At 59.7% G+C, this 94,946-nt stretch carries 79 protein-coding genes and 4 pseudogenes; 43 read left to right on the forward strand and 40 right to left on the reverse strand.

The window, feature by feature from the left end; genetic code table 11:
- Window positions 1-13: 13 nt before the first annotated feature.
- The gene (locus tag IHE30_RS09655) at window positions 14-907 is read right to left on the reverse strand and encodes an alpha/beta hydrolase (RefSeq protein WP_337690167.1); all 894 of its coding nucleotides are present in this window, start codon (window positions 905-907) and stop codon (window positions 14-16) included.
- 150 nt (window positions 908-1,057) lie between these two features.
- On the opposite strand from IHE30_RS09655, the gene IHE30_RS09660 reads away from it, so the two are divergent.
- From IHE30_RS09660 to IHE30_RS09680, 5 genes are all read left to right on the forward strand, one after another.
- Window positions 1,058-2,080, forward strand: coding sequence for a LysR family transcriptional regulator (locus tag IHE30_RS09660; protein WP_337690169.1), 1,023 nt, complete (start codon window positions 1,058-1,060; stop codon window positions 2,078-2,080).
- Window positions 2,081-2,361: 281 nt separating this feature from the next.
- On the forward strand, window positions 2,362-2,646 hold the full coding sequence (locus IHE30_RS09665) for a DUF4148 domain-containing protein (RefSeq protein ID WP_337690171.1): 285 nt from the start codon (window positions 2,362-2,364) through the stop codon (window positions 2,644-2,646).
- 12 nt (window positions 2,647-2,658) lie between these two features.
- Entirely contained in the window at window positions 2,659-2,787 is a 129-nt protein-coding gene (locus IHE30_RS09670) for a hypothetical protein (RefSeq protein WP_337690172.1), read from the forward strand.
- Between the two features lie 249 nt (window positions 2,788-3,036).
- Window positions 3,037-5,307 carry a heavy metal translocating P-type ATPase gene (locus tag IHE30_RS09675; RefSeq protein ID WP_337690173.1) on the forward strand — a complete coding sequence of 757 codons (2,271 nt, stop codon included), beginning with the start codon at window positions 3,037-3,039 and terminating at the stop codon, window positions 5,305-5,307.
- Between the two features lie 10 nt (window positions 5,308-5,317).
- Window positions 5,318-5,815: a Fur family transcriptional regulator gene (locus tag IHE30_RS09680; protein ID WP_337690175.1), complete on the forward strand. Its 498-nt coding sequence runs from the start codon at window positions 5,318-5,320 to the stop codon at window positions 5,813-5,815.
- A gap of 439 nt (window positions 5,816-6,254) precedes the next feature.
- Here the strand turns inward: IHE30_RS09680 and IHE30_RS09685 are convergent, their stop codons facing one another.
- Window positions 6,255-7,049: a 5'-methylthioadenosine/adenosylhomocysteine nucleosidase gene (locus IHE30_RS09685; protein ID WP_337690176.1), complete on the reverse strand. Its 795-nt coding sequence runs from the start codon at window positions 7,047-7,049 to the stop codon at window positions 6,255-6,257.
- Between the two features lie 207 nt (window positions 7,050-7,256).
- Here IHE30_RS09685 and IHE30_RS09690 point away from each other — a divergent pair, with 207 nt between their 5' ends.
- Window positions 7,257-8,390: an AGE family epimerase/isomerase gene (locus IHE30_RS09690; RefSeq protein WP_337690178.1), complete on the forward strand. Its 1,134-nt coding sequence runs from the start codon at window positions 7,257-7,259 to the stop codon at window positions 8,388-8,390.
- Window positions 8,391-8,973: 583 nt separating this feature from the next.
- Here IHE30_RS09690 and arsC read toward each other — a convergent pair.
- Window positions 8,974-9,330 (reverse strand): arsenate reductase (glutaredoxin), encoded by a 357-nt coding sequence (arsC, locus tag IHE30_RS09695; protein ID WP_337690180.1) that lies wholly within the window; start codon window positions 9,328-9,330, stop codon window positions 8,974-8,976.
- A 1,087-nt stretch (window positions 9,331-10,417) separates the two neighbouring features.
- On the opposite strand from arsC, the gene parA reads away from it, so the two are divergent.
- Both parA and IHE30_RS09705 read left to right on the forward strand, forming a co-directional pair.
- Window positions 10,418-11,077 carry a ParA family partition ATPase gene (parA, locus tag IHE30_RS09700; RefSeq protein WP_337690182.1) on the forward strand — a complete coding sequence of 220 codons (660 nt, stop codon included), beginning with the start codon at window positions 10,418-10,420 and terminating at the stop codon, window positions 11,075-11,077.
- 23 nt (window positions 11,078-11,100) lie between these two features.
- A complete protein-coding gene (locus tag IHE30_RS09705; protein ID WP_337690184.1) occupies window positions 11,101-12,204 on the forward strand; it encodes a ParB/RepB/Spo0J family partition protein in 1,104 nt (367 codons plus the stop codon).
- A gap of 38 nt (window positions 12,205-12,242) precedes the next feature.
- Here the strand turns inward: IHE30_RS09705 and IHE30_RS09710 are convergent, their stop codons facing one another.
- A complete protein-coding gene (locus IHE30_RS09710; RefSeq protein ID WP_337690185.1) occupies window positions 12,243-13,589 on the reverse strand; it encodes a replication initiation protein in 1,347 nt (448 codons plus the stop codon).
- 1,887 nt (window positions 13,590-15,476) lie between these two features.
- Here IHE30_RS09710 and IHE30_RS09715 point away from each other — a divergent pair.
- The 8 genes from IHE30_RS09715 to IHE30_RS09750 all read left to right on the forward strand — a co-directional run bounded on the left by IHE30_RS09715 (window position 15,477) and on the right by IHE30_RS09750 (window position 24,828).
- Window positions 15,477-16,646: a DNA-binding protein gene (locus IHE30_RS09715; RefSeq protein WP_337690187.1), complete on the forward strand. Its 1,170-nt coding sequence runs from the start codon at window positions 15,477-15,479 to the stop codon at window positions 16,644-16,646.
- Window positions 16,647-17,830: 1,184 nt separating this feature from the next.
- Window positions 17,831-19,030 (forward strand): glycine C-acetyltransferase, encoded by a 1,200-nt coding sequence (locus IHE30_RS09720; RefSeq protein ID WP_337690189.1) that lies wholly within the window; start codon window positions 17,831-17,833, stop codon window positions 19,028-19,030.
- A 10-nt stretch (window positions 19,031-19,040) separates the two neighbouring features.
- Entirely contained in the window at window positions 19,041-20,090 is a 1,050-nt protein-coding gene (gene tdh / locus IHE30_RS09725; RefSeq protein ID WP_337690191.1) for an L-threonine 3-dehydrogenase, read from the forward strand.
- Window positions 20,091-20,129: 39 nt separating this feature from the next.
- Window positions 20,130-20,666 (forward strand): hypothetical protein, encoded by a 537-nt coding sequence (locus tag IHE30_RS09730; RefSeq protein WP_337690193.1) that lies wholly within the window; start codon window positions 20,130-20,132, stop codon window positions 20,664-20,666.
- Window positions 20,667-21,206: 540 nt separating this feature from the next.
- On the forward strand, window positions 21,207-22,697 hold the full coding sequence (locus IHE30_RS09735) for a 2-hydroxymuconic semialdehyde dehydrogenase (protein ID WP_337690194.1): 1,491 nt from the start codon (window positions 21,207-21,209) through the stop codon (window positions 22,695-22,697).
- Window positions 22,698-22,721: 24 nt separating this feature from the next.
- On the forward strand, window positions 22,722-23,153 hold the full coding sequence (locus IHE30_RS09740) for a RidA family protein (protein WP_337690196.1): 432 nt from the start codon (window positions 22,722-22,724) through the stop codon (window positions 23,151-23,153).
- A gap of 96 nt (window positions 23,154-23,249) precedes the next feature.
- Entirely contained in the window at window positions 23,250-23,774 is a 525-nt protein-coding gene (locus IHE30_RS09745) for a 3-hydroxyanthranilate 3,4-dioxygenase (RefSeq protein WP_337690198.1), read from the forward strand.
- Window positions 23,775-23,811: 37 nt separating this feature from the next.
- A complete protein-coding gene (locus IHE30_RS09750) occupies window positions 23,812-24,828 on the forward strand; it encodes an amidohydrolase family protein (RefSeq protein WP_337690200.1) in 1,017 nt (338 codons plus the stop codon).
- A 221-nt stretch (window positions 24,829-25,049) separates the two neighbouring features.
- Here the strand turns inward: IHE30_RS09750 and hfq are convergent, their stop codons facing one another.
- Window positions 25,050-25,523, reverse strand: coding sequence for an RNA chaperone Hfq (gene hfq / locus IHE30_RS09755; RefSeq protein ID WP_443193635.1), 474 nt, complete (start codon window positions 25,521-25,523; stop codon window positions 25,050-25,052).
- Between the two features lie 586 nt (window positions 25,524-26,109).
- Between hfq and IHE30_RS09760 the strand changes: the two genes are divergently transcribed.
- Entirely contained in the window at window positions 26,110-26,655 is a 546-nt protein-coding gene (locus IHE30_RS09760) for a PadR family transcriptional regulator (RefSeq protein ID WP_337690202.1), read from the forward strand.
- A 64-nt stretch (window positions 26,656-26,719) separates the two neighbouring features.
- On the opposite strand, the gene IHE30_RS09765 is transcribed toward IHE30_RS09760, so the two are convergent.
- From IHE30_RS09765 to sctU, 13 genes are all read right to left on the reverse strand, one after another.
- Window positions 26,720-29,389 carry a hypothetical protein gene (locus IHE30_RS09765; RefSeq protein ID WP_337690203.1) on the reverse strand — a complete coding sequence of 890 codons (2,670 nt, stop codon included), beginning with the start codon at window positions 29,387-29,389 and terminating at the stop codon, window positions 26,720-26,722.
- 671 nt (window positions 29,390-30,060) lie between these two features.
- Window positions 30,061-31,650, reverse strand: coding sequence for a winged helix-turn-helix domain-containing protein (locus IHE30_RS09770; protein ID WP_337690205.1), 1,590 nt, complete (start codon window positions 31,648-31,650; stop codon window positions 30,061-30,063).
- 173 nt (window positions 31,651-31,823) lie between these two features.
- Window positions 31,824-32,279, reverse strand: coding sequence for a CesT family type III secretion system chaperone (locus tag IHE30_RS09775; protein ID WP_337690206.1), 456 nt, complete (start codon window positions 32,277-32,279; stop codon window positions 31,824-31,826).
- Between the two features lie 66 nt (window positions 32,280-32,345).
- Window positions 32,346-32,567, reverse strand: coding sequence for a hypothetical protein (locus IHE30_RS09780; RefSeq protein WP_337690208.1), 222 nt, complete (start codon window positions 32,565-32,567; stop codon window positions 32,346-32,348).
- Between the two features lie 45 nt (window positions 32,568-32,612).
- On the reverse strand, window positions 32,613-32,846 hold the full coding sequence (locus IHE30_RS09785) for a type III secretion protein (protein WP_337690211.1): 234 nt from the start codon (window positions 32,844-32,846) through the stop codon (window positions 32,613-32,615).
- 14 nt (window positions 32,847-32,860) lie between these two features.
- Window positions 32,861-34,048, reverse strand: coding sequence for a type III secretion protein SctD (locus IHE30_RS09790; protein WP_337690213.1), 1,188 nt, complete (start codon window positions 34,046-34,048; stop codon window positions 32,861-32,863).
- Window positions 34,049-34,184: 136 nt separating this feature from the next.
- Entirely contained in the window at window positions 34,185-35,021 is an 837-nt protein-coding gene (locus tag IHE30_RS09795; protein WP_337690215.1) for a hypothetical protein, read from the reverse strand.
- Window positions 35,022-35,143: 122 nt separating this feature from the next.
- Window positions 35,144-35,407 carry a type III secretion system export apparatus subunit SctS gene (gene sctS / locus IHE30_RS09800; protein WP_337690216.1) on the reverse strand — a complete coding sequence of 88 codons (264 nt, stop codon included), beginning with the start codon at window positions 35,405-35,407 and terminating at the stop codon, window positions 35,144-35,146.
- 7 nt (window positions 35,408-35,414) lie between these two features.
- A complete protein-coding gene (gene sctR / locus IHE30_RS09805) occupies window positions 35,415-36,065 on the reverse strand; it encodes a type III secretion system export apparatus subunit SctR (RefSeq protein ID WP_337690218.1) in 651 nt (216 codons plus the stop codon).
- Complete coding sequence (gene sctQ / locus IHE30_RS09810; RefSeq protein ID WP_337690220.1) at window positions 36,049-36,978, reverse strand: type III secretion system cytoplasmic ring protein SctQ; 930 nt, start codon at window positions 36,976-36,978, stop codon at window positions 36,049-36,051. Before sctQ ends, sctR begins: the two co-directional genes overlap by 17 nt.
- A 313-nt stretch (window positions 36,979-37,291) precedes the next feature.
- Window positions 37,292-37,912 (reverse strand): type III secretion system protein SctP, encoded by a 621-nt coding sequence (gene sctP / locus IHE30_RS09815; RefSeq protein ID WP_337690222.1) that lies wholly within the window; start codon window positions 37,910-37,912, stop codon window positions 37,292-37,294.
- Between the two features lie 9 nt (window positions 37,913-37,921).
- Complete coding sequence (gene sctV / locus IHE30_RS09820) at window positions 37,922-40,006, reverse strand: type III secretion system export apparatus subunit SctV (protein ID WP_337690223.1); 2,085 nt, start codon at window positions 40,004-40,006, stop codon at window positions 37,922-37,924.
- A 44-nt stretch (window positions 40,007-40,050) separates the two neighbouring features.
- Entirely contained in the window at window positions 40,051-41,106 is a 1,056-nt protein-coding gene (gene sctU, locus IHE30_RS09825; RefSeq protein WP_337690224.1) for a type III secretion system export apparatus subunit SctU, read from the reverse strand.
- Between the two features lie 279 nt (window positions 41,107-41,385).
- Between sctU and IHE30_RS09830 the strand changes: the two genes are divergently transcribed.
- From IHE30_RS09830 to sctT, 8 genes are read left to right on the forward strand one after another with little or no spacing between them, the layout of a single operon-like run.
- On the forward strand, window positions 41,386-41,961 hold the full coding sequence (locus tag IHE30_RS09830; RefSeq protein WP_337690225.1) for an HrpB1 family type III secretion system apparatus protein: 576 nt from the start codon (window positions 41,386-41,388) through the stop codon (window positions 41,959-41,961).
- A gap of 25 nt (window positions 41,962-41,986) precedes the next feature.
- Complete coding sequence (locus tag IHE30_RS09835; protein WP_337690226.1) at window positions 41,987-42,373, forward strand: hypothetical protein; 387 nt, start codon at window positions 41,987-41,989, stop codon at window positions 42,371-42,373.
- Window positions 42,374-42,376: 3 nt separating this feature from the next.
- On the forward strand, window positions 42,377-43,174 hold the full coding sequence (gene sctJ / locus IHE30_RS09840) for a type III secretion system inner membrane ring lipoprotein SctJ (protein WP_443193636.1): 798 nt from the start codon (window positions 42,377-42,379) through the stop codon (window positions 43,172-43,174).
- A 15-nt stretch (window positions 43,175-43,189) separates the two neighbouring features.
- Window positions 43,190-43,885 (forward strand): type III secretion protein HrpB4, encoded by a 696-nt coding sequence (locus IHE30_RS09845; protein ID WP_337690230.1) that lies wholly within the window; start codon window positions 43,190-43,192, stop codon window positions 43,883-43,885.
- Window positions 43,870-45,102 (forward strand): type III secretion system stator protein SctL, encoded by a 1,233-nt coding sequence (gene sctL / locus IHE30_RS09850; RefSeq protein WP_337690232.1) that lies wholly within the window; start codon window positions 43,870-43,872, stop codon window positions 45,100-45,102. The genes IHE30_RS09845 and sctL overlap by 16 nt, the downstream gene beginning before the upstream one ends.
- Window positions 45,103-45,122: 20 nt before the next feature.
- Entirely contained in the window at window positions 45,123-46,478 is a 1,356-nt protein-coding gene (gene sctN / locus IHE30_RS09855) for a type III secretion system ATPase SctN (RefSeq protein WP_337690295.1), read from the forward strand.
- A gap of 10 nt (window positions 46,479-46,488) precedes the next feature.
- Window positions 46,489-46,989, forward strand: coding sequence for a type III secretion protein SctO (locus IHE30_RS09860; protein ID WP_337690234.1), 501 nt, complete (start codon window positions 46,489-46,491; stop codon window positions 46,987-46,989).
- Window positions 46,990-47,003: 14 nt separating this feature from the next.
- Window positions 47,004-47,819 (forward strand): type III secretion system export apparatus subunit SctT, encoded by an 816-nt coding sequence (sctT, locus tag IHE30_RS09865; RefSeq protein ID WP_337690236.1) that lies wholly within the window; start codon window positions 47,004-47,006, stop codon window positions 47,817-47,819.
- A 533-nt stretch (window positions 47,820-48,352) separates the two neighbouring features.
- Here sctT and IHE30_RS09870 read toward each other — a convergent pair.
- Window positions 48,353-48,958: a DUF3455 domain-containing protein gene (locus IHE30_RS09870; protein WP_337690237.1), complete on the reverse strand. Its 606-nt coding sequence runs from the start codon at window positions 48,956-48,958 to the stop codon at window positions 48,353-48,355.
- Window positions 48,959-49,409: 451 nt separating this feature from the next.
- On the opposite strand from IHE30_RS09870, the gene IHE30_RS09875 reads away from it, so the two are divergent.
- On the forward strand, window positions 49,410-50,864 hold the full coding sequence (locus IHE30_RS09875; RefSeq protein WP_337690238.1) for a helix-turn-helix transcriptional regulator: 1,455 nt from the start codon (window positions 49,410-49,412) through the stop codon (window positions 50,862-50,864).
- Between the two features lie 84 nt (window positions 50,865-50,948).
- The gene (sctC, locus tag IHE30_RS09880; RefSeq protein WP_337690297.1) at window positions 50,949-52,859 is read left to right on the forward strand and encodes a type III secretion system outer membrane ring subunit SctC; all 1,911 of its coding nucleotides are present in this window, start codon (window positions 50,949-50,951) and stop codon (window positions 52,857-52,859) included.
- Here sctC and IHE30_RS09885 read toward each other — a convergent pair.
- The 3 genes from IHE30_RS09885 to IHE30_RS09895 all read right to left on the reverse strand — a co-directional run bounded on the left by IHE30_RS09885 (window position 52,836) and on the right by IHE30_RS09895 (window position 56,107).
- Window positions 52,836-53,726, reverse strand: coding sequence for a response regulator transcription factor (locus IHE30_RS09885; protein WP_337690239.1), 891 nt, complete (start codon window positions 53,724-53,726; stop codon window positions 52,836-52,838). The genes sctC and IHE30_RS09885 overlap by 24 nt on opposite strands.
- Before the next feature lie 781 nt (window positions 53,727-54,507).
- Complete coding sequence (locus tag IHE30_RS09890) at window positions 54,508-54,792, reverse strand: winged helix-turn-helix domain-containing protein (RefSeq protein WP_337690240.1); 285 nt, start codon at window positions 54,790-54,792, stop codon at window positions 54,508-54,510.
- Window positions 54,793-55,375: 583 nt separating this feature from the next.
- Complete coding sequence (locus IHE30_RS09895) at window positions 55,376-56,107, reverse strand: HrpB1 family type III secretion system apparatus protein (RefSeq protein ID WP_337690241.1); 732 nt, start codon at window positions 56,105-56,107, stop codon at window positions 55,376-55,378.
- 1,335 nt (window positions 56,108-57,442) lie between these two features.
- Here IHE30_RS09895 and IHE30_RS09900 point away from each other — a divergent pair.
- From IHE30_RS09900 to IHE30_RS09925, 6 genes are all read left to right on the forward strand, one after another.
- Window positions 57,443-58,363 (forward strand): YadA family autotransporter adhesin, encoded by a 921-nt coding sequence (locus IHE30_RS09900; RefSeq protein ID WP_337690242.1) that lies wholly within the window; start codon window positions 57,443-57,445, stop codon window positions 58,361-58,363.
- A gap of 278 nt (window positions 58,364-58,641) precedes the next feature.
- A complete protein-coding gene (locus IHE30_RS09905; protein ID WP_337690243.1) occupies window positions 58,642-59,694 on the forward strand; it encodes a GlxA family transcriptional regulator in 1,053 nt (350 codons plus the stop codon).
- A gap of 120 nt (window positions 59,695-59,814) precedes the next feature.
- A complete protein-coding gene (locus IHE30_RS09910) occupies window positions 59,815-60,642 on the forward strand; it encodes an EAL domain-containing protein (RefSeq protein ID WP_337690245.1) in 828 nt (275 codons plus the stop codon).
- A 22-nt stretch (window positions 60,643-60,664) separates the two neighbouring features.
- The gene (locus IHE30_RS09915; RefSeq protein WP_337690300.1) at window positions 60,665-62,719 is read left to right on the forward strand and encodes an LTA synthase family protein; all 2,055 of its coding nucleotides are present in this window, start codon (window positions 60,665-60,667) and stop codon (window positions 62,717-62,719) included.
- A 120-nt stretch (window positions 62,720-62,839) separates the two neighbouring features.
- A complete protein-coding gene (locus tag IHE30_RS09920; RefSeq protein ID WP_337690247.1) occupies window positions 62,840-63,064 on the forward strand; it encodes a hypothetical protein in 225 nt (74 codons plus the stop codon).
- A gap of 273 nt (window positions 63,065-63,337) precedes the next feature.
- Window positions 63,338-64,162, forward strand: coding sequence for a helix-turn-helix domain-containing protein (locus IHE30_RS09925; RefSeq protein ID WP_337690248.1), 825 nt, complete (start codon window positions 63,338-63,340; stop codon window positions 64,160-64,162).
- Between the two features lie 38 nt (window positions 64,163-64,200).
- On the opposite strand, the gene IHE30_RS09930 is transcribed toward IHE30_RS09925, so the two are convergent.
- The 9 genes from IHE30_RS09930 to IHE30_RS09970 form a co-directional block, all read right to left on the reverse strand.
- Entirely contained in the window at window positions 64,201-64,407 is a 207-nt protein-coding gene (locus tag IHE30_RS09930; RefSeq protein WP_337690250.1) for a hypothetical protein, read from the reverse strand.
- 685 nt (window positions 64,408-65,092) lie between these two features.
- The gene (locus IHE30_RS09935; RefSeq protein ID WP_337690252.1) at window positions 65,093-66,943 is read right to left on the reverse strand and encodes an alpha/beta hydrolase family protein; all 1,851 of its coding nucleotides are present in this window, start codon (window positions 66,941-66,943) and stop codon (window positions 65,093-65,095) included.
- Window positions 66,940-69,447 (reverse strand): glycosyl hydrolase 2 galactose-binding domain-containing protein, encoded by a 2,508-nt coding sequence (locus IHE30_RS09940; RefSeq protein ID WP_337690254.1) that lies wholly within the window; start codon window positions 69,445-69,447, stop codon window positions 66,940-66,942. Before IHE30_RS09940 ends, IHE30_RS09935 begins: the two co-directional genes overlap by 4 nt.
- 71 nt (window positions 69,448-69,518) lie before the next feature.
- Entirely contained in the window at window positions 69,519-70,565 is a 1,047-nt protein-coding gene (locus tag IHE30_RS09945; protein WP_337690301.1) for a DUF1839 family protein, read from the reverse strand.
- A 59-nt stretch (window positions 70,566-70,624) separates the two neighbouring features.
- Entirely contained in the window at window positions 70,625-71,590 is a 966-nt protein-coding gene (locus IHE30_RS09950; RefSeq protein ID WP_337690256.1) for an amino acid--[acyl-carrier-protein] ligase, read from the reverse strand.
- Window positions 71,590-72,843, reverse strand: coding sequence for an acyl-CoA dehydrogenase family protein (locus tag IHE30_RS09955; protein WP_337690258.1), 1,254 nt, complete (start codon window positions 72,841-72,843; stop codon window positions 71,590-71,592). Before IHE30_RS09955 ends, IHE30_RS09950 begins: the two co-directional genes overlap by 1 nt.
- Window positions 72,840-73,091 carry an acyl carrier protein gene (locus IHE30_RS09960; RefSeq protein WP_337690260.1) on the reverse strand — a complete coding sequence of 84 codons (252 nt, stop codon included), beginning with the start codon at window positions 73,089-73,091 and terminating at the stop codon, window positions 72,840-72,842. Before IHE30_RS09960 ends, IHE30_RS09955 begins: the two co-directional genes overlap by 4 nt.
- A 290-nt stretch (window positions 73,092-73,381) precedes the next feature.
- Window positions 73,382-74,593, reverse strand: coding sequence for an acyltransferase family protein (locus tag IHE30_RS09965; protein WP_337690261.1), 1,212 nt, complete (start codon window positions 74,591-74,593; stop codon window positions 73,382-73,384).
- 569 nt (window positions 74,594-75,162) lie between these two features.
- Window positions 75,163-76,917 carry a hydrogenase maturation protein gene (locus IHE30_RS09970; protein ID WP_337690263.1) on the reverse strand — a complete coding sequence of 585 codons (1,755 nt, stop codon included), beginning with the start codon at window positions 76,915-76,917 and terminating at the stop codon, window positions 75,163-75,165.
- Window positions 76,918-77,643: 726 nt separating this feature from the next.
- Between IHE30_RS09970 and IHE30_RS09975 the strand changes: the two genes are divergently transcribed.
- Entirely contained in the window at window positions 77,644-79,383 is a 1,740-nt protein-coding gene (locus IHE30_RS09975) for an acetoin dehydrogenase E1 component beta-subunit (RefSeq protein WP_337690264.1), read from the forward strand.
- An 81-nt stretch (window positions 79,384-79,464) separates the two neighbouring features.
- Here the strand turns inward: IHE30_RS09975 and IHE30_RS09980 are convergent.
- From IHE30_RS09980 to IHE30_RS09995, 4 genes and pseudogenes are all read right to left on the reverse strand, one after another.
- Window positions 79,465-79,557: pseudogene (locus IHE30_RS09980) on the reverse strand (glutathione S-transferase N-terminal domain-containing protein); the annotation flags it as partial.
- Window positions 79,558-79,708: 151 nt separating this feature from the next.
- Entirely contained in the window at window positions 79,709-80,452 is a 744-nt protein-coding gene (locus IHE30_RS09985) for a hypothetical protein (protein ID WP_337690265.1), read from the reverse strand.
- A 113-nt stretch (window positions 80,453-80,565) separates the two neighbouring features.
- On the reverse strand, window positions 80,566-80,964 hold the full coding sequence (locus IHE30_RS09990; RefSeq protein ID WP_337690266.1) for an F-box-like domain-containing protein: 399 nt from the start codon (window positions 80,962-80,964) through the stop codon (window positions 80,566-80,568).
- A 128-nt stretch (window positions 80,965-81,092) separates the two neighbouring features.
- A complete protein-coding gene (locus IHE30_RS09995; RefSeq protein WP_337690268.1) occupies window positions 81,093-82,970 on the reverse strand; it encodes an ArnT family glycosyltransferase in 1,878 nt (625 codons plus the stop codon).
- 194 nt (window positions 82,971-83,164) lie between these two features.
- Here IHE30_RS09995 and IHE30_RS10000 point away from each other — a divergent pair, with 194 nt between their 5' ends.
- Window positions 83,165-83,515: a superinfection immunity protein gene (locus IHE30_RS10000; protein ID WP_337690269.1), complete on the forward strand. Its 351-nt coding sequence runs from the start codon at window positions 83,165-83,167 to the stop codon at window positions 83,513-83,515.
- 217 nt (window positions 83,516-83,732) lie between these two features.
- On the opposite strand, the gene IHE30_RS10005 is transcribed toward IHE30_RS10000, so the two are convergent.
- A complete protein-coding gene (locus IHE30_RS10005; RefSeq protein WP_337690270.1) occupies window positions 83,733-83,966 on the reverse strand; it encodes a hypothetical protein in 234 nt (77 codons plus the stop codon).
- A 67-nt stretch (window positions 83,967-84,033) separates the two neighbouring features.
- Here IHE30_RS10005 and IHE30_RS10010 point away from each other — a divergent pair, with 67 nt between their 5' ends.
- The 7 genes and pseudogenes from IHE30_RS10010 to IHE30_RS10035 form a co-directional block, all read left to right on the forward strand.
- Window positions 84,034-84,645, forward strand: a complete 612-nt coding sequence (locus IHE30_RS10010; protein ID WP_337690271.1) for an alpha-ketoglutarate-dependent dioxygenase AlkB family protein — start codon at window positions 84,034-84,036, stop codon at window positions 84,643-84,645.
- 4 nt (window positions 84,646-84,649) lie between these two features.
- Window positions 84,650-85,008, forward strand: a pseudogene (locus IHE30_RS10015) (porin); the annotation flags it as partial.
- Between the two features lie 14 nt (window positions 85,009-85,022).
- Window positions 85,023-85,160: a hypothetical protein gene (locus IHE30_RS15175; RefSeq protein ID WP_443193637.1), complete on the forward strand. Its 138-nt coding sequence runs from the start codon at window positions 85,023-85,025 to the stop codon at window positions 85,158-85,160.
- Window positions 85,161-85,539: 379 nt separating this feature from the next.
- Complete coding sequence (locus IHE30_RS10020; RefSeq protein WP_337690272.1) at window positions 85,540-86,031, forward strand: sugar dehydrogenase complex small subunit; 492 nt, start codon at window positions 85,540-85,542, stop codon at window positions 86,029-86,031.
- 2 nt (window positions 86,032-86,033) lie between these two features.
- Window positions 86,034-87,644, forward strand: coding sequence for a GMC family oxidoreductase (locus IHE30_RS10025; RefSeq protein ID WP_337690274.1), 1,611 nt, complete (start codon window positions 86,034-86,036; stop codon window positions 87,642-87,644).
- Between the two features lie 168 nt (window positions 87,645-87,812).
- Window positions 87,813-88,933 (forward strand): IS3 family transposase gene (locus IHE30_RS10030; protein ID WP_337688634.1). Its coding sequence is split into 2 segments (ribosomal slippage): window positions 87,813-88,071 and window positions 88,071-88,933, totalling 1,122 coding nucleotides; the frame shifts between segments, so codons are not numbered across the junction.
- A 48-nt stretch (window positions 88,934-88,981) separates the two neighbouring features.
- A pseudogene (locus IHE30_RS10035) lies at window positions 88,982-90,160 on the forward strand (c-type cytochrome); the annotation flags it as partial.
- Here IHE30_RS10035 and IHE30_RS10040 read toward each other — a convergent pair.
- Window positions 90,157-91,551 carry a GntP family permease gene (locus IHE30_RS10040; protein WP_337690276.1) on the reverse strand — a complete coding sequence of 465 codons (1,395 nt, stop codon included), beginning with the start codon at window positions 91,549-91,551 and terminating at the stop codon, window positions 90,157-90,159. The pseudogene IHE30_RS10035 and the gene IHE30_RS10040 overlap by 4 nt on opposite strands.
- 468 nt (window positions 91,552-92,019) lie before the next feature.
- Between IHE30_RS10040 and IHE30_RS10045 the strand changes: the two genes are divergently transcribed.
- On the forward strand, window positions 92,020-92,553 hold the full coding sequence (locus tag IHE30_RS10045; RefSeq protein ID WP_337690277.1) for a hypothetical protein: 534 nt from the start codon (window positions 92,020-92,022) through the stop codon (window positions 92,551-92,553).
- Between the two features lie 83 nt (window positions 92,554-92,636).
- Here the strand turns inward: IHE30_RS10045 and IHE30_RS10050 are convergent, their stop codons facing one another.
- The 3 genes and pseudogenes from IHE30_RS10050 to IHE30_RS10060 form a co-directional block, all read right to left on the reverse strand.
- Window positions 92,637-93,485: a hypothetical protein gene (locus IHE30_RS10050; protein WP_337690279.1), complete on the reverse strand. Its 849-nt coding sequence runs from the start codon at window positions 93,483-93,485 to the stop codon at window positions 92,637-92,639.
- A gap of 197 nt (window positions 93,486-93,682) precedes the next feature.
- A pseudogene (locus tag IHE30_RS10055) lies at window positions 93,683-93,977 on the reverse strand (serine O-acetyltransferase EpsC); the annotation flags it as partial.
- A gap of 131 nt (window positions 93,978-94,108) precedes the next feature.
- Complete coding sequence (locus tag IHE30_RS10060; protein WP_337690281.1) at window positions 94,109-94,873, reverse strand: TetR/AcrR family transcriptional regulator; 765 nt, start codon at window positions 94,871-94,873, stop codon at window positions 94,109-94,111.
- Between the last annotated feature and the right edge of the window lie 73 nt (window positions 94,874-94,946).

A 94,946-nucleotide genomic window follows, 5' to 3' on the forward strand; every position in this document is an offset into this window, starting at 1 on the left:
GCAATGGATCAAGTTACTTGAGGGCATCGGCCGGCGCACAGGCCAGCCGATGCCGGAAAAACGCCACGGCCTCGGCCAAAGCCGGCGGATGCGTCGCCAGCGCCGTGTGCGATACGCTTGCAAAGCGGGTGACCTGGGTCGGCACGCCGGCATTGATCAGTTCGCCGGCATATTTCTCGGCTTCCACGTGAAGCACATCATGCTCGGCGCTGGCGATGAGCGCCGGTGGCAATCGATGCAGGCGGCGCGATTCGAGCGGAGCCGCATACGGATGCAGCCGCTGCGAGGCATGCGGCAGGTAGGCGCGATAACATTGCGCGCACTCACTGACATCCACATCGGATGTCACACGCCGCGCATCGGCCACGCGCGTCAAGCTCGGGTCGAGCAGCGGCGCCAGCAGTACCTGCGCGGCAATCGATACGCCGCCGCGATCGCGGACTATCGCGCACAGGCACGTCGCGAGGTTGCCGCCCGCATCATGCCCGGCCGTGCCGATGCGGTGCCTGTCCGCACCGAATTCGTGCGCGTGCTCGGCGATCCAGCATGCGGCGTGGTACGCATCCTCCAGCGCAGCCGGGAACGGGTAGGCGGGCGCGAGTGAATAGTCGACCGACACGACTAGCGCAGGTACGCGCGCGAGCACCACGGCGGTCGCATCGGCGTCATCGAGCGATCCATGCGTGAACAGGCCACCATGGAAATACAGCACCACCGGCACCCAGCGCGGCGATTGACGCGTCGCGACCCGCGCTCGCGCCGCGCGCCGTGACGGCTCGACGCTATCGGCCCGATTGCCGGCCTCTATCGACGCCCGCGCAGGCCGGTAAATGCGCAACGCGATCTCGCGCGCATGGCCGGGAATCCTGATTTCGTAAGGGGTATCGCCCCAATCGCACTGGCGCATCCTGCGCCTCTCTGGTCAATTGCAGTGATGCGAATTCTCGAGGCGACGCCATGCCAAATAAATGCCTATAATCCGGCAACACAATTCAGCGCATCCGAACAATCGATTCGGCGTCGCGCCGACGCTGCAAAGCTAACCACGGTGAGCGAAATGGACCGCCTACAAGCCATGCAAGTGTTTACCCGGGTCGTCGAAAGCAACAGCTTTTCGCGCACCGCCGACACGCTGAACATGCCCCGCGCGTCGGTCACGACGATCATTCAGAATCTCGAAGCGTTTCTTGGCGTACGGCTGCTGCAACGTACGACGCGGCGATTGAATCTGACACCGGACGGCGCTGCGTACTATGAAAGATGCGTGCGCATCCTTGCCGATATCGCCGAGACGGAACAATCGTTCCATGAAGGAGCGCGCAATCCGCGCGGCAAGTTGCGCGTGGACATGCCGGGCTCGATCGGCAGGTTGGTGGTACTGCCACGACTATGTGAATTCCATACTCGCTACCCGGACATCGAATTGATGGTTGGACTTGGCGACAAGCCAGTGGATCTGATTCAGGAAGGCATCGACGCGGTGATCCGCGTCGGCACGCTGCAAGACTCGACGCTCGTCGCGCGCCGGGTCGGCGTGTTCCAGGGCGTGACTTGCGCCAGCCCCGAGTACTTGGAACGGCACGGCGAGCCGCGCACGCTGAAAGAGTTGGAAAACCATTACGCGGTCAACCACTTCTCGAGCCGTACCGGCCGAATCATCGACTGGGATTTCCTCGTCGATGGCAAGCCGGTGACCGTGAAGATGAAGGGCGCGGTCGCGGTCAATGATGCGGATGCCTATCTGAACTGCGGCATCGGCGGCTTCGGCATGATTCAGCCGGCCCGCTTTATGGCGCTGCCGTACCTTCAGTCAGGTCAGTTAAAGGAAGTGCTCCCGCAGTGGAAGACTCAGCCGATGCCGATCTCCGTTGTTTACCCGCACAACCGGCACTTGTCGCCGAAGGTGCGGGTGTTCGTTGATTGGATAGCCGAAATATTCGAGCGTTGCCCGCTGCTGTCCGGCCAAGAGGACGCGGAGAAGCGTTGCGCGCCAACGGTGGCCACGGTGGGCGCGCAACCGGTGCATCGAGCCGAGATCGGCGAGAGCGAGGGCGAGGGCGAGGGCGAGCTGGTACTGTAGCCTCATCCTCGCGGCAGCCCGCCGCGATGGCCATCGCCGCATGCGCGCCGCCTCACGGCGACATGCCTCACCGGTCCACGCCTCTATAAGTAGTACAAATTTTATCGCGCCGCCTTGTCTTTTTGTGGCCAACCTGCCGGCCGCCTCCCTTCTCCCGCCCAGCGCTCAGATGATTGTCTGCGCCACGCGCTGATCCATCGGACCAGCCGCGGTTGGCGCCGCTCCATCCGATTGACAGGAGCAGCAGCATAAAGCGCCACCTTATCGCCGGCCTGATCGTATTGGCCTTCACCACCGTCGTCGCCACGCCAGCGCTTGCCGAAGGCAGCATCGGCCACGCGGGCGGCTATAACGAACCCGTATCGAGCGGCTTGGTAATCAAGGCACGTCAACAGGTCGGTGACGAGATCGTCGCGGCATACAACGACGGCACGTTGCCCGCACTGAACCGGAACAGCTATCCCGACGTCGGGCTGGTCGGGCGCGCAATTGCGATGCGTTCCGCACAGTCGGATGACACGCGACTCGCGCGCGATAGCATGCCGAATACGCAACCAGCGGAGTAACGGAGCAGCACGATGTTCGATACATCATCGAACTCGCCCGATGTGTTTTCGTCGCTCGAGGATTGGGCCCTGAGCACGCCACCCTGGGTGCCGTATCGACCGACGGTGGCCCCTCCGGCCGCGTCACCGGACCCGGGATAGGCATCGCAGTGGTCGTGCTGTCACGCGTAGCAGCGGCGTGGCAGTTCGCCATGCCGTCGTGGGTTGCCATGCCGTCGTGGGCTGCCGTGCGGTCGTGAGCCTACGTGTCGTTGTGTCGCCGTGGGCCGCCGTGCGGTTGTTAGTCACCATGCCCGTCAGCCATCATCGCGTCGTAATATGTCGCCGTGGGACCTTGACCCTCCCATCATGGGAAAGCTAATACTGCATTCATCCTGTATCGTGCCCGACATGATGAAAGCCTCCCCAACCTACACGACATCGCTGAATATCGAAGGCATGACATGCGCCTCCTGCGTGACGCGTGTCGAGCGTGCACTCGGCAAAGTGCCGGGGGTGTCCCATGTGGCCATCAATTTGGCCACCGAGCGGGCATCGATCACAGCTGGGTCCGATGTGGCAGTTCCCACACTCGTCGCCGCCGTCAAGCAGGCTGGCTATGACGCGCATCCGACGCCCGAGGCGCCCGCTTCGGCGCCACACGGGAATGCAACGCAGCCGCTGGCGGCGGTGATCGTCTCCGCCTTGCTGACACTACCCTTGCTGGTGCCCATGATCGGCATGCTGGCGGGCAGTGCGCCATCGCGTCCGCCCGGCGAGCCGATCCCGGATATGCAGGCAGTAAGCGGCCACGGGGCGCCGAGCGTGCCGATTCTGCTGCAAGCCGGGCTGGCGACCGTGATCCAGTTCGTGCTCGGCGCGCGCTTCTACCTATCCGGCTATAAGGCCGTGCGAGCATTGTCCGGCAACATGGACTTGCTTGTCGCGCTGGGCACATCGGCCGCTTATGGACTGTCCGTCTACCAATGGGCGACCCACCCCCATGGTGGGGCTCCCCTCTATTTCGAGGCATCCGCCGTTGTCATCACGCTGGTGCTGTTCGGCAAGTGGCTCGAAGCCCGCGCCAAGCGACAGACCACCGCCTCGATCCGCGCGCTGAATGCGCTGCGGCCCGATACGGCTCGCGTGCGCATCGACGGCACTGAACGTGAGCTACCCCTGTCCGACGTGCGCGTCGGCATGCAAGTGATCGTGCGTCCCGGCGAGCGATTCCCGGTCGATGGCCGCATCATCGGCGGCCGCACACACGCGAATGAAGCCATGTTGAGCGGTGAGAGCCTTCCCGTGGCGAAAGACGAAGGCGACACGGTGCACGCCGGCTCGCTGAACGGCGAAGGCGCGGTCGTGCTCGAGACAATGGGGATCGGCGCGCAGACGATGCTGGCGCAGATTATCCAACTGGTGGAGACCGCGCACGCTGCCAAGGCGCCAATCCAGCGACTAGTGGATCGGGTCAGCGCCGTGTTCGTGCCGGCCATTATCGCGATTGCGCTGGTCACGCTGTGCGGCTGGTTGCTCGCCGGCGCACCGGTCCAGCATGCGATCCTGAACGCAGTCGCCGTATTGGTGATCGCCTGCCCCTGTTCACTTGGCCTTGCGACGCCCACTGCCATCCTTGCCGGCACCGGCGTCGCGGCACGACATGGCATCTTGATCAAGGACGCCGAGGCGCTGGAGCTGGCTCATCGGGTTAACGTCATCGCGCTCGACAAGACCGGCACGTTGACCGACGGCAAGCCCGTCGTCGTGGCCTTCGATGTATTAGAAGGCACAGACGAGGATGCGCTGTCGGTTGCCGCCGGTGTGCAACAGCATAGCGAGCATCCTCTGGCGCGTGCAATCGTTACCCTGGCGCAGCAGCGGCAGGTGGTGGCCGCCAAGGCGCGTGACACCCGCGCCATCGCGGGTCGCGGCATCCAGGCAGCGATCGGCGACGCGATCTTTGGCATCGGCAGCACGCGATGGCTACGCGAGCTTCGCATCGCGCCCGACGCGGCGTTGCAAACGCGTTCGGACGCGCTACAGCGGGCCGGCAACACCGTATCGTGGCTGGTGCGCGTCGCGCCTTCGCCTGCCCCGCTGGCACTGATCGCGTTTGGCGACACGGTTAGGCCATCGGCCCAAGCGGCACTCGCCCGGCTAGCCGCATCGGGCATGCGCACCCTGCTGATGACAGGCGACAACGGCGGCAGCGCAACGGCGGTCGCCTCGGCGGTTGGCATCGCCGAAGTGCACGCGGACATGTCGCCGCAGGACAAGGCCGCGATGATCGCGCAGTTGCGCAAGCAAGGCAACGTGGTGGCAATGGTCGGCGACGGTGTCAACGATGCGCCGGCACTGGCCGCCGCCGACTTGGGCATTGCGATCGGCAGCGGCACGGACGTCGCGATGCACGCCGCCGGCATCACGCTCATGCGTGACGATCCCGCACTGGTGGTCGACGCACTGGACCTGTCGCGACGCACCTATCGCAAGATCTGGCAGAATCTGTTCTGGGCTTTTGTCTACAACGTCTTCGGCGTGCCATTGGCCGCGTTCGGGTGGCTCAATCCGATGATCGCGGGCGCGGCGATGGCACTGTCCAGCGTGAGCGTGGTGGGCAACGCGTTACTGCTGCGGCGCTGGCGCGGCAACGCCGCACGGGCGCGCCAGCCCATGTAAAATCATTGGCATGCCCGACACTCCATCCCGCACTCCCTCTGCCCTCGCGGCGCAGGCCGGTCCGCCGGCGGCCGATGTCACGCAGGCGTTGCAGCTCGCGCAGGCGTACTGTCAGGAGCGCGGTGAATCGCTGACACCGCTGCGCCAGAAAGTCCTGTCGTTGCTGCTGCAATCCGGCCGCGCCACCAAGGCCTATACGCTGCTCGACGAGATGCGCAAGATTCACCCGGGCTCCGCGCCGCCGACCGTCTATCGCGCACTCGATTTTCTGCAGTCTGTGGGATTGGTGCATCGGATCGAGTCGATCAACGCGTTCGCAGTATGTCATGACCTGACGCACTGCCGGCACGGCATCCTGATTGTCTGCCAGTCCTGTGGTGCAGTCGCGGAAATCGATGCGCCGGGCGTTCATCACGCGCTGGTGGGCAAGATTGAATCCACCGGCTTTACCCTTGCCCGGGGCGAACTGGAACTTAAGGGTTGGTGCGCGGAGTGCACGGCACAGTGAGCCGCAGATAGTCTGGGTGTATGCTGGGCCCGCGTGCGTTCCACGTTGTCGGGCATCGTGCACGCGCGAAGCGTTAAATCACGCGGCTTTATCAATTCGTGTGACCACGCGATGTGTCTGTCGGGGTACCGAACAGCGAATCGCGCCATCTAACGTGATTCAGCATGACTAACGTCTCGGGCGCCATGTAATGCTCGGTGTCCAGCCCACGCCTTACAGTCACGCCGTTAGCCCCCTCGGGCTTGAGGCGTGGCCGCTCGATCATGGATTGGATCAGAAAACGGTTGAGCTAGTGATGAAATAGCGCTAAATTCGGCGAGGCAATTAGAAAAGCTGCGATGCCATCGGCCTTAGCCGTAAGATCCTATCAAGCGCACCGGGCCAGCGCCGCGCCGCCAAAGACCGCCGGCTCGCGCGGCACGGCTGCGCGTCGTTACCGCTATTGGTGCACCCGGTGCTGCGCAAGAAAACGCTGCAACACGCCGCCCGAATACGCGCTCGCTACTTCGGCAAGAAACGTCGAGAACGACACCGCGGCATGTGCATCTGCGGCATCCGAAATTGTGCGGACCACCGCGCAGCGCACGTCGTACTCGTGACAAACCTGCGCCAACGCGGCCCCTTCCATCTCGACTGCCAGCGCATCCGGCGCGGCCGCGAGCACGGCTTCGCGTGCAGCATGGTCGGCGATGAACCGGTCGCCACTGACCACGAGCCCCCGGTGCACGCGCGGCACGTCGTCGATCACACCACGGTAGCGCTGGACGAGTTCCATGGCCTGCGCGCGCACGAACGAGGCCGCGGCCACTGCGAGCGCGTCCGACAGGCTGTTGTCGGTGCCAAAGCGGGACACGCCGAGCAACGGCACTTCGAATCGCGGAAACAGCGGCGATGCGTCCAAATCATGCTGCATCAGCGCATCCGCGATGACAATATCGCCCACCCGCACCTGCCGCGCAACACCGCCCGCGACACCAGTGAAAATAATGGCGTCAACACCGAATTGGTGGATTAATGCGGTTGCGGTGGTCGCTGCGGCCACCTTGCCCATGCGCGCCAGCGTCACTACGCACGGCATGCCGCGCAGCGTGCCGTGCGCGTATTCGCGGCGACCAAGCGTCACCGTGCGCCAGTCCGGTGCAGCACGCATTTCGTCGATCAGGGAGGCGATTTCCTCCGGCAACGCAGCCATGATGCCGAGCGGACGAACGTTCGATTCTTGTATTGTATTCATAGGTCGGAAGGGACGTTGCTTACACCGGCCAATCCGGGTACGGCCGCCCGTAGGACGAGTCGGACTCCGGCGATGCCGAGCCCGCTAGCATAGCAGGCTCCCGGCCGGACGCGACAGGTGCGCGCTGCATCGCCACGCCGGCAGCGGGCAGGGCCGGCAGTTGCGGTACACTCGCATCCCAGCCGTTCCCGGAAAAAAGCTTGCTGCATGAACCAGCCAAACTACGCCAGCGCAACCATCGACGAGTTGCAGCAACACCTGGCCAGCGTGATATTGCCATTGTGGGCCAGCCGGGGCTTCAATGACGCACTAGGCCTGCCTTATGACGTGGTTGCGCCGCCGGGACAGCCTGCGTTGCCACCCACGCGCTACCGAGCAATGGCGTGTGCGCGCCAACTCTACGTGTTCAGCGCAGCCGGCTGGCACGATCACGCAGACCGCTTGTTCGAATCGCTGCGCAGCCGGTTCGTGGATGCGACACATGGCGGCTGGCACTACAGCATTGATGCACAAGGCGCACCGCAGGAGACGCAAAAAGATCTGTACACGCATGCATTCATCGTGTTCGGTTGCGCGGAATATTTCCGGCACCGGGGCAACCGAGATGCGCTGGATCTGCTCGACGCGACGCTGCATGTGATTGAGACGCGCTTCGCGACCGACGCCGGCCTGTACAACGCGGTGCTGTCCGCCGACTTCCAAACGATCGTTGACGGCCCGCGGCAGAACCCAATCATGCACTTGGCCGAAGCCTACCTGTCCGCCCGCGACGTGCAGCCCGACGCGTGGTTTTCCGATGCGCTGCAGCGTATCGCGGAACGGATGATCGCGACATTCGTACATCGCCCGACCGGCTGCATCGCGGAGCTGCCGATCGGCTGCGACGCCGTGCGCATCGAACCCGGACACCAGTTCGAATGGTTCTATCTTGCGTCGAGCGCGCCGGATGTCTTCGAACGCAGCGACCTACCCGCCTGGCTTGGCTCGGCCTATGTGTTCTCGCTCCGGCACGGCGTGTCGCCCGTCACCGGCGGAGTGTGCGCCGCATTGGACGAGCATGGCCATGTGATCGAGTCAAACGAGCGGTTGTGGGCGCAAACCGAATTCACCCGCGCACTGGCCACATCGCAAGCGCTGCCCGGCACCCGCGACGAGCAAGATGCGCACGTGCCTCTGAAGACGCAGCTCGGCCGTTTCAAGCAGCGTTTCTTGCGCGACTACGGCTGGATAGAATCGATTGCGCAGGACGGCGCCGTGGTGCGCGCGGACATGCCATCAACGACACCCTATCACATGGCGACCATGTACCACGCGGTTGCCTGCTTGCGCACGGGAGCTTGATGCCAGTCCATTCGCTATCCTTTTTAGGGGCCACAGCGATGGCATGCTTCCATGAGCACTTTTCGATCAGTCTATTACCTGGTTGAAGCGACGCCATCGTGAATATGGCGGGCGAGGCCACTGGCAAGCTTATCGACGCGCCACTCGATGATCATGCCTCGTCACCACGGCAGCCATTCGATTATTGCGTCACGAATAAGTTTTCGGCAAGCGGCTACCTGTCGTCCGTCCAGCACGTCGCGCAAGCAAATCCGGCCTTGTCTCCCCACTGCGCGAAACGAAACTCCACGTCCGCCGCAAGATCCAGACACACCGCTCGCAGTGCAATACCAGGTGCATCTCGACCGATCGCTGCCCGGCGTGGTAGCACGCCACCGACGAGGGACGCCCGAACCCACCGACAGCTTGGCGTCCGATCCAATCCTCCATCGACACCCACCGGCCAACAGACAGTACACCCACCGCCAGCCCCTACGTGTTGCGCACCCGTCTCGCTGTGCCAGTCGATAGGCGCATGGCGAGCCGCCTAGCGTCGATCAACGATCGCCCGTAGATTCAGTCGCTCGCTCAGGTCTGACGCCGCTTAATCGAACAGTGTGGCGATCTGCTCCGGTGGCCGTCCGATTACAGCCCGAGAATCGCGAACAACGATCGGGCGTTGCAACAATATCGGATGTTCGGAAACAGCCTTGAGAAGCGCGTCCTCAGTGAGCGAGGTATCGCCCAGTCCAAGTTCAGCGAAGGCCGGCTCGTTGTCCCGAATCATTTCGCGCACCGGTACACCCAACCATGCATGCAGCTGCTTCAAATCGTCGAGTGTAGGAGGAGTTTTCAAATATTCGACCGTCCGGACCTCCTCGCGTCCTGCCAACTCGTCTACCAGCAAGGCGTAGGCGGCACGTGATTTTGAACAACGGGGGTGATGGTAAATCGTAATCATAGATACCTCGGTCGCAACATGAGGAGAGGATGAAGGGCATCATTGTGCCGGGTGGCACTGTGGCGTGCAGGCACATTCGTAAAGCCCCGCGCTATTGCCAATACTTATCCGCTACGCCAGCAGTAACATACAATTTCAATAAAAAATCTAAATTGTTATGATTAAAACAAAATAAAACAATCACTGAGGTTTGTGGCATTGAACCAATCGATGACACGTAAGAGGTAGCCGGTCTGTAGTGAAGCAGTAATACTGCATTAAATTCCTTCTACATCAAATCCCTGACTAATAGCGGTAGCGATGAACTGCCAACCCTTACGGCGCTATGGAGGCATCGAACCAACGGAGGAAGCGAACCTTTATGCGCATAAAGTCCGCTCGGGATGTACTGCGGCAGCCGTCAGCCATTTCATCTGCTTTTTTGACCGGCACAGACCTTCGGCGTTGAGCGCTGGCGCACCTCCCACGCAAAGCGCCTCGCCGAAACGTTTACTTAGCGGCGCTGTACAACAACATATGTCTAAGTTCCGCCAAACATGGCTATGGATTACGCAGGCGCCACTGACCCAATCGTGACGCTGCCCTCTCCGCGGCACCTCCTGCATATTGGAAAATGTCAGAACAAGGTTCACGAGGCCTTCGTCGCGGCGAACGGAGAATCATCAAGCATCGAGTCGGGTTTCTCTTTGCCACTAGGCTGTCACCTCATATCCTCCAGGTGGCGCACCGTTCACTGTCAATGAGAAGCTGCTGATAGAAGACTAGTCGATTTGCAGACCGCGCGACTCCAGCCCGTTGGCTTTTCGTATAGTGCAACCACCAAAGGCCACGCGACACCGCTTATAAAATCTCAGAAAAGCTGTTGCCGATGCCGTTGTTACTCGCAACCTGCTGCCAGAGGCGGCTACGTCATCGTCGTGCCTGTATCGACCACGCAAACAGCACCCGCGCTCGCCCGTGTGGCTCCAAGGTCCCCTCCTAATTTATGCGCATAAAGTCTCGGCTTAACGACATCGTACGAACGAACTATGGATTTTCAATTACAATTTCCGATATACTTCTTAAAGTTTATCTAAGGGAGTAACGAGTGGCAGCCGAAATCATTGCGGTTACTCAGCAGAAGGGGGGCGTTGGCAAGAGCACGATCGCAATGCATCTTGGCGCAGCGTTTCACGAAAGAAAAAAGAAAGTCCTGGTCATCGACGCAGACGGACAAAATACGTTGGTCCACTGGTCCAGCGCCGCCAGTGACGAATCAGGCATTCCGTTCCCAATTGTGAACTTGGCGGAAGCAGGGGGCCAGATTCATAGAGAAATCAAGAAATTTGTCAGCGACTACGATCTCATCATTGTGGATTGCCCGCCGTCGATTACAGAGAAGGTCTCCGGCGTCGTACTGCTGGCGGCCAGTATTGCGGTTGTGCCAACGTCGTCGTCGCCGGCTGACTATTGGTCGAGCGTGGGTTTGGTCAAGCTGATCCAACAAGCGCAAACAATGAACGAAGACTTGAAAGCCGTCTTTCTCCTCAATAAGACCGAGGAGAAACGAATGCTGACACGCGAATTGAAGCGTGCGCTTGAGGAACTGGGCTTTCCACTTCTGAAGACTCAGATCCCGACCCGCGAGTGCTACAAGCAGGCGATGGCGTTGGGGCAGACCGTTTTACAAATGTCGGACCGTGGCGCCAAGATGGCAAGCGCCGAGATCCGAGCCTGCGCCGATGAGATCGCGGCGCTGTTGCAGTGACTTTATGCGCATAAAGGAGCCGTATGAAATCCTCTCAACTCGCCCGAGGCTTCCAGGCACGGCCGGATACGACGACCAGCGAAAAGCGAACAGCACTGGAGCGTCTCAACGCGATTGACACGTGGGTCAAACAGCCAGGTAGCCCTGATACGTCCGAACCGATCGCGATCGCTAAAAAGAACGGGGCGCCCGATCCGTCCGGGGCCGTCACCCCAAGCACTAACGAATCGGCAGCATACCGGGCGTGGCGCACTGCAAATGGATATACGCCGGGACAGGTCATTGAGATCCCGCTGAAAACCATCAAACCCAGTCCCTTCAATCCACGCCATTTCTACCTGAAGTCATCGATTGCCGAGCTTGCCGTCAATCTTGCCAAGCAAGGGCAGCTGCAAGCCATTCACGTTATTCCGGATCATCAAAACCCCGGTACCTTCTTTGTCAGCGACGGTGGCCGCCGCGTGCGGGCACTGAAAGAAGCCAACAAAGAAAATGTCAGAGCAATCGTCGTAGACTTGCCCATTGGCATCGAAAGCTATAGGCTCGGCTATGATCTGAACGTCCAGCGAGACTCGCAAACAGTCTTCGACAACGCAATCGTATGGCGGCGCTTTCTCGATGAGCAGCACTTCCAAAGTCAACGCGAACTTGCCGAACACCTCGGCATTGATGAGTCGACGGTTGCCGTCGCATTAGGCATCGCGAAACTCCCGGAAGCCGTCATGCAGGAAATGGTGGCTAGACCAGATCGGTTTGGCTCCAACATGGCGTACCAAGTTGCCCGATATCATTCCGCCAAGGGTACGGATGCCACGCTTCGATTAATCAACAAGATCGTCGCCGACGACCTCAGCACCCGGCAAGTCGCCGATATCGTCAAGGGCAGGGCAGTGTCTAGCGACGCGCCCAAGCCGCTGCGCCGGCAACGCTACGCGCAACGGCTGGAGATCAAAGTCGGTGGAGCGACGCTCGGCGACTTAAAGTCGTATGGTGACGACCGCCTCGAGTTAAAGCTGAAAGGACTGGCACGCGAAAAGCGTGACGAATTGCTGGCACAGATCGAAGCGCTATTGATGCCGAAAACCTCGGATACTGACAGCCGCAGCATCAACACCGCTGACGCGTAACACCCCGCACGCGCCATCGGCAACGTCTCGCAAGCCGATCATGCCACGGCGCGTGCGTGGTTCAACGTGAACGCGAGCAGATCACCATCCGTCGGCTCGCCCCACGTTTTCAGCGCCAACCAATCAAAAAAGGCCGTCTCGGCGATCTTCGACGCGATGCCACGCTTACGCCATTCGTCCCGCAGGTGAGCGCCCAGCCCCGGCAACGCTTCATCCTCGAATGATTCCCGCGCGAGATCCCGCCCCGCATCATCCTGCTCATCATAAAGCTCACGCGCCTGTTTACGACGATACGCAGCATATTCTGCCATTAGCCGGGCCCTTGGATCTTCCTCCCCAGCAACCTTCTTAACTTGCAGCGCAGGGACTTCCTCAACCGGCGGCGCGTAGCCCTTCTTCAGTGCATCCTTGAATAGCGCCGCAGCACTGCGCACCGCAGGCAGCGTCGTGCTACGCATCCGTTGCTCCGTCATCTGCAACGCGGCGCGAATGCGGTTCTCTTCACTGTCGGCGTACAACGTCTGCGCCTCTTTCAACGGAATTCCGAGCTTGACCATGCGATCGACCAGCGTGCTATCAAACACGTTTGGATGTTCATCGAGCGCTAGCATCGGTTGCTTACGCTCCACGACCCGAAACTGGATTTCCGATACACGCCGCCCTTCACGATGCTCGATCAATTCGACATTGATATTGGTTACCGCATTCACTTCCGCGATGGCGGGCCGCAAATAATCGCGCTTGAAATACTTGTATTCACGCTTGGCTTCATCGCCGGCCTCCGAGTCCGGTGTTCCGGACAGGATAGGACGCCACCACTGCCACGGCTCACGCATCGTAAGGTGACTTGGATTGGTCAAGTAGCGTACGCAAATCTCGTACAGCGCCAGCCCGGCACTGCTACGCAGTTGGCTTTGGAATTGCAGGCTCAAACGGGCATACTGGACCGGGTCGAGAAGCTTCTTCTTGATCTTTGGCGCGAACGAGAACTCAACCCATACGCGCCGGGTGGTTGCGTCCTCGAGAATTTCGGCGTCCGCGATCAACGTTGAAATGCCCCACTTACGCCCCGGTTTCTGGCTCGATGTCCCGGTGCTCCATTCGACCTGCACCGAGACCATTCGACGCAAATGTTCCTTGACCAGCGCCGTGTCATTAGAGTCGAACGCAGAATTCGCGACAATATCCGAAAGCAGCGCCCGATAGGTGTCACCCGACTCATCGGCCTGCTGAGCGACAGCCAACAGCACATTGAACAGCTTGCGAGTCAGCAAGGTAATCTTGCCGCTCTTGGGCTGAATCGCAATGGCTTCGACGGCCTTGCGCAACTCCGAGGAGTTCGGGCTGACGACATCGGTCTTCTTCTTTGCAACGCGGGTGGCCATGTGTCAGGTCCGGACAGTGGTTGCTTGAAGAATACCCGCTATGGTGAGAGCCGTCTACATCCATCGTCTCACCCCTGAGGGGTGAGGTGTCGCGAAAATATCCACCTCACCGCGATATGCTCCCGAAGATCCTCACCTTTAAAGATTGGACTGATACAGTGATGCCCCTTGTAGTCGGGGCTGCAGGCGTATGCATAACCGTCATCCCTCCTGCGAATCCTAAAATTGGGTCCTGAAAAGCCTCACCTTTGACCTGTCGCGAAATTCATACGCTAGCTGAAGCGGGTTGCATGTCCTTGTCCTCAAAGCAATTTTCTTACGATCGCAGATAAGCCAGGAAGGTTATTGCAGGCCTTTCCTGAAAACTCTCACCATTGAACGGCGATCGCCGCCCGGCTGACATGGGATGAGCAGAACAACACGCTCTTATTGTGTGTCAGGGGCTCCCGAAAACCCTCACCTTTGTCGAGGGGAAAGCCGCCACAGTCCTGGGTTGGCCATATAACATGCCAAAAACGCTCGTCACAGCTCTCGAAAAGGGGTACTGACCTGTTAAAACTTCGTGCAACTCTGGGACCACGCACTGTGAGTCCCGAAAACCTTCACCCTTGCACAGGGCATTGAGCAGTGTCAAATCCGGCAGCGTTGCCCCCTCCTTCTGCCCTGAGGCCCCGAAAAAGCTCACCTTCATAGCATAACGGCGATAATTCTGCTCGCAGAATCCCTTATAAATCAAACACTTTATGGAAGGCGATTGCTCACACTGCATACGAAACGGACGAATGGCATCGAATGCTCACGCCGGCTAATCCCGTAAAATCTCACCTTGTTGCCTGGCCACGCCCACCGAACGGCCTATCTAACCTGCAATCTGGCTCCCGAAAAGGCTCACCTGACGGTATCACCACGCGCAATTGAGCGAAATATTCAGGCTAAAAGTCCCCCTCAATAGCCTCCATGCCGCCCCAGAACCGAGCTATCGTGTTCGAAGGGGAGAACTACCGCCCCCGAAAAACCTCACCTTTGCAGCGCCACGATACGCAAAACACCATTCACCTTATGTCTACTCCCGTATTGGCTCACCTTAGTCAGCGCTCAGGTCCCGAAAAACCTCACCTTGCACAATAATTAAGCAACGGAAGACGGCTTCGCACGTCGAACACCACCTCCCGAAAAAGCTCACCATAATGTTTGCGAGCCCAATATCCGAGCACGTCAACACTTTGCTGGCTGGGGATCTGCGCGGGTATCCTCCTGAAACGTCTCACCTACAGCCGTCAGGACTGCACGGCCCGCCCCCGAATCCGCTCACGATGTTTCCCGTCATGCCTCACCAGACTCCCCGAACCCTATCACCGTCGTATCCCGAGAGGTCTCACCTAAATTCCCGAAAACCCTCACCTTGATGCCCGGAAAGCCATGCTGGATAAGGGTTTGAGCTGGCGTTAACGTTTTTAAAGATACTTCTAGGTGTTTTTATTAACTAACTCTAGGAACCCCGTGAGACCCTGAAAAAAACAGTCATGGACACAACGTGTGGCGATGACCGCCTGTACTGATACCACTATCGAAGTAGCAAACGCTACGCTTCTCCTCTTCAGTTGGTCGGAACTCTGCCGATGCATAACGGAATTAAAGAGCTTGGCCAACGATGTTGGTCACGCTTGTGAAACATTAAGTAAAGTCCCGCGTGATGCGCTAAATGTATGAAAAATAACGGTATTACTGACAGCGGGGATGAATGTTTCACGCCGATTCTAGGTCCACTGACCCAACATACTGTGATCTAGCCCCATGGCATGAAGGGCAATACTCAGTGAACCAATTGGTAGCGAAAACTACGTAATTTGTTATGATCGTTCCAGTTGATCATACGGGGCTGCTCTGATGAATGACGAAGACAAGCAGGCAATACGGGATGAACTGGAGAGCCTAAAAGCCCAAGGCACCCGGCGTCGCGAATTGTCACTGCACGCATGTAAACGTCTGTTTTTCGATCACGCGGTCCGTCCGACACTGGCCAACGTTCGAGATTTGACCGGTGTTGGTAGTGCCAGTGATATTCCAAAAGATATCGAGTTTTTCTGGGAGCGAGTACGCGACACGTCGAAGGTGCGGATCGACACCGGTGTATTGCCGCCAGCGCTGCACCGCACCGCTGGCGAGCTGCTTCACAGCCTTTACGATGCCGCACTTGCCACAGCACGGGACGAACTGGCGCAAGAACGGGTCGGGATGCAACAAACTATCGCCGCAGCAGAGCAAAAAGTCCGGGATGCGCAACTGTTGTATGAGCATGCCCGTGCTGAATTACAACGGCATCATGCCGCATGGACGGAGGCCGCGCTCAAAGAAGGAGAAGCGGCCGAACGGCTAGCGACCGAACGGGCCATGGCTAGGCGCGCGCACGAACAAGTCGCCGTGTTGGAAGGCCGGTTGGCGGATAGCGAAGCAGAGATTTCAACATTACGCAACAAAGTCGAGTCGCTACAGACCGAGCTAAAGGCTTGCACGGAACACTATGCGGCCGAGATCAAGGACGCTATCGCGAACGCTGAGCGCCGGGTCAAGCCGCTGCTGGTCGAACTAGACGCACTCCGTTCTGCCGCGTCTTCGTACCAAACCGGCTTGCGCGAGCAAAGTCGTAAGGAATTCGAGCACATCCAGCAACTAGCGGCAATCAAGGCGCGTGCCGACACGCTGCAAAACCAGCTAGATACAAAATCAGACGAAGTTGACCGGTTAAGTCGGCAAATAGAACAGTTTCGCGTACAAGCGGGCGTACCGTCGGCACTTGGCAAATTGGTTGCAGACTTAGCGCTGGCTGGCCGTCTCACCCATGAGGAAATTGCGTCGATTGGTACCGCTGTTGACGGTTACGTCGCGCTACCATCGACATGTGCGGTATGCGGTGATGCGGAGCTTGAACTGTATGAGCACGATGGACGTTTTGAATTGCAATGTCCAGCGTGCGAGCGCACCTCCGGCGAAGCCCCTTCTCGGCTGTCCGCCTATAACCGATTTGCCGCTGCAGTCTCACCATGGCTATCAGGCTAAACGTGGGACAAGCGGCTTACAACACTGCCAGCCTGACGGCTGGCGACACAGCTAGGCCGGAGCGATGTGCTGCCGCAAGGCGTCACAGTGCACTCAAAGGTGAGGTTTTTCGGGAGCTACCCTTCGGTGCACTGTGGGTGGCCGTGCGCGCACCTGGACAAGCTATAAAAGGACATTGCGGCGCCGGATAACGTATAAGGCAAGCTTTTGCAGAAGATAAGGTGAGCTTTTACGGGACAGCGATGGAGGAGCTTGAGCTGAAAACCACGGTGAGAATCTTCGGGGGTTAAAAGGTGAGCTTTTACAGGATCAGAGCGCGAGCCGACACGGGGGAGCTGCAGCCGACGATTCCTTGTCGTCGCGCTGTTGCCTACATAAGCAAAGGTGAAGGTTTTCGGGACCTATAGCAAAGCTCGGGCAATGCGTTTCATGTCGCGGATATCATCTTCTCTGCAGGAGTCAGCAGAACGCGAAGGGTTGGGTAAATAGCCGCTAGCCAAAACCCCTTCCGTCGACATCTCGGTGTTCACGCATCGACAACTCTTGGGGTGTTGCGTAACAACCGGTTGTTCAGTACCGGAATCTATCTGCATGACTAGAAAATGGCCTTTGCCATGCGTGGCAAAACTTGGCAAATCATGTATATGCGCACGATTTGTCCCGAGAAAAACAGCAACATGGACGTTGATAGCAGCGCAAATAGCAGAATCCCGTGCAAAAAATCGGAGAGATGCCAACCATTGCTGGCCTCAAGTTTATATCGGATAGCTAATTTTTAAGAGATAGAGAGCAGTTGGCGCGAATGTGGCTTTTACAGATAAGGTGAGGATTTACGGGAGAAGGGGAGGCTTCATCGGTGAGCTATGATCATGACTCACCGACGTGAACAGGGCCCATGTTGCCGTCCAAGTCTATCCGGCCCCAAACTCGCAGTTGCTATTTTGCGTCCGTGCCGGGCAGCGTGGGGATGTCGTGTGGGCCGACGGTCCGCGCGGGATGGTACGGCGTGCTGGCGAGCGTGGATCGGAGCTTGTCGTGGATGCCTCGGTAGAGTAAATTGTTCGCTATATCGAACACGAATTCGATATTTGAGTCAGTTGAGCAAGCCAGAATGCCTGGAGGTGAGCAGGCTATGTGCTGCGTCTTGCATCGGCATCACGCGTTACCCCACCTCAGGAGTGTTCATGAACGACGCTTATTTCGCGCACGTGCGCACTATGCTGGAGCAGATCCGCGCAGATGGATTTTATAAGTCGGAGCGCGTGATTGCCTCGCCACAATCATCGAGCATCGCGCTGGTGGACGGTGCTCAGGTGTTGAACTTCTGTGCGAACAATTATCTGGGCCTTGCCGATGACCCACGGATCGTGAAGTCGGCGAAAGACGGATTGGACCGGGATGGGTTCGGCATGGCGTCGGTACGTTTCATTTGCGGGACCCAATCGGTTCACAAACAACTCGAAGCGGCACTGGCTTCGTTCCTGCATACCGACGATGCCATTCTTTACTCCAGTTGCTTCGACGCGAACGGCGGATTGTTCGAGACGCTGTTGACGGAGGACGACGCAGTCATCAGTGACGAATTGAACCATGCGAGCATCATCGACGGCATACGGTTATGCAAGGCCAAGCGCTTTCGGTACCGGAACAACAACATTGACGACCTGCAAGCCCAGTTGCAGGCTGCCGACGCGGCCGGTGCGCGGTTCAAGCTGATTGCGACCGATGGCGTGTTCTCTATGGATGGGATCATCGCGGACTTGAAGGCGATCTGTGATATGGCGGACCGTTACGGCGCGCTGGTCATGGTCGATGACTCGCACGCTGTGGGTTTTATTGGGGAGCACGGGCGGGGCACGCCCGAGCACTGTGGCGTGCAGGACCGGGTCGATATTGTCACCGGGACGCTCGGCAAGGCGCTGGGCGGTGCATCCGGCGGATACGTCGCGGCTCGCGCGCCGATCGTCGAGTTGCTGCGACAACGCTCGCGGCCCTACTTGTTCTCCAATACGCTCGCGCCCAGCATCGCCTATGCCTCGCTCACCGTGCTGGAATTGCTGCGCAGCGACGAAGGGGCAGCATTACGCCGGCGCGTGCGCGAGAACGGCGCCCAGTTTCGCCGCGCAATGAATTCGCTGGGCTTTACGCTGATTCCGGGTGAGCACCCCATCATCCCGGTCATGCTTGGCGATGCGCAACTCGCCGGCCGGATGGCCGAGGCATTGCTGGCTCAAGGGGTATATGTCACCGGGTTTTCGTATCCGGTGGTGCCGAAAGGGCGGGCGAGGATTCGCACCCAGATGAGCGCCGCGCACACGCCGGAACAGATCGAGGCGGCCGTCGGTGCGTTCGAGCGCGTTGGCCGAGCACTGAATGTCATTTGAGGGAGCGCCCATGCGTGCGCTGGCGAAGCTGGAGGCGGGACCGGGCCTGACATTGACCAGGGTGAAAAAACCGGAGATCGGACATAACGACGTGTTGATTCGCATCGGCAAGACGGCGATCTGCGGCACCGACCTCCATATCTGGAAGTGGGACGAGTGGGCGAGCAAAACCATCCCGGTTCCGATGCATGTCGGTCATGAGTACGTCGGCGAAATCGTCGCCATCGGGCAAGAAGTGCGAGGATTCAAGGTGGGTGACCGGGTCTCCGGTGAGGGTCATATCACTTGCGGGTTCTGCCGGAACTGCCGTGCTGGTCGGCGTCACCTGTGCCGTAATACGATCGGAGTCGGCGTCAATCGCGCAGGCGCGTTTGCCGACTATTTGGCGATTCCGGCTTTTAATGCCTTCAAGATACCGGATGACATCGATGACGAGTTAGCCGCGATCTTCGATCCGTTTGGCAATGCGGTGCATACGGCGTTGACTTTCAAGCTTGTCGGTGAGGACGTGTTGATTACCGGTGCGGGGCCGATCGGCGCCATGGCCGCGGCAATCGCCCGTCATGTTGGCGCCCGCCATATCGTGATCACGGACGTCAATGAGTATCGGCTCGAGCTTGCCATGAAGATGGGCGCAAGCCGTGCTGTCAACGTGTCGCGCGAATCCTTGACGCAGGTTATGCGTGAACTTGGCATGACCGAAGGGTTCGACGTCGGACTCGAGATGTCGGGCGCGCCGAGCGCGTTCGAATCGATGCTGGAGCATATGAACCACGGTGGCAAAATTGCGCTGCTTGGTATCCCGCCGGCACGCACCGCAGTCGATTGGAACCATGTGATCTTTAAAGGACTGGAGATCAAGGGGATATACGGACGCGAAATGTTCGAGACCTGGTACAAGATGGTCGCGATGCTGCAAAGCGGGCTGGACCTGTCGCCGATCATTACGCACCGCTTCCCCGTGGAGGAATACCGCAGTGGTTTTGATGCGATGTTGTCCGGACGCAGCGGCAAGGTCATCCTGGATTGGACAGCGTCGTCGATTCTGCAGGGCGTGTGAAGTACGCATTTCTGGCTCTGGCCTGCCTTTGGAGAAAGGATGCCTATTCGAACGATGTTTCAGCATCGTGACGCGCGCAGGCGCGTCAGCTTAACGGTGTTGTGCGTAGCGATAGTCGGGTTCGGGGTGCCGCGTGCCCACGCCAGCTGGTGCGAGCATGGTGTATGGGTCGATGCAATGTTGGGCTCGTACCATATTGATCCCGATCCGTCGAAGCACTTCGAGCCATTCAATCCGGGGATCGGCGTCGAGTGTTATTTCTCGCCGCAGTGGGGGGCGACGGCAGGGTACTTTCGCAATTCGATTCGGCGTCCATCGTTCTACGGCGGCGCCATATGGGCACCGGAGTTTGTCCATTGGGGAGGGTTCCGGGTCGCCGCGATGGGCGGCATGATTTCCGGGTATCACTACGGCCGTTGGGGAATAGGACATCATCGGACCGTCGGGCCGGTTCTCGCCCCTGTGCTCATGACGAATTTCAAGCGTGTTGGCACGAATTTCATCCTGATCCCGCCGATACCGTCGGAGAAGCTGCCGTTCACCGTGGGATTTCAAGTAAAGATCCGTATCGATTGAATTTTTAATGAAATTTTTGCGTCAACTCGGTGTCGTGACGCAACACGCTTGATGCGGCGCGCGCATGAGCGTGCGAACGCAGCAACGTCTATCCCGTCTTCAATGGAGGTTGACGCAGCGCCGCCGGACTAGGGAGCGCGTAGCGGACAATCTCGTCCTTTCTCATGAACACAACGCCCGGATGGCGCCTCGCGTATTGCAGGAATGGGTCTCACGCCTGGCCGAAATTACGGTCGTTGGAACGAGGGAATGCACATCGCCACGCCGCTGCAGCACGACGCGATGAACTCAGTGGCGCTTGAGTAAGCAGGGCGGGCCTGCTGCGTCATGGTCGGAGGCAGCCGGATACTGATCATTGGACCCGTGGTGTACAGACTTTCAAACCGCGTGGAAACGTCACGGCGGTCGCGGGCCGGCTCGGCCGGCTCAGTTGCGGCACTGGTATTACCGATTCATATAGTCAATCACGAATGTTTGATTTCCGCGCACGCGGTGCCTCTCATAGACTGCTCTTAACCTTTTGAATACGCAGGAGTGGTTGTGAACATCGAATCGGACACTGCGTCGCCCCGCCCCCGGTTGCTACGGCACTACATCGATGGTGCGTTCGTGGCGGGCGATGCCACGTTCCAGGACTTGAGCCCGGTCGACGGCTCGCAGGTTGCGCTGGTCTGCGAGGCTGATGCGCAAGCCGTGGATCGCGCGGTGCGGGCGGCACGAGCGGCCCAGCTGGCCGGCTGGCGCGACACGACGCCGGCGCAGCGGGCGGACTGGCTGCACCGGATTGCCCAAGGCATTGAAGCGCGTTTTGATGCATTCGTTGCCGCGGAAGTGGCGGATACCGGCCGTCCGGTTGCCCAAGCGCGGACGCTGGACGTGGCACGGGGCATCGCCAATTTCCGCATGTTCGCCGATTTGGTGCGTACCGCAAATAGCGAGTTTTTCGAGACCCATACGGCGGACGGCGGCGAGCTGATCAATTATGTGACGCGCAAGCCGCTCGGCGTGGTGGGCATCATTTCGCCATGGAACCTGCCGCTGCTACTGCTGACGTGGAAGGTTGCGCCCGCGCTCGCGATGGGCAATTGCGTGGTGGCCAAACCGTCGGAGGAAACGCCCGGCTCGGCGACACTGTTGGCCGAGGTGATCCATGAAGTCGGCTTGCCACGCGGGGTATTCAACCTGATTCATGGTCACGGGCCCAACGCGGCGGGCGAGTTCCTGACCCGTCATCCGGACATCAGCGCGATCACGTTTACCGGCGAGTCGCGCACCGGCAGCACTATCATGAAGACGGTTGCCGATGGCGTGAAGGACATTTCGTTCGAGCTGGGCGGCAAGAACGCGGCGGTCGTATTTGCCGACGCCGATTTCGACGCCGCGGTTGACGGCGTGGCCAAATCAAGCTTCACGAACGCAGGGCAGGTTTGCTTATGCAGCGAGCGGGTGTACGTCGAGCGACCGATCTTCGAGCGCTTCGTGGCCGCGCTGAAGCAAAAGGCACAGGCGCTGTGCGTGGGCGCGCCAGAAGATCCGACCACCACGATGGGACCGTTGATTTCACAACATCATCGCGACAAGGTGCTGTCGTATTTCCGGTTGGCCGTCGAGGAAGGTGCCAACGTGGTAACCGGCGGCGATGCCCCGCATTTCGGTGATGCCCGAGATCGTGGCGCATTCGTGAACCCGACCATCTGGACGGGCCTGCCGGACACTGCGCGTTGCGTGACCGAGGAGATCTTCGGGCCGGTTTGCCATGTGGCGCCGTTCGACAGCGAGGACGAGGTAATCAGCCGCGTCAACCATAGCGCCTACGGTCTGGCGGCAAGCATCTGGACTACGCACTTGACCCGGGGCCACCGTGTTGCACGCCAAATCGAGACCGGCATTGTGTGGGTCAACGCGTGGTTCGTGCGCGACCTGCGCACACCATTTGGCGGCGCCAAGCTGTCGGGCATGGGTCGCGAAGGCGGCCGATATTCGCTCGACTTCTACTCTGAGCTGACCAATGTTTGCATGAAGATCGGATAAACGCACGAAATACGGAAAAACCTCATGACTGAATCGACTTCCCAGGGCCGCGTTGTACCAGGTAAGGCCACGCCGCGCGGCCGATTTCCGCACCTGCAGCGTGCCGGTGACTTCGTGTTCGTATCGGGCACCAGCGCTCGCCGTCCCGACAATACGATCGTCGGCGCGTCGGTCGATGCGCTCGGGACGGTGAACCTGGACATCCGGGCACAGACCCGGGCGGTGATTGAGAATATTCGCGACATCTTGCGCGCCGAGGGGGCCGACCTCTCGAATCTAGTCGACATCTCGACGTTCTTGGTCAACATGAACGACTTTGGTGGATACAACGAGGTTTATGGCGAATTTTTTGATGAAGCCGGGCCGACCCGCACGACTGTAGCCGTCCATCAGCTACCCCACCCGCACCTGCTGATCGAGATCAAGGCTGTCGCCTATGCGCCGCGCCAGCGCTGAGCGCGTAGCGCCAGGCACGGGAGGGGGAACGTTCGGCGCCTCGGCTGTGCCGGCGTGACGTGGCGGCGGTACCGTGCACCGATAGAGGAAACCAACATGCTGGGATATGGGAAGCCGTTCAACTTCCATCGCTGGATCGACGAACACATGCACTTGCTGCAGCCGCCGGTGGGCAACCAGCAAGTCTGGCAGGACAGTGACCTAATCGTGACGGTCGTGGGCGGTCCAAATCATCGTACCGATTACCACGATGATCCGCTCGAGGAGTTCTTTTACCAGTTGCGTGGCAACGCGTACCTGCACCTGTGGATCGACGGTCGCAAAGAGCGCGTGGATTTGAAAGAAGGCGACATATTCCTGTTGCCGCCGCATGTGCGGCATTCGCCGCAGCGGCCCGAGGCCGGCAGCGCGTGCCTGGTGATCGAGCGGCAGCGGCCGCCGGGACTGCTCGACGGATTTGAGTGGTACTGCGACGCGTGCCACCACCGGGTGCATCGGGTCGAGGTCCAGCTTAAGAGCATCGTGACTGACCTGCCACCGTTGTTCGACGCATTTTATGGCTCCGAGGACAAGCGGCGATGTCCGCAGTGCGGCCAATTGCATACGGGCAAAGCCGCTTAATTAACTGGACCTGACTGGATTGCCACACCAACTCGCGATGAAACTTCGAATCGATATGCATTCTCATTTCTTCCCGCGCATTAAACGGGAAGAAGCGGCACGCTTGGACGCCGCGCAGGCCCCCTGGCTGAATATCGACGCAGATGGCCAGCATGGCATGATCATGACGGGAGACCAGTCATTTCGACCGGTGTACCGTGCGCTGTGGGATCCGCGCACGCGTATCGCCGAGATGGACGAACGCGGCATCGACATCCAAATGATGTGCGCGACGCCGGTGATGTTCGGCTATCGCTACGACGCCAGGGCGGCCGACGAATGGGCGCGACGAATGAACGATCTCGCGCTGGAAATGTGCGCATATGCACCGGACAGATTGATGGCGCTGGCGCAGGTGCCGTTGCAGGACGTCGAGCTGGCGTGCCGCGAGGCGACGCGCGCGTTCCATGACGGACACCGCGGTGTGCAGATCGGCAATCACCTCGGCGCGCGCGACTTGGACGACGAGCAACTGGTTACGTTTCTCACACATTGCGCAAACGATGGGATTCCGGTGCTGGTTCATCCGTGGGACATGATGACCGATGGCCGGATGAAGAAATGGATGCTGCCGTGGCTTGTCGCCATGCCGGCGGAGACGCAGTTGAGCATGGTGTCGTTGATTCTGTCCGGTGCCTTCGAGCGTATCCCGGCCTCGTTGAAGCTTTGCTTCGCGCATGGCGGCGGCAGCTTTGCGTTCTTGCTCGGTCGCGTGCAAAACGCGTGGGAAAACCGGGATATCGTCCGTGAAAATTGCCCACACCCGCCGCTGTCATACTTGAATCGGTTTCACGTGGACAGCGCGGTCTTCGATCCACGTGCGCTGAAAATGCTGGTCGATACCATGGGAGAGGATCGGGTGCTACTCGGCTCCGATTACCCGTTCCCGCTCGGAGAGCAGTTGATCGGCGAACTGGTCGCGACGCATCCGGAACTAAGCGATGACGCGAAGCACAAGATCCTCGGTCAAAACGCGTTGCGCTTTTTTGGTTTGTCGGAGCCGGTCACCGTATAGGTGAGATTGTTCGGGATCCCGCTGAGTCATCGATCTCGGCGGGTCGCACGCGTTAGGCCGCTTAATCAGGATGATTGACTATTTGCTCGAAGCAGCGGTCGAGCCCATACTACCGGAGCCAGCCATTAGTTCGAACTCGTCGACGCGTCGCCCGGCTAGCGCCGGACGGTGGCGCGGCCGCCAGTGTGGCCAACGGGTTCTTAATAGACGCGGTGGCAGCCTTACTCGTCGGTATTGCTGTTTGGAATTGTGACGCGGCGCTTTCGGGTGACTACCACCGGCCGGGAGACGGTGTCTGCCGGCGCACCCGTGCGCGGGCGCGCCGACATGCGGGACGTTGGCCCCCCGCGGTCGGGTCCGGCGCCGCGGCCTGATGCCGCCGACCGGGCGGCACGGCTGTCGGGCGTGTCGTGCTGGACCGTCGAAATTGCTTTCTTATAGATGACCTGCATGCCGCCAGGGGTACGAAGCATCACGACGTATTGATCGAACGATTCAACATGGCCGACGATACGAATGCCGTTGACCAAATAGATCTGGATGCGCTTGCGTTCTTTGCGCGCTGAATTGAGGATGTCGTTTTGCGACCGGCCGGATTCTGACGCCATGCGTTGTGCTGAGCGTGCGTAGTGATCGATGCCGAATGCACGACCACTGGAGGTTGAGGGATACGGAGCGCGGCGAAGTGGAACCACGGTTCAAGCTCAAATGGTATCAGACTGGCGGCGTGCCGGGGCGGCATGCTTTTTATCGTGGTCCGGCGCAGCGGTTATCCGGCGCTTGCTTCGCGTCCATGGTCCGATCTGCAACAACGGGGAGCCGCTGCCCCTCGCATCGTCCAGCAAACGGCCATCGCCGAGCATCACCGTTTGTGACGTCCAGAACGACTGGCGCGAGCGTGCGCAGCGTGCCTGCGGCCAGTTCGCGCAGCGCATCGACATCGCGGACCGAAGACGGGCGCAGCGCGGTGAAATCCCCGATCGACACGGCACGCACCGGCATCGAGAAGTGTTGCGCAGGCCGAGCCAGCGCGTGGCCGCGTTGGCAACCTCCTGAAGCGTCACGCCAGGTTCGTATCAGAAGGGCGGCACCAGGATGGCGTGCCAGCCGTAACGGCGCGACGATACAGGCTGCGCATCGTCGGCGGTTGTCGTTTTGACGCGACAACCGATGCGAAGCCATGACCGGCCAAGCGAGGTGATGCATCCGAGACAGCCAACACAGCGTCAATATCATCGAATGCGGCGTCGCTAACGTTGCCAAGCGGATAAAATGCAGCTCATGTCCATCCAGCACGCTCTCCTTACGTCGCTGCTCGAAAAGCCAACCTCGGGTTACGACTTGGCGCGCCGCTTCGATCGCTCGATCGGCTATTTTTGGCACGCCACGCACCAGCAGATCTATCGCGAACTTGCCCGCATGGCGACCATCGGGTGGGTAGCGGCCGTTGATGACCTGAGCGATCCGGCAAGGCGCAAGAAATGCTATCAGGTGCTGCCCACCGGGAGGGCAGAACTCGTGCGGTGGATCCGCGAACCTTTAGACGACGGTGACCGGAACTGTCGGCAAGCATTCCTAGTCAAGCTTCGCGCGGCCGCTGTAGTCGGCCCCGACGGGCTGGGGGAGGAGCTGGCGCGACTGCTCGAGCAGTGGCAGGCCCGCCTCGACACCTATCGGAACATCGAGCAGCGGGACTTCGCCGCCCCCGTACTCTCGACGAAGCAACGCCTACAACACGCGGTGCTGCGGTACGGCATTCGGGCCGAAGAAACCTGGATCGAATGGGCGCACGATGTCGTGGCGCTGTTGCACGAACTTGGCCACTGAGCGCACCGCACGCGATGCCACGCGATCGGGCGCAAACGCGCGGCATCGGCACCGCGCTTGTCAATTAAATTTGTGAACGAGCCTCTTTGCTGCCTTTACTACGCCTTGTCCCCTTAGCGGACGCGCGCGGCTTGCCCATGAAGGCATGGTATCCCTCGCGGCGCAGCCGCTCGAACGTGATCCCGGACATCGAGACGTCGAGCAACGGCTTGATATTGACATCGGTTGCAAAGCGGTGGTGAACCACTTCTTTCTCGTCGATCTGAATCGCGCCCACGTTGGCATCCACGAGCAGCAGCGCCGTCGCCAGGCCTCTTACCCACGGGGACAGGACTGGAGCAGGCTCATGGACCTCGCTGCGTTCTTTCGTGACCAGGCAAGCCAATCTCCATGAAGCGGGATCGGCCAGGATCTGCTCGCGTTTGGCCTCGATGGCTTGCTTCATTCTATCGAGGTCCTTCGCGGACACGCGGTCTCGCAAGCCGGCCTCCCAAGGACGCAGGTAATGTTGCTCGAAGTGCGCCTGCAACAGGTTGATTTGTTCCGCAGCCGGGCCCGTCAGCACATAGCGATGGATATGGCTGTCCGTTCGCCTCGTCCCGTTGCGCAGTTCCAGCACATTTTTTACCGCGCTGGCCACCTGGTCCACCAGTGGCTCGGCAGATCGGGCACGTTTCTGTTCCAGATACGTGTCCACCGCCTTGATTCCGGCATCGTTATGGGCGCCATCATGGTCAAGTAACTGGCGTGTCGCATAGTCATATGCGGTTGCGTCCGGGAAATCGACATCCAGAAAGCAGGCGCGCGGGTCGAGTTTGCCCTGATAGGATGGCAGCGTGCGCGAAAGTGACACCTTCGCCTGATAAAGTTGCTTGCCCCATAAGCGTTTGGAGGTTGGACCGGTGCTAATACCGCTCTTTGGGTCGCTCGAAAGGGTAGCTGAAACGGAAGCGCCGACCTTGACCTCTACTTTGACCTCGATGCTGCGCTCCGCATGCCGCTTTTCGGTTGGCATGCGGCCGGAGTCGCTGCGGGACGTCGATATGTTGTTCACGTGCTTGCCAGACACCGGCACGGAAGCGCTAGCGGACGTACCGAGCGGTTTCGGAAGCCCAATGGGGAGGCCAGCGCTGACGACGAAACCCGTCGACGCGCCATGACGTTTTTCGTCCATGGCACCCTCGATCCATCCGACGGACACATCGCGCGCGCCGACCAGCGATTGCGCCAATGCGTTCCAGCATTGCTCGCTGGCGCCGCGTGATTCGGCCGTGGCGCTGGCGGGTGATAGGCTCTTCATGGTGTCGAGGATATGGCTCATTCTGGCTTCCATGGCTTTGTCGTCGTAGCCAGAGCCGTCCGCTTTTAGCTGGCGGGCCACTTGAACGAGGAGGCCGCGGGGGCGCGCGTGCTCCGAATCGAAGAATTGCACCCCGACGGTGCCACCGACAAGGCTGCCTGGTAACGATGCACCGACTAATGCACCGACGCCCGCGCCGCGGCCTGTCGCATGGGCCGTGCCGATAAAAAGCCAGGCGTGCTGCTCGGTACACCCCATTTGCACCGTGGCCTTGCGTTTGCGTGAGAGCTTGGCGCTGAGGCTTGGGACTACCACGGGCAAGGGTACCGGGATCGCCTGGGCGACCTGGCTTGCCGCGGCGGTGACTGAAGCCGATACCTGTTCGGTCGTGACGGTGAGCCTGCCTCCGTCACTGAATTTGACCACCATGCCGGGATGCAGCGACGGCACGATGCGTTTGAGTGCATCCCAGCCGCTCTCGGTTGCGCCAGCAACAGCAGTCGTGGTCGATTGAGTCGCGGCCTGCGCCGTGCGGGTCAACTCGGAATTGAAGCGAGTCGCGATCATCGGGGCTTTCATGGCTCCGCCAATCCGCTGTATTAGGTGGGAGCCGCAATGTTCGCGGTCCCTGAGCGCGACATCCGACACAAACTTGTTCAAACGGTGCGATGCCTTCGCCTTATCGGTTTTTCTGTTGGTTTTGCGCAAGTCTGGTAGCCGATTGAGAAGTGCGGCAACCTTGTCAGGCACGACTTTTCCCATGATCGAGGTTACGATCTTTCTAAAATTATTCAAACGGCCCGATGCTTTCGCCTTGTCGGTTCCTCGACCGCTTTCGTGGAAGCGCTGTTGCCAGTCGAATAATGCCTCTTTTTCGCTGGGCGTGAGTGTTTTAATGAACGACGCGAAGCGATCTTCTGGCGTGGAACCGCTCGCGCTGTGCGGATGTTCGGTTTGGTCGAAGAATTTCTTGACGATGGTGAAGACCTGGCTGGCCAGCAGCGTGGTTTTGGCGTTCTGCCCGTTCATGGCCAAGTGACCTTGCAGCCACTGCTGACGCTTGTCCATTCCCGATGGCGATGGGTCATCAAAGTCGAGCACGGCATGCACCGACGTCGCGTGACCGTCGTGCTGCTGAGCCAATCGTACGTGGTTCTCGATCCGCTCGGCCGTATTCAACAGCACATAGAGCATGTCCCGATCCACACTGCGGGATAGCGGCGCGGACTTTTCTCCGCGCAGCTTGAGCAGCGTCTCGAACCCTTCTTCCGTACGAGCGAGCACGCGAGCTGTTTCCCACGACGCGCGCCACGCTTGTCGTTGCTGATCGGGCAAAGGGGCGTCGCCCGCTGGGGTGGGCGCGTCGTGGAAAGGCCGGTCGAAGTTCAACACGCGCAGTTGCTGCAGCACCATCGCGGCCATCGTGCTGTCCATCGTGGCTATCGTGTTGTCGCGTAGGCCTGCTTCGTGCATCGCAAACAAGATCAATTGGGCGCGCGCGGCGCTCACTTCACCCGTGCCGTCATCCAAGCTTGTATGGAGTTGGTACGCCAGCTCGGCTGTCGCCAGGGTCGGGCCTGGATAATTGGCTTCGACAAGATGATTCAGCAACTGCGCGCGCGTCCAGTGGCGCGGCTCATCGACACCTAGCAAGCCTACCGTGTCGATGCTGTAGCCGGGTGTGGCGCGGTCCGCCGGCGTGACTCCGGCCGCATGGGCCGGCAGCGTGGATCTGACCGTACGGCTCGACATCGTGGAGACGAGCGACGTAGGGGGCTGCTTTCCACGAAGATGGATACCCAATTTGGATCGCAGCTCGTCCAGCGGCGCCGTGTGTCGCGACGTGGCGGCTGGCTTGCGAGCGGCGGATCCAAGCGTTTTTTTGCTATTGGATTTTGGGGCGGCGTGCTCGACTGCCGGGGACGCAGTGCACAAGACACCTCGCGAGGGCGAAACGATAACATCGGCGGGCATGATCGGCGCTGGCTGAGAATGTCAACGACCCCACTATTGCACTGCGCTGTGTCATATCGTCACGTTTAGCGCTCCGATGTGGCATCAAACGAAGCGTGCCATGAGTTTCCGGTGAGGCTTTCATCGAGGCATCAGAAAGGCGCATCGGCGTTGGCAGTGAGCCACTCATTGACTTTCAGCATGGCTTGGCCGGCCATGCCGATGTCCCGTATCAAGCGTGAGTCAATCAACCTCGACAGCGATGCATCGAGCACCGCGTCGCTTGGCACCGACGCCAACTGTGGTGCTTCTCTTAATCGATACAGCATTGCATCGCGTGTCACGGCGTGTTCGAATCTCGCCAGGCTGCGTAACATGACATGTTCCAACGGGCCCAACTGCGCCATGCATTGCCCGATAAGCGGCAGGAACGCCGCCGCGCCGGGCGCCGTCATCCTTGCGTGGCCGGTATTGATGTCGCCGGCCGCAGGACGCATCGTGTCGGCCAGCGTCGCCAGCGCTGTCTCGAGCGGCTCCCCGGCATGAATCCGCTGTGCGAGCGCAAACGCTGCCAATTCCAATGCGAGCGGCATGCCCTCGGCCAGTGCCGCGACCCGCGTCGCCATCGCGATTGCCTCCGGGCTTGCATCGGCGTACCACAACGAACCGGCAGCCGTCGGCGGGCGCCTTTGTTGCGTGGCGCCGCGCGGGCTCGTCAGGAGGTGCAAACGGGCGAACAGCAATTGAAGCGCATCGCATTGCGGGATCAACGACGACGTGCCACAAGATGGGGAAGGCGTCTGTAACGGCGATACGCGCACGACGTGCTCGGCGTGTATGCCCGGCGCATCCTTGGCCGTTGCGATCACGCACACCCCTGGTGCTTCGTCGATCAGTCTGTTGATGTACTGGGTTGTTTCGACAGGCAGCCCGTCTACGTCATGGATTAACAGCATCATGCGGCGCGGCTTAAGCCATTCGCGCAAGTATTGACCCGGTGCGTCGCCGCGGTATGCTTCGAGGTGCCACGCTTGAATACATGCTCGGGCAAACGCATCGACGTGCTGCTGTGGCGCGCAATGCACAAGGGCGACACCGTGCTGATACAACGTGCCCAGGCGGCGGACCAACTCCAACGCGACGCGTGTCTTGCCTATGCCCGCTGGGCCGGTCAGCGTGACGACGTGGGCCGTTGAAACCACTGCCAACAGTTCTGATATTTCGGCATGGCGCCCGACAAACGGTGTCGTACCGCGCGGCAGCAGCAAGGCTGCACGGGTTTGCGGCGCGCCGCTCCCCTCTTCGGAAAATGTATTGGCCTGTGCTGATTCGACGCGATGATGAGGCGGTGCCTGAGCGGTGCTTGCGCTTCCCATTGATGTGACGACGCCGTCGCCAGACGGTGCTTCGGGCGCAAGCGTCACGGGACGCTGCTCGCCGGTGAACCGGTAACCCTGGCCCCGGACTGTCGCGACCCAATGCTCATCGCCGCCAAGCGCGCGCCGTAGTGCGGCAACCTTCGACTGAATCGAGTTGACGCTGACATCCGCGTTGTGCCACACCTTCTCGCGCAACTCACCGGTGCTGACTGTGCGGCCGTTGGCCTCCAGTAGAATTCGAAGAATCGTGAGCGACCGGGAGCCGATCGCGACCGGTTTGCCGTCCACGTGCAATTGTGCCGGATCGAGGATCAGTTGGTATCGCCCGAATGCGATAGCCATCATCGCAGGTGGAGTTGACATCGATGCAGGCCTTTCCCTTTAGGAATGTCGACGCTCCACGCGACCGCAGTGAAGCGAGTATATGGACGGAAATTGGACGGCGATGGTTGCGAACTACGCGCAGGCAACAGTATGGTGTAATTGCGCGTCGTGCTGCTATATCAAAATAGAAGACATACTCCGATAGGCGCAGCTTACGCACGCAACCACGTAAAATCGCCCGCTACAATGCCTTCGAACATCTCGTCCGTCGATTCGATGATGTTACGCCGCCAGTAATGACCGTGCTCAGCGTAATGAGACAACAGGTCGGCCAGCGTCTCGCCATCCAAGTCGGGGTCCATCGGTATTCTAATTATGAGGATGATGCCGCCGGTATCGGTGTCTAGGCCCATTTGAGCCTGATCTTGCGCGTAGATCAGCAGGTTGGCTTCGAGCATCAACCGGAATACGTTGAGCGTGCGGCCTGCGGTTACGGTGCCGAAATGGAAGTTTAGGTAGATTGCGTCTAGGTCGTTGTCGAAGTATTCGAGGCGTACGTCGTAGCCCTGGACTTCTATGGTCCGCGTTTCCAGTACGTATTCCGGATCGGCAAGTCCGACGACATCGCACAGTTCGCGAATCAGTTCCCCGTACCGTTCGCCGTTCATTGACTATTAAGTTTAGTGTGCTTGCTTAATTAAGGCAGGTGCGCGTGGTGCGCACCTGTAACCATACTATCGTTGAGCTTGCACTTGCTCCTTGAGACCGGACGCGCATTTATCGATTAAGTTATTGCGCGTCAAGGTTCCCTGCAGCTCTACATTTAGTGCCGTTGCGAGATTCGACATTGCTTCGGTCTGCTTGGTCGAGTTAGTCAACGAAGAGGCAGTTTCCGCGTTATTGAATGCTTGGCCTCCATGATTAACTAAGTCCCCCGCTTTATTCATCCAGCTCATATATAACTCCTTACACGGTTAAGGGAAACGAAAAACAATGCCAAGTTACTCCGCGCATCGTTTTTCGTGCAATTGCGCGACGATCCTGCTCGCCGCGAGAAGACCGCGATACAGCTTTGTCAAGTTATCCCGGTCAACTTCAGTTTCTCCGGTCTCTTCCGCGATACGCTGCGCTGTGGCTTCCAGCGCTGAGCGAATGGTTGCGACGCGGGAGGTATCGGTGATGAATTTCGGTAGATCGTTAAAATCGGCGGCGCATGCGTCCAGTGCTTTGTACATGGAACTCTCCTGGTCTAGTGAGTAACTCCGGACGCCTCGATGCCGGACGTCTGATTAGAGGCGACAGGCGGCGTCGCAGCGGATGCTGCAATCGCATTGTCAACCGGGTTCGTAGCTTCAGGTGCTGCGCCAGCTCCGACTGAGGACGCGGCATTGATATAAATATGCTTGGTTCCATCCGGAGCTTGCGCATACTCAATCGAGTCCGAAGCGATCATCTCAGAATATTCGGTTGGCCAAGGATTTTTCTCAATAGCCTGTATATGGGTGCGCAGTACCTTGACGTTTCCGTTCAGATCCCGCTTGACTCGCTCAATTGCCGAGCGAAGCTTATCCGGGTCGGCCACGCTCGCTGTAATGTCAAATACGCCGTTACCCGCGTACGACACCTGTACACCGCTCGTTCCTAATGACTCTGCTATGTTCCGCGCATCGATTTCTGCTATGTCGTACTGGCGCAGCGTGACGCCGGGAGCAGTTCGTTGCAGCAGGTCTCGAACGGCAAGGTCGGCAGCAGCGGTCGGCACCATTCCTGTCACGCGGATGGACGCGCCGGCGACGTCCGCATGCACCTCGGTCAGCTTCTGTTCGGACAGCATCCGGTTAACATGTTGTGCGAGATCGCCGATGTCATGCCGTCTGGCGGCGCGGCTGTCCTGGATTGACGTCAATAGTACGGCAAGCGAGATCGTCATTCCAACGGCCACGCAAGCCAGGGTTATTCCCGCGATCTTGCGTTGACGGGCGCGCTTTGCTTGTCGCCGCTCTTCGTTTGGCTTGACCAAAAGAACGGCTAGAAGGTCGACGTCTGGTGGCCAGCGCGCATCGGATGGGCCGATGCAAACAACCGTATCATCAAACTGCATCGGTACGAAATCGAGAAGGAGTACTGGCTCGACTTGTTCTGTTTCTGCGGTGGCGCGGTTGCCTGAGGCAGCAGCCGCACCCTGAGGACCATTCTGCCCGGTAAAATGGCCGTCCTTTGTATGCTGCGCGCTGGTTAGCCCGACTTTAATACTGTTTGTCGCAGCGCGTGTTGCCGTTACTACATTGTCGCCGTTCACGGTGAGCGTCAGATCGGCGCCGGTCCAGTCTGAAAGCCGAATATCAGCATCATCATCCGCTGCTACTCGGTATACGCCGGGCGCCAGCCGTACTTGGGCGCCTGCGTGTACACCGGTGAGAACTCGTAACAGCTTCATGATCATCACAGTTGGTTGGCCGAGGTCTTGAGGAAACGTAACCGGTATCGACTGAAGCTTACTGTAGCGTGATCATTCAGTGCGTTATGGGGTGATGCGAACCAACCCCTTGGTGAGCGAAGATTGAAACACTCATTTAGGCATGCAGGAAATGGGCGGCGGCGATTCGAAGCTGTAAACGCCGAATTGCATCGGCGCGCTGGGGTGCGGTCACAGGACGAAACAGCTTGAGTATTAACAGAGGGACTAGAATGTTGAAGCGTTGTGCGCGATCCAGTACGCCTGGTGTGGACTGGTCCGTATCGCTGCCTTCGGCTGCACGGGCATTAGCCGTGGCATGAGTGCCAGCCGTTGCGGTATGCAACGACTGTTGTGTCCGCTGCTGGCTGTCGCGACGATGATCTGCGAGGGCAGCATCGGCCCATTGCAATAGTTCGCCAAGTTTTGCGATGGTCAACGCCGTCAGGTGACCCTGCGGCTGTAGTTGCAACCATTGAGTCAAAAGCCTGTACACGCTGGTGTCGATTTTCGTGCGGTCGTCTTGAAGCAGCCTGTCTCTGAGTTGAAGAAGCTGTTGAGCCATAACCTGCGCGGCTTCTCTGACTCGAAGCGTACCGTCTGGATCGACCAGATGCTGTATCGGGTTAGAGAGCGCTGGAGGCGCGGCGCCCTTGTTGAGTTTGCTTCGTCGGAACGTGCACGTGCCGCTCTCACGTCTGTCCCCCCTGCCTTCATGCTGCTTGCCATGCTCGCCGCCGTCTGCGGAGCCGCCAAAGGCCGAAGGCGCTTGGACTCTGGTATGCAAGTTGGCTACTGCGTCTTCCTCGTCACCATCACCATCCTCGTATGCGCCTGCGGCGTGGGCGGACTTGCGCCGAGTGAAGCGCGATCTAAAGCGCGACAATGCCAGACGGCGGGCCAGCGCATTGAACGCTTTCGCTTGCTGTGCATTCGCAGATGCGTATCCGAACACCGTTGCGCCCCGGTACAGCGACGCACTCTTTGCCGACCGGGCTGACGTGTTTTTTTGCGAGCTAGCCGTGACGGGCAGTGCACCACCCGTTTGCAACGCACCTGGGTATCGGTTTATGGTATTCAATTTGGTATCGCCATTTGGAACACTTCGTTGGCAAATCGCAGCACGGCGGCAGCTGAAAACGGCGCGAGCACTGCTATGGCGATGGTGACGGCGATCAGTTTGACACCGTGCGATAGCGCCTGGTCCTGCATCGATGTGATCGCTTGGAGAAAAGATACGGCCAAGCCGACAGCAGCAGCGATGATAACGATCGGCAAAGACACGTACATGCAAAGCAACATGCCTTGCATCGTAAAGCGTACTAGTGTGTTGATGTCCATAGTGTCGTTATCGATATGTCAGGATTAGTCCATGAATCAGGGTAGACCAGCCATCCATGACGACGAATAGCAATAGCTTGAATGGAATCGCGACATTGGTCGGCATAACTTGGTTAAGCCCCATTGCCAGGAGTACGTTGGCAATAATCAAGTCTATGACGACAAAGGTAATATAAAGTAGAAAACCGATTTTGAACGCATCGGTCAACTCGGACAAAGTGAACGCCGGTGCGAGTACGATAAAGTCGTCCTCATGCAGGCTGTCGGCCATTTCTTTGGGCCAGATGACTGCAGCGGAGCGAATGAAAAAGCGTTTTTCCCGTTCTTTCGCGTGTTGCTTTAGAAAAGCGCGAAACGGTTCTTGCACGGAGTCGAATGTTTGGACGACCCCTTGCGACAGCGTACCGGTGTTAGGTTGAGCCTCGACGCGCTTGGCTGCGGCCATTCCGATGGGGGCCATAATATAAAGCGATACAAGGATAGCGATTCCATTTAGTACCATGTTAGGCGGTACTTGCTGAGCGCCCAACGCGTTACGCAGTAAGCTCAGGACGATCACAATTTTCGTATAGGATGTGACCACGATGGCCAGCATTGGAATAATGCCGATTGCCATCACAATCAGCATTAATCCGGTAAAGTCACTCGGCTGGAACATTGCCTTGCACCATACGGAGGATTCGTACGCCGAGATGATCTCCGACGCTTACCAGTTCGGCATAGCCTATTGTCCGTCCATGGGCGACCAGCTTGACCTGGACGGACTCCACCGGATTAGTGAGCTCGAGCACGTATCCGGCGCGCAACGCATAAATTTCCGAAAGTGGCAGCGCGATAGTGTCAATTTCGAGTTGAATGGGTAATTCCAACTCGCCGACATTGATGACTTCATCGCGCGTATCGCTGGTAAGTGTCTCGTTACCGGGCGATGTATCGACATCGTCTGTCATATAGGGGTCCTGTAGGATAGTGAACTGACGCCCACTGATTTCAACCTTCGCATGAATACGGAGCAGCCCTGGCGTTCCCCATGCGGCGGTCGCATGTATCGGTGTGGCGTCTTGGGTTACTAGAGTCGACACGTCCGACCATGCGGCTCGCAGCACCACGTCCCCTGCCGCTATTCTATCGAGCGCCGAGATCGTCAACGTTCGAAAACCAACGATTAGCCTGCCTGGTAAGCGCACGTATGTGAGCCAGGGATGCTCTTGCGGCAATTGAAAAACCTGTGTTTGCGCATAGAACTGCGCAAAAAAATGTTCAGGCGGCTCTAGCAGAGGAATGTCCAGTGCGACCGTTGCTGCGTGGCGACGACTCTCGTGCGTGAACGATATATCGATTGCCGGTATGTCGTTCCGGCCCAAGTTAAAGGCTTTCCGATTGGCGATTTGTTCCAGACGACTCAGTCGCAGATCGCCGAGTCCGATTGCCGACAATACAGAAAGCACCGGCTGAATCAAGATGTTGGCTATCGCAACACGCAGTGCCTGCTCGTTGTTTATGTTCGCTTGCCCTGCCGCCGCAGCGGATTGTGATTGTACTACCGGCTTGAGCGCCGGGTAGTTAGCCAAATCAAATGTGATGCTTACGTGTCCTTTTGGGTGTGCGAGTTCAATCAGTGTGGGCTCGAGCCAGTCGCGCTGGCCGTTGTCCAGCGTGGCTTTCCAGTCTTCGACGCCAGCCAGTTGCTGTAGCGCTTGCGGTAGACGGCTATCGCAAAGCAGTCTCGCAGCCCTGGCAACCGGTGGCTCGATTGCCAGGGGGCGCCAGCGCACGTCGCTGAGAGGACCGCATGGCAGTTCGACAATCGGCAAATTCATCCTCATCCGCTATCGTGTTGAGGTTTATCGGTGCCTGTTTCCGGCCCTCGGGTGAACGGTTTCGTTACCATACCGTCAGTTTTATATCCCGCGGTGCCCCCCATGCTTGCAGCAGTGTATCCAACTCGTGCTCGAGCATTGATGCGTGGGATAAGATTAGCTCTCGCGCTTTATCGTCCGTCGTGTCGAAGCGAAGCGATAGTGTGGAATACGAAAGCGTCAGGTTAAGCGTCGTATCCGGTAGCAGGGCTGGATCCAGCGGTAAAGATGCTTCCCAGGTGCCTGTGTTGTTAATTGCGCCGTCTGTGCAAAACGCTGCAATTTCCTGAGCCAGTCGGCGAGCCATGTCGAGCATTGAACCTTGTTCGCGCAGTATTTTTTCTACGACGGGCTGAACCGCTGAACGGAGCCGCCGGCGCACTGCGCGCGAGGCCCGGTCGGCATTTTCATCGGACGGCGATTCGTCGTCACTATCTGCATCCGGATCAATCGCAAGAACGAATCCAGAGGCAATGCGATTCGGGCTATATTTGTCAACTGACGGTTTGGTGTCTGGTAGTGGCTTGGCGCGGCGCGCGAGTGACGCATAGTCAAGCCGCGGCCGGCGATTATGTATCGGGGAGCTGTCGTGCCTGTCATGATGGCGGGGAATGACCCGCACTGGACGATTGCGAATGGACGTCATGGATAAAGGTTATGCTGTTACGCGGCCCAGCGGGCGTAGTTCGACGTGCTCCCCGAGTTCCTGATAGGAGTAAACCGGGAGCCAGCTTAGTCGTCCCTCGATGATCCGACGTACATATCGACGAATATCCATTGAGGTAACAAGAGCGACACCTTCCCGTGGTTCGGTGCCGGCAAAGGATTTAACTTTTTCAACCAAGAAGTTGATCTCGTCGGGTGGAAGCGCCAGGTAGTTTCCTGTTGGCGTCTGCTTGATTGCTTGTCGAATATGCTGCTCGACAGGCAGATCGAGCAGCACGGCGTCGAGTTGACGTGCGCCGCCGGTGGCCCGATGTGCGAGAAATCGGGCCAGGTCGCCGCGTACGTATTCGGTGAGCATCAGCATGTCTTTCTCCTTCGTTCCCCAGGCAAGCAGGCTTTCGAGAATGGTGCGCATGTTGCGGATCGGCACCTGCTCTTCAAGTAACCGCCTGAGTACATCCGCGATGCGTTGCGGCGGAACGGCCTTCTGGACCTCGGTAACAAGTCCTGGATAGTCTGTGCCCTGCTGCTCAAGGATCCACTGTACTTCCTGGATACCGAGAAACAATGACGCATGACGCCGCAGTAACATGATCGTCGTGCGGGCGATGATCTCTTCCGCTTTCCAGGCGGAGGCTTTGGGCGGTAGCGCCTTTTCGTCGATCCACCACGTCGGGCCGGGTCCACCGTCCAGTCCGCCGCAGGGTTCGGCGCGTGCGCGCAGTGCGTTGGCCCCAGAATCGGGCGCATTGGCGCCAGGCGTGGACGATTCCAGTGGCAGCATCACTTTACCGGGCGGCAGTTCAAGCGTGATATAGGGCACGTCATGTATCAGTACTTCGAAGCTAGCGCTGGCGGTTGTGTCGCTGGCCCACATCGTAATGCCAGGAAACGGCAACCCGAGCTCCTCCTGCAGCGCGTGGCGTTCTTTCGCAAATGACTTGTCCAGCGCAGGCGCCGATAAACGTGGCATTAAATCAGTGGCGATCCGGACGCCGACCGGTGGTGTAAACTGGGGCGCGCGCGGGAGAATTCCACCGGCTTCGCCTTTGCCGCCCGCTCGCTGCATTGAACTGACCGCCTCGCTGCGCTGATCACCCGAAGATGGGCGCTTCTGACCCAGCCTATAGCCACAAAATGCTAGCGTGGCTGACAGCAGAAAGAACAGAGGCGCCGGGAATCCGGGAACAGCCGAAAACCCGATCAACAGCACAGCCGCGAAATACAGTGCGCGCGTGCTGGAGCTGAGCTGTCGGCCCATTTCGCTACCGAGCGATTGGGGGTTTGCATCACGTTCGTCCGCGACTCTTGTAATCATGACGCCGGCCGCGACGGAGAGGAGCAGCGAAGGAATCTGCGAAACCATTGCATCGCCGACCGACAGGATCGCAAATCGGTTGGCCGCGTCCGCTGCGCTCATTCCATGATACGCAACGCCAACCGCGATGCCTGCGATGATATTGATCCCCGTGATGATCAGCCCGGCGATTGCGTCGCCTTTGACGAACTTCATTGCGCCGTCCATCCCGCCGTGCAGCTGGCTTTCAACAGCCAGCGTCGCACGTTTGCGGCGTGCTTCGTCCGCGGTCAACAAATTGGCGCGCAAGTCGGCATCGATACTCATCTGTTTGCCAGGGAGCGCGTCCAGCGTGAATCGAGCCCCGACTTCTGCGACCCGTTCCGAGCCTTTGGCGATGACGATGAATTGAACGGTCGTGATGATAATGAAGACGACTAGTCCGACCACCAAATTGCCACCGACGACAAGCTGACCGAATGCTTCGATGATATGACCGGCATCGGCGTGCAATAAAATGGATTTTGTTGACGCGATATTGAGCGACAGGCGGTATAGCGTGGTAAAGAGAAGCAGGGACGGAAAGACAGACAACGCGACGATGTCGGGCACGTACATCGTGATCATCAGCAATGTGACACTGATTGCGATATTGCAGGCCAGCAGCACGTCAATCAAAAGTGTCGGGAGTGGCAGGATCATCAGCGAAATAATCGCAACGACCACGAGCGCAACGCCAATCTCACCGGCTGCAGGCAACTTGAGGGCTTTTGACATGATAGCTCTTTATTCGCGATTCGATACGGTCATGCGATAGTCAACTATGAGGTGCTTCTTGGCCCGAGAGAATCGACCCACCGGAGAATGGCCGCCACGGCTTCAAACAACTCCTCCGGGATGGGTTCATCGATCTCGACGCGATGTAATGTACGTGCAACTGGCGGGTTACCAATGATCGGTACGCGTGCCTGCACGGCCGCACGCCGGAGTTCGGCAGCGCTTTCGTTCTGGCCCTTTGCAATGACGAGCGGCAGCGGGTACTCGGACGGTGCGTATCGTATTGCGACTGCATAGTGTGTCGGATTGACGATCAGCGCGTTGGCGAGTCCAATACGCAGGCGAGGCGGCGCCTCTTGTGCCCACTGACGTGCGATGCGTTTGCGTTCGCCTTTGAGTTGTGGATCGCCCTCCTGCTGTTTATACTCCCGCTTGATTTCGTCCTTGCTCATTCGCATCTGCCGGATAAACAGCATATGTTGCAACCTGAAGTCGAACGCACCAATGATGGCAAAAATGAGCGCGGCGACAGCCAGCAGTTTGAGAAAGACCGACCACAGCAGCCGGCATAGCTCCGGCAAAGGTTGATACAAGGATGTGGCGATCAGCGGGATCAACCCGCGAATCGTGACCCACATCACACACATGACCAGTGTCGCTTTTAACAGCGACTTGCCAAGGTCGACCAGCGTCCGAAGCGAGAATATCCGCTTGAGTCCGCTGGCGGGACTAACAGCCATCGGATTGGGGGTGACCGGCTTCGTGCTGATTTGGAAGCCAACTTGACCGAACAACGCGGCGAACGCGGACAGTGCTGCAGCGAACACGCATGGCACGATAACGATCAACGATGCCTGGCCAAGTTTGATCAGCCATGCGATGAGCGTCTCCGGCGAACGGTCAGTCGTGACAAAGTCCAGTGTTGTATGAATCAAACTTCGGAATGCGTCGGAAAATGTGGTTGCGGCTGCAACGATCGTCGCAATGACCGCACATAGAACCACAGCGTCTGTCAAGTCAGTGCTTTTCGCTACTTGGCCGTCACGCCGGGCGTCTCGAAGCCGCTTCTCAGTGGGTTGTTCGGTTTTTTCATCGCTCATCGGCGTTCTCCGTCGATCTACGGCGGGCAGTGGCGCGAGAGCCTCTGGCGCCAGGTCACGATACCGTTCATGCGCGAATCGGTTCGCATACGCGCGAAGCGCAGGCGTCTGATCCGAACTCAGTTAAATCTTCGCGTATGTGGCGCACGCTTCGCTGCTGCGCCTTCCCGCCTTTTGGGTAACGCTATTGTTTGATAGACGAATCGGTTTGCGAATATACCGATCCGGACAAGCATGCAACGGGAGAAGTCCGTTGCGATATATCAGGAGCTTTGCGCAATGACTATCTCGTCTCAGCAATATATGAACATCGACAAGCTTGTTATTGGCGGCTTGATCGAAGTCGTATCGCTTTCCCAGCAAATCGATTTTAAGTCTGGCGCAATCGACTCCGATGATGTGGAGATGGTAATCGATGCATTACGCGTAGTGTGCCCGAAAGCACAAGAAATCGATGCGCTTGAGAGCATGCTCTGGATGTCGCGCGGTAAATGGGACGAGGCAATATTGACACTGCAGTCGCTGGTCAGCAAAAAACCGGACTTTTCTTACGCTAAAGGGCTGCTTGCGCTGGCCTTATTTTCAAAGGGGGATATGTCATGGCGCCAAGTTGCGGCTGACCTTGAAGCATCCAATCCGGCAGAAGATACAAAAAGTCTGATCCGTTCGATCGAGGCCCGTGCGGATCTACGCGACGCTATACAAACATATGAAAAAACCGGGCAATTCGTTCTTCCCGAATCATGTGCGGAACAGATGCGTGCATTTGAGCAAGCCAAGCAGGCAGGGAAGCAGACGGAGCAACCTGGTGCGAACCTCTCCTTTGCCGAACACACAAATTTCATTCGCTTATGACGCGATTGTAACCTGGAGAAGCGATATGGCACAGGTACTTAACTTAATGGTCATGCCGATGGCGCCCGCTACTGGATTGGAAGGAGGTAAGACTGCGCCGTCCGCAGAGGCGATCGGAAAATTTCAGGCGTTAATGGAACGAGCCGATATGGTAGACCCATCCAGTGGTGCAGATAATGGGCCATCGACGTTGGGTCGTATACTTGGCGCCCAGGATGTGCAAATGCAGCAGTTATTCAATGATATGAACGCGCTGCCGCAGCAGGCAATGAGCATGTCTATGCCGGAGATGACGATGGCAACGTGCCGGATCTTGTCCGAATCGACCATGGTGCATGCGAATATCTCTATGAGCCAGGCGATAACCATGGCACCAAAAAATTCAATCGATACATTACTGAAAAACCAATAAATTATGCTTGCCCAACGACGCGGTGCCGCGCATCGGGCCGGGCGGCTCGCTATGATGCTCGTCCTGTGCATCTCGCTGTGGGGATGCCAGAAGGAGCTATACAATAATCTTTCCGAGCAAGATGCCAATGAAATGATGGTTGCACTGCTCGAGCATGGCGTAGACGCGTCCAAGACCACGGCGGACAATGGCAAAACGTGGTCGCTGGATGTTGATGAAACAGAAATAGTACGCGCGATGGCGGTGCTTCGCTCCCGCGGGCTGCCTCATGCAAAATACGACGACCTTGGTAATCTGTTTAAGAAAGATGGGCTGGTTTCCACGCCGACGGAGGAACGAGTACGCTTTATATACGGGTTGTCGCAGGAGTTGTCGGATACGCTGTCCAAAATAGATGGCGTCGTCGTTGCGCGGGTGCAGATCGTATTGCCGAACAACGACCCTCTGGCGTTGCAAACAAAGCCATCGTCGGCATCCGTGTTTATCAAGTATCGACCCGATTCGGACACGGCCGCACTGGTTCCGCAAATTAAGACACTTGTCATGCACAGTGTCGAGGGCCTGACTTATGACGCGGTGAGTGTCACGGCGGTACCGGCAGATCCACTGGATTTGTCTCGCATGCAAAACAGGCAATCCTATCTACTTCCGTTGATTGCAGTGGTACTGTGTGCGATATTGTTTCCATTGGCGTGGTGGCTGGGCCGGAACGGAGCGAGAAACGGCCGAACGTTGGTCGCTCAACTGGCTAAGCGGATCGGCATTCGACCCAAGCAGAATAGTTCGGCTTCGGCATCGTAACCTACGGGAGCCGAAATGACACCATTCGAGCGTGCCGCCGCAGCGTTGCGCGCGTATGAGCGCAACGCGCGCAATACGATCGAATGGGCGGATGCAACGTGGCTTGCCGCTGCGCTCGGTACCACCACGGCAGTGGTTCAAGGCCTGCAGGTTGCGTGGCGTAACGCCCAGCGCACCCAAATGGATTTGGCCTCCTACGCGCTACTAAATATGAACAGCGTAACGGCACCGACGGTAAAATCGCTGATTGCCGGCCATGCCGCGATGTTCGATATGCTGCCTGTCGATCAGGGCCTGCGCATGCTACGGGTACGCGCGTTGTTGTTCCGTGGTGCACAGGTGCGTCGCGTCATTGACAATGCGAGTCGCAGGCGGCTTGCCGATTGGGCTGGCGTTTCGTTGGATCTCATCAGTCAGGCCGCGACTGGCGCGCCTGACATCGCCGCACTGCCAATGGCGCCCCTCATGAAGCCACTTGACGAGATCGACGCGCAGACGCTCGCGCAAGAGGGCTACTGGCTGATAGTTCGAGACGAGCGTGATGCCGCGCGTTCGATACCGTGTACGCTGTTACGCCTTGCGTTGCCGCGAGAAGTGAATCCGCCTAGGTGGCTGAACGCCAAGGTCAGCCACCTTGATAAAGACGGTACGCAAAATCTTATTAATCATATACCTGCCTGGCTGCCGGAGTGGAAATGGCTATTTGGCTGAAGTCGCCATATCAAATCCCGCATACGGACGGCGTACACGTTGGTGCGAGCCGTGACGTGATCCCGGCCGCGGAGTTTGGTGCGCTATTGACAATTGAACAGGCGTACGAGCAACTCGAAGCTGACAGGCAGGAGACGCTCGAGCGCGCACGCAACGAGTCCAACAAAATAGTCGAGGCTGCACGTCAGTCCGCACAGCAGATACTCGACGATGCGACGCGCGAATACGAGACGGCCGCGGAGCGCGGCTATCGCGATGGCGAGCAGCGCGCGCTGTCCGATTGGATGGAACGGCTGGCGGAGCTTGCCGACAGCGAACGGCGAATGCAGATACGGATGCGGGAGCGGCTTGCTCAGATCGTCACGATTGGGGTCGAGCAAATCGTGCATGTGCAGCACACCGACGCGCTCTTTGAACGTGCGCTGAATGTTGTTGACCGGATTGTCGAGGGCGCGGCATATGTCCGAATTCTCGTAAGCGAGTCCGATCATGATCAAGCATGTGTGGCTTTCGAACGTCTGGCGGCGCGGTGGCGCGAGATGGGACGTCCGTTTCCGCTGACTGTTATCGCTGATAAGAAGCTGCCTCCCGGAAGCTGTATTTGCGAATCGGATTTTGGTTCGGTCGACGCGAGTCTTGCGACTCAGCTAAGGGCGATGCGCACTGCAATCACGCGTGCACTAAAGCACTCGTTGATCGAATACGATAATCGCGAACAACTGCATGACGATGGCAGGCATGCATCCCCGTCCCACGCGGTCGATGACGAAAGCGATCCAGCAGGCGCTCCGATAAATGAACATGACATCAACGACGCTAGCGATGGCGATGGCGAGGACATGCTGGATGGCGACTTTTTGGATGACGATGAACTGGATGCGACGGCCGATGAGGAAGCGCTTGACGATATTGCATCCGATGATGAAGCGTTCGGCACGGAAGAGTTCGATCAGGGGGAGCTCGATGACAACGAGTTTAACGACGACGGATTCCTCAGTGATGACGGTGACGATGGCGTTGACGAAGAAGGCATTGACGAAGAAGACCTTGTTGATGAAGTTTCGGGCGATGAAGATTTTGGAGAGGAGCATTTTGACCTTGCGCAGCGCAATGAGGTTCAGACTGACGAAGCTTGCGAAGCGCCGCTCGATCTCTATGCTTCCGATCATGAGCAACCGCACGATTCCGGCAGCGCGAGGCGGGACTGCACTCAATGAATCGTACGGACGGGGTTGAGATGCACAGCGACGACGATTATCCCTCCGCGCTGGAGTACGATGCATTGCGCGTTACCGACGTAATCGAGCGCGCCATCCTATCTACCTCCGGTATTGCGCATCACGGCAAGGTGCTCGAGGTCATTGGCACGCTGGTCAAGGTCAGCGGGCTCGACGTTTCCCTTGGCGAGCTGTGCGAACTGAGGGCTCCGGATGGCACCGTGCTGCAGCACGCGGAGGTGATAGGATTTACGCGTGACATCGCGCTGTTGTCGCCATTCTCGCGATTAGAGAACGTGTCGAGGTCGACGCGCGTGGTTGGACTGGGCCGGCCGCTGTCGGTGCCGGTCGGAGATGTCCTGCTGGGGCGGGTGATTGATAGCCTGGGGCAGCCGATCGATGGCTTGGGCCCCATCGATACCGAGGAATTGCGACCGATTTTTGCTTCGCCTCCGGATCCAATGAGCCGGAAAATGATCGAGTATCCGTTGCCCACTGGTGTGCGCGTCGTCGATAGCATGATGACACTGGCCGAGGGGCAACGGATGGGGATTTTTGCTCCGGCGGGCGTCGGCAAAAGTACGTTACTGGGCATGTTCGCACGCGGTGCGCAATGCGATGTCACAGTGATTGCGCTAATCGGCGAGCGCGGACGTGAGGTGCGCGAGTTCATCGAGCTCATCCTTGGTGAGGAGGGAATGGCGCGATCCGTGGTAGTTTGCGCGACATCGGATCGATCGTCCATTGAAAGGGCGAAGGCTGCCTATGTCGCGACGACCATCGCTGAATATTTTCGGGATCGTGGGCAGCGCGTGCTCCTGATGATGGACTCGTTGACACGCTTTGCACGCGCGCAGCGCGAAATTGGTCTGGCGGCCGGCGAGCCGCCGGCGCGACGCGGCTTTCCTCCGTCAATTTTTGCCGAATTGCCGCGGCTTCTGGAGCGCGCCGGCATGGGAGCCACGGGCTCGATCACTGCACTGTACACCGTGCTTGCGGAAGACGAGAGCGGCAGTGACCCGATCGCCGAAGAGGTCCGGGGTATTCTGGATGGCCATATGATCCTGTCGCGCGAGATCGCGGCGAAGAACCAGTACCCGGCCATCGACGTGCTTGGCAGCTTGTCTCGCGTCATGTCACAGGTCATGCCTCGCGAGTATGTAGACGCGGCCGCCCGTGTGCGCGAATTGATGGCGAAGCACCGGGAAGTGGAGATGCTGCTGCAGATCGGCGAGTATCAGCCGGGCGGCAATCCATTAGCGGATGAGGCTATCGACAAAATTGATGCTATTCGGGCGTTCCTGAGCCAGCGTACCGACGAGCGCGCAGACCCGGACGATACCCAGGCGCGTCTGTTCGAACTGGCTCACGGCTAACGGGTGCGCGATGGCGGTATCGGATCGCAGGATCGTCGCGTTGCGCAGAGCGGTGGCGCGCCGCACGCGCATGGAAGATGAACTGCGCGCGGTGTTCTCAAAGCAGCGAACGGAGCAGGCTGACCTCCGGGAAGCGTGCGACAATAAAAAAGCTCAGATCGATCAGGAACGCGGTGTATTGAAAGCCAGCGAAGCCCGCATTACGGAGATGATGACCGGCAGTAGCTGCTTTTCCATTGTCGAGATGCAGGGCACAATGCGCTATATGGATGTGGTGATGGACCGCATTCGTGTACTTGAGAGAGAGCGTGATGCGCTCGAGCAGCAATATCGGTCAAAGACCGATGAAATATCGCGCACCGCGCAAGCGATCGCAAGAAATCGCGGGCGTATCGAGGCATGCGACAACCGTATCGGCATGCTGAAGCGCAAGCTTGACGAAGCGGAAAGCGACATTGCCGACGACGAAGCTGAAGAAGCGGCGTTGGCGCGTATCAGATCCCGCGGCTGACAGAGGCTGACCCGATGATAATTGAGCTACTCAGATCCTTCGGCGAATGGCATGAAGCGATTGGCGGGTACGTTGCGATGTTGGGATTGTGCTCGGCACGCGCCTTTATTCTGTTTCTCATGTTCCCCCCTACTGCCGATGGAGTGCTGCAGGGGATCGCCCGTAACGGCGTGGTGCTGCTGTTTAGTTCGTTCATTGCATATGGCCAGCCGGTATCGTTCTTCGAGTCCATGACGGGCGTGATGTTGGTCGAGATTTGCATCCGCGAGGCACTTATCGGACTGGTGCTCGGTTTCGCCGCGTCGACGGTGTTCTGGGTTGCGGAAAGCGCCGGTACCTACATTGACGACTTGACTGGCTATAACAACATACAGATTACCAATCCGGTCCGCTCCGAGCAAAACACGCCAACCGGCACGCTGTTGCTGCAAATTGCGACAGTGGCATTCTGGACGCTCGGTGGCATGCCTATTCTGCTGGGCGTGCTATATGATTCGTACAACTGGTGGCCGATCATTTCCCGTACTCCAGTTGTGGGAAATATTCTGGAAAGCTTTGTATTGCACCAGACTGACACGTTGATGCAAATGACGGCAAAGCTTGCTGCACCGATCATGTTCATCCTGTTGCTGGTCGATTTGGCGGTCGGCTTTGCCGCGAAATCGGCACAAAAGCTGGAGTTGACGCAGCTGAGCCAGCCGGTCAAGGGGGCACTGACAGTGCTGATCCTTGCATTGTTTGTTGGTATTTTCGTCGAGCAAGTCCGTGGGCAACTCGTGCTTTCAGGATTGGGGGACTACATGCGCGAGCTGGCGCACGGACTGCGGTGAAAAAAGAGCGGGCCATCGACAAACACACCGCTGACGCCAGTAATATCCAGGAGGAAGCGCCCCGATAACTGTGCACTGGAACGCTGCGGTACGTCAACCGTTAATGCCGTAGCCGGTTATCAATTCAGCGACCAGGCTGGCCACCGCTCTGTATGGCGGTGGATGAAGTCGGCTGAATTTGCCTGCTGGGAGGCGGACCGATTCAGCCCATCCCGAAAGGCCTGAAAGCCATATGAAGCTGAAGCTGCTGCCGAAGCTGTTGCAGCATGAACTCAGCATGCGCATCAATCACCATGCCAAACGGCATAGCATCTAACCGCGTAAGCTCTTGTCTTCTGCTCCCGTCTACGAAACGATAGCGAATAAGCCGAACAAGCTACGCAGAACCTTCTTAGCGGCAGCATCGCAAAACCCGCCGAATAAGCAATGCTATCGAAGAGTTAAGTTGCATTAATCGAACGTTGGGTTACAAGGGCGAGCCAGCCGGCAGCCTGTCATGGCCGGGACAAGAGCAAGCGGCACCCGGGAGGTGACTATTTCACCTCACACACAGGCATGTCGGGCTTGCAATTCGCCGCAGTTGCCTGCTGCGCGACATCGTTCGTGGCGCCGTCCGGCGTGACGGGCTGGCCACGCCGATAAAACAAATAGGTTGCCGAGTACGGTACATAAAGCGCCGTGCGTTCAACCGTGCAGACGGGATCGGGAGGCAACCCCCCGGACGTTTGCACGCGCTGTATCGACGTAATGTTGGTGAACCTGCCGGCTTCTCCGGGTTCGGCGGAGGAATGGACGGCGGTCAACCGTTGCCACGGCAGCGTCGATGCGCTGATTATCTCCTGCGCAAGCAACCTTGTCACGACGTAGCTGCCATCGGTTGCTATGAAATATCCGCCCGGTGATATAACTCCCGCGCTGTGGCGCGACGCATCGACCAGTGTCGCCAGCGTTCCGGTGGCATGCCAACTCAATTGATTACCGTTGCGTTGGCATACATACGTTTCATTCCCATGTACGCGGAAGACTTCCTGCAGTAACTCGACTGGCTTGGCTTGGAGCGAGGCGGGCAGCGTGCTGTTCGACGGCGGCACATCGGGCGCCGCACAAGCCGCCAGCCCTAGCGCACAAGCGCCCGACACCAGTATGGTGGCGCGTTGGCCAGGCGCAGCCGGCCGGCTCGTCAGCCGCCTGTCGTTGCCGCTTGACGGGATTCGATGTGCCCGTGCCCATTTTAGAAGACATGTAAGAGGATTCACCGTGCGGTATCCGTCAAGATCGGCTGGAAAGAACTGAAGTACAACGCTATCGGGCCGCGGCCGATGGATGCCATGCGAAATGATGAATGACCAGGCGTAGTAATGGGCTACTGTCTACAGCCCGTCGGCGACGGTTCCGCTATGCTCTGTGCCGTTGTCGCGCTCCTAATTGCGCGGAAGAATTTCAACAGTCCTCAAAATATAGCAGTTTGGTCAGATTTGTTGAAAATGTTGCAGGATGGTTCGACTAGATTCCGATATGTCAGACCCGCAAGGGCGCTTGTAATGACGTCGTGCGTCAGGCCATGAGGCGCGCGCATATTGGAGTCTCACGATGCTCATAACACCGTATTTCCCGTTGGCTGCAGCCCTGTCGTCGAAAAATGTGCCGGCCGAGTTCATGAACAAGTTGATCGAAGCGAATCTCACTGCCGCAGGTGGCCAAGCAAGCCGGTGGGGCGAGGATGAGCGCGAGGATCAACAGGTCGCCGGGCTGCTGCAACTGCACGCCGATATGCAAATGACGCTGGGTATCGATGACGAGGCAGAAACGTCGTATCGTCGCGCGCAGCGCGCGGTGCGGGAGTGTGCTCATGCAGTGCGAGCCGCTTCTTGTCGCAATGCTGGCTGGCAGGCGCTGTTCCGCTGCCGGCTGGCAACGGCGCTGTCCTGCTTTGTCCGCCTGGTCGACGACGCGGAGTTGGATCCGTTGCAGCGCCTGGAGGCTCAGTTCGGCCTGGTGTGCGCATTGCACGAGCTTGGGCAGGGCCGCTTCCTGCGCGATGCGATCAAGCAGCTGATCGAGCTGGCCGAGGAGGCCCCGCCCGAGGTGGCGGAGCGCTGGCAGGAGGTTGTGCTGACGCTGCGTCTGGATATTGCGGTGCAGCGCGAGCTGAGGCTATCGTCCCAGCTTGGTGACCACGCCTACTGGCTGTCCGGCGCTGGTGATGAACGATCGCTTGGCAGCCGTGATTCCGGTGCGCTGATCGAAGCCCTGGAGACCGATGTGCAGCGTGTCCAGATGCCGTTGCTCAAACAACGAATCATGTACTTGCGCCACTTGCGACTATTGTCGCACGGCGTGCGCGACGCAATGATGAATATCCAGCAACACTTGGACTGGGCGTCGCGTAACGGATTGTCCGAGTATGGGCGATCAACCCGAATCGAGATCGGATTGGCGGCGTTGCACGCAGGCGCGCCCCAGCTTGCCGAGTCGGTAGTGGAGTCGCTGAACCGTGTTGACTACGTCTCCAGCACCGGACGGCGGCAAATCGACTATCTCTATTGCCTTGCCAAGATCAGGCAAAGCCAGGGTAAGGTCAACGAGTCGATGCAGTACTACACGCGCTATGCGGTTGTCTCAACGCAATGCCTGCGGGACGACTCCCAGGCGCTGGTGTCGTTCTCCAGCCGTGCGACGCCCCAGACGGGCCAGCTGGACGACATCAGCGCGCGGCTGCCGGCCAAGTACCGGCGGGCGTACCGATACATGCAAGAGAACCTGACCCGGCATGACTTGTCGGTGCGCGAGATCGCCGCGGAGGTTGGCGTGACCGAGCGGGCCTTGCAAAGTGCTTTCAAAAATTTTCTCGGATTGTCTCCAACCGAATTGATTCGCCGCCAGCGCATGGAGCGCATCCGGGCGGAGCTGTTGAGCGACTCGCTGGAGAGCGAACGCAGCGTGCTGCGCATCGCGAACAAGTGGGGTGTGCAGAACCGGTCGACGCTGGTGAGCGGGTATCGGAAGGAATTTCAGGAAGCGCCGTCGGAGACGCTCGACCGGTAGACGAATACCCGTCGATCGCCGTGCGTGTCCGACCGTTGGTGAAGGATCCATGCAACCTTGGCAACGCGTAAATCGATGACAACAATGAACTGGATGCAGACAACCCGGGGTGTGGTTTCAGCAGGCGCGGGCACGATGCGCAAGAAGCTGATCTGTGCGGCATGCATTGCGTCGCTTGCTTTGGCCGCCACGCCGGCCTTCGCCGACGACATACCGATACACTGGCACAGCCGGATGGTCCATGTGTCAGTGGAAGGCAAAGATATCAAGGACGTCCTGCGAGACTTTGCGTCTAGCCAGGGTGTGCCCGCGACGATATCCGGCGATGTTCACGGCAAGGTCACAGGCCGTTTCGACATGCCGCCGCAACGATTCCTCGAGACCCTGGCGTCAACCTTCGGCTTTGTCTGGTTCTACGACGGAACAGTGTTGTCGATCAGCGACGCGAGCGGCGTGACACGGCAGGTCGTCCAGTTGCAGCACGCGAGCGTCGACGACTTGAAGGCGGCACTCGATCGACTGCGAATCACTAATCCAGCCTTTCCGTTGTCCTACGACGATACCCGCAATACGGTACTCGTCAACGGACCACCTCAGTATGTACAGCTGATCGCCGAGGTGGCGAGGCGAGTCGACGCGGCCGTGGCGCGGCAAGCCGGCTCGCAGGTACGCGTTTTTTCACTTAAGCACGCGTGGGCCGCCGACCATAATGTCGACATCGACGGACAGCGCTATGTCGTTGCCGGTGTGGCCAGTGTCTTGTCGGGGCTATACCATCCTGAGAGCAAGGCGGCGCTAGGCGGATCAGGAGACGGCTCGCAGAGTGGTTTCGCGAAGGCTTACATGCGGCGCGTCGATCCAATGGCCGACGCTGGTGGCAATCTCGGCGGTATGGCAGCCGGCGGCGGACCGAACGGGTCCACGGTGTTGATGCCGCCCTTGCCGGACAACATGCCCGCGGGTACGGTGTCGCCAGGTCTGGCCGGGCTGCTGGGCGGAATCGGCTCAGGTAATCGTACCGCGGGCGGGGGTATCGCCGGGCTGCCGGGGCAAGGCATGGGCGATTATGGTGGTGGCGCGTCACGCTACACGGCTGGTTTCTCCGGTGACCTGGGGCCGGCTGCCGATACCGCGTCGCTACCCGTTATACAGGCGGACGAACGTACCAATTCGGTGCTGATCCGCGATTTACCGGAGCGCCTAGCACAATACCAGTCGCTGATTGACGCGCTTGATGTCAAGCCACGGCTGGTGGAAATTGAGGCTCACATCATCGAAGTTGACGATGACGCGCTCAAGCAAATTGGGGTGGACTGGCGGGCACACAACAGTCATGTTGATTTGCAGACCGGCAATGGTTTGCACAGTCCCTCGTCATACGATGGCACCCTCAATCCCACATTTACGTCCAACAGCAGCGACGGCACGACCGTCATCAGTACCGCGCCGCTTGGCGCGTCCCTGACGGCTGTGCTGGGCAACGCCGGGCGTTACCTGCTGGCGCGGGTGGATGCGTTGCAAAGTGCCAATCTCGCGCGTATCGACGCCAGTCCGAAAGTCGCGACATTGAGCAACGCGGAAGCCGTCATGGATCACAAGACGCGCTTTTTCGTCCGCGTGGCCGGCTACACGTCGGCAGACCTGTACAGCGTGTCCACGGGCGTGTCATTGCGTGTTCGGCCCTTGGTCGTGGAGGAGGACGGGCGGACACGGATCAAGCTGGAAGTTCACATCGAGGACGGGCAAGTGACCAATCAATTGGTAGATCATATACCTGTTATCACGACTAGTACGATCAATACCGAAGCGTTTGTAGGGCAGAACGAAAGCTTGCTGATAGCGGGATACCGAACAGACTCCTCGTCCAACCTCGAAACAGGGATACCGCTGTTGTCTAAGATTCCGCTGATCGGCGGTTTGTTTAAATACCGTAGCGACCAGCGCAGTCATATGGAAAGGATTTTCCTGTTGTCACCGCGCATCATTGAGTTCTAGGATCGGCGCCACGGACGCCGGGCACTGCCATTCAGGCCTGGCGTCGAGCACGCATTCCACCGTCGGATTGACGTCGTCATGGCGATGTAAGACCGTTTCATTGCCGAGCGACATAGGGGCCGTGGCAAGCGGAGCCTCGAGCGGGCCGCCTATCATCGCCGACGTTGCGGTATCGGTCCCGATGGATTCAATCCGATAGCCATGTGCATACATGGTGCGCAGACGCAGGCCCTGCGTGCCATGCAGCTCCAGCTTTTTGCGCAGCTTGTAAATGTGCTGCTCCAATGTTCGGCCTACGATGTCCTCGGAACTGCTCCATACCGCACCGGCGATTTGCCGACGGCTGACATATTCCCCGTAGTGTGAAAATAGCAGCCAGGCAATCGCGAACTCTCGCGGCGTCAGCCGTACCGAGTCGCCGTTGACGCGGACAATGCACGTATTCGGATCGAGACGATAAGGGCCGCACTCGATCACGCCGGCATGGTCTGTACGACGGGTGACATTGAAGCGCCGAATCGCCAGATGCACCCGCAGCAACAATTCGCGTGGATCGACGGGTGTGAGCACAATATCATCCGCGCCGGCGTCCAGCACGTGCCCAATACTCGCCCGGTCCTCGAGCGCCCCGATGACGATCAAGGGCGCGCGACGGTCCGCATAGCAGGCCCGGCGCGCGAGAAATGGCCGCAAAGGGTGAATTCCGATGGCGGAGTCGACCAGGATGGCGTGAAATTCCTCACGATAGGCTGCACGGGCGAGCGCCACATCGTCGACGAACTGCTGGCATGGCTCGTTGTCGGCCTCGAAGCACGCTTCGATGAACTGGAATAAATCTTTATTCCCGGTAAGAATGGCAATTCCCATTTCTTCTCCAGTAAATTCTTAATTGAACCGCTTTTCGCGACTGGCGCTATGTCAGGGAGCGGGCAGGGATGCGACATCCCGACTGTACGGCAATATGAGTGCCAATTATGTAACGCGTTGTTTCAAACAAGCGAACGCACATTGCTTTATCCGCATTGTAGGGATGGGGTCATAAGCGTGCAGTCCATCAACTGTTTCACTAAGCGGAATTCGAATTTTAAGATTGGGACGAGCGGCGCGCCTGGTGGTGTATTGGGTACCGCTATGCAGCCCCCTCCAAGCTCATGCAGCTAGCAAGCCCAGCGTAGCGGTAGTGTGATGGCTGTTATAGCGGACAATACAGCGGATAATAGTTTACGGAAAGCTTGCACTAAATTGATGTGTATGGATTTTGAAAGGATATTGTGATGTTCATATCAGCGATATATTTTGACGCTTCAAACCTGCAGCCTACTGCAAGTAGGGAATCGGCATGGGTATCGCGATATTAGAGCCATGACTCTTTATTGCGACAGTTGGAAACTAGTATTGCTGATACTGAAATTCAAGCTGATTGAGCATTGGGGTCATAATGCGTGATACGGCGTCATGTTGACGTGCCTAGTCCAGTCCGGCACGGTTGCGCCGTTGAGACGCGCATTACCATGGCGGCGTACCGGCGGCGTGATCGGCCGCCATGACTGTCAAGCCATGCTGAGAAAGGATTCCTACTCGGAATTCGTCTTGACGACAGTGACGGGGATGCCGCGCAGATGAGCGGGGCTGCTTTGCCGGTTTTGGACTAACGGGAAATCGCATCTTCAAGACGGTAGCCGCAGCGATACAAGGTTCGAAGCTGCACACCATGTGCACCGTTTAGCTCCAATTTCTGCCTGAGCTTGTCAATATGTTGCCGCAGTGTGCGGGCAACCACATCTTCCGGACTGCGCCACACCGCGCCGGCCATATGCGCGCGACTGACATGATGGCCGTATATCGTCGGCGCCCGCGTCCAGTAGCTCGTTGGTATGCGCGCCGCTATCTGTTTCGTATATGATGATGATAGGCACGCGTCGCACCGACGCACAGGATCGACATCGTAAATGGTTTCAATACTTCGATGCCGAATCGCGAGTCGATGACGATGGCATTAACGAGTTTGGAGCACACCGTTTTAGCCAGTAAGGTTGCTTCGACAAATATTCGACAAACGAATTTTGCCGGCGTTACGTGTCCTATGCCAAGATCAAAAAATGTGGATCGGAGGATGGTGCTGCAAGTTTCATTGGTTTTTCTAGGTCCCCTGCATTAAACTTCCACGCAAGTATTTTAATACTGTAAACGCTGAGCTTGCATCGGAAAGGACAATGCTTCTCTGTTCCTGCCTATTCATGGACCGCTGTGATCTGGCTTCCGGGGTACCTGGGATTCCAACTGTTCGATGTCTGTGGCCTGCTCGAGGTTTTTGCCATGGCCAACGACGAACGAGCATCACGCAGGTTGGCTTGGCGCTACCGGTGCGCGCAGTTGCCGTGGCCCATGGCGCAGCGGGCGGCGCGGCCGTAGTGCGCAGCGCGGCTGCAGCCGGCACAATGCAACCGTGTTGCCTAGGCTTCTCACCGGGATCGTGACGGCGCGGCGGTGTACCGCGTCAGTACGGTAATCAGCATTCAGCGTGCACACGCCACGGCATGCTCGATCTGGACGCGTATGTGCTCGTGATCGTCGCTGTCCATCCCCGGGGTGTGGCCCCCCGGGCGCATATCGAGCTTAAGAAAAGTGGCGACTACGGACAGGGCGATCGGATTGCCGTCTTCCAACACCAGCTTGACATAGCGCCGCCAATCGGCGTCCCGCAGGTGATAAAGGCAGCACGCGATCAGCGCGGCGCAGGCCGCGCCGCCTTGATGTCGTGCCTCGATCGACTTGAGTACGCGCAGCGCGCCGATCCAGTCTGATTGCCGCACACGCAGATTCGCTTCACTGAAGTCGACTTGTGTTGATGATGGCTTGAGCACGCGCAACGCCAGCAGCAGATCGTCGAGATCTTCGGATGGTACACTGGCCATGCCCAACGCGAAGAGCCGCAGCAGCGCGCCAACTGTTTTGTCGCTGCAGTTTAAATAGGAGGCGCGGCGAACGGACGATAGCGCATTCATGGCGATGTCACAGTGTGTTATTGGACTTGACGTGTCGCCGATCACGCGCCGACGACCCTGTCGATGGTATGCCGACAGGGACAGCGCGCCGGCCATGCGCGCGAACTCGTGTATGGATATCGGAAATGGGTGCGCGCGTCGGGCCGACTTCGCATCTGGCGGCGTGCGCAACAGATTGCATGTGGTTGGGTTGACCCGATCATCGAGCGCTTCATACTGATAGGCGCGTAGTTCGATAACCACGGGCCTTCTGTTGGCTTTATACCTTCGTCGCTTGTTCTTGTGCCGCATTGAGTCCCTTAATATTTATAAGCAATACTAAAGAAATTTATTGTTAAGGATGACGATAGTTTGGGCGTAGGGTAAGGCTAGGTTATGGCGTGGCTTCATCGGCGACGCATCATCCGATGATTGCGCGAGTCACCCTATGGCGGTACCGATGTATGTCCAGTTTGTGCACCGATAGAGGCTGGTTCAATGCTATCCGTACCAGTGTTTCCGTATCAAAGCTCGCATTGATCGCATGCCATATCGATTTTGTTTGCTTCCATTGTGTGGTGGACGTCGGTAACGAGCACGGACCGTCATGTGGTTCGTTGACTGGGGCGACGGCTTCGCATAGCCGCCATGGTAGCCCACGATTGTCGAATAAGCTTCTGCTCCTCGACACTGTCATCGTGATGCGATTGCAGTCTTCGTCTGCAGCCGATTTTCAGCTGCATCGTCAGCGCGGAGCGCGAATGTACAACGCATGGTCCGGCCGCCGCGACCACGCGGCTTTTGTGTAACTGCGCCTTCCCGAGGAGGCGTGTGCTGTGCAACGAGACTCCAGATGTGCAGCCGCCGCCGTAAAACACTGGTCGGTCCGTGCCGTAACAGTCGATATCTAAGCGCATTCGCCTGGTGCAACATTGGCGATATGTTGCCGCTTGGATGCGACTTATATGGCCTTTGTAAGCGGAATAATTTAATGAGCGTGCCCAATTTATTGGCGAATTTTGAAATTGCTCAACGAGTTGCATATGGTCTAGCCGACATATCCCTTTTGCATTCCGCACGAATATTCTTGTCCGATTGCATTCGGAAGTGCGCAGACATACATTCCGCTTACATCCCGATCCGAGGTCAAGCGCCTACAAGGGGAGTCGAATGAGCGGAGTTATGAGAGGATTCGGTTATGCAAGGCCAACGTTGATGCAACAGATCGCGTTCGGGCGCCGCTCGAATTACCTCATATTTAGAGTCTCGGGTAATTTGCGCATACTTGGCATCGCTGCGGGAATAGCGCTTTCACGAGCGGTAGCGGCCGCAGATAATGTTTATGTTAATAATAATGGCATCGGCCCGTTCGACCCTGCCTTTTCAAGTGCTGCGAGGGAGGTTGCCGACTACCGCAGCGTTGCCCCGTTATCTTCAGCGGTGTCGCCGGTTCCACGGCGCTTGCAACTCAGTAGCCAGCGTAGCTTGACCAGCGCTAGCCCTCAGAGCAACAATGGAAATAGGGAGCCATTCTTTACCCCCGAGAGTCCGCAAAGTCCGCCTCACGTCAGCTCTGAACTGGATCAGGATTTCGACAGGATGGATCGTAAAATTGCGGAGCTGATTAAGGAAGGTCGGGCCCAGTGGGCAGCCATTGAAATGGCTGCCCCTGAAAGGACGGAGCCGAACTTCCCGTTGTCCTCGCATGTTCCTCCTGCGCAGCTATACGACTTGGGAGAGCGTGCATCCATGATGGCGGAGGCGGCTGGACTGGTCAAGGAGGCGTTATCGAATTGGGAAGAGGCCAGCCAACAATCGGAGGCGATCCGTCAGCAGTTCGCCGCTGAAATGCATATGAAAAACGTCTACGCGCATTTGTTCGAGAGAGCAAAGGCGCGCGCGGCCGCTGCACCGCTGGCTCCCGCTGAAGACGGCGGCGTTGTCAATACATCTTCCCACGCAGGTTTGCTCGAGGTTGGGCATTCGGACCCGGACCAGCATTCGGAGGTGGTCCGATATCCGGACTCGGACCGGCCCGCACCGAGCGAATCGACGTCCGACAGCGACCCCCCTCATTATGCCCTACGTCGCGAATTGCTGCACTCGCTGGTCACTGAACTCTCAACCACGCCGCTGAGGTTGCCACCGGGCATGAGCATCGATGACGCCCGCGTGTCCGTCGGGGCGCCAGGTAGCGAGCGCAGAATCGTCAACGTCGCGCGTGGCACCCACTCCACCGACGCAGTCAATAAGGCGCAGCTGGATGAGGCGGTTGCCCGCGTTGATGGCGATGCGTCCGCTGGCATCGCGTCGGCGATGGCCGTTGCCGGCTTGCCGCAACCCACTGCTGCTGGACGAAGCATTGCGACTGCATCTAGTGCGTCATACCGTGGTAGGGCTGGCATGGCATTTGGCGTATCGCACGTGACCTCGGATGATCGTTGGGTGATAAAGCTTGCCGCAAGTGCCAATGGACGAAGCTACTTCGGGGCGGTCGCGGCAGGCGGCTTTCAATGGTAAGGGAGCGGTCGATGGCTTGCAACACGACGTTGCGCGTGGTCCGGATCGATGAGGCTTGCCCCATCCGGCGCGTGCTTGGTGCGACGACGGAGCCGAATCGTAGCACAGGTGGCCGGGCGGGTCTGGGTCTGTGGGCATGCCGTGGCAGCCCGCTGTGGCGCCGGCCAAATGCCAAAGGTGCTGACCGGAAAAATGAAAGCAAACCAGCGGATACCCGCCATTAGTTTTCGCCCATCCGACGCGCAGTGTTCGAAAACCGGCAATGAAGCTTACGATGCATGTTGATGCATTGGCTCTTGCCAAAGATAGTTTTGACAGGCCATATGGGATACTTAAGACATACAGAGTTATTGGAGGAAGTCAGGGGCGAGGTTGGGGTAGCCAAAGCCTCAACTGACCGGGTCGTCGTGATCTTTCTCTACGAGTCATTCTCGCTGGCGGACGTCGCGGCGGTGGCGGATGTGCTTAGCGTCGCAAACCGGGTGCTAGAGCGCAGCAATGAATGGCGCAACCGTTATGTGGTTAGGCTGATGTCCACGCGTGGCGGGGTGATGGCGTCAACCTCGGGCATTCGTGTGTGGACGGACGGGCTCGACGCCCGCTATTTCGGCGCTTCCACGGATACGGTGCTCATTGCCGGCGGTCCAGGCGCCCGCGCGGCTTCCGAAGATTTCGGGCTGGTCGGCTGGTTGCGTAAAATCGGTCCATCCACACGGACTGTATGTGCGGTGGGCGAGGGCTCGATGGTGCTGGAAGCAGCCGGCGTGCCTGCTTGGCCTGAGCAGAGCCTGCGGCGCATCCGCTCCTCGCCAAAGCCGGGGCCCGCGTCCGGTTGTGTTTCCGACTGCTATCGATCTAACGATGGCTTTTTTACTGCGATGTCCCTGGTTTCGCGTGATTATAGTCAAGAGGTTGTCCGGGACGTAGCAGAGTTCCTGATGCCCCGCTGCGCGCGCCGTGTCATCGAGTGGATGGGGCATCCGACTGCGGCAGTCAGCGACACGATTCGTGCCGCGGCGCGCCGGTTACAGTCCGGATGCGAGCGCGCGTTATCGATTTCAGATGCAGCACGCGCGGCCGCCATGAGCGAGCGTAATTTCCTGCGCCGTTTCAAGCTGGAAATGGGTATTACGCCGTCGGAGTTCCTGCTCCGTTGTCGCTTGGAAAAGGCATGCGAACTGCTGGTGCGCTCAGACTTGCCGGTCGACAAAATTGCCCGCCGTACCGGCTTGGGCAGCGGGGTTCGACTGGCGACATTATTCCGTAAGCGCATGTTCACGTCGCCGACGTCTTACCGAAACGCTGCCCGGCGACGCATGGATCAACCCTGATCGTCTTGCGCGCGGCCGGCCAGACGCGCAGTGCGATGCAACCATCGGATGAGCGCGGCCGCGATGGGCGATGCCGTATCATGGCGGCGGCTTACCCGAGTAACGGGTGAACGAATGATCATGGATATGCAAAACAGCTTGCGCAGAGAGCTGGATATCTACACCCGGCGTTCCAAGGCGTTGGCTGAGGCAGCATGGATCGATGCCAGCCGAGTGATCGATCTCATTGCCCGGGATGGCTTGGATGTGCGCTACCTACCTAAGATCGCCGCGTCGGATTTGCAGTGCGTTGGATTTGAGGCCCAAGCCCGTCTCAAAGGTACAATTGGGCGTGCTGGAACGGACAGCTTCCTCGGTTGCTTGGAGCGCACCGGCATCGTTAGTTCGGTTGATGTGTGGCTCTGTGAGGAGGTTGAGCAGGCCATTGGCCGATGGGCGCAGCGCGAGATGTATCCGGCTGTCTCGATCAAGCTTCATTCAGATACGATAGCATGCGGCCCGGCATTTGACGAAGTGATCAAGGCGTTGCGCTACTTGAATGTCGAGATAGAACTCGGTGCGGGCGTGTCGCTTGCCAAGGATAGCACACTAAGCTGTGTTGAGCGCTTGCGAGACAGCGGTGCAAAAGTGATTATTGACGACTTCGGCGCCGGCTATACGAACTACCAACGACTTGCCGGCACGCATTTCGACTCGGTAAAACTGGATAAGAACCTGGTTTGCGGATCGGATTGTGCCCGAGGGCGCGTCGTTCTCGCCGGCGTATGCGACCTCTGTCGGAAACTCGGCTTGAAAGTCATCGCCGCAGGCATCGAGACGCGAGACCAGTTGGAAATCGCTAGAACGCTGAATATCGATTTTTTCCAAGGCCCATATTTTGGACTGGAGTTGTCGTGGGACGAGGCAAGCGAGTATTTTGCCATGCAGCGCATGCGTCACACGGCTTGAACGGTCAAGCTGAGCGAATATGATGCGCTCGTTGAGATTTGTCAGGTCCGCACTCCTCGTGCTGATGATGGGCAGTGTCAGTTTCGAGGCATTTCGCATTGCTTATTTGTTTTACTACGGCGGTGCTGCGCAAGTGTTCGACCACGGCGCTGAGGTGTTGCACGCGCTTTGGATAGGCTGGCGATTTGACTTGAGGGTACTCTCGATCGCGATCCTGGTGGTGCTGCTGCCAGTCTTCGTGGTGACGAAGTGGCGCCCCCTTAAGCGCGCCGCCGGGCTGCTGCAGCGCCTGTCGATCGCAGCGATACTGCTGTGCGTGAACCTCGGCTCCGCTTGCCAATTCTATTACTACGATTTCTATGGCAGCCCATTCAATCCGATGGTGTTTGGGTTGCTGGGTGCTGATCCATGGGGGATGCTGGCGGCGGTGCGAAGTCAGTATCCGGTCGTGCGATGTGCGCTACTGATGGCGGTTTTTACCGCTTTACAGATGTGGATCATCCTGCGGATTTCCGGGAGCGCGCGTGCTGAGCGAAACGAGCAGGCACAGCCTCGCGATCGCATGCGTTGCGTGCTGGACAGTACGGTGCTGATCGTGTTGCTGCTCGGCTTGGCCCGTGGTGGCCTGGGCGAGTCCGCGCTCGATTCACACGATGCGGAGATTTCCTCGCGCGGATGGGTCAATGACTCGGTGCGCAATGCAGCACAGGCGCTATACGACGCCTATGTTGACCGGCGCAGTCAAGCCAGAATCGACGAAGATCCCGCCTGCCAATTGGCGCGCTACGGGTTCCGCTCCACCGATGAACTGGCCCTTGCGGTTGGCGCCCCCTCCGGTGCACCGCCGGATCTGGAAAGTGTGGTGTTCCGCCGTACCCCGGAGAACCGATTTCTGGCTGCGCATCCACCCCATGTGGTTTTTGCGCTGATGGAGTCATGGGGTGCGCATCCGCTCGAATTTAGCACGGCCTCCACCGACCTGGCGGGCGTGATGGCAGAGCATTTGCAAAGCGATTACCTGTTCCGCAACGTTTTCCCAGCACGGCTCGGCGGCCACGCGGCGCTTGAGGCGCTATTGCTCAACTCGCCGGTTTCGCCACTGACGCAAGGCGACCAGGGATTTGTCACCTATTCAACATCGGCCGCGCTGCCATTTAAGACTAAAGGCTATCGAACCGTATTTGTTTATGGCGGCTGCGGTGCGTGGCGGTCCGTGGCGCGTACGATGCGGCGTCAAAACTTCGACGAAGTGTACGACATGACGGCCATTATCGGCAGGTATCCGGACGCAAAACGCACGATTTGGGGCGTGTACGACGAGTATCTGTTTCGATTCGCGTTCGATTTGCTGGCCACTCGCGAGGCGCTAGGCCAGAAGATCTTTCTGTTCGTCATGAGTACAACGAACCGTCCCCCTCATACCGTGCCGAGTCACTATTTACCTCCGCCGCTGGACTTGAGCGACATGCGCCGGCATTTTGCGGCCGATTTCGACAAGGGCAGCCGCATGGTGCAAAGCTATCAATATGCCACTCATCAGCTGGGCATGTTCATCAGCCGGGTCGAGGCCGCGCCATTTGGCAGCAAGACCATTATCGCGGCAACCGGTGATCACAACATGCGTGGGCTGTTTCGGTATCAGCGGCCGGAGCAGAGCCGAGAGCTGTATCGTGTACCAGGCTTCTTCCGTGTGCCGCCGCAGTATCGCCCTCATTTCGTGCCGGATCTGGAGCGCTACGCCGGACACGCAGATTTCTTTCCGACGCTGTATCATTTGGCACTGTCCGATGCGCGCTATCCGGCGTTCGGGCACAGTCTGTTTGCGCCCGCTACGCCGGCTGAGCAATTTGCCGTGATTGGCTTCAAGACGATGTTCAGCCGCGACGGCGCGATGATGCCGCTGATCGGCGAGCCAGCCGCATTCCGCTGGCAGCACCCCATGTACGCGCTCGTACCGGATGATGCACCCTCAGCGCTGCTTCGCGAGCAGGCCGCACGGGCGCGGGCGCGGATCGCGCTGGCGGACTGGTATGTGCGCTACCAGGTCATTCGTGCGCGCACGGGCGAAGGATACTGACCAACATTAACCGGTGCGCAATGCAGATCGATCGGGCGTCATCGGCTCCACCGTGGCACTGGCATGATCGCCGCATTGGGCGCATAGTCGGCCAATCCGAGACCCGATCGTGAGACCTCGATGACCGTCCGCCCTCTTGATGCCTTGCTTGATCCGGGGGGAATCGTGACGCTGCCGGTGTCGCCGCGGCTTGCGGGCGACGAAGCCGGGCCGGCGGCGCAACACCGCCATGCCGTGGCCAGCGCGCGCGATGCCGATGCCGCGACTACGACCGCGAGATGGCGCTCATTGCGTGCACGCAGTAGGACACGCGCACGGTCATTCATGGCGTGGTACGGGTGGTAGCCGATCCGGACAATGATAAGGCCGAGTTCGCGGTAGCGATCTGCTCTTCGCGGATGTTGTCGCTTGTGCGGGACTGTGGGTTTGCGCTCCACGGCAGCGATGATCCGGAAGTCGTCGAAGTCGACTGGCCCGAAGTCGACTGGCCGCTTCGGTGCGCCACCCCATTGTGGCATCGGGAGTCCCGCCGTGCCGGGCGGCGGCCATATGCGTCACGCGGTCGCATTCACCGTGCAGGACGCGATTCATGCCGCAGGCACCAGTATAATTTGCGCCATGATTCTCTCTATTGCCGAACACCCTGCCGGGCCGCATGCCGATGCCGATGCCACGTATCGCGCAAACGCGGCGAGCTGTCACAGCGTGCACCACATCGACGAGCGTGTCGCGCTTGACAGCGGCGAGTCGAAGCGGCGCGACGTGTCACGCTGCTCGAGCTGCGCGTTGCGCAACCTGTGCTTGCCGCCGGAATTGTCGAGCGACGACATCGAGCAGTTTCATCAGGTCGTCAGCACGAAGCGTCTGGTGCGCCGTGGCGACGTGCTGCACCGTTGCGATGATCCATTCCGCCATATCTTTGCCATCAAGACCGGCTCGTTCAAGACGGTTACGGTGCTGCGCGATGGTCGCGAGCAGGTTACCGGCTTTTACTTGCCGGGCGACGCGCTGGGCCTGGATGGCGTGTGTTCGGACCGCCATCGTTGGGATGCCATTGCGCTCGAAGACAGCTTAGTGTGTACGGTGTCATTTGCGCGGCTCGAGGCGTTCTGTCATCGGCAGCCGGTGATGCAGCGGCATCTGCACCGGATGCTCAGTGGAGAGATCGTGCGCGAATCCGGGCTCAGCGTATGGCTGGGCACGCTGAACGCCGCCGAACGCGTGGCGGCGTTCCTGCTCAATCTATCAAAGCGCTTCGCCGCGCGGGGTTATTCGCCGAACGAGTTTCAGTTGAGGATGACGCGGGCGGAGATGGGCAGTTATCTGGGCTTGAAGCTTGAGACCGTGAGCCGGATATTGTCCGGCTTCAGCCGGGCAGGGCTGGTCAATACGCAGGGTAGGAACATCCGGATCCTTGATGCGGCTGCGCTCGCCGCCGTCTAGGTGTGCTGGCGTCCGCCTGGACGACTTAATTGGCGGAACTACGCGGAAAATCGCACGCGCGAGCACGCATCGAGGATCGATTGGCCGACCCGGGTCAGCTGCGGCGAGTGGCCGCCGGCGGCCTGATCGTGTAATACGACAAGTTGGCGCTCGAGCAGCGTGCTAAGTTCAGCGCGACTCAGATCGATCTGGTCTGGCGAGTGCTTGATAAGCATGAGGGTCGCAAATTCGTGTGGACTCAACATTCTCGGCTCCTGATTAACAACCCCGGTTCTGTAGAAATGACTTGGGCTGGCAAAAAATCCGGTTAAATATGCCAATTCCCCCGGCGGTTAGGACAATTCGTCTTCCACCACTGGACGGCATTTTTGACTGTATCCAATGGATTAACCGCGGTGAGTAGGTATTAATTGCAGCCTGGACAGAATAATGCGCCGGCTCGAATTGCGTTGCACCACAAACTTTTTTCGAAGCCAGGAGCGCATATTAATCTGCTCCAAATCATACTGCAATAGCTGGCAAAAAATTTATATGATGAGTTAAACCGCAATGGGATGCACAGACAAGCGCAGGAACCGTTTGAATGAGGTGTATTAGTAGCGGCAAACTGCGGACTGGGCTTGTAGGCGGTCACCTCGGCATCTATCCAGTGTTGAAGCAACCGTCCTGCTGTCATTCAATTGTGACGTAAATGCGGCACGGTGGATGTCGCGGGGCAGCGGCATATTATATTTTGAAATAATTCTACGCGGATAATTAACTTGCTATTAATGAACATAGCAAATGATGCTGGGATTAACTAAACGGCAAACGTCGATTTAGGTATAAAGCAAAAGATAGGTGGCAGGTGCCGGCGCGAGGCCGACGTGGCAGTCGCAACGGGCCACGGCGTCAAGCCGCGGCATGGTGGCAATACATTCGAGAACGTAGCTATTGGACATGCATCGAGGCGGTCGCCGAACGGGGCTCGGTAGCGGGCGCAGGTCTATGCAAGCCACTCATGCTGCTAGGTTCGGCGCTCCAGCGCATCAACGTGCGTATGCATAACTCGATGATCGCATCGGCGCCTTGTGTCCCGTATACTGAGTGATCAAGGTGCGCGATGGTTTGTACGTCGATCTGTCGTTGCCTGCGAAACGCCCGATGAGCAGGCCCGAAGTGGCGCGACAGCTCGTCCAGTCCCGGGTCGAACTCGCCATAGATCAATAGTGCGTTCACCCCACGGCGCGCCAACGCGTGCATTAACCCACGCTCGGAGTGAGCCGGCGGGCGCCAACCCGCCCGTTCGAGCAGCCGCATTGCTGGCACGCGTAGCTTGGCGGCCGTCAGCCGTATGAGCGCCTTGGCAACGGGGCGCAGGTCACGCCGGCGTCGCAATAGTCTTTTCCACTTCTGCGGGTCGCGTGCTGACGCGAGGTAGCCGCGTGCCGAATTGGTCTGTTGAGTAATCGCGTCCGCGAGCGTCAAGCCAGCTGGCCAGATGAACCGGGGCAAGTTGATCACAATTATCCCGGTTACGGCCGCCGAACGCGACGCGGCCTGAAGCGACGCATACGCACCCGAGCAGATACCCAGCGCCACGACATCGCGGTAGCCTTGCTCCGCGAGCCAGTCCGCGGCCGCGACCACGTCCGTCACGGCTTGGCCGGAGTAGGGGACGACGGATTGATCGTCCAACACGCAGGCGCCACTGTCGCCGACGCCGCTCACGTCCACGCGCAACGAGGCGATGCCGTGGGCGGCGAGCTGCCGCGCGAGACGCACCGCAAGTCGTGCATCGGCACTGCGGGGATTGGCAGCGGTCGTGGCGAACAGCAATGCTGGCATGCCTGAGCCGCCCGGCGTCGGGGCAGCTGGCCGGCACAGCGTTCCGATCAGCGGCGCGGCGCCAATCTGCACGGTGCTCTCGGTGGCGTCGGGCAGCACGAGGTGCGCACCGGTCGTATGCAACGAAACGGCCGGTGCTGGCATGGGCTGTGCCACGGGGGTATCTTGCATCTGTCGCGTAGCAATCCATGCGACGCTCGCTTCGAGGCTGGCGAGTGGCAGTCGGGAGCGGATGCCTTCGACCAATGTTGTGACGGATTCGGGAAACGGCTGCAAGGTGGCCTGGACACCGCGGGCCTGCCACGCCGCTTGCAGCACCGCACTGTCGCCACGATCGGTATCGATGAGCAGCACGGAGCGGGGTAGCGAAGCCGCGCTCCCGACGGCGGCGCACAGGTCAATCGCCCGCAACGCGGCGACGAAGTCAGCAGGATAGCGATGCCCGAGCACGCTCAGGCAGGGTTCTGCGGCATGCGCTTGCTGCACCGCGGGTGGTGTCGTGTCCAGCCATTGACGCTCGACCATGGCCACTTCGCGCATATAGGTGCGCCCTCGCACGACGGGTGACAGCGCGACGAATGCATCGACCTGCACGGCCTCAGGTGTATCCATCGTGCAGGCCAATAGCGCCATGGCGGCACCGGCGCGCAGGCCGACTAGCGTGACATCGGTCAGCTGTGCATGGGCGCGCAGCGCGTGCACGGCTCGGCCAATACTGGCAATGCTTTTATCAAACCGGCCGCTGTCCAGGTCGTCGCCCGCCGAGTCGCCGCAGCAGGGATAATCGAACCGCAGCGCCCAGATGCCCTCGCGCGCCAGCCGCTCTGCCAGCGCACGCATCAGCTTATGGGTCCACAGGCCTTCGTGGCCGACGGCAGTGCACAGCACGACGCCCCGCGGCAAGCGTCCTTCGTGCAGCCATCCGACGCAATCATCGAATGTAATCGGTATCACGATGGTTTCCTCAAGCGAATGATTTTGTTGGAATTGACTGCGCGTATTTCGATTGCCCCCGGGCCGTCGTGCGTGTCCAGAGGCGGGGTTCCCGAGTGAAATGACGCAAGAGGGTGCAAGGATGTCGGTTCCGGCAGCAGCGGGACAGACACGTTCGCGCCGGGCGCCAGATGGAACCAGTCGTCCTTCGGCAGCAGGCCCGGCGCAGTGATCTGCACGTAGCGCGCGCTCGCACGCGTGCCGACGTTGACCCACCATTGGCCGTCACGCTGTTCCAGCGAGGCGCTCAGACCGATATCGCCGCGTTCGAAGATGGCCGGCGCGGTACGCTCCGGGAAATAGAACGATTGTGCGAGTAGCCGATCCTCGTGATCGTACAGCGATGCGATGACCGTGTCGTGTTCGCGCGGACCAAACCGGTACGCGTAGGTGAAGTCGAAGAAGCGCCCTAGGCACTGGGCCGCGCTGACTTGGCGTGCGCCGTGCGGTTCGATATGAAGCTCGCAACGCGCCCGTGCGACCGGCACGGTGGCGTCGCGCAATGCGACCAACTCCAGCCGTCCCTGCAACGGAGCGGCGCCGTCGTTGAACACGTGCACGTCCAGTCCATTCAGCCCTTCGTCACACAGGCACACCTGCTGCGGCTGGAGCACGTGCTTAAGCGCATACCAGGCCGACTTGGGACGCCGGAACGCGTCCACGATGCCCCATCCGGCGCCTGGCATGACGTCCTGAAATTGCCAAAGTAATGCGCCCGCGCAGCTGGACGCAGTGCGGCGCCATTCCACCAGTGTCTCGGATACGACGTCGGCGAGCACGGCTCGCGATAGTTCGAGGTAGCGTGACGGATCCTGTCCTCTGAGCCGCGCCGGGTCTTGCCCATACAGCTCGCGCAAATAATGATCGCGCACGTCGTCGAAATCCCATGGCGCGCCGGGATCGCGCGGCACGGCCATTTTCCACGCGGGTTCGTGCACCGACGGCGAGCCGATTGCGGCAAGCGTCGCATCGGCGGGAACGTGTGCAAACGCCAGGCATTCGCTAGCGAAGCGGACCGCCGCGCGCCGCGCATCCTCCAAGGGTCGCAGATAGGCGCCGACGCCATAGTAATGCGAGATGCCCGTGCGGGGATAAAACGGCAGTACCTGTCCGGACGGTGTGTCCGATACGTACGGTACGTCGCGCCGATGTGTCGCGGCAAGCTCGGCGAGCAAGCGGGCGGTCAACGGCATATCGCGTTGCTCGTCACTCAAGCCGACCATGGACGCCTGCTGCGCGATTTCGCTGCCTCCGCATAGCACGGCCAATGAAGGGTTACCTGCCGTGCGTGCGAGAAATTGGCTGGCTTCCAGCGTCACCGATGTGACGAAATCAGGAGCGGTGCACGGATAGTCGAAATTGGCGAACATGAAGTCTTGCCAGACCAGCAAGCCCAGTTCGTCGCACGACGCATAAAATGCGTCATCTTCGTAAGTCATGGTGCCACCGACGCGGATCATATTGAATCCCGCGTCCCGGGCCAGCGTCAACCATGTGTGATAGTCGTGTGCCGACACGCGCAACCCTAGCGGATCGGCGGTGCTCCAGCACGCGCCTCGCACGAAGATTGGCTTCGCGTTGACGGACAATGCGAAGCCCTGCCCGTCGTGGCCGTGCGTGACCTCGATGGTGCGAAATCCGACGTATCCCAATGCCACGGTCGCGCCGTCCAAGTGCAGCGAGACGGCGTAGCGCGCCGGTTCGCCATGCGTGTGCGGCCACCATCGCTTGGCGTTCGGCACGGTGAGCCGCCCGCGCAGCGTGAACGGGTCGTGGCGTTGTAGACGGACATGATGGCCTTCGCAGTCCAGAACCGCGTCCAGAGGGTGGCAAACCGGTGCGGCAAATGTGATGGTCGCGTCCACGATCCCATCGCAGCCTTCGATCGAGGCGTTCAGCGTGTGGTGCACGATCTGGGCGGCCGTATCGGCGTTAGCATCGATGACGGCCACGGCACCCCACGGGCCGATTGGCTCGATGCGCGGGAACCAGCCTGGCATGTGGCCGAACAGCGAGATTCGTACCGCCCGCAGCGCCGGCGCATCGACCAGGCGCGTGCGCCAGCGAGCGCGGCGAGGCGCGGGCATGGTCTCGAGGTAGCGGGTCAGTGACCGAAAGCATAGGTACAACGCGCTGTTCTCAGGCAGCGGGTCGATGTGCACTTGTTGCGAGACGAACATGTTCGTTGACTGCAGCAGCAACGTGTCGTTCAGCCAAATCTGCGCGATGCCCGCCAACCCGTCAAACCGGATCAGGCGGGCGCCGCCGCGTTGCAGCGGTAGCCGGTACCAGTGGTCGTATTCACCTAGCCGGCTCGCATTTAGCGGCGTGAGCCGGTTCGCGGCTGCGAGTGCCTGGCCGACGGTTCCAGGCACGGGTGCGTCGATCCACTCCGATGCATCTGCAGGTGGCAGATCGCGTGGCCGGGGGGCGGCGTTGGCCACAGTCGTACACAAGCGCCACATGGGCGAAGCCGCTCGCCCATGACCAGGCCCGAGACCGGCGGTGCTGCGTCCGGCTGGGGCAGGCTGCGGGTTCATTGCAGCAGTGATTGAGTGTCGGGGTGGGCCGCGTTCGAGTCGCGTTGTAGCCGTGGCGGTACGTCGTTGCCGCCCAACTGCACACCCAGTTCGTCAATCAATGACCCGTACGCGTGCTCGATGATGTCCAGCGTACTGTCGCAACGGTCCTCGTTGCGTCGCGCGCACGCCCTGGCGAGCCGGAATTCGAGCACCATCGCCTCGGAGGCGATGGTGTGGCAGGCGGCTACGCAAGCAGAAAAGGCTCCGGTGCCGTCGGTACCGTTCGCATTGGGTACGTCGAGCCATCGCAGGCAGCGGCCCAGTAGCTCGAAGTTTGCACCGAGTTGACGTAGCGTGTTGAACGAATACGCATGGAAGTACGAGATCGGGCGCGATGCGATGACTGCAGCGTTTCTGGCCAGCGCAGCCCGGAACGCGGCGATCGGGCTACTGGCGGGACGGCGCTTGAAGTGCCGCGCCAGCAGGGAGAGCACGGCTTCATGCAGCGCCGGGCCGCGCAACGGCTCAAAGCGCCGCTTCGCGCATTCGACGTAGGGCACCAGCGACGCACTGGAGCCGATGCTGAACAGCCCACGATAGTCGTCGCCTGCGGCCCGATAGTATCCGGCGTTATGGAAATAGCCGATTTCGCCGGCTTGCAAGTCAATCGCGTCGATGCCGATGGTCGTCTTCGTGTGCTCGCGTTGATAACTGAGGCCACGGGTGTCGGGCAAATGCCACGCGTCAACCTCGACCAGCATCACGTGGCCGCGCCGGACCTGCTGATCGATGTGGTACGGCAGTGGCTCGAAGATGGCGTGCTCTTGCACGACAATTCCGTATAGCCGCTCTAAGTCTTCCAACGGCACCTTGAAGAAGGTGAACTGGTCTGCCTCAAAATCCTGCGTGACGGTGAAAGGCAGCATGGCATGGGGCTCGAAGCCCCATTGCGACAACAGCTCGATCCACAGGTCAACGTAGCAATTGGTCTGCTTCCAGACCATGGTCGCGTCATGCAGCGCGTGCGGGCGATAGCTCGCCGGATCGCGCGGCAACTTCATCGGCGGCGCCAGTTGTGTGAGTGCGTCCGGCGCGGCCATTGGCGAGACGACGTCACTCATTAGCTTCCCCACAGCGCGTTGCGTACCGGTTCCGGCCAAGCCTGCACATCGAACCCGTGATGCTTGAACAGTCCGAGCGCGAGGCGTTCCATGCCGAACCCCACGCAACCAGTATGCGCGACGTCGGCATCGCTCGTCTTGATGCCCCACAGCAGGCCGAAGTGGTCCATGTGGTAGTTGAAGCTCAGGCAGGCAGTGAGCCGGGTGTCACCCTCGATCGGCACCAGCATTTCGAATTTCAAGTTCCGCTCACGCTGGCTCGACGCGGCAATGCGGCCGCCGCGGCCAAAGAAGGGATCGTTGGCCAAGTCGACTTCGTGCGGTAGCGCCAGCAGCGCCATCATCCGCTTGCCGCGCTCGATCCACTCGGTGCGAAATGCCAGGATCTGATCTGGCGTACCCAGGCGCACATATTCGCGCATGCGAAACAGTTGCATCCGGGTGGCGTCCAGCGAAGGCTCGTGGCGGAAGCAATACGAGAACAGATCTAGCGTCCTGCCCTGTGGGGGCAGCGCGCCGCGCCGCGCGATGACCGGATAGGCGGGATAGCATGCCGCCGGTGTCATGACCACGTAGGTCGGCTTTTGAAATTCGGTCCAGTCCTCGCCCCGGTCCAGGCATTGCAGCACACGTTGATGCTCGTGCTCCGAGCCGCAGAAACTATGAACCGTTCCAGCGAGTTGCGGAAATCCCTTCAGATATTCGCTGTGCTCAAAATCGGTCCGATTCATCGCGGGTGGAAAGCGCAGTACCTCGGCATGCTGATCGGCACCCAGGCGCGTGACTAATGCATCAATGGCCCCGATCACGTTCTCAAACACTTCGCTTCTGCCATACAGGCCCTGCACGCCCATCGGGATTAACAGGCCCGCGTCAACGAGTGCATCGCGTAGTGCGCTCACGTCGTGCCGGTCATCGATGTCGGCCGCGTGCGCAGGTGGGTGTTGCAACGTGATATCGCCCATTATTCTCTCTCCAGCGAAGCGGGGCGTTGCGCCAGCAACAGGCTGGCCGTATTGGCATCGATACGGTCGTTATTGATCATAAGGGGTGCAGAATACAGATCGCGAATATGCCGGCTTAGCGTGAACGGCGTGCCGTTCTTGTATGCTGCCATGCCGCAGATCATCACCGCGTGCATCACGACTTGGAGCGCGGTGGTGGATACGTAAGTCTTGAGCGTGTTGATCTGAGCCGCGTCGGCCATTGTTTCGGACCACGAGCGCGTGGCCGAGGTGCCCGCGCGTGCGTGGACGCGCAGCGCGCTGTCGATGCGTCCCTGCATGGCTTGCAGCAGACCCAGCGCTTCGGCGCTTCGGCTACCGGCGGGCGATGTGCCGGTCGGATTGTCTTGTACCTGCGTGCGGAAGTAGCGATGCGCGCGGGAAAACGCGTCGCTAGCGATGCCGGTCCACAGCGACGACCACAGGATGTGAGAGGCCGGCACCATCGTGCGCTCGGCGATCTCGCCGAATGGTACGGGGAAGACCTGTTCCCGGCGGCCGCGTGACTCGAGCACGAAGCCTTCGCTGCACGTGCCCCGCATGCCGAACGTATCCCATCCACTGCGGCGAGTCAGGGTCGTGTCGTCTTTCAGGATCGTCACGAGCACTTGCTCCACGGCCGGCGCGTCCGGCGAGCGCCGGGCGGTCGCCAGTATGGCGTCGGCATAGGCGCCGTAGGAGATCGTTGGGGTGAGCTTGTGCAATGTGAACGCACCGTCGCCATCGGGCTCGATCGCGCAGCGGCTGTTGCGCAGATTGCCGCCCATGCCATCTTCGGACGTCGCGGATGCCAGCAGCCACTCATGCTCGGCAACCTGCCGGAGAAACCCGCGATGCCACGGCGCCGACAGCGCGTGTTCCAATACACAAATCACTTCGATCTGGTGCATCGCATAGATCATCGCGGCGGACGAGCACGCGTGGCCGAGAATGCGGCATGCTGAAGCGATGGCCGCCAGCGACGCGCCCATGCCGCCCAATTCGACAGGCACCATTGCGCCGAGCAGCCTATGCTCGCGCATGGCGTCGATGGCTTCGCTCGGGAACCTGGCTTCGCGGTCCACGGCATCGGCGAAGCGCGCCGCGATCTGCGCTACCGCGGTCGCGGCTTTGTCTAACGCGTGCTCGTCGGCGTCCGACGGGCGCGCGTCAAGTTCGGGCAATGCAATGGCGTGCACCAGCTCACCACCGTTGGCGAATGGGATTGCGCTCATGCGGATTGCACGTCGCGCTGCAATTGCGAGACGGCCTCAGTCAGTGAGTCGATGCTCTGGAACAGATGGCGATTGAGCATGCGGTCGGGAATTTCGATGTTGAAGTGTTTTTCGATCGCAAGCATCAATTGAATGGTGTTCAGCGACGATAAACCTGCTTCGTAGAGGTCATCGTTGTCGGAAAGGCGCTCAACGGATAATTCCAGATGAGCGACTTCCTGGATGATCTGTCTTAATTCATTTTTCATCGGATGCTCCAGTATCAATCATTTTCCGGCTCGGGTAGCTTAAATCCCGGCGGTGGCACTCCCCGTGCGCGAAGCTAGTAGACCAGTCCGCACCCGCGAGATCTGTGCGGCACCCGACAAAACGCAGGCGCCTCCACCAGCGCGAAGAAAATTTGAAGCCAGCGCGATCAACAAGGCTGAACTTAGCAGCCGGTGCGGCTGCAATGATGGCTGTCACACAAGCGACAGGTCCGACATGAGGTAGGCTGCGATATACGCTGCGTCGGCCCAGACTAGTAGCCCGAACGCGACTACGCTGATTGTGCGCGCTTGCGCGACAGCCGGCTGCGCAACGCATTGCGCAGCGGCACGACAATCCGCTCCTGGAACACGACTGCTGCAACCACGGTGCCGACCAGGTAGGCTGGGTAAAGTGCCATCGACGGCACGACGTCGCGCGACGCGTTCACACATGTCGTGAACTGCTGCACGCATTGCAGCGGGTCCATGCCGATCGTCAGCAATTTTCCCAGCTTGGTGAAAATAAGAAACAACGGCAAATGGATGGCGAATAGCGACAGCGCTGCGTTGCCGAGCCGGGTGGCGAGCCGCGCGGCCGCTGCGGGCATTGTGACGTGAGCACACACTAGGATCAGTGCGGCCTGGGACGGCAGCAACGCGCCGTTATGGACGATGTACTGCCAGCCCAATCCACCATGCTCGAGCACCTTAACGCCGCCGATGAAGGACAGTGCGACGAAAGCGAGCGTGGCGGCGCGGCGGGCGGGTGTCGCGCAGAGCCAGTCGACACGGCGCTCGCGGTACAGGCCGTAGAGCAGGATACCGGCGGCAAACTCGGGCAGGCGCACCAGCGGATTGGTATAAAGGAAGCCGACCGAGGCCGGTGCATACCAGTGCTGCATCGCGAATACCACGGGCAGTAACAGATAGCCGAGCCACAGCATGACCCAGGCGCGTCCTGGCCGGCGCAGCGCAAGCAACCGGGGCGCAAGCCATGGAAAGCACGCGTAGAAGAACAGCAACGCGGACAGTGACCAGGACGGTGGGTTGATGGCCTCGTATAGCGGTTGCCATGCCTGGAGCATCCATACCGTCGCGACGATGATTGCCAACGTGGTCATGCCGTCCAGGTACTCAAAGCCGCCGGCTTGTCTGTCCAGTGTCATCAACGAAAAGCGGTTGAGCGGGTTGACACCTGCCACGCCAACCGCCAGGAACAGCGCCAGCGATATCCAATGGACGGGATAGAGATTGGTCAATCGGTTGACGAAGAAGCGCCTGGCGCCGCCGCGCAGCACGCCCGGCTGTTGGCCTAAGTAAACATGCGCGAGAATGAAGCCCGAGAGCAGGAAAAAACTGCTGGTGGCGAATCCGCCCAGTCCCAACCATGCGCGATAGGGCAATGCTGCGCCGTAACGGGTCACGTAGACGGTATGGTAGAGCGTCAAGTAGACGGCCAATAAGAACCGGAGCAGATCCAGTCCATCAAAGGTTTTTTTCATTCTGGTATCCCCGCGTGTCGCGGTTATTCAGTCACATTCGATATGGGCGAGCGACGACATGACGCATGGCGTGGCGGGCCGTCGTGGCCAGCATCGGACCGCCTGCGCTCCGTATGGCCGGGCGCGGGTGCCCATGATCGAGCCGCGTCGACGCAGCACAGCCGTGCGTGGGGCAGCCGCAGCGGTCGCTGTCGTGGGCTCGCTGCGGCTGGGCCGTCGCTTGCGTCGCGTATGCTGTTTCGCGCGCGGCAACGCGTGCGCCGTGGGTGCGCACCGCCGGCGTCGCGCGCATGCTGGCAGCTTACGGGCTGGGCCGACTTCGGCCTGTGCGCCAAGCCACAATGCAGCATGTTCATGCTACGACGCGCGTTGACCTGCGCTTATGGCGAAGCATTCGTGATGCTTTTCCGTTCACGACTAAGGCCGACGCGGCGTTGTACCTGACTAAGGCGAGGGGTCGCAATCGCACGGAGGCGGCCATCTGTGACGAACAGGACGCCGATAGCTGTAGCGCAGCCTGCGCGTGCGCTGGCCGCCGGCGCCGCCGTTGGGTCCGTGCCGGCTCGCTGTTACGCTTGAACGGGCGACGGCTCCCGTTGGCGCGGCGTATCGTGCGGCTGCCGCATGCTGACGTCGCCGAGCAAGTGGGGCGGCGTTGCCGCACACGAGATTTTGTGAACAAATTGGTGGCGCAGTGCGTGGTAGCTGGCACCCGGATCGTCGAATGTTGCTTTCATCCGCTGCAATTCCTCGTCCCGATAGGCCTGCAGCGGCTTGCGCCGCTCGTCCATGCGTCGCACGCGCGCCTTGATGTTCAGGTACGTCGTGAACCGTTCGTCTTGCGCGATCGTCTGGCAATGGCGCAATAGCAAAGCGTGATACTCGGTCCAATCCTCTGGCAGCACGTGGTCGACGAGGTTCATGCTCAGCGCTTCGTCCGCCACCACTGGCAAGCAGGCGTCAACCAAGGCCTTCGCTCGCGCGGCGCCGGTGCGACGCGGCAATAGGTAAGTCCAGTATTCGGAGCCGTACAAGCCCATCGTTTGGTAGTGCGGATTGAGCACGACGCCGCGGCGGGCCAGCACGAAGTCGCATGCCAGCGGCATGATGGCGCCACCGGCACCGGCGTTGTTGCGCAGTGCAGCGATCGTGATCTTGCGTTCGGTCAGCAGGATAGTGCGCACCAAGTCGTTTATCGCATTGATGTTGCGCCACGACTCGCCGGCTGGATCCGGCGAGGCCTCGATGCAATGCAAATGGATGCCGTTGCTCCAAAAATCATTGCCGCCCATCAATACAATCACGCGCACGTCGTGGCGCCGACTGAGCGCATCAAGCGCATGAGTCAGGCGCGTGCATTGGCGGGTGCTCATCGCGCCGTTGTGGAAGTCGAATTCGACGTATGCCACCCGATGTTCGACGTGGATGCGGATATCTTCGACAGCAGGCGAGTCCAGCTCGGGCAACTGCTCGAGCCAGGCTGTGTCGCTGAACGCGGCGCGCAGCGCCAGCATCGCCGGAAGCTTGATGCCGGCGCCTGGGCCGCGGCTCCCCGCCTTCATCTGCTTGATCCATACGGCACCGTCCCGCGTGGCGCGGCATACCGCGCCGTGCCGCTGACCCAGCCACGCACCCGGCGTAGCCTCATGCGCGATGCCCGTATCGGCCACCGCACCGAACAGATACACCGGCTGGCCATGGATCTCGTCACGCACGCCGGGGAAGCCGTCGGCCGCATGAATGCGGTTGACGATCGTATCGGTGTCATCTGTGCGCCAATCGATGCGGCGTGCATCCTGTCGCATCAGCACGTGGGGACGGCCCTTGACCGACGGGCGAGCGTAGTCTTGCGGACGCGGACGGAACCGCGGATCTGCGAAATCGGCCAATGCCTGTCGAATGAGCTTCACCGCGCCGGGTATGACATCACGTCGATAGATGCTGCTTTTGCTGGCCCTGCGCATCGCAAACCGGTGTGTTCCCCACACATTGCCACCGTCCATTTCGGCATTGGCTTGCAGCAGGGTAACGCCCCATTCGGATTGCTGATGGGTAATCGCCCAATCTAGCGCGGATGGCCCCCGATCGCCCTCGATTCCCGGATGGACGACCAGGCACGGCCAGGCGTGCCATACCGTGTCGGGAATGCGATGCTTCAGGAATGGACAGATGATCAAGTCAGGACCGACCTGTTCGGCGCGAGCCAGCATCGTATCCGGGTCCGGCGACAATTCGATGCAGACGCGATGCGCCAGTGCAACGAGTTCGCGATGAACACGCTGGACCATGCCGTTATAGGCTGAGGCAAACAGCAGAATATCCAAGCGCCCCCCAGATGGTGTTGCGATATCGAGCAATCAGAAAACGCGAATACAGCGTGAAGCGTAGCAATCCCACCTCGCGCGACGACGGGGATGCCGAAAAAAGCAACTGGGATGCGAAGTGATGGGCGTTGAAACGGTGCTACGTGGCGCCTAAGCAAAGAAATTTGCTTTCGGAACTATCGACCGGCAATGCCGGATGCCAGGAAAAATATGCCGGGCCGATCCCGACCGAACTGCCTAAACATGAGAGGCACGGGCTGCGGGATAGGTACACCATGCCGGCTACCGTGATGTCGCGGTAAATTAGTCAGTATTGTCCGATGAATTAGCAATCCAAAACACACTAATCCATTTTGTACTATACCAATAAAAACGGTGTGCGTGGCTTCATTGGTTCATATATTTCGCCCGAATCGTTATATAAGCAACGATTGTTTCATTATTGATCTTTACTTGGCGCTTCGCGCATGATACGTTTCGCGCCTCATACTTTCAATTGCATTACATGCAGTTTAACCAGCAAATGAGTTGACGTGCACGCCGGTGCCGAGGCAGCGCTATTGCTCCGCGTCTAAGATTTAATCGAAGACCATCGGTCTTTTTTTTAGATTATCCGATTCGTCGGAGGGCTGCTGTTATCCACTTAAAATGGTGACCATCATGAAAATGGAATTAAATAAATGTCTTAGCCGGTTGATTAAGCCAGGTCGCGTATCCTTGCGCGCAATGACGATCGCTGTTGCGCTGTCGATGAATGCGTGTGGCGGAGGGGGAGGCGAGTCCGGTGTCGGCGACGCTAGGGTGGCTGGTCAATCCGATACGCGACCCGCGACCGCTCTCCATGCTTCGGTGCTGCCCAAGGAGCCGGTTTCGGTGCCGTCCGACAAGTCGCTTTCGACGCCAGTCACGACGTATCATCAAATGCAGCACGGTGATGGAACACTAGATTTAGCGGCGACCGTCGGCATGGTCCCGATTCAGAGCGCACCCGACGATGCCCAGATCGTCTATGTAGCCTATACCCAACGCGATGTGGAGCCCTCGTCCCGCCCTGTCACATTCTTTTTTGGTGACAGCGTTCGAGATGATCCGCTGCGTTCCACCGGCTATCTGCTGCTAGCATCGGTCGGTCCTATCGTCGGGGACCTTTCAGGCCAAGAAAGCTGGGATCGATATGACAATCTCTCTACATTGCTTGACGCGTCCGATCTGGTTTTCGTCCATCCCACCCAATCGGGCTGTCATGGCGATTTTTGGGGCAACCTTCATGCGGGGAGGGCGGCAATGCATTTCATCGATACCTATCTGGATACGAATCAGAGGCGTGGCTCGCCCGTGTATCTGGTCACTCACGGTGCACGCGTGGCCGGTCATGCGATCGATTTATTGAAAACAAGGCCTCATGGGTTCGCCGGCATAGCGTTTATCTCGCCGGCCTTGGGGCCGGATGGGCGTGCCGAGCATCGGGAGCCGCCTGTCGAACTATCCTGGGAACTCGGCGTGCAATGGCTTATGCACCTGGATGACGATCTTGGTTTTGACGTCGCGCGTCATTTGCCTGTCGAGCTTGATCGCCTGAGGTGGTCACCGTACGGCGGCGCCGATGATGTCCGGCAGTGCACCAATGTGCCGTTTGGGGCCCGAGGCAGTGAGGCATCGCCATGGTCGGCTAGTCGACTGGTCAATGCGGTGCCGGCAGGCGACGCGCCTCGTCTGTTCATCGCATACGGCTCGGACGTCCAGAAGCAGGCGTTTTCGTCTGGGCTCAGTCGCCTGAATGTGCCTCCCACACTTGCCAATCGGATCAAAGTGGAAAGCTATCACGGTTTTCCGGAGGGCGATTCACGGCGCGACTTGTTTTACTTGGACGACGTATCGCGGCTACGACTCCGAATAGGTCTCCAGTGGCTTTATGCGTCGCGCGACGATGCGGCCGTTGATGGTTTGTCACACAACGAGAAGCCAAGTCGGATGACCGAACGATCCGGTGCATGGCTGCAAGAGCGCGATGGCGGCCTGGAGCCGGAGATGATGGGTGACACAACGCGCGACCCACTGGCGGACAGCGTGTCCGAGCAGTACGAGGAGAGCGGAATATCGACGCCGAGCCAGTTGAACCGCGATTGGATCGATCAGCTAAGCAGTCCGTTCGTGGAAGGTCTGTCAGAGGACGAGTGCCTCAAACGAGCATGCAAGTTGTGCTCTGCACTGCTGCAGGAAGCCGAAAATTGTCTGCAGATGGACGCGACGGGCCATCCCGCAAGACGCTGGTCGATCGACAATGTTTTCGCGCAGGACGGCAGCGCGTCCAATCTGCCGAAGACCAGCGTATCGGAGTCGACGGCGTCCAATCACGGCGATGCGCGAAGAAGGGGCTCGAGGCTGACGCCGATCCGCGTCGTGCCAGAACTCGCCGCGCAGCGTTGGCATAACCTACCGACGCCGCCGGCCTCGCCCGAGAAATAACCGCCCAACGGTGTGCGTGGGCAGCGTGTGCGAGAGCGCACACGCTGCCATACAACGATGATCTGGCGATACAATGTCAACTATTGGCCGGTACTCGAACGGCAGGCCCAAGTGTTTCAGCGTGATGTCGATGCGGCGAATGTAAGGGGAATCCAGCACGCCGATCGGTTGCATCTGACGCGCCGGTTATCGGTTTTGTATCGCGCGATGATGGCAGCGGGCCACTCCAAGTCGACACATTGTTGTCGGCTGCGATTGGATTTTGCAGTCACGGCATGAGGCAGGCAAGCAGGGCTGCACTCACCTGCGTGGTGAGAAAGTTGCGTTAAATAAAGGCCCTTGTCTCCATCACGGCATTTTCCCGCTGGCCTTTGCCCAGCATGCTGATCACGCCGTCGCGTCGTGTCGCATCCAGTACTTCCAGCGCATCGACGCCGTCCGTGCCACCGGCTTCAAGCAAACGCAGCGCACGCTGCCAAATTTGTTGCGACAGTGTGCCGTGCAGCCGGGGCGTGGTTTTGATCAGCCGGTGGACCGCTTGTATGCGCACCGGGGGTGATGCGTGCAACAGCGTGGACTCTAGCGTCGATAACTCGTCGGCGTGCCGCGCCGTAGGCAGGGTGGCCAGCCCCAACGCCAACTGCCGCATCTCTGCGTAGCGAAACGGGCGTTGTGCATCGGACAGTTCGCTCACGGCCGCGGCCAATGCGCCGACTGGCGCGCCTTGAAGCGAGGGCGGCAGGCGTCGTGTCCAGTCCTGCAATATTTTGTATTCCGTTGACACGTCGAGGGCCGCGCCGTGGCTGCCGTTTCGCAATGCGGACAGTTGCGTCGCTAATACGACGATGAGTTCGGCCTGTTGCGTCTGGCCAAGCGAGGGCAGGCGGCCCAACAGCGCTTGATACCGCGCCGCGAATTGCGATGGCCACAATGGCAGGCACGACAGCGCCGAGGCAAGCGACGCCCACAGGTTTTGATGGCCGTCCCGATGTTGCTCGGCAATCGCCTGGGCGAAGTCGAATAATTCCACGCGCTGCTGCGGTGCGTATTGGACAATCGATACGATCATGGCTTGCTGGATGACATGGCCATATCGAGGGATTCCATCTGCCGCGCGGAATAGACGCTTGAAGGCCTCCGGCTGTTCGGTGGCCGGCAGCCGTGGCAGCCGGTACCAGAGTGCTACGATGGGTCGGTGCGCAGGCTGGGCTCGAACTGGATATCCTGCGTTTGGTCGAGTAACTGTTGCAGTGACGCGAGATCCACGATCGTGTCGACCTGTCTGCAGCTATGCCACGCCAGTCGTCGTTCGCGCAGGATCCGATAGGAGCGTTGGTTCAGCGCGGAAAGCTGCGCGATATCGTCGGACGACAGGTGCGACGCGATTTGCTGGATCACCTCCGGCGGCAGATCGTCATAGGTGGTCCGGCTTGCTGGCGCGGCCAATGCAGTGCGACAAACGATGTGGTCGATGCGCGCGGGTCGCGGGGGCGCGGCAGAGGCTTGGATGGCGTATCGGCCGTCGGTTGCATAAACGGCGGATTTGACGGCATTAAAAGCGTCGTTGATGTCGAGATCCATCGGCGGGTCAGTTGGTCGCGATCCACGTTGGGCGAAAGCAATGGGTAAGATTGTATGCCAATCACGCGCGGGAACAGGTCAGATTTTTTCTTACTGCGTACCAATCTGGCGGTGTCACGGCCCACTGATTACATTTTCGGTGTGGGCTGCGCGTGTTCGTGCCGCGGCCTGTGTGCTGACGACTGCGTGTCGTCGCGCACGAACACGCGCAGGCGCTCATGTGTATCGCCTTGACGGGCGCCTTGCCACACGCGCTTCCAGCCCTCGTAGTCTGTGTTCGGCATCAACCTATCATCCTGCACAATCAGCCAGCGGCAGACGCTCGATGCAGCCGCGCCGGGCGGCACCGGCCGATGCACGATGCCGGTCACGTATTCGAGCATCGGCGCTTCCGATTCGCCAAGGCCGACGCTGGCCATGCAGTCGCCGCTGCGCCAGTTGGCATGAAGCGACATGGCCAGTTGCTCGAACACCGGCGTATAGCTTTTTGCGCGGTCCAGCCACGGCAGCAGCAACGTGAAGACCAGCCCCCAGGCAAGCGTCACGCCGGCGCACCAGACAAATGGCGCCTGGGCGGGTCCGAGCCGTCGTGCATATCGACACGCGGCGAACCAGGCGACGCACAACGCAATGGCTATCGCCACTGCTAGCGGCTGGAACGGAACCACGTAGTCCAGCGGTAGCCACTTTTGCAGCCATCGAGCGGCGCCGTGCGCGGCGATCGGCCGCCTCATCACCGCCCAAACGAACCAGGCCAGTGCGCCAAACGCGGTAAATAGCACGAGGCTCAGCGTGCTCCATCCGCGTCGCAGCACGGCGGGCAATTGCACCACGCCATCCGCGCCGAGCACGGCGAGTGGCGCCACGAACGGCAGCAGGTACAGTACCCGTGCGGTCGCCGATAGACTCAGCAGTCCGATGCCGAACACGCAGAAAATCAGCGCAATGCCGGTCGCTGGTTCGGTGATCTTGCGCCAGCCACCACGCGCAAGCGCGTACAGGGCCAGCGGACCACTCGGAATCGCGCCGATCAGCAGCGCGCGCAGTACCACTGCATGATCGTTATCGGAGCCCAGCCGATCCACCGAGAAACCCAGAAAGCGGCCCACGTTATTGTCCCAGAACCAAGCGACGAACAGCTCAGGCGAGCGATGGGCGAGCAGTGCTGGCCAGACGAGAAAAAACGGCATGCTTAGCCCTACCGCGGCCACGACCGCCGCGACGTAGCGGCGCGAGCGGCACGCGGGCGTGAGCGCCGGTAATGCGGCCGCGGTCAGTGCTAGCACCACGGGGATGAACAGTCCCTTGGTCATCTGCGCGATGCCGGTGCCGATGCCAAACCATGCCACGTCGGCGAACGCTGCGCGGTGACCGGCTTGCATGCGCAGCGCGATCCGGTACAAGCCGTACAGTGCACAGACGGTCCCGGTCACCAGTGCGACGTCCGTGAACAGGTCGTGTGCATGCTTGACCATGATTAGGGTGCCGCTGAACAGCGACAGTGTGACGAGCGTCGCTTGCCATGGATCGCGGCACTCACCCGCGGCCGCGCCGCCGGTATGACCGTTGTCGCGCGCGCGCAGGCGGCTCCACGCTGCCAATACCAGCAGCGTGACGGCGCTGCACAGCACCGTCGTGAGCCGGGCGCCGTCATGCAGCGGCAGCCATCGCGACAGGCTCCCGGCTACCAGCGCCGCGACCCAGTAGTACAGCGGCGGCTTTTCCATGAACGGCTGCCCGGCGTTGAGGGGAATGATCCAGTCCTTGCCGTGCAGGAACGATTGAATCATGCCGAACGAATAGGTTTCGTCTTGCTTCCACGGCGCGTGGCCGAGTATGCCGGGCAGCAGGTACAGCAGGGCGGCGAGTACGATAAGCGCGGTGCGGCGCAGCGCGAGGGAGGACGCGGCCCATGGGCCGGTGGCCGACAGTGCATCCGGCGTCGGCGCGCCTGGGTACGTGCCGGGAGCCGCCTGCTGCGGCGGGCGAATTGGCTTAGACTTCATACAGCGTTGTGAGAGGGCACTATCCGTTTCGACGGCCAGGTTGACCGGCGGGAGCGACGAGCATACAGGAAGTCGTCCTGTTCGTTTGTCGAACGGCGAATCACACGCCTGTTCATCGCGGCTTCGGCGTTCGGCGCCGGGCATCGCCGGTCCCTGTGCTGCGGTCCGGGGCAGGCTCGACTATAGTGTCGAATATGAGGATCACAATCATTCAACTAGTCCAGGCACTGGCGGCGTTGTTGTTGTATTTTGCACCGTCGATCGTGGCTGACCGGCGCAAGCGGCCGGACACGTTGATGCTGGCTCTGTTCAATGTCTGCCTGGGGTGGACGGTTCTCGGATGGCTGCTTGCGCTGCACTGGGCGCTTGGGCCGGTCGCGCGTGCGCCCGATGCCGGCGAGTTGACGGTGCGGCGGCGCACGTTGACCATGCGCATGTTGTCGAACAACTTGACGCAGCGTGCTCGGCGCACCGATGCGCGCGACGCGCAACGGGAAGCGGACATTAAGGCGGCACGGGCGCGGGCGCGACGCGGTGAATGCTAGTGTGCCGGCGGTGTGGGGTCTGCGCACAGGAATGCACTGGCATCGTGGCGCTGTGCCAGGCTATGCCCGGTCCATCGAACAGCCAGCCAGTACCGCGGTCGGGTTGCGTCAAGTTGAAGTAGCGGGCGGTTGCTGCGACACGAGCCCCTGCAGGATGCGGCGCATCCACGTGGTGTCGTGCACGCTGGTGCAGCGCTTGTGACGCTGGTTGCAGGGCTCAGCCCAAGCCGTCGAGCATTGAGCTGAGCACTTCGTCGAACGCCTGTTGGGCGTCTTCTAATTCTTGCAGTGCCGCGTCAAAGGTAGTCAGCGCGAAGCCCGATGGGCGGCCGTCGCCTTCGGGCGGGAATTGTTTTTGCAACGCGGCGAATGCACTTTGCACGCCAAGGGTCGCGTTCACCACGCGCTGCATGGCGCGCGTTTCCGCTGCCCGGATTTGTTCTACCGACATGGTGCGCATCCTGAATGGTTGGAACAAAAGGGATACTATCAGGGCTGATGCGTCGTTTCGTCGTTCTATGCTGGATCTTTTTAATGACGTGCCGAAACCGGACATAGATTGGTATCCGGATTGCCTCACGCCTGCCGTGGCGGCGGACTCGCTGCGCCAGCTCACGGACGAGGTCGCGTGGCGCCAGGACTGGATCAATACACCGCGCGGCCGCATTCCACTGCCGCGGTTGACCGCTTGGCAGGGCGATCCCGACGCCGTCTATGTATATTCCGGCATTAGAAACGTGCCGACACGATGGACGCCCACGGTGCTGGCGCTGCGTCAAATCGTGGAGTGCGTGGCCGCCACGCGATTTAATAGCGTATTGCTCAATCGTTACCGTCACGGCAAGGATGGCATGGGTTGGCACGCCGATGATGAAGCGTCGCTGGGCCAGCAGCCTATCATCGGATCACTCAGTCTCGGAGCGGCGCGCGCCTTCGAGTTGCGCCATAACGCGACCGGAGCTGTGCATGCGCTCAGACTCACCAGCGGCAGCTTGCTCGTGATGCGAGGCCGCACGCAGGCTGAATGGAAGCACCGCGTGCCGAAAACTGCCGGACTGGCTGCTGAACGGCTCAATTTGACCTTCCGTTGGGTGGAGCCCACGCAGTGCACGGCGGCCGGGCGAGCGTGAGTGCGGCGCCTTTGCTGTCTCGGCTCACGCGCAAAGTAGTGTGACGCTTTATGGCACGCTTGACGCCGGTCTGGTCTATACCAACAATCAACTGGGCCACAGCAATGGGCAGCAAGTTGGCAGCAAGCAAGTGGCGCGGTATCGAATACCTATTTCGGACTGCGTGGCGACGAGGACTTGGGCGCTGGCCTGCATGCCATCTTTAAGCTGGAGAACGGCTTCCAATTGAATAATGGGCAATACAGCGAAAGCGGCTCGCTCTTCAATCGGCAAGCTTATGTTGGGCTACGCAGTGATCAGTATGGCGCGTTGACCCTGGGTCGCCCATACGATTCGGTGGCCAGATCCTTAGCGGCTTCGGCGGCACGAACCTCGGAATGGACAACTACGCGATCAACGGCCGCTATGCGTTGACGCCGGCGTTGAGCCTTGCAGTGGCTTATAAGTACACTGACGGGCGCGTCAGCGGCGCGAACGGCAACGGCGAGCCGACGTGGCATACCGTCTCACTGTAGGCAGCTTTTGCCGCCCGGCGCGTGCTGATGTATCAATGTTACACAATAGACGATTTTTCACACCGATTGCATTAAATTGATCTCGGCACCCGCTTCCCTATAATCGACACAACTTGTCGGCCATCGGTCAGGCTGCTAGGCGCCGTTGGTCCGATCGGCGGAGCAGTTTTTATTGACGCTGCGCCCAGTCTCGCGCGCACCCACTTCTTGTGCTGTACTACGCGGGCAAGCTCGCATCGTGCGTGGCACGGTGGCGCGTGCGAACGACTGCCGGCACGTGACGGTATACGCCGCTCGGCGCGCCCGGGCGCGCCACATGCTTCTCCTCAGTCCGCCCAGTCCTTTGGACTGCGTTATAAATCGAAAAGGAGAATGGCAAGTGAATCGAGACACCGTGGATCAGGCGGCAGCCGCCCTGCGCTCGGGTGCGCGCCGAGCCTGGCTGCAGAGGACGTTGGCGTGCGTCGCGGCAGGCCTAGTCGGATCGCCGCGGCTGCGCGCTGCCGCGCAGGGCAATGACGCATTGCTCGATGCATTCATGACCGTATCTCGCGCATTGACGGGTAAGGCGACGCTGTCTCGCGACGTAGGTGGACGCCTAGCTGAAGCGCTGCAGAAAAAAACGCCGGACTTGGCGCAGCGCATGCAGCAGCTCGCCGGTGCGTTGGCCTCGGGTAAGCTGGACGATGCACAGACGGCGCTGGCGCTGCGCATCCTGCAGGCATGGTACGTCGGCGAGGTCGACGGTATGGTCGTCACTTACGAGCAGGCACTGATGTTCGCCGTCGTGTCCGACACGCTCGTGATTCGCACTTACTGTCCGAACAAGCCCGGATTTTGGGCCAGCAAACCGATCGAGAGGCAAAGCTGACCATGGCCGATACCCAACAAGCCGACGTCGTGGTGGTCGGATCCGGCGTCGCGGGTGCAATTGTTGCCCACCAACTCGCGCTCGCCGGCAAGTCCGTGATCCTGCTCGAGGCAGGCCCGCGTATGCCGCGCTGGCAGATCGTCGAGCGCTTTCGCAACCAGCCGAACACGATGAATTTCATGGCGCCGTATCCGTCCAGCCGATGGGCGCCGCACCCGGAATACGACGCGCCGAACAACTACCTAATCTTCAAGGGCGAGCATCAATTCAACTCCCAGTACATCCGTGCGGTGGGGGGGACGACCTGGCACTGGGCGGCATCGACATGGCGCTTCCTGCCGAACGATTTCAAGTTGCACAGCGTCTATGGCGTCGCGCGCGACTGGCCGATCACCTATGATGATCTCGAGCCCTACTACTATCGCGCTGAACAGGTGCTAGGCGTCTCGGGGCCGAATCATGAGAATCTTGGCTCCCCGCGTAAGCAGCCGTATCCGATGGCGCCGCTGCCGTTGTCGTATAACGAACAGACGGTCAAGGACGCATTGAATCGGTATGATGCCGCGTTACATGTGGTGACCGAGCCGGTGGCGCGCAACAGCCGACCGTACGATGGCCGCCCAACGTGTTGCGGCAACAACAATTGCATGCCGATCTGCCCGATCGGTGCGATGTACAACGGCATCGTGCACGTCGAGAAGGCGCAGCGGGCAGGGGCGAAGCTAATCGACTGCGCGGTGGCGTATCGGCTGGATGTCGATGCGCAAAGGCGCATTGCCGCGGTGCGCTACAAGGATCCGCAAGGCGGCGAACACCGCGTGCGGGCGAAATACTTCGTACTGGCGGCCAACGGCATCGAGACGCCTAAGCTAATGCTGATGTCTACGAGCCAGGACTTTCCGCATGGCGTGGGCAATAGCTCAGACATGGTGGGGCGCAACCTGATGGACCATCCTGGCACCGGTGTGTCGTTCTACGCGAGCGAGAAACTGTGGCCGGGGCGCGGACCACAAGAGATGACGTCGCTAATTGGTTTTCGTGATGGGGCGTTCCGCGCCCGCCAGGCAGCCAAGAAGATTCACCTGTCGAACCTGTCGCGGATCGACCAGGAAACGAAGCGTATTTTCGCTCAAAACAAGCTGCTCAAGCCCGAAGAACTGGATGTGCAGATCCGCGATCGGTCGGCGCGCTACGTGCAGTTTGACTGCTTCCATGAAATCTTGCCGCAGCCGGCCAATCGCATCGTGCCTAGCACGACCCAGACCGACGCGCTGGGTATACCACGCCCGGAAATCACTTATCGGATTGATGACTACGTGATACGCGGTGCAGCGCATACGAGGCAGATCTACGCGAGCCTTGCCAAGGTGCTGGGCAGCACTGACGTGGTGTTTCGTGACGACTTTGCGCCGAACAACCATATCACCGGCTCGACTGTGATGGGCAGCGATCGCCGCGATTCTGTTGTCGATAAGGACTGCCGCACGTTTGATCACCCGAACCTGTTTATTGCAGGCAGCAGCACGATGCCAACGGTGGGTACCGTGAATGTGACGCTGACGATCGCGGCGCTGGCGCTGCGTATCGCGGACCAACTCAAAACGGAGGTTTGACGTGCCAACACGTGTGCCTTCGATGTTGCTGGCGGTGCTGTTTGGCTTGGCCGGCGTTGTCTGTACTCAATCGGCTGTCCCGGATGCCGCGTTGGTGAAGTGACCTGCCCCCGGCAAACAGGGCCGGCCGGAGTTTAGTAAAGTTCGTTTTCGGAGAAGAAGACGAACATGAAGAAGCGCTTTACGGAAGAACAGATCATCGGTTTTCTGAAGGAAGCCGAGGCCGGCAGGCCGGTCAAAGAGTTGTGCAGGCAATACGGGTTCAGTGACGCGTCGTTCTACACGTGGCGCGCGAAGTTTGGCGGCATGCAGGTGTCAGAAGCGCGCCGGCTCAAGGAGCTGGAAACCGAGAACGCGCGGCTGAAGAAGCTGCTGGCCGAGGCGATGCTCGATATGCAAGCGTTAAAGGTTGTCGTCAAGGGAAAGCCCTGAGCCCGCAAGCCAAGCGCGAAGCAGTCGCGGCGATTCGCAAGAAGGTGAATATCTCCGAGCGCCGCGCCTGCCGGCTTGTCGGGCTTTCTCGCAGCGTGTTGCATTACGAAGCGAAGCTGGACCACGAGAATGATGTGTTGAGGGCTCGCCTGGTGGAACTGGCGCACGAGCGTCGGCGGTTCGGTTATCGGCGATTACACGCGATGATGGAGCGCGAGGGTATCCAGGCGAACCATAAGCGCGTGCATCGCCTTTATCGTGAAGCGGGGCTTGCCGTACGGCGCCGTCGACGGCGCCACGGCGTCATGATTGAGCGCGAGCAGTTGGCGTTGCCAAGCGGACCAAACCAGGTGTGGTCAATCGATTTTGTGATGGACGCGCTGTCCAATGGGCGGCGTCTGAAGTGCCTGACCATCGTGGACGATTTCACCAAAGAGGCCGTGGATATCGTGGTGGACTACGGCATGTGCGGCTTGTATGTCGCGCGAGTGTTGGAGCGCGCCGCGCGTTTCCGAGGCTATCCAAAAGCACTGCGAACGGACCAGGGACCGGAATTTACGGGCCGGGCGCTTGATCAATGGGCGTATGCTAACGGGGTGAGCTTAAAATTGATTCAGCCGGGCAAGCCGACGCAGAATGCTTACATCGAATCGTTCAACGGCAAGTTCCGCGATGAATGCCTTAACGAACACTGGTTCACGAGTCTCGCGCACGCTCGCGCGCTTATTGCCGCGTGGCGCCAGGACTACAACGAGCAACGGCCGCACAGCGCACTGAATTACCTTTCGCCCGCACAGTTTGCGGCGAAATATCGGGCAACAGCGGATGCTCCTGCCGCTTTCCAGGAGCTGGTTTAAAAGGACTTTGCTAGAAGCCGGCTGGCCCTAACCAAGGGGGCAGGTCAGAAGCAGGGCGAATACCTGGCGGTGGCGGGTGATTGCATGGCATGCCATACTGCACCTCAGAGCAAGCCGTTCGCCGGTGGCTTGCCGCTTAAGATGCCGTTGCTTGGCACGATCTACTCGACCAATATCACGCCGGATAGGGAGACGGGCATTGGCGCATGGTCGCTGCAAGATTTCGAGCGCGCGGTGCGTCACGGCGTGTCCAAGGACGGGCACAATCTCTATCCGGCGATGCCGTATGTCTCGTATGCCAAACTCACCGATGCGGACATTAGCGCGCTTTACGCCTATTTCCAGCATGGGGTCGCGCCGGTCAGACAGCCGCAGCGCGCCGCCGATATCCGTTGGCCGCTGACCATGCGTTGGCCGCTGAAGATCTGGAATGCGATCTTTCTAAAAAACGGCCCATACCAGCCCAAGGCTGGCCGGGATGCACAATGGAATCGCGGTGCCTATCTGGTGCAAGGATTGGCCCATTGCGGCACATGCCATACGCCGCGTGGCTTTGCGTTGCAGGAACTGGCGCTGGACGAGACCGGCCAGCGTTTTTTGGGCGGCGCAGTGCTTGCCGGTTGGCAGGGTTATAACATCACCTCCGATCCCGACAGTGGCATCGGCAGGTGGTCGACGCAGCAGATCGTGCAGTACTTGCGCATCGGCAGCGTGCCCGGGCTCGCGCAGGCTGCCGGACCCATGGCCGAGGCGGTGCAGCACAGCTTTTCGCATATGACCGACGCGGACCTGACTGCGATCGCGACGTATCTGCACACGGTGCCGGCCGTGCGCGGCGACGCGCGGCGGGCCCGCCACGGATGGGGCAGTCCTGCGCGTGACGTGACCGCACTGCGCGGTGTGGCGCCCGATGCCGCGCGCGATCCCGTGCGCCTCTATCTTGGCAATTGCGCGACGTGTCACCACGCAAGCGGGCAGGGCACGCCGGATGGTTATTATCCGCCATTGCTGCATAACTCGACCGTGGGCGCGACGAATCCGACCAATCTGATCCAGGTAATCTTGCATGGTGTGCAACGCAATGCGGCCGGCAATGAGGTGAGCATGCCGGGATTTGCACAAGACCTGACTAATGCGCAGATCGCCGCGTTGGTGAACTACATCACACGACAGTTCGGTAATCCGGCCGTATCGGTCACCGAACGCGACGTCGCGAAGCTGCGCTAGCGGGTTGCATAGAACACCGCGATCACGAAGAATACAGCGAGTGTTTTGATGATAGTGACCGCGAAGATGTCGCGGTAGGATTCGCGGTGAGTCAGCCCAGTGATGGTCAGCAGTGTAATCACCGCGCCGTTGTGCGGCAGCGTGTCCATGCCGCCGCTGGCCATGGACACGACTCGGTGCAGCACGTCCAGCGGAATCTGGGCAGCCTGTGCGGCCTCCACAAACATGTCGGACATCGCCGCTAGCGCGATGCTCATGCCGCCGGAGGCCGTGCCGGTGATGCCGGCGAGTGAGGACACCGAGATCGCGGCGTTGAGCAGTGGATCAGGAATGCGCCCGAGCATGTCACTGACGACCACGAAACCGGGGAGGATCGCAATCACGGCGCCAAACCCGTACTCCGAGGCGGTATTGAGCGAAGCCAGCAATGCGCCGCTGACCGCGGCCTTGCTGCCGGCGATGAATCGCCGTGATACGCGCCCGAACGCGGTGGTGACGACGAGCAGGATGCCGAGCAGTATCGCCCCCTCGACGGCCCAGACCGCGACCACACTCTTGAGCGGTGTATTCAGTGGTGCGGTGATGCCCGGGAAGACCTCGGCGCTGACGGTGTGCTCGGCGCCGTACCATTGTGGGAGCAGTTCGGTTAGCGCAAAGTTGGCCACCCCCACGAGCACCAGCGGCGCGATGGCCAGCGCCGGGTGGGGCAGATTCGCCAACTCGACGTGCTCTGGTTCGTTGACCAGCGACGTGCCGTAGCCTTCGCCACGTTTAAGGGCGGCGCGCCGGCGCCATTCGAGATAGGCCAGCCCCACAACAAGGATGAATGCCGCGCCAATCAAACTCAGCATCGGCGCAGCCCAGGCGGTGGTTTTAAAGAAGGTGGTCGGGATGATGTTTGGGAGCTGCGGCGTGCCGGGCAATGCATCCATCGTGAACGAAAACGCGCCTAGCGCGATCGCGCCGGGTATCAGCCGCTTTGGGATGTTGCTTTGCCGGTATAGCTCGGCGGCGAATGGATACACGGCGAACACTACCACGAACAGCGACACGCCGCCGTAGGTGAGCAGCGCGCAGACGGCGACGATGACAGCGTTGGCGCGCGAGCGGCCGATGTACCGGATGGCTACGGCTACGATCGACTCGGAGAAGCCAGATAGCTCGATGACCTTGCCGAACACCGCGCCGAGCAGGAACACGGGGAAGTAGAGTTTGATGAAGCCGACCAGTTTCTCCATGAAGATGCCGGAGAATACCGGGGCGACGGCGGTTGGATCGGTGAGCAGTACCGCGCCCAAAGCGGCCACGGGGGCAAACAGGATTACGCTGTAGCCGCGGTAGGCGGCAAACATCAGAAACGCCAATGCGGCGATGACGATTAAGAACGACATGTTGATTCTCGCTCCATGATGGCCTTCAAAAGCCACTTGTATGATTTTCCTTGCCGTGCCTATGGCGCGGTGCAACGCTGGCTTCAGCACGGCTGCGCCATTGTGCCGCAAGCCGCACCGCACCGGTGACAAAAGGCACTCCAACGCCAGTTGTAGCAATAATCGACCGATGATGATGCCGCAAGGCGGCAATATTGTCTCATGATGCCAATATGAGGGAATCAGGAACGCGGGCTTTGACAGGCACTCAAAATCGCTCTGGTATTCGATTTTTGGCATCTGGCATCTGGCATCTGGCATCTGGCATCTGGCATCTGGCATCTGGCATCTGGCATCTGGCATCTGGCATACGGCATACGGCATACGATATCGGTATCGGGTATCGGGTAGCAGGTAGCAGGTAGCAGGTAGCGGATGCCGTGTCGATTGCTGGTAAAGTTGCGAATCCGTGTTTGACGAAGTAGCGAGGTGGATGTGGGAGTTTTGCAAATTTTCCGGCATAAGCAGCCGATCGCGGCCGCAACGATCGCCGTTGCGGCATTGGCGTGGCTCGGCGCGTGCGCGCCGGTCGCCGGCCCGCGCGATGCGGGCCCCGTCGGCACGGCGGCATCCGGCACCGAAGCCGCGTCGTCGAATGCCGCAAAAGGACCGCATGGCCTGGCACGGGATATTGTGGTAGGTGGCGATTTGGGCTATCACGTCACGCTGAAAATGACTCCCCCGGCGCAGGTGTGTGATGCCGATGCGTTCGTCGATGGTGTGAGGACAGGGTATATCACCACATGGAACGGCCTGGTTGCCGCCTCCGGCGGCGTGCCCGGCAACGGCGCATTGCGCCGTCCGGTGTTCGACCCGGCGCCCGTTGCGCCGGCCGAGGAGCGTTACCGATTACAGTGGAAAGGTGGCCCTGAGCCGGCCAATGCGTGTGCGGCGTACGCCTACCAGATTGGCAAGGTCATGGGCACCCGTCAGGCGTATATCGATGCGCGTGGCGCTTCCTGATCGCGGCGCGCGGCGATTGCCAAGCGTGTATAAGACGGGCGTCGCAGGGGCTGCTTCAGCGCGCCGCCGCTGAACTCTCATCGTCAACGATGGCCAACGATGCGGTTCCAGCCATGCCGGACCGACGTCTTCAGACGGCGCCACCCGTCGCTTGCGGGGGCAAGCCATGATGCACCGTGCGTGGCGCATGCGTTGCCGGCCTGCGCGGACGGGCGATTCTGTGGCTGGCGGCAGTGGCCCGCCAGCGGGTCGGTGAGCCCCAGTTCATCGGTCAAAGAGCGGACGACGTGGTGGTCGCCGTCCTTGTTCGAATCGCGTGGCGGCGTGGGCTCGGCATATGAGGCATCCGTGCGCGCGGCATGTGATGCAGCCGGGTGCGCGGTACGGCCCGTGAGTCCATCCTCATTATGTGGCGGGGTGATGTGGCTATCGACGTACCGTGCGCCGGCGGACAGCAACGTGTCGCGCGCCACCGGCACCTGCAGGTGCGCGTAGACGTCGACACTGACTAGCGCCGATCCGTCACGCGACGCTTGCCGATATCGGGCAGCCTGGAATGGAAAGCGTCGATGGCGAAACACAGCGGCAAGCCATTGCTCGATCGGCTCCCACGAGAGATGGACTGGCAACTCGTTAGCGCCTGCCGGCGTCTCGGCATCACGCGCCATCGGCGCTGACAGTTTGGTGCTAAGAGGCGGTGGCGCGTCGGGCGCAGTATGCGCGGCAGCGGTTCCATTGCGGGGCGCAGCGGGGGGCGGCTCAGCGTGCGCCGCCATGTCGGCCTGCTCCTGATTTTCGCCGAGTGGGCGCGCGCTGCGGCTCGCATCATGGATTTTAATGTCCGAATGGGGGAAGCCGGCTTCGGCTAATGCGTGTTCGGCCCGCATTGCATCATTGCGGTTGTCGAACACGCCGATCAATGTGTGTTTCATTTCACTACTCCATTGGGCGGATGTTCGCTTACGCAATGAGGGCGCAATTTTTAGGCCCAGGAAACGCTATTGCGACTGCTGAAATATTGAGTTGCTTTACCGGTAATTTATTGATGCATTGTGCGATGCTACGCTCCCAGCGCACCGCCCGCCTCGCCTGCGTCGGACACGCCGGTGTCGCTATGCCGCACGCGGCCTTACGAGATCGCGCTGCCCGGTGGCACGCTGTGCGTAAGCCACACGTTGCCGCCGATCACTGAGCTGCGACCGATCGTAATGTGACCCAGGATCGTGGCCCCCGTCTCGGCGCGCGCGCAACACGCCCTCGGGCAGGTCTTTCTTGTCCGGGGTAAAACGCAGTGCACGACGCAACTGCTCGTATAGCACGCGCAGCGTCTCGTTCAGTGTGTTGCCGACGAAAAAATCAATGCTCTTGTTGGTCAGATCGGGGGTGCCGAAGTGCGTCGGGAACAGCACTACGCGCAGGTTCGATCGCGGCGTCTCGGGTGGGCAAGCGTACCATTGAGCACGCGCCGATGATCGGCACGGCGCGACCTCATCCTGCATGAGCGAGGTGGGCACGGTCAATTGAATGCATGTCCGCTCACGAATGTATCGAGACGTCAGCGTGCCGGCAGGCGTCCCAGCGCCTGCTCGACGTCGTCGCGAAACTGCACCAACGCAGCCCATTGCGCGTGGCTTGGCTGCACGGCGTGGCTCGGCTGCAGCGCGCTCCACAGCATGTCGATCAGCTGCTCGATGGTCGCCTCGATATCCGTCGCCCGCTTGGCCAGTGTCGCATCCCACAACACATGCTCCATCGGGCCGAAGATCATCGAGCGCAACAGGCGCAGCGGCACATCACGCCGGATCTGCCCCAGTCGCTGGCCGTGGGCCAGCACATCCATCAGCGGCTTCGTATAGCGGCGTTGCAACTGCACAAATGTTTCGCTTAATTCGTGGTGCTTGGTGCGGCCCTCGGACAGCACCAGCGAACATAGCCCGGTGCCGTTGAGCAGCATCAGCCGTAAGTGCGTGCGCACGATGAACGCGAATTGCTGCCGCACCGAGCCGTCGCGAGGCAGGCCGCGCTCGGTTGCGTCGATGATCTCGTCGTACCAATCGCTGATCACGCGTGCGCACAACTCACGCTTGCTAGAGAAGTAGCTGAACACCGTCGCCTCCGCAATCCCCACGCGCTGGGCGATCTCGGCGGTCGTCGCCTGCTCGTAGCCGCGTTCGGAAAACACGTCGCGGCCCACGCTCAGGATCTGTCTGACGCGCTGCTGCGATTTGGCGCCAGCCGGCACCCGGCGTGTGGCGGTGTCCCGTGGCGACGGGGGCCTGCCAGAAGCGGGGGCCGTGGGCTTAGCGATGGGGTCGTTCATGACAGTGGGGGAATCGAATCGTGATATTGTGAGCTTCACTCAAAAAATCTTTGCGTCAAACGCCAGAGTGGAC

The organism is Mycetohabitans sp. B46 (assembly GCF_037389205.1).
Lineage (GTDB): Bacteria > Pseudomonadota > Gammaproteobacteria > Burkholderiales > Burkholderiaceae > Mycetohabitans.

What these genes read in the sequence shown, in the direction of transcription:
- IHE30_RS09655 (WP_337690167.1), bottom strand. Translation starts at nt 907, where the DNA reads ATGCGCCAGTGCGATTGGGGCGATACCCCTTACGAAATCAGGATTCCC.
- IHE30_RS09660 (WP_337690169.1), top strand. Translation starts at nt 1,058, where the DNA reads ATGGACCGCCTACAAGCCATGCAAGTGTTTACCCGGGTCGTCGAAAGC.
- IHE30_RS09670 (WP_337690172.1), top strand. Translation starts at nt 2,659, where the DNA reads ATGTTCGATACATCATCGAACTCGCCCGATGTGTTTTCGTCGCTCGAG.
- IHE30_RS09675 (WP_337690173.1), top strand. Translation starts at nt 3,037, where the DNA reads ATGATGAAAGCCTCCCCAACCTACACGACATCGCTGAATATCGAAGGC.
- IHE30_RS09680 (WP_337690175.1), top strand. Translation starts at nt 5,318, where the DNA reads ATGCCCGACACTCCATCCCGCACTCCCTCTGCCCTCGCGGCGCAGGCC.
- IHE30_RS09685 (WP_337690176.1), bottom strand. Translation starts at nt 7,049, where the DNA reads ATGAATACAATACAAGAATCGAACGTTCGTCCGCTCGGCATCATGGCT.
- IHE30_RS09690 (WP_337690178.1), top strand. Translation starts at nt 7,257, where the DNA reads ATGAACCAGCCAAACTACGCCAGCGCAACCATCGACGAGTTGCAGCAA.
- arsC (WP_337690180.1), bottom strand. Translation starts at nt 9,330, where the DNA reads ATGATTACGATTTACCATCACCCCCGTTGTTCAAAATCACGTGCCGCC.
- IHE30_RS09705 (WP_337690184.1), top strand. Translation starts at nt 11,101, where the DNA reads ATGAAATCCTCTCAACTCGCCCGAGGCTTCCAGGCACGGCCGGATACG.
- IHE30_RS09710 (WP_337690185.1), bottom strand. Translation starts at nt 13,589, where the DNA reads ATGGCCACCCGCGTTGCAAAGAAGAAGACCGATGTCGTCAGCCCGAAC.
- IHE30_RS09715 (WP_337690187.1), top strand. Translation starts at nt 15,477, where the DNA reads ATGAATGACGAAGACAAGCAGGCAATACGGGATGAACTGGAGAGCCTA.
- IHE30_RS09720 (WP_337690189.1), top strand. Translation starts at nt 17,831, where the DNA reads ATGAACGACGCTTATTTCGCGCACGTGCGCACTATGCTGGAGCAGATC.
- tdh (WP_337690191.1), top strand. Translation starts at nt 19,041, where the DNA reads ATGCGTGCGCTGGCGAAGCTGGAGGCGGGACCGGGCCTGACATTGACC.
- IHE30_RS09730 (WP_337690193.1), top strand. Translation starts at nt 20,130, where the DNA reads ATGCCTATTCGAACGATGTTTCAGCATCGTGACGCGCGCAGGCGCGTC.
- IHE30_RS09740 (WP_337690196.1), top strand. Translation starts at nt 22,722, where the DNA reads ATGACTGAATCGACTTCCCAGGGCCGCGTTGTACCAGGTAAGGCCACG.
- IHE30_RS09745 (WP_337690198.1), top strand. Translation starts at nt 23,250, where the DNA reads ATGCTGGGATATGGGAAGCCGTTCAACTTCCATCGCTGGATCGACGAA.
- IHE30_RS09750 (WP_337690200.1), top strand. Translation starts at nt 23,812, where the DNA reads ATGAAACTTCGAATCGATATGCATTCTCATTTCTTCCCGCGCATTAAA.
- IHE30_RS09760 (WP_337690202.1), top strand. Translation starts at nt 26,110, where the DNA reads ATGTCCATCCAGCACGCTCTCCTTACGTCGCTGCTCGAAAAGCCAACC.
- IHE30_RS09765 (WP_337690203.1), bottom strand. Translation starts at nt 29,389, where the DNA reads ATGGACAGCACGATGGCCGCGATGGTGCTGCAGCAACTGCGCGTGTTG.
- IHE30_RS09770 (WP_337690205.1), bottom strand. Translation starts at nt 31,650, where the DNA reads ATGTCAACTCCACCTGCGATGATGGCTATCGCATTCGGGCGATACCAA.
- IHE30_RS09775 (WP_337690206.1), bottom strand. Translation starts at nt 32,279, where the DNA reads ATGAACGGCGAACGGTACGGGGAACTGATTCGCGAACTGTGCGATGTC.
- IHE30_RS09780 (WP_337690208.1), bottom strand. Translation starts at nt 32,567, where the DNA reads ATGAGCTGGATGAATAAAGCGGGGGACTTAGTTAATCATGGAGGCCAA.
- IHE30_RS09785 (WP_337690211.1), bottom strand. Translation starts at nt 32,846, where the DNA reads ATGTACAAAGCACTGGACGCATGCGCCGCCGATTTTAACGATCTACCG.
- IHE30_RS09790 (WP_337690213.1), bottom strand. Translation starts at nt 34,048, where the DNA reads ATGAAGCTGTTACGAGTTCTCACCGGTGTACACGCAGGCGCCCAAGTA.
- sctS (WP_337690216.1), bottom strand. Translation starts at nt 35,407, where the DNA reads ATGGACATCAACACACTAGTACGCTTTACGATGCAAGGCATGTTGCTT.
- sctR (WP_337690218.1), bottom strand. Translation starts at nt 36,065, where the DNA reads ATGTTCCAGCCGAGTGACTTTACCGGATTAATGCTGATTGTGATGGCA.
- sctP (WP_337690222.1), bottom strand. Translation starts at nt 37,912, where the DNA reads ATGACGTCCATTCGCAATCGTCCAGTGCGGGTCATTCCCCGCCATCAT.
- sctV (WP_337690223.1), bottom strand. Translation starts at nt 40,006, where the DNA reads ATGTCAAAAGCCCTCAAGTTGCCTGCAGCCGGTGAGATTGGCGTTGCG.
- sctU (WP_337690224.1), bottom strand. Translation starts at nt 41,106, where the DNA reads ATGAGCGATGAAAAAACCGAACAACCCACTGAGAAGCGGCTTCGAGAC.
- IHE30_RS09830 (WP_337690225.1), top strand. Translation starts at nt 41,386, where the DNA reads ATGACTATCTCGTCTCAGCAATATATGAACATCGACAAGCTTGTTATT.
- IHE30_RS09835 (WP_337690226.1), top strand. Translation starts at nt 41,987, where the DNA reads ATGGCACAGGTACTTAACTTAATGGTCATGCCGATGGCGCCCGCTACT.
- sctJ (WP_443193636.1), top strand. Translation starts at nt 42,377, where the DNA reads ATGCTTGCCCAACGACGCGGTGCCGCGCATCGGGCCGGGCGGCTCGCT.
- IHE30_RS09845 (WP_337690230.1), top strand. Translation starts at nt 43,190, where the DNA reads ATGACACCATTCGAGCGTGCCGCCGCAGCGTTGCGCGCGTATGAGCGC.
- sctL (WP_337690232.1), top strand. Translation starts at nt 43,870, where the DNA reads ATGGCTATTTGGCTGAAGTCGCCATATCAAATCCCGCATACGGACGGC.
- sctN (WP_337690295.1), top strand. Translation starts at nt 45,123, where the DNA reads ATGCACAGCGACGACGATTATCCCTCCGCGCTGGAGTACGATGCATTG.
- IHE30_RS09860 (WP_337690234.1), top strand. Translation starts at nt 46,489, where the DNA reads ATGGCGGTATCGGATCGCAGGATCGTCGCGTTGCGCAGAGCGGTGGCG.
- sctT (WP_337690236.1), top strand. Translation starts at nt 47,004, where the DNA reads ATGATAATTGAGCTACTCAGATCCTTCGGCGAATGGCATGAAGCGATT.
- IHE30_RS09875 (WP_337690238.1), top strand. Translation starts at nt 49,410, where the DNA reads ATGCTCATAACACCGTATTTCCCGTTGGCTGCAGCCCTGTCGTCGAAA.
- sctC (WP_337690297.1), top strand. Translation starts at nt 50,949, where the DNA reads ATGAACTGGATGCAGACAACCCGGGGTGTGGTTTCAGCAGGCGCGGGC.
- IHE30_RS09885 (WP_337690239.1), bottom strand. Translation starts at nt 53,726, where the DNA reads ATGGGAATTGCCATTCTTACCGGGAATAAAGATTTATTCCAGTTCATC.
- IHE30_RS09900 (WP_337690242.1), top strand. Translation starts at nt 57,443, where the DNA reads ATGGATCGTAAAATTGCGGAGCTGATTAAGGAAGGTCGGGCCCAGTGG.
- IHE30_RS09905 (WP_337690243.1), top strand. Translation starts at nt 58,642, where the DNA reads ATGTTGATGCATTGGCTCTTGCCAAAGATAGTTTTGACAGGCCATATG.
- IHE30_RS09910 (WP_337690245.1), top strand. Translation starts at nt 59,815, where the DNA reads ATGGATATGCAAAACAGCTTGCGCAGAGAGCTGGATATCTACACCCGG.
- IHE30_RS09915 (WP_337690300.1), top strand. Translation starts at nt 60,665, where the DNA reads ATGCGCTCGTTGAGATTTGTCAGGTCCGCACTCCTCGTGCTGATGATG.
- IHE30_RS09920 (WP_337690247.1), top strand. Translation starts at nt 62,840, where the DNA reads ATGACCGTCCGCCCTCTTGATGCCTTGCTTGATCCGGGGGGAATCGTG.
- IHE30_RS09925 (WP_337690248.1), top strand. Translation starts at nt 63,338, where the DNA reads ATGATTCTCTCTATTGCCGAACACCCTGCCGGGCCGCATGCCGATGCC.
- IHE30_RS09930 (WP_337690250.1), bottom strand. Translation starts at nt 64,407, where the DNA reads ATGTTGAGTCCACACGAATTTGCGACCCTCATGCTTATCAAGCACTCG.
- IHE30_RS09940 (WP_337690254.1), bottom strand. Translation starts at nt 69,447, where the DNA reads ATGTGGCGCTTGTGTACGACTGTGGCCAACGCCGCCCCCCGGCCACGC.
- IHE30_RS09945 (WP_337690301.1), bottom strand. Translation starts at nt 70,565, where the DNA reads ATGAAGTTGCCGCGCGATCCGGCGAGCTATCGCCCGCACGCGCTGCAT.
- IHE30_RS09950 (WP_337690256.1), bottom strand. Translation starts at nt 71,590, where the DNA reads ATGGGCGATATCACGTTGCAACACCCACCTGCGCACGCGGCCGACATC.
- IHE30_RS09955 (WP_337690258.1), bottom strand. Translation starts at nt 72,843, where the DNA reads ATGAGCGCAATCCCATTCGCCAACGGTGGTGAGCTGGTGCACGCCATT.
- IHE30_RS09960 (WP_337690260.1), bottom strand. Translation starts at nt 73,091, where the DNA reads ATGAAAAATGAATTAAGACAGATCATCCAGGAAGTCGCTCATCTGGAA.
- IHE30_RS09965 (WP_337690261.1), bottom strand. Translation starts at nt 74,593, where the DNA reads ATGAAAAAAACCTTTGATGGACTGGATCTGCTCCGGTTCTTATTGGCC.
- IHE30_RS09975 (WP_337690264.1), top strand. Translation starts at nt 77,644, where the DNA reads ATGACGATCGCTGTTGCGCTGTCGATGAATGCGTGTGGCGGAGGGGGA.
- IHE30_RS09985 (WP_337690265.1), bottom strand. Translation starts at nt 80,452, where the DNA reads ATGATCGTATCGATTGTCCAATACGCACCGCAGCAGCGCGTGGAATTA.
- IHE30_RS09990 (WP_337690266.1), bottom strand. Translation starts at nt 80,964, where the DNA reads ATGGATCTCGACATCAACGACGCTTTTAATGCCGTCAAATCCGCCGTT.
- IHE30_RS09995 (WP_337690268.1), bottom strand. Translation starts at nt 82,970, where the DNA reads ATGAAGTCTAAGCCAATTCGCCCGCCGCAGCAGGCGGCTCCCGGCACG.
- IHE30_RS10000 (WP_337690269.1), top strand. Translation starts at nt 83,165, where the DNA reads ATGAGGATCACAATCATTCAACTAGTCCAGGCACTGGCGGCGTTGTTG.
- IHE30_RS10005 (WP_337690270.1), bottom strand. Translation starts at nt 83,966, where the DNA reads ATGTCGGTAGAACAAATCCGGGCAGCGGAAACGCGCGCCATGCAGCGC.
- IHE30_RS10010 (WP_337690271.1), top strand. Translation starts at nt 84,034, where the DNA reads ATGCTGGATCTTTTTAATGACGTGCCGAAACCGGACATAGATTGGTAT.
- IHE30_RS15175 (WP_443193637.1), top strand. Translation starts at nt 85,023, where the DNA reads ATGGACAACTACGCGATCAACGGCCGCTATGCGTTGACGCCGGCGTTG.
- IHE30_RS10025 (WP_337690274.1), top strand. Translation starts at nt 86,034, where the DNA reads ATGGCCGATACCCAACAAGCCGACGTCGTGGTGGTCGGATCCGGCGTC.
- IHE30_RS10040 (WP_337690276.1), bottom strand. Translation starts at nt 91,551, where the DNA reads ATGTCGTTCTTAATCGTCATCGCCGCATTGGCGTTTCTGATGTTTGCC.
- IHE30_RS10050 (WP_337690279.1), bottom strand. Translation starts at nt 93,485, where the DNA reads ATGAAACACACATTGATCGGCGTGTTCGACAACCGCAATGATGCAATG.
- IHE30_RS10060 (WP_337690281.1), bottom strand. Translation starts at nt 94,873, where the DNA reads ATGAACGACCCCATCGCTAAGCCCACGGCCCCCGCTTCTGGCAGGCCC.